This window comes from Pseudomonas sp. CGJS7, from assembly GCF_036961695.1.
This window is the reverse complement of record NZ_JBAMDI010000039.1, coordinates 1-86,838: the sequence shown is the minus strand read 5'-3', so window position 1 is coordinate 86,838 and position 86,838 is coordinate 1. Positions and strand designations below refer to the sequence as shown.

Sequence of the window (86,838 nt, the reverse complement as noted above, 5' to 3'; positions counted from 1 at the left end):
GCGAAGAGGGCGGCCCAGGCTTACAGGGGCTTCTCGAAAATCTTCGAATTGCGCTGGTAGTTGTACAGCGAAGCCCGCGCCGCCGGCAGCCGCTCCACGCCACTCGGCGCAAAGCCGCGCTCGCGGAACCAGTGCGCAGTGCGCGTAGTCAGCACGAACAAAGTACTCAAGCCCATCTGCCGTGCCCGGCTCTCGATGCGTTCCAGCAGCTCATCGCCACGCCCGCCATGGCGGTACTCCGGGTTCACCGCCAGGCAAGCGAGCTCCCCGGCTTCGGAATCGGCAATCGGGTACAGCGCCGCACAGGCGATGATCATGCCCTCGCGCTCGACCACACTGAACTGCTCGATCTCTCGCTCCAGCACTTCGCGCGAGCGGCGCACCAGGATGCCCTGCTCTTCCAGCGGGCTGATCAACTCCAGCAGGCCACCGACGTCCTCGATGGTCGCCTCGCGCACCACTTCGAACTGCTCCTGCGACACCAGCGTACCGCCACCGCCCCGGGTGAACAGCTCGGTGAGCAGCGCGCCATCCTCGGCATAGCTGACGATATGGCTGCGCGCCACACCGCCTTTGCAAGCCTCGGCCGCAGCATCCAGCAGTTCGCCCTGGTAGTCGCTGCCTAGACGCTGCAGATGCGGAGCAACCTGCTGCGGGCGCAGTTCGCGCACCAACCTACCGTCAGCGTCCAACAGGCCCGGCTCGGCGCCGAACAGCAGCAACTTGTCGGCGCCCAGTTCGATGGCCGCGCGGGTAGCCACGTCTTCGCAGGCCAGGTTGAAGATTTCCCCGGTAGGCGAGTAGCCCAAGGGCGACAACAGCACGATGGAACGCTCGTCGAGCAGGCGGCTGATGCCCTTGCGGTCGACCCGGCGCACTTCGCCAGTGTGGTGGTAGTCCACGCCTTCGAGCACGCCGATCGGCCGCGCGGTGACCAGGTTGCCGGAGGCCACGCGCAGGCGCGAGCCCTGCATCGGCGAAGCGGCGATGTCCATCGACAGCCGCGCTTCAATGGCCAGGCGCAGGGCGCCGACGGCATCGATCACGCAGTCCAGGGTGGCCGCATCAGTAATACGCATGCCCCGGTGGTAGTGCGGGGTCAGGCCGCGATCGGCCAGCCGGCTTTCGATCTGCGGGCGCGAGCCATGCACCAGCACCAGCCGCACGCCGAGGCTGTGCAGCAGCACCAGGTCGTGGACGATATTGCCGAAATTAGGGTGTTCCACCCCATCGCCAGGAAGCATGACCACGAAGGTGCAGTCGCGATGGGCATTGATATAGGGGGATGCATGACGCAGCCAGTTGACGTAATCGGGCATGACAGGGCCTGTGGATAAGTGGACGGAGAACGGCGATGCAGGGGGCGTTCAGGATCATCGTCGGAACAGGCTTGCGGTCACGCGCGGTCTCCTCTAGGCAGGAACGAATCAGTTCGATTGACGTTTAGTGCAGGCAATAGTGCCGGATCAAGTCACGCAATAGACGCACGGTAGGCTCGATTCGTGACATTTCAAGGTATTCGCCGGGCTGGTGGGCACAGGCAATGTCGCCAGGGCCCAGCACGATGGTCTGGCAGCCCAGTTGCTGAAGATAAGGTGCTTCGGTGCCGAACGCCACCGCTTCAGCGCGATGGCCGGTCAGGCGCTCCGCGACCTGTACCAGCTCGACATCGGCAGCCTGCTCGAATGGCGGCACCTCCGGGAACAGCGGCGCGTAGTCGATGCGCACCTCATGGCGCTCGGCCACGGGCACCAGCTTTTCGCGAATAGCCGCGCGCAGCTGGTCCACGTCCATGCCCGGCAGCGGCCGCAGGTCGAACTCCAGGGCGCACTGGCCGCAGATACGGTTGGGGTTGTCGCCGCCGTGGATGCAGCCGAAGTTCATGGTCGGGGTCGGCACGGTGAATTGCGGGTTGCTATAGGTTTGTTGCCACTGCTGGCGCAGGCCCATCAGCTCGCCCATGACCGCATGCATGGCCTCCATGGCGCTGCGGCCCAGGCTTGGGTCCGACGAATGGCCGCTGCGACCGAGGATGTCGATGCGGTCCATGAGGATGCCCTTGTGCATGCGGATCGGCCGCAGCCCGGTAGGCTCACCGATGATCGCTGCACGGCCCAGTGGCTGGCCGGCCTCGGCCAGGGCACGGGCGCCGGACATGGAGCTTTCTTCATCGCAGGTGGCAAGGATCAGCAGCGGCTCCTTGAAGTCGTGCTCCAGCAGCGGGATGACCGCTTCGATGACCAGGGCAAAGAAGCCCTTCATGTCGCAGCTGCCCAGGCCGACCCAACGGCCATCGGTCTCGGTCAGCTTCAGCGGGTCGCTGGCCCACAGCTGTTCGTCATAGGGCACGGTATCGCTGTGCCCGGCCAGCACCAGCCCTCCCGGGCCGGTGCCACGGCTGGCCAGCAGGTTGAACTTGCCGGGGCTGACCTGCTGGATATCGCACTTGAAACCCAGGTCGCCCAGCCAACCGGCCAGCAGGTCGATAACCTGGCGGTTGGACTGGTCCAGCGCAGGTTGGGTACAGCTGACCGAAGGCGCGGCGATCAAGGCGGCAAACTGGTCTTTCAGCGTCGGCAACGGCATGCGCGTACTCCTCGGAAACGTTGCCCATCATAGGACTATCCGCTGTCTGGAATAAACCGTTGAGGGCTGACTGCTGTAGACTCTCTGCCAACCACGCCCCCTCTTTCGAGTCTGTGATGCACAAAGAAACCGAACTGAAGCTCCGCGCCAGCCGCGAGACCCTTGCCGCCCTGCGCGAGCACCCTCTGCTGAAAAAGCGCAACAAGTCCGGCTGGCAGACCCGTGAACTGCTCAACCAGTACTTCGACACCCCCGAGCGTGAGCTGTCCGCCGCCCGTGTCGCCCTGCGCCTGCGCCGCGATGGCGACGCTGTCATTCAAACCCTCAAGTGCCGCGGCCAGAGCGTGGCCGGCCTGTCCGAGCGCAACGAGTACGAATGGAACCTGGACAAGGTCAAGCTCGACCTGAAGAAGCTGGACGCCACCTGCTGGCCCGAGCAACTGGCCAACCTGGACAAGAAAACCATCAAGCCGCTGTTCACCACCGACTTCAGCCGTGAATACGCCGAAATCGCCTGGGGCCGTGGCAAGAGCAAGGTGGTGATCGAGGCTGCACTGGACCAAGGCTTCGTGATCGCCGGCAAGCGCAAGGAAGAGATCTGCGAGCTGGAGCTGGAACTGCGCGAAGGTGAACCGCAAGCCCTGCTGGAACTGGCCGCAGAGCTGGCCGCCAGCCTGCCACTGATGCCGTGCGACATCAGCAAGGCTGAGCGCGGTTACCGCCTGCTGGAACCGGACAGCTACGAGCTGGACCTGCCGCACACTGCGCTGGAAGCCGAAATGGCCCTGGACGACGCCTATGCCGCCCTCGCCTGGCAACTGCTGGGCAGCAGCCAGCGCCTGGCCGAGCAGTACCGCCACAACGGCCACTGGCGCCTGCTCCAGGACTGGGTCGAGTGCCTGAGCGAGCTGCGCGCGCTCACCGCCAGCCTGGGCCAGGCAGCACCGCGCGCCACCACCCGCGACCTGCGCGCCAGCCTTGATGCCTTGCTTGAAGACTGGCGCCCGCTGGTGCAGGCCGGCAACGATGACGAAGACATCCGTCGCGCCGCGCCCGAGCAGTTCACCGAAGAACTGGAAGACGTACGCTGGGGCCAGTTCTCGCTGGAAACCTCACGCTGGCTGATGGCCCGGACCTGGACCGCAGAGCGCAAGGGCCGCGGCGAACGCCAGGGCAAGGCGCAGTTGGCCAGCTGGCTGGTGCACCTGCTGGGTGAGGAAGGCCGCGCGCTGAAGCTGCCGCTGTACACCCAGCGCCCGGAAGACCTGGCCGAGCAGCTGCCACGTATCGAGCAGCTTCTGGCCTGGCTGCACCACGCCCGCCAAATACTGGAAGCGCCGCAAATGGACCGCTTGTACGGCGACCTGAAAAAGCTGCACGAGCTGGCCGAGCAGCCCATCAGCGATGAAGTGCTGGAAGCGCGTATCGAACAGGCTCGGGCGGTGGACCAGAGCCGCGGCTGGAAGCACCTGCTCAAGGCGTGATACCGCGTCGCCTGCTTCGCGGGTAAACCCGCTCCTACAAAGGTTCGCGCCAGGCGTGAGGCCGGTGTAGGCGCGGGTTTACCCGCGAATGACCACACCGGTGTAGGAGCGGGTTTACCCGCGAATGACCACACCGGTGTAGGAGCGGGTTTACCCGCGAATGGCCTCACCGCGATAGCGGCAGGCTAGTGGTGGACTTGATCTCGGAAAGCGCCACAATCGAATTCACCTCCTGAATCCCCGGCACGTTCGACAGTTTTTCGAAGAAGAACCGCTCGTAGGCCTCGATGTCAGACGTGACGATGCGCAGCAGAAAGTCCACAGCCCCCATCAGTACATAACACTCCAGCACCTCAGGGAACCCGCGGATCGCCTCGGTGAACTCGGTGAAGTTGGAGCGCCCGTGGGCGTTCAGTTTCACTTCGGCGAAAATCTGCGTGTTCAGGCCGACCTTCTTGCGGTCCAGCAAGGTCACCTGCCCCCGAATCACCCCCTCTTCCTTCAAGCGCTGAATGCGCCGCCAGCACGGCGATTGCGACAGCCCGACGCGCTCGGCGATCTGTGCACTGGACAGCGAAGCGTCCTCCTGCAGCAGTTCGAGGATGCGACGGTCGTAGGCATCCAGCTCGCTGTGCATTGTTTATTCTCCATATCAGATTTTTTTGAATAAAAAAATTCACCAATAAGGCGAAATCACCCAATCATAGCGAAAAAATACCGCCACCAACGTGCAAGAATTTCTCCCTCATTTGCGGAGACCAGCATGAACGCACAGCCCCGTACCGACGCCTGGGCCGCCACCAACGCCCACAGCACCGTGCACTATCGCCTGCAGGCCGAGGCCGAGCCCGATAGCCTGTGCCGGGTGCTCAACCTGTTCGCCTTGCAGTTCCTGACCCCGCATAGCGTGCAGGTCAGCCAGCAGGATGACTGGCTGGATATCGAAATCGGCATTGGCGGGTTGAGCTGGCACCGGGCCGAGGTCATTGCACAGAAACTGCGTAACCTGGTGTGTGTGGGTGAGGTGAGCCTGACCAACTTGCAGCGAGTGGCGTTGGCAGTGGTCTGAACCACCCTCTCTGCTGGACCTGTACCTCAAGGCCCGTACGATCTCTGTCGGAGCGGGTTCACCCGCGAAGCGTCCGGTACAGGCGCAGCAAAATCCCGAAACCTTTCACCTCCGATAGCCTCCCGCCGCCCGGCTAGCCTTGATCAGCACTACCCGATCAGGCACGGACGCCAACCATGCACACCCCCGACAACCCCGCACTCGACCTCAAGCGCGTGCTCCAGGCCCTGCTCGCTGACCAGCACCTGCACGCCAGCGATACCCTGCAAGTACTCGAACACGCCGCTGCCCACCCCGCTAGCCACCCGCTGGAGCACATCGCCGCCTGCAGCCTGGAAAGCCGCCAGCACCCCGGCCAGCCCCTGGACTTGGAGCACCTTTGCCAGTGGCTGGCCGACAAGGTCGGCCAACCCTACCTGCGCATCGACCCCATGCAACTCGACCTGCCCCAGGTCACCAGCCTGATCTCCCCAGCCTTCGCCCAGCGCCACGGCATCCTCATCGTCGCGGCCGATGCCTCCAGCGTCACCGTCGCCAGCGCCCAGCCTTTCCAGAATGACTGGCAGGCCGACCTGGCCCGCAGCCTCGGCCGGTCGATCCGTCGCGTACTGGCCAGCCCGCAGCAGATCCGTCAGTCAGCGCAGTCGTTCCACCGCCTGGCCCAGTCGGTAAAAGGCGCGCAATACCAGCAGTCGGCGAGCCTGGGGGAACTTGAGCAATTGCTTGAGCTGGGCAAACGCCAGGCCGAGGCCAGCGCAGACGACGCGCATATCGTGCATATCGTCGACTGGCTGTTGCAGTACGCCATCGAGCAACGCGCCAGTGATATCCACCTGGAACCACGCCGCGAACAGGGCCAGCTGCGCTACCGCATCGATGGCCTGCTGCACACCGTCTATGCCTTCCCCGCCGGGGTCACCCTGGCCCTCGTCAGCCGCCTGAAACACCTGGGCCGCATGGACGTTGCAGAGAAGCGACGGCCGCAGGACGGCCGGCTGCAAAGCCGCCTACCCGGTGGTGGCGAAGTGGAGCTGCGGCTTTCGACCCTACCCACCCCATTTGGCGAGAAACTGGTGTTGCGCCTGTTCGACCCGCACCAGTTGCAAGAGGGCTTCGACCGCCTTGGCCTGCACGGCCAGCAACTGGCCCAATGGCAGCGCCTGCTTTGTCAGCGCCAAGGCATCATCCTGGTCACCGGCCCCACCGGCTCCGGCAAGACCAGCACGCTGTATACCAGCCTCAAACTGCTGGCCACACCACAGGTCAACCTGTGCACCATCGAAGACCCGATCGAGCGCCTGGAGCCAGCCTTCAACCAGTTGCAGGTGCAGCCCGCGCTGGACCTGGGGTTTGCCAACGCGGTCAGGGCCATGCTGCGCCAAGACCCCGACATCATCATGATCGGCGAAATCCGCGACCGCGAAACCGCCCTGGTGGCGGTGCAGGCAGCGCTTACCGGGCACCTGGTGCTATCGACCCTGCATACCAACGACGCCTGCGCAGCAATCACCCGCCTGCAAGAGCTGGGGGTGGCCGACTACCTGATCAAGGCAACGCTTATCGGGGTGATGGCCCAGCGCTTGGTGCGAACCGTCTGCACCGACTGCCAGGCAGGTTCATCAGCCACCTGCCGAGCCTGCCGCGGCACCGGTTTTCAGGGGCGCACGGGATTATTCGAACTGCTCGAGCCCAGCGACACCTTGCGCGCATTGATCGGCCCTGATGCCGACCTGACCCGTTTGCGGAGCCAGGCGCTGGCCGATGGCCTGGTTGATCTGCGCCGTTGCGGCGAGGCCAAGGTGGCCGCTGGGCAGACCCGTGCCGAGGAAGTGCTGCGCGTCTGCAACTGACGAAAAGTCCTTTGTATTCAAGGAACTTGCCTTGCCCGAAAAGATCCAAGCGCGCATCTTCAACCATCACCCTTCGAGGTGTTTCAACATGCGTCTCAAAACCGCCATTGCCGCCGCTACCTTGCTTTCGCTGCCTCTTGGCTCGGCCATGGCCGATACCTTCTGGCGTAACGTGATGACTTCCGGTGCTACCACGGCGTCGAGCTACCTGACCTCGCGGGATCACAAGCTGGTAGTGGCCGCGCAGGATGACGCCAGCAGCTTCGTCGCCAGCGAAGGCGCGATCCGCGGGCCGTTCCTGGAAGCGGCCATGCGCGAGGCACGGGCAGATAACCCAGGGATGCAGGCTTCCGACATGGAGTTGGCCAATGCCATCCTGGCCAAGAATGCGGTAGCCGAGTAACTGCGTCGCCTGCTTCGCGGGTGAACCCGCTCCTACAGGCACCCGCGAAGCATCCAACACCAACCTCAGCGATAAGCCTCCACCGGCACACACGCACAGAACAGGTTCCTGTCCCCATACACGTTGTCTACCCGGTTCACCGCCGGCCAGTATTTGTGCTGGCGCACGTGAGCACTGGGGGCCACCGCCTGCTCCAGGCTATACGGTCTGTCCCATACCCCCAAGACATCAGCCAAGGTATGCGGTGCATGTTTCAGCGGGTTGTTCTCCGCTGGCCAGTTGCCCTGCTGTACTTCGTCAATTTCCGCCCGTATCGCCAGCATCGCCTCGACGAACCGATCCAGCTCGGCCTTCGATTCACTCTCGGTCGGCTCCACCATCAACGTGCCCGGCACCGGGAACGACATGGTCGGTGCGTGGAAGCCATAGTCCATCAGGCGCTTGGCCACGTCCTCTTCGCTGATGCCTGTCAGCGCTTTCAACGGCCGCAGGTCGAGGATGCATTCATGCGCCACGCGCTGGTTGCGCCCACGGTAGAGCACCGGGAACGCCGCGCCCAACTGGCTGGCCAGGTAGTTGGCCGAAAGGATAGCCACCTCGCTGGCGTCGGCCAGCTGCGGGCCCATCACGGCGATATACATCCAGCTGATCGGCAAGATGCTAGCGCTGCCCCAGGGCGCGGCGCTGACCGCGCTGTTGTTCGGGTCCAACCCAGGCACCGGCACCACCGGGTGGCTGGCGACGAACGGCTTGAGGTGCGCGCGGATACCGATCGGCCCCATACCCGGGCCGCCGCCGCCGTGGGGAATGCAGAACGTCTTGTGCAGGTTCATGTGTGAAACATCGGCCCCAATGTCTGCGGGGCGCGCCAGGCCCACCTGGGCGTTGAGGTTGGCACCGTCCATGTAAACCTGGCCGCCGTACTGGTGCACCACATCGCAGATTTCGCGTATCTCCTCTTCGTACACGCCGTGGGTCGAGGGGTAGGTGATCATCAGGCACGACAGACGCTCCCCGGCCGCGTGCGCCTTGGCTTTGAGGTCAGCCAGGTCGACGTTGCCATCGTTGTCGCAATCGACGATCACCACTTCCATGCCGGCCATCTGTGCCGACGCTGGGTTGGTGCCGTGGGCCGACGACGGGATCAGGCACAACGTGCGCATCGGCTGGTGGCGGCTGCAGTGATAGCGGGTAATGGCCATCAGGCCGGCGTATTCACCCTGAGCACCGGAGTTGGGCTGCATGCAGATCGCATCGAAGCCGGTGATCGCGCACAGCCAGCTTTCCAGTTCGTCGATCATCGCCTTGTAGCCTGCCGCCTGGGCCGCCGGGGCGAACGGGTGCAGCTGGGCAAAACCGGGCCAGGTGATGGGGATCATCTCACTGGTGGCGTTGAGCTTCATGGTGCACGAGCCCAGTGGAATCATCGACTGGTTCAGCGCCAGGTCCTTGTTCTCTAGCTGCTTGAGGTAGCGCAGCATCTCTGTTTCGCTGTGATGCAGGTTGAACACCGGATGGGCGAGGAATGGCGTGCGTCGCACCAGGCTGGCGGGGATGCCTTCAGGCAGGGCCAGCTGGTCGAGGGCGGTGATTTCCAGGCCATGATCCACCCCCAGGAAGATGTCGAGCAGGCGCAGCACCGTCTGTTCGGTGCAGGTTTCGTCCAGGCTCACCCCCAGGTGCCCGCGACCGAGAATGCGCAAATTGATGTGCGCGGCCTCGGCGCTTTCAATGATGGCCGCCTGGGCACCACCAACATTCAGGGTAAGGGTGTCGAAGAAGTGCTGATTGAGGCGTTTGATGCCTTTGGCCTCAAGGCCGGCAGCCAGGATGAAGGTCAGCCGGTGCACACGCTGCGCGATGCGTTGCAGGCCTTCCGGGCCGTGGTACACCGCGTAGAAGCCGGCAATGTTGGCCAACAGCACCTGGGCCGTGCAGATGTTGGAGTTGGCCTTTTCGCGGCGAATATGCTGCTCGCGGGTTTGCAGGGCCATCCGTAATGCGGTGTTGCCACGGGCATCGCGCGACACGCCGATGATGCGCCCCGGCATGGCTCGCTTGTAGTCGTCGCGACAGGCGAAATAGGCCGCGTGAGGCCCGCCATAGCCCATCGGCACACCGAAGCGCTGGGTCGAGCCCAGCACCACATCGGCGCCCAGCTCTCCGGGCGGTGCCAGCACCACCAGGCTCAGCAGGTCAGCGGCTACGCAGGCCAAGGCCTGCTGGCCGTGCAACTGGTCGATCAGCGGGCGCAAATCGCGCACTTCGCCGTGGGTGTCGGGGTACTGCAGCAAAGCGCCGAACACCGAGTGTTTGGCAAGGTTATCCACAGAATCGACGATCAGCTCGAAGCCGAACCCCTCGGCGCGGGTCTTGAGTACCGAAAGGGTCTGCGGATGGCAGTGCTCGTCGGCAAAGAAGGCGTTGCTCTTGTTGCGTGCCACCCGCTTGGCCAGGGCCATGGCTTCGGCGGCAGCGGTGGCTTCATCGAGCAGCGAGGCATTGGCCAGAGGCAGGCCAGTGAGGTCGATGACCATTTGCTGGAAGTTCAGCAGCGCCTCCAGCCGGCCTTGGGCAATTTCGGGTTGGTAGGGCGTGTAGGCGGTGTACCAGCCAGGGTTTTCCAGCACGTTGCGCAGGATGACCGTGGGGGTGATGGTGCCGTGGTAGCCCATGCCGATGAGGCTGGTCCAGACCTGGTTCTGTTCGGCGTAACCGGCGAGCTTGGCCAGGGCGGCTTGCTCGTCCAGTGCCGCTGGGAGGTCGAGGGGGCGATTGAGGCGGATGTCTGGGGGAACGGTCTGCTCGATCAGCTCGTTGCGGCTGGCGATACCCAGCGCGTTGAGCATGGCCTGCTGCTCTGTGGCATCGGGGCCCAGGTGGCGGCGCAGAAATGGGTTGAGCTCTTGCAGTTGATGCAGGGATGGCGACTGGGACATGACGACGCTCTCTTCCTAGACCAGGCCTCATGGAGACTTACAAGTCTAGGAAGGGATTGCCGATTGTGCGGGGAAACTTGTTTGCAGGCCCGGCCTCTTCGCGGCTAAAGCCGCTCCTACAGGGGCTGCACCCGTCTCGAATGCAGCGCTGTACCTGTGTAGGAGCGGCTTTAGCCGCGAAGCAAGCGACGCGGTCTTACTCGCCAATCAGCGCCTGGTAGCCAGCCGCATCCAGCAACTTGTCCAGCTCGGCCGGGTTGCTTGGCTTCAATTTGAAGATCCACGAACCGTAAGGCTCTTCGTTAAGCAGTTCCGGGCTATCGGCCAGCTCTTCGTTGACCGCAATCACTTCGCCACCGACCGGGGCATAGATGTCCGAAGCGGCCTTGACCGACTCGACCACACCCGCAGCGTCGCCAGCGCCAAACACTTTGCCGACTTCAGCCAGCTCGACGAACACCACATCACCCAAGGCTTGCTGGGCGTGATCGCTGATACCCACGGTCACACTGCCGTCGGCTTCCAGGCGAGCCCACTCATGGCTTTCGGCAAAACGCAGTTCGGCGGGGATATTGCTCATGTCTTGAATTCCTCGATTGGCTCAGCGGTACGCCCGCCGGTTATAAATTGTTCAGATCAGAATCTTGCCGTGGCGCACGAAGGTCGGTTTGACCACCCGCACCGGGTACCACTTGCCGCGAATTTCCACCTCGGCCCGATCACCGGTAGCCATAGGCACGCGCGCCAACGCAATGGACTTGCTCAGCGTAGGCGAGAAACTACCACTGGTGATCTCTCCTTCGCCAATGCCGGCTACACGCACGACCTGATGGGCGCGCAGTACACCGCGCTCTTCCAGCACCAGACCCACCAGCTTTTCCTGCACGCCGTGCTCGATTTCCGCAAGCAGGCCGACACGGCCGATGAAGTTGCGCTCGGCCGGTTCCCAGGCGATGCTCCAGCCCAGGTTGGAGGTGAGCGGGGTGTGGTTTTCGTCGATGTCCTGGCCGTACAGGTTCATGCCGGCCTCCAGACGCAGGGTATCGCGGGCGCCCAGGCCGCTTGGGGCGATACCGGCGCCGACCAGGTCGTTGAAGAAGGCCACCGCCTGATCGCCCGGGAAGATGATCTCCAGGCCGTCCTCACCGGTATAGCCGGTGCGGGCAATGAACCAGTCGCCGTCGGCAACGCCCTCGAACGGGCGCAGTTCGCGGATGAGTGCAGCGCGCGCGGGGCTGAGCAGGGCCGCGACCTTTTCGCGGGCACGCGGCCCCTGGATGGCAAGGATGGCCAGATCAGGGCGGACCTGGAAGTCCACGGAAAACCCGGCACGTTGCAATTGCAGCCAATCGAGCACCTTGGCACGGGTGGCGGCATTGGTGACCAGGCGATAGCCGGTTTCAGTGCGGTAGACAATCAGATCATCGATCACCCCGCCCTGTTCGTTCAGCAGCGGGCTATACAGCGCCTTGCCGGTGTCGTCGAGGCGGGCCACGTCGTTGGCCAGCAGGCGCTGCAGCCAAACAGTGGCATCAGTGCCGTCGACATCGATCACGGTCATATGAGAAACATCGAAGACGCCGCAATCGCTGCGCACCTGATGGTGCTCCTCGACCTGCGAGCCATAGTGCAGGGGCATGTCCCAGCCACCGAAATCGACCGTCTTGGCGCCTAGCGCCAGGTGCAGGTCATACAAAAGCGTGCGCTGTCCCATGGGTTTCTCCTTCCGGGCGTGGCGAAGCGGCGGCGGTCGATGACGTTGGGTCGTCAGCTTTTCTTGTTACTCACACCCGCCGCGCGAATGCCGCGCATTGTAGCCGCAAGGTCGCAAACTGACATCCTCAGTGACTGTGACCGGGTCGACGTGCCGAACGGCGAATCAGGCCGATGACCGGCAGCAGCCCCACCAATACCAAGGTCAGTGCCGGCAGCGAGGCGCGCGCCCACTCGCCTTCGCTGGTCATCTCGAACACCCGCACGGCGAGGGTGTCCCAGCCGAACGGCCGCATCAGCAAGGTGGCGGGCATTTCCTTGAGCACATCGACGAACACCAGCAGCGCGGCGCTAAGTGCCCCCGGCACCAGCAGCGGCAGATACACCTTGAAAAACAATCTTGCGCCGCCAACACCCAGGCTGCGCGAGGCTTCAGGGAGTGACGGGCGGATGCGCTCCAGGCTGCTCTCCAGCGGCCCGTAGGCCACCGCGATGAAGCGCACCAGGTAGGCCAGCAGCAACGCCGAGAGGCTGCCTAGCAGCAGCGGCTTGCCGGCGCCGCCCATCCAGCTGGACAGCGGGATGACCAGGTGGTTGTCGAGGTAACTGAAGGCCAGCATGATCGATACCGCCAACACCGAACCGGGCAGGGCATACCCCAGATTGGCCAGGCCAACCCCGGCGCGGATTCCGCCCGTCGGTGCCTGGCGCCGGGCGAAGGCCAGCAGCAGCGCCACGCATACCGTGACCAGCGCCGCCATGCTGCCCAGGTACAGGGTGTGCAGCACCAGGCCGACGTAACGCTCATCCAGGTCATGCCGACCGCGTTGCCAGAACCACACCAGCAACTGCGCCAGCGGGATGACGAAAGCGCAGGCAAACACCAGCAGGCACCAGCCACTGGCCAACAGCGCCTTGAGGCCGCGCAGGTGATACAGCGCCTGCGCGCGCGGCCGTTCGTTGCCGCTCCGGCTGGCACCGCGGGCGCGGCGCTCGCCGTACAGCACCAACATCACCGCCAGCAGCAGCAGGCTGGCCAACTGGGCCGCACTGGACAAGCTGAAAAAGCCGTACCAGGTCTTGTAGATGGCCGTGGTGAAGGTGTCGAAGTTGAATACGGCCACTGCACCGAAGTCGGCCAGGGTTTCCATCAGCGCCAGGGCGATACCGGCACCGATCGCCGGCCGAGCCATGGGTAAGGCCACCCGCCAGAACGCCTGCAGGGGCGATAACCCGAGTACCCGCGCCGCCTCCATCAGGCCCTTGCCCTGAGCCAGGAAAGCCGTGCGCGCCAACAAGTAGACATAGGGATAGAAGACCAGCACCAGGACGGTGATTACCCCACCGGTGGAACGCACCCGAGGCAGGCGCATTGGCCCGAACACCTCGCGCAGGGCGCCTTGCACCGGGCCGGAAAAGTCCAGCAGGCCGACGAAGACGAACGCCAGCACGTAGGCCGGGATGGCGAACGGTAACATCAGCGCCCAGTCCAGCCAGCGTCGACCAGGGAAGTCGCAGAGGCTGGTAAGCCAGGCCAGGCTGACGCCCAGCACGGTGACACCAATGCCCACGCCCACCACCAGGGTCAGGGTATTGCCGAGCAGGCGCCCCATCTGGGTGTCGAGCAGGTGGGACCAGATCTGCAGGTCGATGGATTGCCAGGACAACAGCAGCACGCTCAGGGGCAGCAGCACCAAGGCGGCGATCAGGGAGACCGGGAGGTACCAGCGGCGTTGGGGGGTGTGGGGCAAATTGAATGTCTCTGTGGCTGATTTGCGACCGCTTTGCGGTCGTTCGCGGGTAAACCCGCTCCTACGGGGACCGCGCAAGGCAGTGCCGATCCTGAGGAGCGGGTTTACCCGCGAAAGGGCCCTAACGGGCCCAAAGAGGATAAAGCCTGGCGCTTAGTTGTAGCCAGCCCGATCCATCAGGCGAATGGCTTCAGCCTGGCGCTTGCCGGCAATTTCCACCGGAATGCTGTCAGCCTTGAAGCTACCCCACGCCGCCACTTCCTCCGATGGTTTCACCTTCGGGTTGGCCGGGAACTCCTGGTTGATATCAGCAAACAGCTTTTGCGCTTCTTCGCCGGTCATCCATTCCACCAGTTTCTTCGCGGCTTCCGGGTGTGGCGCATGCTTGGTCAGGCCGATGCCCGAGAGGTTCACGTGCACGCCACGGTCACCCTGGTTGGGCCAGAAGATCTTCACCGGCAGGTTCGGGTTCTGCTTGTGCAGACGGCCGTAGTAGTAGGTGTTGACCACGCCCACATCACATTGCCCGGCCTCGATGGCCTGGATCACCGCGTTGTCGTCGGAGAACACATCGGTGGACAGGTTGTTGACCCACCCTTTGACGATTTGCTCGGTCTTGGCCTCACCGTGGGTTTCGATCAGGGTGGCGGTCAGCGACTGGTTGTACACCTTCTTGGCCGTGCGCAGGCACAGACGGCCTTCCCACTGTTTGTCAGCCAGGGCTTCGTAGGTGCTCAACTCCTCGGGTTTGACCCGCTCGGTGGAGTAGATGATGGTGCGCGCGCGCAGGCTCAGGCCGGTCCAGTCATGGGACGAGGCGCGGAACTGCGCCGGGATGTTCTGGTCGATGACGTCGGACTCGATCGGCTGCAGAATGCCCATCTGCTCGGCCTGCCACAGGTTGCCTGCATCGACGGTCAGCAGGAGGTCGGCCACGCCGTTGTCGCCCTCGGCCTTGATGCGCTGCATCAGCGGGGCTTCCTTGTCGGTGATGAACTTGATCTTGACCCCGGTCTTGGCGGTATAGGCATCGAACACCGGCTTGATCAGCTCGTCGATGCGCGAGGAGTACACCACCACTTCGTCCGCTGCCTGGGCAGTGCCGCCGAACAGGGTCAGGGCCAAGGCGGCCAGTAGGGGCTTGCGTGGCAACATTTGAAGCACTCCTCGATCGTATGAGAGGTGCGAATGGTAGTGAATCCCATTTTCTGGCTCACCTACCTAGGCGTTACCGGATGTTGCAAAGGACTGCTACGCAGCCCCGCCACTCTCAAGCCTTGGCCAGATCCGGCAGGTCACCACTCAAACCCAACGCCTGGCGCACAAACAGCGCCTTGGCCTCCGGCATCTGCTCCACCAGCTTCAACCCGCTGTTGCGCAACCAGCGCAACGGCAGCGGATCGGCCTGGAACAACCTCTCGAACCCCTCCATCGCCGCCATCAACGCCAGGTTGTGTGGCATGCGCCGGCGCTCGTAACGGCTCAGCACCTTCACATCGGCCAGTCTCTCGCCGCGCTCGCAAGCATTGACCAGCACCTCAGCCAGCACCGCCGCGTCGAGGAAGCCGAGGTTCACACCCTGCCCGGCCAGCGGGTGAATGGTGTGTGCAGCATCACCGATCAAGGCCAGGCCTTCATCCACGTAGCGCTTGGCGTGACGCTGGCGCAGCGGCACGCACACCCGTGGGTCGGCCTGAAGCACCTCGCCCAGACGCCCTTCGAAGGCCCGCTCCAGGGCCTGCAGGAAGGCCACTTCATCCATCGCCATCAGCTGCTCGGCATGCTCCGGGGTGGTCGACCAGACGATCGAGCACCAGTCCTGCTGGCCATCGCGGGTCAACGGCAGGAATGCCAGTGGACCTTCGTCAGTGAAGCGCTGCCAGGCCGTGGCCTGGTGCCCGGCGCTGCAACGCACGCTGGTGACAATGGCATGGTGCAGGTAATCCCACTCGCGGGTTTCGCAGCCGGCCAGACGCCGCACCGCCGAATTGGCACCGTCGGCAGCGATCACCAACGGTGCCCGCAGTTGCCGGCCATCCGCCAGGGTCAGCAGCCACTCATCGCCGGAGCGACGCAATTGCTCCAGCCGCGCATTGGCCAGCAGGCCGATGTCGCTGTCGTGCAGGCGCTCCAGCAGGCCGTCCTGCACCACCCGGTTCTCGACGATATGGCCGAGCACCTGGGCATGCACACTGGCCGCCGAGAAGTGAATCTGCCCGGTGCCGCTGCCATCCCACACATGCATGTCGGAATACGGCGTGGCGCGCCGCTGGGCAATGCCATCCCAGGCGCCAAGGCGCTCGAGGATGCGCTGGCTGGCCGCCGATAGCGCGCTGACACGCGGCTCGAACGGGGCCTGGGCATCGAAGGGTACGACCGTCAGCGGGCCACCATCGAGCAACAAAATTTGCAGGCCACTGTGGCGCAACGCCAAGGCCAGGGCGCTGCCCACCATACCGGCACCGACAATCAACAGATCTGCGCGCATTTCCATGCCTTACGCCTGCCTCGCTTGCGGCTTGAGCCGCACGTATAGGGTTTTATCGACCCGCGCCACCAACTCGCCGGCGCCATCGCGGATATCGACCTGCAAACGCGGCAGGCATTTCTTGCCGGTGGCGGCCTGCTGGCGGATTTCGTCCAGCAGCGCATCATCGACGTGGAATTCGGCATAAACCGGGCCTTTGCCCGGCGAGATGAAATCGATGCTGGCGGCCTTGTCCCAGACGATGTAGTCACGCCCCAGTTGCTCGATCAACAGCAGCATGTAGAACGGATCGACCATGGCATACAGGCTGCCACCGAACTGGGTGCCGACGTAATTGCGGTTCCAGCGAGTCAGTTTCATCGCCACCTTGACGCTACGCAGGTCCGGGCTGATGTGCTGCACACGGATACCGGCACCCAGGTATGGTGGGTAGAGGTTCAGCATCCAGCGCAGCATGCGCGCCCGGCGCGCCAGTTTACGCGGGTTGCTCATGCCTGGCCCCGCGGATCAGGGCGGGTGCCCAGGCCCATCGCCTGGCGGGCGAACCAGCTTTTTGCCGGTGGCAACAGGTCGAGCCCGAGCAGGCCAAGGTTGCGCCCGGCCGTCAGCAACGGCTGATTGCTGCCGAACAGGCGGGTGACCTGGTCGGAGAAGCCGATGGTCATCGCCTGGTCCAGGCGCTGGCGCTGGTGATAGGCCTGCAACGTGGTCAGGTCGCCAGGCTGCTGTGGGCCCGCCAGCAGCGCTTCGGCCAGGGCCTGCACGTCACGCAACGACAGATTGAAACCCTGGCCCGCGATGGGGTGCAGGCTGTGTGCTGCGTTGCCCAGTACCACCAGGTGCGGCCGCACCTGCTCCTGGGCCTCGATCAAGGACAGCGGGTAGAGGTGCCGTGCGCCCACCTGCCGCAGCGCGCCCAGGCGGTACCCGAACACACCCTGCAGTTCGCGCAGGAAGCTGCGCTCGTCGATGTCGGCCAGGCGCCGCGCATCCATGCCCTGGCGGGTCCACACCAGTGCGCAGCGGTTTTCCGGCAACGGCAGCAAGGCCATGGGGCCCTCTTCGGTGAAGCGCTCGAAAGCCTGGCCGCCGTGGGCCTCACCCGGGGTAATGTTGGCGATCAACGCGCTCTGCTGGTAAGGCGTGTGGCGCACATGGATGCCCAACTGCTCGCGCAGGCCAGAGCGGCCACCATCGGCCAGTACCGCCAGGTCACATTCCAGCTGGGTGTCGTCGTTCAGCCGCAGGCGGTAACCGCGTTCGATGGCCTGCATCGAGGTCACTTCGGCCGGGCAGCGCCAGCTCACCACCTCGCTGTCCAGCCCTTGCCACAGGCACTGGCCGAGCCAGGCGTTTTCCACCACATAACCCAGCGCCGGTACGCCCTCTTCCAGGGCATCCAGGCGGGTCGCGCCAAAGCGACCACGGTCGGATACGTGAATCTGGCGAATAGGCTCGGCGCGGCGGCCGATGGCCTGCCACAGGCCCAGTTGCTGATAAATCTGCTGGGTACCGAATGACAACGCCGACGAGCGCGCATCGTAGCTGGGCTGGTAGCTGTCGCCGGGGGCGAACGGCTCGATCAGCAGGATCTTCCAGCCGCGCGCCTTGGCGCCGGCCTGCAGGGCCAACGCCAGGCTTGCGCCAACCAGGCCACCGCCGATGATCGCCAGGTTTACCCGGCTCATGCCACGGCCTTGCGGGCAGCCTGCATCAGCGCCTCGATCTCGGCGACCGTACGCGGCACGCCCGAAGTCAGGATTTCACAACCTTGCCTGGTCACTACCACGTCGTCCTCGATCCTTACCCCAATGCCGCGCCACTTTTTGGCCACGGCCTGATTGTCGGCGCCAATGTAGATACCCGGCTCCACGGTCAGCGCCATGCCGGGTTCCAGTACCCGCCACTCGCCGCCCACCTTGTACTCGCCCACGTCGTGCACATCCATGCCCAGCCAGTGCCCGGCGCGGTGCATGTAGAAGGCGCGATAGGCTTCGCTGTCGATCAGCGCCTGCACATCACCTTCGAGCAAGCCCAGCTCCACCAGGCCCGCGGTGATGACCCGCACGGTCGCTTCATGGGCGTGGTTCCAGTGCTTGCCGGGGGCTATTTCGGCAAACGCCGCCGCCTGAGCCTTGAGCACCAGCTCGTAGATGGCCTTCTGCTCGGGCGAAAACCGCCCACTGACCGGGAAGGTGCGGGTGATGTCGCTGGCATAGCAGTCGATTTCGCAGCCGGCGTCGATCAGCACCAGGTCGCCATCCTTAAGCGGCGCGTCGTTCTGTTGATAGTGCAGGATGCAGCCATTGCGCCCGGCCGCAACGATCGAGCCGTAGGCCGGCATCTTCGCCCCGCCCTTGCGGAATTCGTAGTCCAGCTCGGCTTCCAGGCTGTACTCGTGCAGCCCGGCGCGGCAGGCCTGCATGGCCCGCACATGGGCCCGCGCAGAAATGTCCGCGGCAGCACGCATCACCTTCACTTCCGCCGCCGATTTATACAGGCGCATATCGTGCAGCAGATGATCCAGCGCAACGAACTCGTTCGGTGGCTGGGCGCCCAGGCGTGCCTTGGAGCGGATCACATTGATCCAGTCCATCAGCCGGCGGTCGAACTCCGGGTTGCTGCCCATGGCGCTGTAGACCCGCTCGCGGCCTTCGATCAGGCCTGGCAGGATCTCGTCGATATCCGTGATGGGGAAGGCATCGTCGGCGCCGAAATCACGCACCGCCCCTTCCTGGCCGGCCCGCAGGCCGTCCCACAGCTCGCGCTCAGGATTGCGTTCACGGCAGAACAGCACGTACTCGCCATGCTCGCGCCCTGGAATCAAAGCAATCACCGCCTCGGGCTCCGGGAAGCCGCTGAGGTACTGGAAATCGCTGTCCTGGCGGTACACGTGCTCGACGTCGCGGTTGCGGATGGCAACCGCAGCGGCGGGCAGAATGGCGATGCTGTTGGGGACCATCTGCGCCATCAGCGCCTTGCGCCGACGGGCATACTCGGCCTTGGGAATGTGGCTCATGGGCAGACTACCCTTGGTTGATCAGTGCAGCGAGGGCTTGGGCGCGGGTGCGGCCGGCTTGGCCAGTTCGGAGAACAGCAGCAGGGGCGCCACGCGCAGGTATTCCATGACTTCCATGTAGTCGCTCTCACCGTCCTCGGACTCTTCGAGCGCTTCCTGGACCTGCGAAATGGCCACCAGGTCCTGCAGCACTTCCTTGGCCTCGTCGGACAAGTCCTTACCGCCAGCGTTCAGGCCGAAACCGGTCACGAAGCCTTGGCACCACTGGCCCAGCGCGGTGGCGCGGTCGCTCAGTGCAGCATCATCGGTAGGCAGCAGCAGGACGATCGCCATGTCGTCGCTGGTTAGCTCGCCCTTGACCATTTCCTGCAAGCCGACCAAGGCATTGCGGACACTGTCACCAGGCTCGATTTCCAGCAGTTGGGCGGCATCGGCCAGCCAGGCATCGGCATCGAAGCCGGCGCCGGCGCAGCTGCGGCCAATCAGCAGGCCGTGCAGTTCGGCCGGGGTGACAGGATGGCCATTGCTCGAGAGCAGCATGGCGAAAGCGTTGTAGGGCGATTGAGTATTGGGCATGGGCAGCTAGGCGCCAGACGGCGCAATGTCTAGAATGAAGACCTTGTATCCTAGCACCGGCAGGCGCGCCAAGACCATCGGCACTGGCCGTTGCCGCCCAGGGAGAGGCATCATCGCCAGGTGAGTCAACGACGGAGCGAATCGAGTGCAACCCACGCAAGAGAACGACCTGCAGGCACTGATGAGCCGATTCGAGTTGCTGATCGAACGCGTCGAGCAACTAAAACGGCAAAATGCACTCCTAGTAGCTCAGGAAAAATCCTGGCGCGAAGAGCGCGCCCACCTCATCGAAAAGAACGAGATCGCCAAGCGCAAAGTCGAGTCGATGATTTTACGCCTCAAGGCTCTGGAGCAAGACTCATGAGTTCAAGCAATAGCGTCACCGTGCAGATCCTCGACAAGGAATACTCGATCATCTGCCCGCCCGAAGAGCGCAACAACCTGGTCAGCGCTGCGCGCTACCTGGACGGCAAGATGCGCGAGATTCGCAGCAGCGGCAAGGTGATCGGTGCCGACCGCATCGCGGTCATGGCAGCGTTGAACATTACCCACGAAATGCTGCACCGCCAGGAAGACCGCAACGATGCGCCGGTCACCGGCACGAACCGCGAACAGGTGCGCGACCTGCTGGATCGGGTAGATAAGGCTTTGTCCGACGACACGGATACCAAAATCGGCTGAGATTGGTATACTGGCGCCACTCCCTGGGGGATGCGCCAGTCGGTTATGTCCCTGAGCCGATACGCACAACCACGGGGGTTGCACGCTGGGGCCGGTGTGCATGTCCGCCCGACGGAAAGCCTTAACGCCCCCTGCAATCTCCACCTTGAACTTTCGGGTTCAAGGGCTACACCGATAGCGGTCTTATCGGGGAGCCTGAATTTTCTTGCCCGCCCCCCCGGCGGGCAATTCGTTTTGGCCGACTTTATTCAAGCTTTGTACGACGATTCACCGCGCAGGCACTGTTCGTACTAAAGCCAGCACATCTGGGATCGCCCGTGCCATGACCGAAAACGTGCCGCTCACCCGCCCCCAGCTACGTCGCCTGCTTCGCAATGCCCGCCGCGCCCTTACCCCTGCCCAGCAACGCCAGGCCACCCTCGGCCTGTACCGCCAGCTGGCGCAACACCCCTTGTTCCGCCGCGCCCGCCACATTGCCCTGTACCTGCCCAACGACGGTGAAATCGACCCTCGCCTGCTGATGCGCGAAGCCCAGCGTCGCGGCAAGTGCATCTACCTGCCGGTGCTGCATGCCTGGCCGCGCACGCGCATGGTGTTCCAGCGTTTTGAGCAGGGTGAGAAGCTCAAGCCCAACCGCTTCCGTATTCCAGAGCCGATTATCGATCGCAAACGCCAGCGGCCGATCTGGGCGCTGGATCTGATTCTGCTACCGCTGGTCGGGTTTGACGAAGTGGGCGGCCGCCTGGGTATGGGCGGTGGCTTCTATGATCGCAGCCTGGCCTACCAGGCGCGTCGGCAAACCTGGAAAAAACCCTTGCTGCTGGGGCTGGCGCATGAATGCCAGAAGGTCGAGCGGCTGGCGCAGGCCAGTTGGGATGTTCCGCTGCAGGGCACGGTCTCGGACCGTGGCTGGTACCTGGCGCCACGTTGAGCGGCGCCAGCGGGGGGGTATCAACGTTGTGGCTGGCTGGCGTCGACCGGCATCTGATAGGCGTTGTCCAGCTTGCGCTCCCAGAAGCCTTGCGCATAACCGGTAGTGACCACACCCAGGCCAAAAATGAACACCAGGATCCACAGCAGATCCGGCTTTTTACGTTGATTCATCGAAGATTGCCCCCCAGGCAAACTGTTCAGTACTCGGCGATATTCTGGGTACCGCCGGCGCACGCGCTTTAAACGGGGCGCATTTTCCGACAACATGCGTCCGCACGCAAACCTTGACGCCAACCGGCTGTCGGTTTCGTGCAACAGGTTATTTCAAACCTTTTCAGGAGCAGCATTCATGGCTTACTGGCTGATGAAATCCGAGCCCGACGAGCTCTCCATCGAAGCCCTCGCACGCTTGGGTGAAGCGCGCTGGGACGGCGTGCGCAACTATCAGGCACGTAATTTTCTGCGGGCCATGAGCGTGGGTGACGAATTCTTCTTCTACCACTCCAGCTGCCCGCAACCCGGCATCGCCGGCATTGCCAGAATCACCCGCGCGGCCTACCCCGACCCGACCGCGCTGGACCCGGAAAGCCATTATCACGATGCCAAGGCCACGACCGACAAGAACCCGTGGAGCGCGGTGGATGTGGCCCACGTACAAACCTTCCCAAGGGTGCTGGAACTGGGGCGGCTGAAACAGCAGGCCGGTCTGGTCGAGTTGCCGCTGGTGCAAAAAGGCAGCCGCCTGTCGGTCATGCCGGTAACGCCCGAGCAATGGGCGGTGATTGTCGCGTTGCGCTGAATGGGCAGCTAAGGTCAAGGGCTTGACCGATATCAACACGCCACACATGGCCGCCAGGCATGATGTACCGTGCATGACCGCAAGGATGCAGAACGATGAACCGATATGCCCCTAGAATCTTCGCCACTGCACTGATCGCACTGCTCGCTGCAGCCGGCGGGCTGGGGTACTGGAAGTCGCTTCACGACCAGTTGCCCGAAGGCCTGAGCATGGGCAACGGCCGCCTTGAAGCCACCGAAGTGCAGATCGCCAGCAAGATTCCCGGTCGCCTGGCCGAAGTACTGGTCGATGAAGGCGACAACGTGACCCGTGGCCAGCTACTGGCACGCATCGACACACGCACCATGGAAGCCCAGCGCAGCCAGGCCGAAGCCGAAGTGCTGCGCGCCCGGGAAAACTACGCCGCCGCACAGGCCAGCGTGCAACTGCGCCAGAGTGAACTGCTGTTGGCCAGCCAGGAGCTCAAGCGCGTACGCGAAATCTTCCAGCGCAAGTTCGCCAGCCAGCAGTTGCTCGACCAACAGCAGGCGCGCTTTGACACGGCCAACGCAGCAGTAGTCGCTGCCCGCGCCCAACTGGCAGCGATCAAGGCCGCCATTGGCGCCGCCGAAGCCCAAGTGGCGCAGCTCACCAGTGAAATCGACGACAGCAGCTTGCGTGCGCCCATCAGCGGCATCATCCAGCTGCGCCTGGCCGAACCCGGTGAAGTGCTGGGTGCCGGCGGCCGTGTGCTGATGCTGATCGACCCCAGCGACCAGTACATGAACCTGTACCTGCCGGCGTCCACCAGCGGCCGGCTGACCGTAGGCGACCAGGCGCGCATCGTGCTCGACGCCCTGCCCGAGCGCGCGCTGCCGGCCAAGGTGGCCTTTGTCGCAGCCAAGGCCCAGTTCACCCCCAAACAGGTGGAAACCCGCGACGAACGGCAAAAGCTGGTGTTCCGGGTCAAACTGCGCCTGAGCGACCCGGGCGCCGTGCCGCAAGCCAAACCAGGCATGCCAGGCGCCGGCTATGTACGAACGGCTGAGGTGGACTGGCCGGCCAACCTGCAATGAACGCCCCGGCACTGCTGGCCGAAGGCATCAGCCACCGTTACGGCGACCTGATAGCTCTCCACCCACTAGGCTTCAGCCTCCCTGTGGGTACCCGCTGCGCGCTGATCGGCCCTGACGGGGCTGGCAAATCGACCCTGCTGGGGCTGATCGCCGGAGTGAAACGCCTACAGCAGGGAGAGCTGCAGGTGCTAGGCGGCTCGATCCGCCAACGCCGCCATCGCACGGCGCTCTACCCCAAAGTGGCGTTCATGCCGCAGGGGCTGGGCAACAACCTGTACCCGGAACTATCGATCAGCGAGAACATTCGTTTTTTCGCCACCCTGTTCGGGCTGGGGCGCCGCGAGAGTGAGCAGCGCATGGCCAATCTGTTGCAGGCCACCGACCTGCAGCGCTTTGCCCAGCGCCCGGCCGGCAAGCTGTCGGGTGGCATGAAGCAGAAGCTGGGCCTTTGCTGCGCGCTGATCCACGAGCCAGACCTGCTTATCCTGGACGAGCCGACCACGGGCGTCGACCCACTGTCGCGGCGGCGCTTCTGGGAGCTGGTTGAACAGGTTCGCGCACAACGCCCGCAACTGACCCTGCTGGTGGCTACTGCCTACATGGAAGAAGCCGAACAGTTCGAGCATTGTCTGATGCTCGATGGCGGCCGGCTGCTGGCCGCCGGCCCTAGCCACGAACTGGCTGCAGTCACCCCGAGCGGCAAGCTGGATGACGCCTTTACCCATTACCAGGGCGCGGGCAAGGCGCAGCATCAACCACTGGCAATCCCGCCGCGCCAAGCCACGGACGGCCCGGTCGCCATCGAGGCACACGACCTGACCCTGCGCTTTGGCGACTTCACAGCGGTGAACAAGGTCAGTTTCGCCATTGGCCGCGGGGAGATCTTCGGCTTCCTGGGTTCCAACGGTTGCGGCAAGACCACCACCATGAAAGTGCTTACCGGCCTGATGCCGGCCAGCGAGGGCAGCGCCAGCCTGCTGGGTCGCCCGGTGGACGCAAGCGACCTGGCCACACGCAAGCGGGTCGGCTTCATGTCGCAGAGTTTCTCTCTGTATGGCGAGCTCAGCACCCGGCAGAACCTGGCCCTGCATGCCCGCCTGTTCGACTTGCCCAAAGCCGAGAGCGCCCAGCGCATCGATGAGCTGATCGAGCGCTTCGACCTCGCCGCTATCGCCGACCAACCGTCTGGCGCCCTGCCCCTTGGTTTGCGCCAGCGCCTGTCGCTGGCAGTGGCGGTTCTGCATCGCCCGGAAGTCTTGATCCTCGACGAACCGACCTCCGGCGTCGACCCCGCCGCCCGCGACGACTTCTGGCGCCTGCTGGTAGAGCTGTCCCGCGAGCAGGGCGTGACCATTTTCCTCTCCACCCACTTCATGAACGAAGCCCAGCGCTGCGATCGTATTTCGCTGATGCACGCCGGGCGGGTGCTGGCCTGCGACACGCCCGATGCCCTGCAGCACAAGTACCAGGGCAACACGCTGGAGGACGCGTTCGTCCGCTGCCTGGAACAGGCCCAGGAACTGGCGCCAGCCGCCACCGACAGCAGCGTGCTGGAACAGGCGTCCACCCCCACCCTACCGCTACGCCAGGGCTTCAGCCTGCGCCGCCTGCTGGCAGTGGCCGGCCGTGAGGGCAAGGAGCTGCTGCGCGACAAGGTGCGCCTGGCCTTCGCCTTACTGGGTGCAGTGTTCATGATGGTGATCTTCGGCTACGGCATTTCACTGGATGTGGAGAACCTCGCCTTTGCCGTGCACGATCAGGACCAGAGCCCGCAAAGTCGCGCCTACCTCGAGGCCTTCCGTGGTTCACGCTACTTCGCCGAACAGGCACCGATCCGCGACAGCAGCGAGCTGCACCAGCGCCTGCAACGCTCGGAAATCAAACTGGCACTGGAGATTCCGCCCGGCTTTGGCCGCGACCTGTACGCAGGGCGCCAGCCGGTGGTGGCTGCCTGGCTCGACGGTGGCATGCCGTTCCGCGCAGAAACCAGCCGCAACTACGTGGAAGCCGTGCACCAGGCCAACCTGGAGCAACTGGCAAAGGCCAGCCCACAACCGCAGCCGCGCCAGGACCCGGTGCGCCTGGAAACGCGTTTCCGCTACAACCAGGATGTGGTCAGCGTGAACGCCATCGGCCCGGGCGTGATGGCACTGATACTGGCCTTCATTCCGGCCATGCTCACGGCACTGGGCATCGTGCGCGAGAAGGAGCTCGGCTCCATCACCAACTTCTACGCCACCCCCCTCACCCGCCTGGAATTCCTGCTTGGCAAGCAGATGCCCTACCTGGCTGTGAGCCTGGTCAACCTGGCGCTGCTGGTGGCGATGAACCGCTGGCTGTTCGCCGTACCGCTCAAGGGCAGCGTACTGGCTTTGGCATGTGGCGGCGTGGCCTACCTGTTGGCAACCACCAGCCTTGGCCTGCTGATTTCGGCATTCACCCGCACCCAGATCGCCGCCATTCTCGGCACCATGATCATTACCAGCCTGCCGACCATCCAGTTTTCCGGGCTGATCGTGCCACGCTCGTCGTTGGACGGCGCGGCAGCGGTGATGGGCCAGTTGTTCCCGGCGGGCTACTTCCTCGACATCGCAGTCGGCACCTTCACCAAGGCCTTGGGCCTGCGCGAGTTGTGGCCGCAGTGCCTGATCCTGCTGAGCTTCTTTGCCGCATTCACCGGCCTGAGCCTGGCAATGCTGAAAAAGCAGGAGGCCTGACATGTCGCGCCTGAACCACACCCTGCGCCTGGGCCTGAAAGAACTGACCAGCCTGCGCCATGACAGCGTCCTGCTGCTGTTCCTGCTATATGCCTTCAGCGTGGCGATCTACATGCCGGCAGCCGGCTCGGTGATCGGCGTACACAACGCCAGCGTGGCGGTGGTGGATGAAGACCATAGCCTGCTCTCGCGCAAGCTCAGCGAAGCCCTGCAACCGCCCGAGTTCCAGCCAGCCGTGCCGCTGCCTCCGCAGCGCCTGGACCAGGCCATGGACAGCGGCCAGTACACCTTCGTCATCAACGTGCCGGTGAACTTCCAGAGCGACCTGCTGGCCGGGCGCTCGCCGGAACTGCAGATCAATGTCGATGCTACGGCCATGAGCCAAGCGTTCATGGGCGCCGGCTACATCGGCCGGATCTTCGAGCGTGAGCTGTTCGACTACAGCCAGCGTGGTAACGAGCAAAGCCCGGTGCTGATCAACCCCAAGGCGCTGTTCAACCCCAACCTGGAGGGGGGCTGGTTTCTGGCCGTGATCCAGATCGTCAACAACATCACCATCCTGGCGATCATCCTCACTGGCACCGCGCTGCTGCGCGAGCGTGAGCATGGCACCCTCGACCACCTGCTGGTGCTGCCGCTGACCGCGCTGGAGATCATGCTGGCCAAGATCGGCAGCAACGCGCTGGTGGTGGTGATCTGCACCTGGATTTCGTTGGTGGTAGTCGTCAAAGGTGCACTGGGCGTGCCGCTGTCTGGCTCGATGGGGCTGTTCCTGGCCGTGACCGCGCTGTACCTGTTCGCCAGTACATCGCTGGGCATTTTCCTCGCCACCCTGGCGCGCTCGACGCCGCAGTTCGGCCTGCTGGCGATCCCGGTGATCATCCCGATGCTGTTGCTGTCCGGCGGCAGCACACCACTGGACAGCATGCCGCAGTGGCTGCAGTGGGTGATGCAAGGGTCACCCTCAACGCACTTTGTCAGCCTGAGTGCCGCAATCCTGTTCAGGGATGCCGGGTGGGCGGTGGTATGGCCGGATATCCTGGCGCTGACGCTGATCGGCCTGGTGTTCTTCAGCGTGGCCCTCGCGCGGTTCCGCCGTACCCTGGCGTCCTGAGCAAGGACGAGGGCCTGCGCAATCCCCACGGGGCCGGACTGGCAACTATCAGCGGTTATTGCACAATCAGGTTGTTGAACAGCAAGTCTTCAACGATCGGCTTGCCCTCTTCCGCCTCCAGCACCTGCTGCACCTGTTTCAGCGCCTCTTGGCGAAGATGCTCCTTGGCCTCGACGTTGCTCATGCTGTCCACCGTCTGCTGGGTGAACAGTGCCACCAGCTGGTTACGGATCAGCGGTTCGTGGTGCTTCACCGTCTTGGCCGCTTCGTCGCCCGTCACGCGCAGGGCCACGTCAGCCTTGTACACGCGCAGCCGCGGGCTGCCGTCGAGCGCATAGTTGCCAACGAAGGGCGGGCTCAGACTGATGTAGGCGACCTTGGGCACCCCTTCCTTGGCTTCCTCGGCCATGGCCGCAGCCGGCAGCAGCAGCGCCAGCACCATCAAGATCCACGCTTTCACGAATTCGCTCCTCAATACAGTTGGCGCCAGCTTACCCAGCACACCGCTCAAACCCAAGCCCGGGCTTATGCCGGCCCATCAGGGCGGGCCATGCTCGTTGACCTGCCAAGCGGCCCTCCTACACTTATCGGCCACTACCCGCAAAGGAATAGCCCCGATGAAAGCTGTGTTGTGCAAAACCCTGGGTCCGGCGCGCAACCTGGTGCTGGAAGAGGTGGCCAGCCCACTGCCGAAGAAGAACGAGATCCTGCTGGACGTGCAAGCTGCCGGGGTCAACTTCCCCGACACCTTGATCATCGAAGGCAAGTACCAGTTCCAGCCACCGCTGCCGTTCTCTCCAGGTGGCGAGGCAGCGGGCGTGGTGGCCGCCGTCGGCGAAAAGGCCGGCGCGTTCAAGGTAGGCGACCGGGTCATGGCGCTCACCGGCTGGGGTGCGTTCGCCGAGCAAGTGGCGGTGCCGTTCTATAACGTTCTGCCGATCCCGGCGAGCATGGACTTCACCACCGCAGCGGCCTTCGGCATGACCTACGGCACCTCGATGCACGCCCTGCGCCAGCGTGGCCAGTTGCAAGCCGGCGAGACCCTGCTGGTACTGGGCGCTTCCGGCGGGGTGGGCCTGGCGGCGGTGGAGATCGGCAAGGCCATGGGCGCGCGAGTGATCGCGGCGGCCAGCAGTGCCGAGAAACTGGCCGTGGCCAAGGCTGCCGGGGCGGATGAGCTGATCGACTACAGCCAGGCCAACCTGCGCGAAGAAATCAAACGCCTGACCGGCGGCCAGGGCGTGGACGTGATCTATGACCCGGTCGGTGGCGAGCTGTTCGAACAAGCGGTGCGCGGGTTGGCCTGGAATGGCAGGCTGCTGGTGGTGGGTTTTGCCAGTGGCAGCATTCCACAGCTGGCGGCCAACCTGGTGCTGCTCAAGGGCGCGGCGGTACTGGGCGTGTTCTGGGGGGCATTTGCCCAGCGCCAGCCGGAGGACAACGCGGCCAACTTCCACCAGCTATTTGCCTGGCATGCCGAGGGCAAGTTGAAGCCGCTGGTGTCGCATACCTATCCACTGGCAGAAGCCGGGGCTGCTATCGAGAAGCTGGGGCAACGGCAGGCTGTGGGTAAGTTGGTGGTGCTGGCCAGGTAAGGCAGTACCGGCCTCTGCGCGGTCGCCTGTAGGAGCGGGTTTACCCGCGAAAGGGCCGGGCCTGCCGGCCAATTCCACCCGCCGTTCACCGTTGTCGCCACCACCGTATTCGCGGGTAAACCCGCGCCTACAGGGATTACCCGCGAAGAGGCCGGAACAGGTTGCTCACACTTCGCGCAGATTGTGGCAACGCCTGAATCGCGCTTCCAGGTTGCGATCGGGCATCTGGTGACTGCGCAGTGCATTCAAGGTCTGCTCGACATAGTCACGCGTAGTGCCATAACGCCCCTTGGCACTGGCCAGGATCTGGCTGAGCAACGTATCCGGCAAGTTGCCGGCATAGCACGGCAGATGACGCTCCAGTACAAAGCCCAAGGCCTGCACCTTGCTACCGTCGCCCAGGCGGCAGTTGAGCCAGTGCGGCCGGTATGCCGGATAGGGCATCTCGCGTTGCCACAGGGCCATCAGTGAGTCGTCCAGGTTGCGTTCATCCAGCCGGTAGGCAAAGCCGCTGCAGGAACCACCGCGGTCCAGGCCAAACACCAGGCCGGGCGTTTCCGGGGTACCGCGATGTTCATGGGACCACAGGTACAAGCCACGGTGATAACCATGTACCCGCGCGCGCTGGCGCTCCACCGAATTGCACTCCGGGCGCCAGATCAACGAACCATAGGCAAACAGCCACACCGGCCCACCCTGATGCCTGGACATGGTTGTTTTCATGGAGCTGAACAACTGTTCGCGAGTATGTTGCTGACCGAAATCAAGTGCCGGAGGGTATGAAACTTCCCAAGACATACTTTCAAGTGCCGACATAAGCTGCCGCCATTATTCCTGTGAACTACGGATGTAGCGAGATTCGATTACGCTGCGGCCCCAGGCCGCTTTACCAAGGGCGCTTGCAGTAACCATAGGCCAGAATTGCAGGAATACTCAAGCCCTTGAGCACGCGTTTCATACACGGCTCCGACGACTGGGAAGTACTGTTTCAGCAGCGGTGAAAGTTATTGGCCAAGGCGGTAACAATTACCGCCTTATACCGACACTTTCAAACTTCGGTTATTAACCGCGCGGCGCGTAGGCGAACACATCGGCACGCATGCGGTGCGCATCCATACCGGCTTCGACCAAGGCGTCGAGCGTGGCATAGATCATGTTCGGTGAGCCGCTGGCATACACATGCACGCTATTGAGGTCGGCAATGTCGTCGCAGACCGCTTCATGCAGCATGCCGCAGCGGCCTTCCCAGCCACACAGGTCGCTGACCACTTGATGCAGGAACAGGTTAGGCAGACGCTGCCATTCGTCCCAGTGCTCGATCTGATAGAAATCCTCCGGCCGGCGCACCCCCCAGTACAGGTGTACCGGGTGCTTGAAGCCCTGAGCCCGGCAGTGCTCGACCAGGCTGTGCATCTGGCCCATGCCAGTGCCGGCGGCAATCAGCACCAGCGGCCCGTCGGGCAGTTCGGCCAGGTGGGTGTCGCCAAACGGCATTTCAATGCGCGCCAGGCCATCTCGCCTCAGCTGGTCGATCAGTTGCACCGCACTGGGCTCACGCGCCAGCACATGCAGCTCCAGTTCACGCCCGGCATGTGGCGCGGACGCCAGCGAAAAAGCTGCCTGCTTGCCGCCCTCACGTTCGATCATCAGGTATTGCCCCGCGTGATAACGCAGAGGTTTACCGGCAGGCGCACGCAGGCGCACCCGCCAGACGTCGCCGCCGACGTCGACGCACTCACTGACGCTGCACGCCAGCTTGCGCACTGGCAGCTCGCCCAAGGCAAGCACACCGTCCCAGAGCAACACGCAGTCCTCCAGCGGTTCGGCAATGCAGGTGAACAACTCGCCATGGTCGCGGACTTCACCATCCTGGCGAACCCGTCCTTCAACCAACAACGCGGCGCAAACATGGCAATTGCCATTGCGGCAGCTGTTTGGGCAGTCATAGCCCAGCCGCCGTGCTCCATCCAGGATCCTTTCCCCGGGTTCAAGCGCCAGCACCGCCCCGGACGGCTGCAACGTTACCTGCATCAATCTATTCCCAACTGATCCCACAGCTCATCGATACGGCGGGTGACGGCCTCATCCTTGACGATGACCCGGCCCCATTCGCGTGTAGTCTCGCCCGGCCACTTGTGAGTAGCGTCCAGGCCCATCTTCGAACCCAGCCCCGACACCGGTGACGCAAAGTCCAGGTAGTCGATCGGGGTGTTGTCAATCATTACCGTATCACGCTTGGGGTCCATGCGCGTGGTAATGGCCCAGATCACATCGTTCCAGTCACGAGCGTTGATATCGTCATCGGTGACAATAACGAACTTGGTGTACATGAACTGTCGCAGGAACGACCACACACCCAGCATTACGCGCTTGGCGTGGCCGGGGTACTGTTTCTTCATGGTCACCACCGCCATGCGGTACGAGCAGCCTTCCGGCGGCAGGTAGAAGTCGGTGATTTCCGGGAACTGCTTCTGCAGGATCGGCACGAACACTTCGTTCAGCGCCACGCCGAGAATGGCCGGCTCATCTGGCGGCCGGCCGGTGTAGGTGCTGTGGTAGATCGGTTTTTGCCGGTGGGTGATGCGCTCGACGGTGAACACCGGGAAACTGTCCACTTCGTTGTAGTAGCCCGTGTGATCGCCGTACGGGCCTTCCGGGGCCATTTCACCCGGGTGGATCACCCCTTCCAGAATGATCTCGGCGGTTGCCGGTACCTGCAGGTTGCTGCCACGGCACTTGACCAGCTCGGTGCGATTGCCTCGCAGCAGGCCGGCGAAGGCGTACTCAGAAAGAGTGTCCGGTACCGGGGTCACGGCGCCGAGAATGGTCGCCGGGTCAGCGCCCAGCGCCACGGCGACCGGAAACGGCTGGCCGGGGTTCTTCTCGCACCACTCTCGGTAGTCGAGGGCGCCGCCACGGTGGCTGAGCCAGCGCATGATCACCTTGTTGCGGCCGATCACCTGCTGGCGGTAGATGCCCAGGTTCTGGCGGTCCTTGTTCGGGCCACGGGTCACGGTGAGGCCCCAGGTAATCAGCGGCGCCACGTCGCCAGGCCAGCAGTGCTGAATCGGCAATGCGCCGAGGTCGACATCATCCCCCTCGACCACCACTTCCTGGCACACCGCGTCCTTGACCACTTTTGGCGCCATCGACACGACCTTCTTGAAGATCGGCAACTTCGACCAGGCGTCCTTCAGGCCCTTGGGCGGCTCGGGCTCCTTGAGGAAGGCCAGCAGCTTGCCGATTTCCCGCAGTTCGCTGACCGACTCGGCGCCCATGCCCATGGCCACCCGCTCCGGGGTACCGAACAGGTTGCCCAGCACTGGGATGTCGAAGCCGGTGGGCTTTTCGAACAGCAATGCCGGGCCCTTGGCGCGCAGGGTGCGGTCGCAGACCTCGGTCATTTCCAGGACGGGGGAGATCGGTACCTGGATGCGCTTGAGCTCGCCGCGCTGTTCCAGGCCACGGATGAAGTCGCGCAAGTCGCGATACTGCATGCAGGAGCCTCGTGTTGGCCGTATCGGTCGGGGTGCAGAGTGTAGCGCCGTTCGGGCCTTGTTTGGGGGGGAAAATGCATTGGGGCCGCCTTGCGCCCCTTCGCAGGCACGCCCGCCCCCACAAGGATTGTATTTAACCTGTGGGAGCGGGCGTGCCCGCGAAGGGCCGCAAGGCGGCCCCAATTACTGCCTGATCGGGAAGCTTACTTGCGCTTCATCGACAGGAAGAACTCATCGTTGGTCTTGGTCTGCTTGAGCTTGTCGACCAGGAACTCGATGGCAGCGATTTCGTCCATCGGGTGCAGCAGCTTGCGCAGAATCCACATACGCTGCAGCTCGTCGTCAGCGGTCAGCAACTCTTCGCGGCGAGTGCCGGAGCGGTTGATGTTGATGGCCGGGAACACACGCTTCTCAGCGATGCGGCGGTCCAGCGGCAGCTCCATGTTGCCGGTACCCTTGAACTCTTCGTAGATCACTTCGTCCATCTTCGAGCCGGTTTCAACCAGCGCAGTGGCGATAATGGTAAGCGAACCGCCTTCCTCGATGTTACGCGCAGCACCGAAGAAGCGCTTGGGCTTCTCGAGGGCGTGGGCGTCGACACCACCGGTCAGCACCTTGCCGGAGCTCGGGATCACGGTGTTGTAGGCACGCGCCAGTCGAGTGATCGAGTCCAGCAGGATAACCACATCTTTCTTGTGCTCGACCAGGCGCTTGGCCTTCTCGATCACCATCTCGGCAACCTGCACGTGGCGGGTTGGCGGCTCGTCGAAGGTGGAAGCAACCACTTCGCCACGCACGGTGCGCTGCATTTCGGTCACTTCTTCCGGGCGCTCGTCGATCAGCAGGACGATCAGGTGGCACTCAGGGTTGTTACGGGTGATGTTGGCCGCAATGTTCTGCAGCATGATCGTCTTACCGGCTTTCGGCGGGGCAACGATCAGGCCGCGCTGGCCTTTGCCGATCGGGGCGCACAGGTCGATGACGCGACCGGTCAAGTCCTCGGTGGAGCCGTTACCGGCCTCCATCTTCAGGCGCTTGTTCGGGAACAGCGGCGTCAGGTTTTCGAACAGGATCTTGTTCTTCGCGTTTTCCGGGCGGTCGAAGTTGATGGTATCGACCTTCAGCAGGGCGAAGTAACGCTCCCCTTCCTTCGGTGGGCGGATCTTGCCGACGATGGTGTCGCCGGTACGCAGGTTGAAACGGCGGATCTGGCTGGGCGAGACATAGATGTCGTCTGGGCCGGCCAGGTAGGACGCATCAGCCGAACGCAGGAAACCGAAACCATCCTGGAGAATCTCCAGCACGCCGTCACCCGAGATCTCTTCGCCGCTTTTCGCATGCTTCTTCAGCAGGGCGAAAATCACGTCCTGTTTGCGCGAACGGGCCATGTTTTCGATGCCCATCTGTTCGGCCATTTCCAAAAGATCGGTAATCGGCTTTTGCTTGAGTTCAGTCAGGTTCATAAGGGGAATGACGTAATCATGTAAGAAGGGAGAATTAAGCTTCTGGCTTAATGAGGCCGCGCCGCTGGATGGCGACAGGATCGCGTACTGATTCGAATTAGGGATGCTTCGGCGACGGCATGTAGAGGGCACTGGAAAAGCAGTGCGAGGCCGAATGTAACACTTGCTTTTTTCTGCGTCTAGTGCTCTGAAAAAGAAAAGCCCCGCATTTGCGGGGCCTTTTCACATCACAGGTGGGCGTCGAGGAATGCGGCCAGCTGCGATTTGGACAGTGCACCAACCTTGGTGGCTTCGACGTTGCCGTTCTTGAACAGCATCAGCGTCGGGATACCACGCACACCGTGCTTGGCCGGGGTTTCCTGGTTCTCGTCGATGTTCAGCTTGGCGACGGTCAGTTTGCCCTCGTAGGTGGAAGCGATGTCGTCCAGAACCGGAGCGATCATCTTGCATGGACCGCACCATTCAGCCCAGTAGTCGACCAGTACCGCGCCTTCGGCCTTCAGGACATCGGCTTCGAAGGAGGCGTCGGTGACATGTTTGATCAGATCGCTGCTCATGGATATCTCCAGGGTCGTAAGCAAAAAACGTGGCCCATGATAGCCGCACCTACGCCGGACAGGAAGCCACGGACGATTGAGTGTAACTATAGTTGCGCAAGACGCCGCGAATCGAAACTGTCATATGGCCGTCATAGAATCGAATGGCACATTGCCTTGCATCAAGGCCAGTACAACGGCTGAGTGTCACGCGTTGGCGATAGCCTGCTATCGTGGCACGATTGCCAGGTTAACGACCGAGAACAACCAGATCATGCCGCATACCATCGCGAAGAACCTGTCCCTGATCGCCGCCATCGACCTTGGCTCCAACAGTTTTCACATGGTCGTGGCCAAGGCCCACCATACCGAAATCCGCATCCTTGAGCGGCTCGGCGAGAAGGTTCAACTGGCCGCAGGCATCGACGAAGAGCGCATGCTCAGTGAAGAGGCAATGGAACGAGGCCTGGATTGCCTCAAGCGCTTTTCCCAGCTGATCAACGGCATGCCGGCAGGCTCCGTGCGTATCGTCGGCACCAACGCCTTGCGCGAAGCGCGCAACCGTAACGAATTCATCCAGCGCGCCGAAGCCATCCTCGGCCACCCGGTGGAGGTCATCTCTGGCCGTGAAGAGGCGCGCCTGATCTACCTGGGCGTGTCGCACACCCTGGCCGACACCCCCGGCAAGCGCCTGGTGGCCGACATCGGCGGCGGCAGTACCGAGTTCATCATCGGCCAGCGCTTCGAGCCGCTGCTGCGCGAAAGCCTGCAGATGGGTTGCGTGAGCTTTACCCAGCGCTACTTCCGCGACGGCAAGATCACCCCGGCCCGCTATGCCCAGGCCTACACTGCCGCGCGTCTGGAACTGATGAGCATCGAAAATGCCCTGCACCGCCTGACCTGGGATGAGGCCATTGGCTCATCCGGCACCATTCGCGCCATCGGCGCGGCCATCAAGGCCGGCGGCCTGGGCAATGGCGAGGTCAACGCCGAAGGGCTGGCCTGGGTCAAACGCAAGCTGTTCAAGCTGGGCGAGGTCGACAAGATCGACTTCGACGGCGTCAAGCCAGACCGCCGCACTATCTTCCCGGCGGGCTTGGCGATTCTCGAAGCCATCTTCGATGCCCTTGAACTGAACCGCATGGACCACTGCGACGGCGCCCTGCGCGAAGGTGTGCTGTTCGATCTGCTTGGCCGCCACCACCACGAAGACGTGCGCGAACGCACCCTGAACTCGCTGATGGAGCGCTATCACGTGGACCAGGGCCAGGCTGCGCGCGTCGAGCGCAAGGCGTTGCACGCATTCGACCAGGTGGCCGACGCTTGGGACCTGAAAGACGGAAACTGGCGCGATCTACTGGGCTGGGCCGCGAAAGTGCACGAAATCGGGCTGGACATTGCCCATTATCACTACCACAAGCACGGCGCCTACCTGATCGAGCACTCGGACCTGGCAGGCTTTTCCCGGGAAGATCAGCAGATGATGGCCCTGCTGGTGCGTGGCCACCGCCGCAACATCCCCAAGGACCGTTACGCCGAACTGGGTGATGAAGGGGTCAAGCTGCTGCGCCTGTGCGTGCTGCTGCGCTTTGCCATCCTGTTCCACCACATCCGCGGCACTCAGCAAATGCCAAAGGTAGAACTGAACGGCGGGGACAACAGCCTGGATGTAGCCTTCCCTGAAGGTTGGCTGCAGCAGAACCAGCTGACCCAGGCCGACTTCGCCAACGAGGCGGAGTGGCTGGCCCGGGTCGGCTTCGTCCTCAGCGTACGTTGAGGACCGGGTTGCTCAGGCGCTCCAGCAGGGTCGCCTGAACGCTGCGCGGGTTCTGGTTGCCGGTCGGGGTGCTGCGCACATAGCGCCCGTCTGGCTGCAAGGTCCAGGCGTGGGTATTGTCGGTCAGGTAGCCTTCCAGCTCCTTCTTCACCCGCAGCAACAGTTTCTTGCCTTCCACCGGGAAGCAGGTCTCGACACGTTTGTCGAGGTTGCGCTCCATCCAGTCGGCGCTGGACAGGTAGATCTGCTCTTCGCCGCCATTGAGGAAGTAGAACACCCGCGTGTGCTCGAGGAAGCGGCCAATGATCGAGCGCACCTGGATGTTGTGCGAAACCCCCGGAATGCCCGGGCGCAGGCAGCACATGCCACGCACCACCAAGTCGATTTTCACGCCCGACTGGCTGGCCTTGTACAGCGCCTTGATGACTTTGGCGTCGGTCAGCGAGTTGAACTTGGCGATGATGTGCGCCGGTTTGCCTTCGAGGGCAAACTGGGTTTCCCGCGCGATCATGTCGAGCATGCCCTTTTTCAGGGTGAACGGCGCATGCAGCAGCTTCTTCATGCGCAGGGTCTTGCCCATGCCGATCAGCTGGCTGAACAGCTTGCCGACGTCTTCGGTGAGCGCATCGTCAGAAGTCAGCAGGCTGTAGTCGGTGTACAGGCGGGCGTTGCCGGCGTGGTAGTTACCGGTGCCCAGGTGCGCGTAACGCACGATCTCGCCCTGCTCGCGGCGCAGAATCAGCATCATCTTGGCGTGGGTCTTGAAGCCAACCACACCGTAGATCACTACCGCACCAGCCGCTTGCAGGCGGCTGGCCATCTGCAGGTTGGACTCTTCGTCAAAACGCGCACGCAACTCGATCACCGCAGTGACCTCCTTGCCGTTACGCGCTGCGTCCACCAGGGCGTCGACGATTTCCGAGTTAGCCCCCGAGCGGTACAGGGTCTGGCGCACGGCGAGCACGTGCGGGTCCTTGGCGGCCTGGCGCAGCAGGTCGACCACTGGCGTGAAGGACTCGAACGGGTGCATCAGCAGGATGTCCTGCTTGCTGATCACACTGAAAATGTTGTCAGCGTTCGCCAGCAGCTTGGGGATCGCCGGGGTGAACGGTGTGTATTGCAGCTCCGGGTGGCTGTCCAGGCCGGTGATGCTGAACAGGCGGGTGAGGTTGACCGGGCCATTGACCTGGTACAGCTCACTTTCGCTGAGGCTGAACTGCTTCAACAGGTAGTCCGACAGGTGTTTCGGGCAGGTGTCGGCCACTTCCAGGCGCACGGCGTCACCGTAGCGGCGCGAGAACAGCTCGCCGCGCAGCGCGCGGGCCAGGTCGTCGACCTCTTCAGAGTCAAGCGCCAGGTCGGCGTTGCGCGTCAGACGGAACTGATAGCAGCCTTTCACCTTCATGCCCTGGAACAGGTCGTCGGCGTGCGCGTGGATCATCGACGACAGGAACACATAGTTTGCGCCCGGGCCGCCCACCTCTTCCGGCACGCGAATAACCCGCGGCAGCAGGCGTGGCGCCGGAATGATCGCCAGGCCCGAGTCGCGACCGAAGGCGTCCACCCCCTCGAGCTCGACGATGAAGTTGAGGCTCTTGTTCACCAGCAGCGGGAACGGGTGAGTCGGGTCGAGGCCAATCGGGGTAATGATCGGGGCAATTTCGTCGCGGAAGTAGCGGCGTACCCAGGTCTTGAGCTTGGGTGTCCAGTAGCGGCGGCGGATGAAGCGGATCTGGTGCTTTTCCAGCTCTGGCAGCAGCACGTCGTTGAGGATCGCGTACTGGCGCTCTACCTCGATGTGCACCAGTTCGCTGATACGCGCCAGCGCCTGGTGCGGCTGCAGGCCATCGGCGCCGGCCTGTTCACGGGCGAAGTTGATCTGCTTCTTCAGGCCTGCGACACGAATCTCAAAGAACTCGTCGAGGTTGCTGGAGAAGATCAACAGGAACTTGAGGCGTTCCAGCAGCGGGTAGTTCTCGTCCAGTGCCTGCTCCAGCACCCGGATATTGAACTGCAGTTGCGAGAGTTCGCGATGAATGTACAGGCTGCTGTCGTCCAGGCCAGGGACGGCGATGGCCGGGGACGGCGCGGGCACCGGAGCCACAGGTTCGACCACCTGTTCCGCTACAGGCTCGGCCACCGGAGGCAGGTCTGGCGGGGTCTGCAGCATCTCTTCTGGAAGCTCCTGAGCATCCTTGATCGCGACAGGGCTTAGCACTTCATTATTCATCTGGCGTTCCTGAGGACGTTAACGCCCTATCATCTATTGAGCGGCAAGATAAGCGCTCATTATGACGCCCGTGTTACACACATGGGCAAGCCGTGGCAAGTGGCCTCTGGCATTGTCTGCGCTGGAAATGTTCACGTCGAGACACATTTGGACACTTTCACGAACGCGCGCGAAGGGGTAGGCTGCGCGTTCATTTCGCCAGCACCTCAGAAAATGCTTCAACAATTCCTGCAGGATTTCGGCTACTTCGCCCTTTTTCTAGGCACCTTCTTTGAAGGCGAGACCATTCTGGTGCTTGCGGGATTCCTTGCGTTCCGCGGTTACATGGATATCAATCTGGTATGCCTGGTGGCCTTCTTCGGCAGCTACGCGGGCGACCAGTTGTGGTACTTCATGGGCCGACGCCACGGGCGCAGGATCCTGGCGCGCAAGCCGCGCTGGCAGGCAATGGGTGACCGGGCGCTGGACCACATCCGCCGCCACCCCGATATCTGGGTGCTGAGCTTCCGCTTTGTCTATGGTTTACGCACGGTCATGCCTGTGGCCATCGGCCTGTCGGGTTACCCGCCACGCCGTTACCTGCTGTTGAACGGGATTGGCGCGGGCATCTGGGCAGTGGCCTTGGGCGCCGCCGCCTACCACTTCGGCGCCATCCTCGAAGGCTTGCTGGGCAACGTCAAACGTTACGAGCTATGGGTGCTTGGCGGCCTGGTGGCGCTGGGCGGCCTGCTGTGGCTGCGCCGGCGCTTCCGTACTCTGCGCGCGGAGCGCAGGGCGGCGAGCCAGGCCCAGCCCCCAGAGGCTGAGCAGGCTGTAGGCCACGAGCAGAAGCCAGGCCAGCGGCGCGACCACCGCTAAGCCCAAGGCGCCGGCCAGGTACAATGCCGGCGCATTCAGACACAACCGCGCCAACTCCAGGCGTGCAGACCAGGGCCGGTTCTCCAGCAACGCGCCCAGCACGAACAAACCGAACGCCATCAGTGACCAGCCGAGCACCAGCGCGGCGGCCGGCACGCGGTCGGCCACGTCCATCAGGTAGCTGCCCAAGGCCACATAAACCACGAACTGCGCCGCCACATAGGCTTGCTGCCCGCGCCCCAGGGCAATCTCGAACTTGCGAAACAGCGCCAGGTCCTGCTTGGCCTGTGGGTAGCGTGCGGCCACATCGGCCGGGCGCCAGCCGGTAGGCATGAACCAGATACGCAGCTTGTCCCACAGGCTGGTGGTGCGCCGGGCGTCATGCCAGAGCTGGGCATAGAACTGCAGGTTGGCCCATAGCGGGTTCCAGCTGGCCAGCGGCGTGGTCACCCCGAACACCACCGGCTCGGCCGGGTCCTCCTCCTTGAAAGTGCCGAACAGACGGTCCCAGAGAATGAACACACCACCGTAATTGCGATCCAAGTAAGCAGGGTTTTGCGCATGGTGGACGCGATGATTGGACGGCGTGATCAACACCCACTCCAGCCAGCCAAGCTTGGGAATATGCCGGGTATGTACCCAGAACTGATACAGCAGGTTGAGCGAGGCCACGGTAATGAACACCAGTGGCGGCACGCCCAGCAGCGCCAGCGGCAGGTAGAACAGCCACGAGAAGATGAACCCACTACTGGTCTGGCGCAGCGCCGTGGTGAGGTTGTACTCCTCGCTCTGGTGATGCACCGAGTGCGCAGCCCACAGCACGTTGCGCTCATGCCCCAGGCGGTGCAGCCAGTAGTAACAGAAGTCGTACAGGACAAAGGCCAGCAACCAGACCCACCCTGCCTGCACCGGCAATTGCAGCAGCGCCAGGTGCTCGAAGGCAAGGGCATAGGTGACCAACCCTACGCCTTTGGTCAGCAGGCCGGTACTGGTCGACAGTGCGCCGGTACTCAGGCTGTTGATCGAGTCGGCCAGGGTGAAATTGTGCTGGCCGCGCACGCGGTCGGCGACCAGCTCAACGGCTATCAGCACAAAAAAGAACGGCACGGCCAGCAGTATCAGGTCCATGGGCGCGACCTCAGGTGTTATCCACCAAGATTAGGCCGCCCCCGCAGGAATCCCTATGGCGACATCTGCCAAACTAGAGGACATTTAGCGCCTCGACACTGGAGTAATGAGCATGACAAAAAAAGTAGCGGTGATTCTTTCCGGCTGTGGCGTGTATGACGGCGCCGAAATCCACGAAAGCGTGATCACGCTGCTGCGCCTCGACCAGCGCGGTGCGCAGGTGCAGTGCTTCGCGCCGAACATCGCACAGATGCATGTAATCAACCATCTGACCGGCGAAGAAATGCCCGAATCGCGCAATGTGCTGGTGGAGTCGGCGCGCATCGCCCGCGGCGAGGTCAGGGATATCCGTGAGGCCAAGGCCGAAGACTTCGATGCGCTGATCGTGCCGGGCGGTTTCGGGGCAGCAAAAAACCTCTCCAACTTTGCCGTGGAAGGCGCCAACTGCAGCGTGAACCCAGACGTGCTGGCCTTGGCCGAAGCCTTTGCCGACGCCTGCAAACCCGTAGGCCTGATCTGCATCTCGCCGGCGCTGGCGGCGAAGATCTACGGGCCGGGCGTGGTCTGCACCATCGGGCGCGATGCCGGCACTGCGGCGGCTGTCGAAAAGATGGGCGGCACCCATGAAGAATGCGATGTACACGACATTGTCGAAGACACCCAGCGTAAGCTCGTGACTACCCCGGCGTACATGGAGGCCAAGTCGATCAGCGAGGCGGCGGGCGGGATCTACAAGCTGGTGGACCGAGTGCTGGAGCTGACGCACGAGTAAGTTACTGCGTTGGCTTCTTCGCGGGCATGCCCGCTCCCACAGGTCCAGCGCAGGCTTCAAGGCCACGCGGTACCTGTGGGGCAACTGCGCGATAGCCTGTGGGGCAACTGCGCGATCGCTTGTAGGAGCGGGTTTACCCGCGAACACCGGCAGAGCCGGTGCCATCCACCGCGCCAGCCTGGGCTGTCGCCTACAGGAATCTGTCAGCCTTTCGAGAGCCGGGCAATGATCCGGTCCAGTGCATTGGCAAACGCCTGTTTCTCACGTTCGCCATAGGCCGCCTGCCCGCCCCCCACCTGGCCCTGCTCACGCAGCTCGGTGAACAGGTTGCGCGCCGCCAGGCGGTCGCCCATGTTGCGCTCGTCGAACTCGCGCCCACGCGGGTCCAGCGCGGCCACGCCCTTTTTCACCAGGCGGTCGGCCAGCGGCACGTCACTGCAGATCACCAGCTCGCCCGGCACGGCGTGCTCCACAATGTAATCGTCGGCCGCATCCATGCCGCTGGGCACCACGATCAGGCGCACGATCGCGAACGCCGGCTTGGCCACCGCCTGCCCCGCCACCATCACCACCTCGAACTTGCGCTTGAGGGCGAACTTGACGATCAGATCCTTGGCCGCCTTGGGGCAGGCGTCGGCATCGATCCATACACGCATTGGACACTCTCTACATGAACTCAATGCGCCCATCATGCCTGAAGCGCAGCGAAAGCTGGAGCAGGCCCGCGCTGGAAAAATGGCGCCAAAATTTCAATTACCGCTTATCCGACCCCGCCACTCAGGCTAAACTCGCCACAGCTTCAATGGCCTGCCCGAGCGCGCAATGAACCACCCTCACGAAATCCGCCCTGACCTGGACGAAGGCATCGACCGCAAGGTCCTGGCGACATTGCGTGCGCGCTTCCTGCATCTGAACCAGGGCCGACTGCAGCGGGCAAAGGAAGGCCTGTCAACGCGCCAGCAACAGGTACTGTCATTGCTGCCGCTGCTGTTTCACGTGAACCACCCGCTATTGCCGGGTTACGTTTCCGGCAGCACCCCCGCGGGCGTATCGGCTTACGAGCCAAGCGCCGAGCTGGTGGCAGATGCCCAACGCCTGGCCCGCTCGTTCACCTACAAGGCCCAGCATGGCAACCCGCCACGCCCGATCCACGGCCTGTTCCTGATGGGCAGCCTGGGCTCGCTGGCGCAGGCCGAGCACAGCGACATGGACCTGTGGGTGTGCCATGCACCCGGCTTGCCCGAACAGCTGCTGGGTGAGCTGCGCCGCAAGTGCCAGCTGCTGGAGGCCTGGGCGGCAAGCCTGGGCGCCGAAGCACACTTTTTCCTGATCGACACACAGGGCTTCGCCCAGGGTCAGCGCGATGGCCAGCTCGGCTCCGACGACTGCGGCACCACCCAGCACTACCTGCTGCTGGACGAGTTCTACCGCACCACCCTGTGGCTGGCCGGGCGTACGCCGCTGTGGTGGCTGGTACCGGTGTACGAGGAACACAACTACTACAGCTACACCCAGACGTTGCTGTCCAAGCGCTTCATCCGCAGCCAGGAAGCCCTTGACCTCGGCAACCTGGCGCACATTCCGCCCGGTGAGTTCGTCGGCGCAGGCCTGTGGCAATTGTTCAAAGGCATCGACTCGCCCTACAAATCGCTGCTCAAACTGCTGCTGACCGAAGCCTACGCCAGCGAACACCCTGCGGTGCGCTGCCTGAGCCTGGACTACAAGCAGGCAGTGTTTGCCAACCAGCTCGACCTCGACGAGCTGGACCCCTACGTGATGGTCTACCGGCGCATCGAACGTTACCTGCTGCAACGCGGCGAAACCGCGCGCCTGGAGCTGGTAAGACGCAGCCTGTACCTGAAGGTGAACAAGAAGCTCAGCGACCAGGGCCGCAGCCATGGCTGGCAACGTCGGCTGCTGCAGCGCCTGGCCGACGAATGGGGCTGGGACCAGCGCCAGTTGGCCCTGCTGGACAGCCGCAGCCGATGGAAAGTGCAGCAGGTCGCCGTCGAGCGGCGTGAGCTGGTGGCCGAGCTTAACCTCAGTTATCGCTTCCTCAGCCAGTTCGCCCGCACCCAGAACGCCAGCAGCCGCGCCGACCAGCGCGACCTCAATGTGCTGGGCCGGCGCCTGTACGCCGCCTTCGAGCGCCGCGCCGGCAAGGTCGAAGTGATTAACCCCGGCATCGCCCCTGACCTCGCCGAAGACACCCTGACGCTGGTCCAGGCACCCAACCGCAAGGAGCCGGGCAGCTACCACTGGGAGCTGTACAGCGGCAACCTGAGCACCCATGAAGTACAGCACTTCAGCCCGATGAAGCGCTGCCGCGAGCTACTCGAACTGCTGACCTGGGCCCATCGCAACGGGGTGATCGACAGCAGCACCCGCATGGCGCTGCATCCAGGGGCCAGCGACCTCGGGGAGTTCGAGCTGTTCAACCTGCTGGGCTGTCTGCGGCAAAGTATCCCCCTGCCCTTGCCGACCGTCAGCGAAGTGCGCCTTTTGCAGCCCAGCGTTGCCGATGAGGTGTTGTTGCTGGTCAACGTCGGCGTCGACCCGCTGCGCCACCACCGCGACCTGAACGTGCTGATGACCACAGAGCGCACCGACGCGTTGAGCTACGCTGGCGTGCGCGAAAACCTGGTGCTGACCCTGGACCAGGTCACCGTCAACAGCTGGAACGAGGTGCTGGTCCAGCGCTATGACGGCGAACACGCGCTGGTGCGCTGCCTGCGCGACTTCCTCAACAGCCCGGCGCAGCGCGGCCACCGGCCACGGGTGCGGGTACGCTGCTTCTGCCAAAGCCGCGCCCAGCCTATCGGCCAGCGCGTAGAGGAAATTTTCGACACTGTGCAGCTGCTGCGGGACCAAGGGCTCCACCACCGCTACCTGCTACAAGTGGCCCAACACACCCATGTGCTGGAGCTTTTGCCCGAGCATGTCAGCCTGACGACCCTGGCCGAGCATGAGGCGCTGCTGGCCTACCTGGGCGAAGAACGCAGTGCCTACAGCCCGCTGTACCTGGATGCCAATGCCCTGCAGGATCACGACCTGCGCCTGGTGCTGGAGCAAGGCCGGCCAGCCTGCATTCAGGTGTTCTACCGCCTGCAGGGCGGCTGGGCCGACGTGTATGTGCTGGATGAATACAACGCATTGTGGCAACAACGCCTGCCGCTGCATGACGAAGCGCATCTGCTGTTGCCACTGCAACGCTTTCTGCGCTCGGTGGTGATGCGCCGCGATGCACGCCTGCCCCTCGATAGCCTGCGGCCCGCCTCGCTGGATATCCACTTCGCGCAGCTGTTGCCCACCGGCCCAGGCAAGGCACGCAGCATCGAGCCGCGCCTGGCCCCGGCCGAGGGCAGCGACCAGCCTTACTATGAGGTACAGGCGATTATCCAGGCCGGTGTGGCGGGTGTGGCGCATGTGACGTTGTACTGCGACCAGCAGGAGTTTTCCGAACTGGAACATGGTGAGCAGCTGTACGCGGTGGTGGCCCGGCAGATCATCGGTCAGCGCCGTGGCGCAGAGCGGTACCGGTGCTATATCACCGACCTGGATTTGTCCGAGCTGCTGGATGACCGGCTGGGGGCAACGCAGATCTACCTGAGCTACAAGCGGGTGCTGGAGCAGGCTTTGAATGAGGGGCTGGAACAGGTTTTGGCGCAGGGCGCCTGAACTCGCAGCACAAGACTGCTGTGGAACAGCCTTGTGCTGCAATCGGGCCGCGCAGCGGCCCCCTGGCCCTTACAGGTCGTAATCGCCCGCTGCTTCCGGCTGGTACTCCACTTCCAGCAGCTTCAGCTTGAGGGTCTTGCCCCCCGGCGCCGGCCAGTCGATCTGCTCGCCCACCGACAGCCCCAGCAAGGCGCAGCCAATCGGCGCCAGGATCGAGACCTTGCCTTCCGGCCCGGCATCCTTGGGGTACGCCAGTGTCAGGTGGTAGTCCTTGCCGCTGGCTTCCTCACGGCAGTGCACCCGCGAGTTCATGGTCACCACGCCCGCCGGCACTTCCTCGTGACCGACCACCTGCTCGGCGCGGTCAAGCTCGTCCTGCAGGGCGAGCACACCCGGCGTACTCTCGTCGAGGCTGTCGATCAGACGCTCCAGACGCTGTACGTCCAATCGGGTGAGGATGAGGGAAGGCTTGGTGCTCATGATCCAGTCAGACTCCTTTGAACAGGCAGTTTTCAATGTGCAAATAAAGCAAAACCCCGCCCAAGGGCGGGGTTTGAGAAGGCTTTGGCGTCACCGACGCAGAACCCGACACTACCACAGCCGGGCAAATACTCAAGCCCCTGCGCTCAGTGTGCCTTAGCCTGCTCGCGCAAGACCTGGGCCTCGCGGCAGATCTGCCGGCGCCGTTCGTCATCGGCCGAGCGCCATTCGCGAATGTGCTCGACATGCCGATGGCAACCGGTACACACCCGCTGTTCGTCCAGCCGGCATACGCTGATGCACGGTGACGGCACTGCAGGGCTGACGTTGCTGTAAAGCGGCTTGGGCGGCCGGGCCTGGGCGTTACTCATGTCAGATTTCGTCGAAGTCCAGCTTCTCGCCGGCCCGCTCCCAGACGATACGCTCGAGCATTTCACCCAGCAACTCTTCGCTCTTTTCGCACACCCACTTGCCACTGTCTTCGTCGTAATCGAAGTGGAAACCACCGGAGCGGTCGGCAAGCCACAGCTGGCGCAGTGGCTCCTGACGGCTGAAGATCAGCTGGGCACCGCCCTCGAACTTGACGGTCAGGACACCGGCTGAGTTCTCCATGTCCAGGTCCAGACCGCTCTCGTCGAACAGATCTTCCAGGGCCTGTTGGGTCGCGTCGACCAGATCATGGAAACGCGCTTCACTCAAACTCATTGCAGGAACCTCGAAATTGGCTGCGTTACAGGCAAGCCGGGCAAGATACGGGCGCTTGCCGCCGAATGCAAAGGTTTAGCCGTTGCGTTCACCGGCCTCTTCGCGGGCGAGCCCGCTCCTACGGGGGGCTGCGCAGGGGCTAAGCATAGCCCGCCCGGCGGACCGGTCCTTGCATAGGCAAGCCGCCGGTCGCTCGGTATACTCGGGCGCAATACTGCATTTTTCTAAGGATTTCACCCATGAAGCGCCTGATTTCCTCCTTCGCGGCGCTGGTCGCTGTTGCCTGCCTCGTTTCGGCCTGTGGCCAGAAAGGCCCGCTGTATCTGCCTGAAGATGGCGATAACGGCAAAGCGCACACGTCGCACCAGCACCAGCCAAAAGCCAAGCCGGCCCCGGCACAAGAACAGCAGCCCGAGCTGCAGTCCGAGTCCGAGCCCGAGCAGTCGCCAGCGCAGTAAGGAAACCAGATGAACGCTTTCAACTACCGCGACGGTGAGCTGTTCGCGGAAGGCGTGGCCCTGTCGGCCATTGCTGAACGTTACGGCACCCCCACCTACGTGTACTCGCGCGCCCACATCGAGGCCCAGTACCGTAGCTACGCAGACGCCCTGCAAGGCACCGAGCACCTGGTGTGCTTCGCGGTCAAGGCCAACTCCAACCTTGGCGTGCTGAACGTGCTGGCGCGCCTGGGCGCAGGCTTCGACATCGTCTCCGGTGGTGAACTGGAACGTGTGCTGGCCGCTGGCGGGCGTGCCGACCGCGTGGTGTTCTCCGGCGTCGGCAAAACCCGTGAAGACATGCGCCGCGCCCTGGAAGTTGGCGTGCACTGCTTCAACGTCGAATCCACCGACGAGCTGGAGCGCCTGCAAGTAGTCGCCGCCGAAATGGGCAAGGTTGCCCCGGTGTCGCTGCGGGTCAACCCGGACGTCGATGCCGGTACCCACCCGTACATCTCCACTGGCCTCAAAGAAAACAAGTTCGGCATCGCCATTGCCGATGCCGAGGCCATCTACGTACGCGCCGCACAGCTACCGAACCTGGAAGTGGTCGGTGTCGACTGCCACATCGGCTCGCAGCTGACCACCGTCGAGCCATTCCTCGACGCCCTCGACCGCCTGCTGGTGCTGGTCGACCGCCTGGCCGAGTGCGGCATACACCTGCGCCACCTGGACCTGGGTGGCGGTGTCGGCGTGCGCTACCGCGACGAACAGCCACCACGGGTGGCCGACTACATCAAGGCCATCCGCGAGCGCGTGGGCGAGCGCGACCTGGCCCTGGTGTTCGAACCAGGCCGCTACATCGTCGCCAACGCTGGCGTGCTGCTGACCCGCGTGGAATACCTCAAGCACACCGAACACAAGGACTTCGCCATCATCGATGCAGCGATGAACGACCTGATCCGCCCGGCCCTGTACCAGGCCTGGATGGGTGTCAGCGCGGTCAAGCCACGTGCAGGCGAAGGCCGTGCCTATGACCTGGTCGGCCCTATCTGCGAGACTGGCGACTTCCTCGGCAAGGACCGCGTACTCAACCTGGCCGAAGGTGACCTGCTGGCCGTAGAGTCCGCGGGCGCCTATGGTTTTGTCATGAGCTCCAACTACAACACCCGCGGCCGTTGCGCTGAAATCCTGGTCGACGGCGACCAGGCGTTCGAAGTACGCCGCCGCGAGACCGTCGCCGAACTGTATGCTGGCGAAAGCCTGCTGCCGGAGTAAGCCCATGCTGCTGCGTTTTACCAAGATGCATGGGCTGGGCAACGACTTCATGGTCCTGGACCTGGTCAGCCAGCACGCGCACATCCAGCCCAAGCACGCCAAGCAATGGGGTGACCGCCATACCGGTGTCGGCTTCGACCAGTTGCTGATCGTCGAGGCGCCGAACAACCCGGAAGTGGACTTCCGCTACCGCATCTTCAACGCCGACGGCTCCGAGGTCGAGCAATGCGGCAACGGTGCGCGCTGCTTTGCCCGCTTCGTGCTGGACAAGCGCCTGACCGCGAAAAAGCGCATCCGCGTGGAAACCAAGAGCGGCATCATCGTGCTGGACGTGCAGAACGACGGCCAGGTGAGTGTCGACATGGGCCCACCCCGCTTCATCCCTGCCGAAATCCCCTTCGTTGCTGACGCGCAGGCGCTGAGCTACCCACTGGAGGTCGACGGCCAGCTGCATTCCATAGCCGCCGTGTCCATGGGTAACCCGCACGCCGTGCTGCGTGTCGACGACGTGCATACTGCCCCCGTGCACGAGCTGGGCCCGAAGATCGAAAACCACCCACGCTTCCCACAGCGGGTGAATGCCGGCTTCATTCAAGTCATCGACCGCCACCGCGCCAACCTGCGCGTGTGGGAACGCGGCGCCGGCGAAACCCAGGCTTGCGGCACCGGCGCCTGCGCCGCGGCCGTGGCGGCGATCAGCCAGGGCTGGATGGACTCCCCGGTGTCCCTCGACCTGCCCGGTGGCCGCCTGCACATCGAATGGGCCGGCCCCGGCAAGCCCGTGATGATGACTGGCCCGGCCGTACGCGTCTATGAAGGACAGGTTCGTCTCTAAACGAGTAACCGCCATGACCGATCAGCCCAAGGTTGTACCCAAGCAGTCCGCCGAGCTCGATGCCGAAGCGGTGGTCGCCTACCTGCGCGCCCACCCCACCTTCTTCGCCGAGCACGACGAGCTGCTGATCGAACAGCACATCCCGCATCAGCGAGGAGACAGCGTGTCGCTGGTGGAACGCCAGCTCAAGCTGCTGCGTGACCGCAACATCGAAATGCGCCATCGCCTGTCGCAACTGATGGACGTGGCCCGCGACAACGACCGGCTGTTCGACAAGACCCGCCGGCTGATCCTTGACCTGCTCGATGCCGGTAGCCTGGAAGAAGTGGTAATGGCGGTCGAAGACAGCCTGCGCCAGGAATTCCAGGTGCCCTTCGTCAGCCTGATCCTGTTCGGCGACAACGTCGCGCCGGTCGGGCGCTGGGTCAGCAATGCCGAGGCGCAGCAAGCCATCGGTGCCCTGCTGGGCGGTGGCAAGACCGTCAGTGGCAACCTGCGCGAGCACGAGCTGGCGTTCCTGTTCGGTGAAGAACAGCGCCGGGAAGTAGGCTCCAGCGCCGTGGCAGCTCTTGAGTACCAAGGGCTGCATGGGGTTCTGGCCATCGGCAGCCGCGACCCGCAACACTACAAGAGCAGCGTCGGTACCCTTTTCCTCGGCTATATCGCCGAGGTGCTTGGCCGCGTTGTGCCACGCGTTACCCAGACCCTGCGCCCGGTACGCTGATGAAACGCCAGCTGGAGGCTTATTGCGCACACCTGCGCAACGAGCGCCAGGTGTCGGAGCACACCTCGCAGGGCTACCGTCGCGACCTGGAAAAAGTCATCGCCTACTGCGCAGAACACGGCATTGCCGATTGGCAGGCGCTGCAAATCCAGCAGCTGCGCCAGCTGATCGCCCGCTTGCACCACCATGGCCAATCTCCGCGCAGCCTGGCACGCCTGCTGTCGGCAGTGCGCGGCCTGTACCGCTACCTCAACCGCGAAGGCCTGTGCCAGCACGACCCGGCCAACGGCCTGAGCGCGCCCAAAGGTGAGCGGCGGCTGCCCAAGGTACTGGATACCGACCGCGCACTGCAGCTGCTCGATGGTGGCGTCGACGACGACTTCATCGCCCGGCGGGACCAGGCGATCCTCGAACTGTTCTATTCCTCGGGCCTACGCCTATCGGAACTGACCAACCTCGATCTTGATCACCTCGACCTCGCCGCCGGCCTGGTGCAGGTACTGGGCAAGGGTGGAAAAGCCCGCGTACTGCCGGTGGGTCGCAAGGCTCGCGAGGCGTTGCAGGCCTGGTACCGTTTGCGCGGCATCGGCAACCCACGCGACCGTGCAGTGTTCATTACCCGCCAGGGCAATCGCATCAGCCCCCGGGCAGTGAGGCTGCGGGTAAAGGTTGCCGGTGAGCGTGAGCTGGGCCAACACCTGCACCCGCACATGCTTCGCCATTCCTTCGCCAGCCATGTGCTGGAATCATCCCAGGACCTGCGCGCGGTGCAGGAGATGCTCGGCCACGCCGACATCAGCACGACGCAAATCTACACCCACCTGGACTTCCAGCACCTGGCCGCGGTGTACGACAGCGCCCACCCTCGGGCCAAACGCAGCAAAGGCACAGACTCATGAGCATCAAGCTGATCACCTTCGACCTCGACGATACCCTGTGGGACACCGCGCCGGTGATTGCCACCGCGGAAGTCGTGCTGCGCGACTGGCTCGAAGCCAACGCACCAACCCTCGGCAGCGTGCCGGTGGAACACCTGTTCGCCATCCGCGAGCGCCTGGTGCAAGCAGAGCCCGGCCTCAAGCACCGCATCAGCGCCCTGCGCAGGCGCGTGCTGTTCCATGCCCTGGAAGAGGTCGGCTACAGCGAGCAGCACGCACAGGCGCTGGCCAACGAAGGCTTCGAAGTGTTCCTGCATGCGCGCCACCAGGTGGAGATCTTCCCAGAGGTACAACCGGTGCTTGAGATCTTGCGCCATCAATACATCCTGGGCGTGGTCACCAACGGCAATGCCGACGTCAGCCGGCTGGGGCTGGCCGATTACTTCCGCTTTGCCCTGTGCGCCGAGGACCTGGGCATTGGCAAGCCAGACCCGGCGCCGTTCCTCGAAGCGTTGCGCCGCGGCGAGGTGGACGCGGGTGCGGCGGTGCACATCGGCGATCACCCTGGCGATGACATTGCCGGTGCTCAGCGCGCCGGTTTGCGCGCGGTGTGGTTCAACCCGCAGGGCAAGGCCTGGACTGGCGATCAGGCGCCGGATGCCGAAATCCAGCGCCTGTCGCAGCTGCCCGACGTGCTCGCGCGCTGGCGCTGACGGAGGCCGCTTTGCGGCCCATTCGCGGGCACGCCCGCTCCCACAGGGACCGCGCAGGCCCTGGACCCTGTGGTGAACCTGTGGGAGCGGGCATGCCCGCGAAGAGGCCGGCACAGGCAACACAAAACCCACAGGCATAAAAAAGCCCGCAGCGACGGCGGGCTTTTTTGCGATCAGCCACTCAGATAGGGCGGCTGCCGTACTTGTTGTCTGGCTTCTTGGGCGGGTCAGCGACCACGTTGGCCTCGACTTCCTGCACCTTGCCACCGCGAGAAAGGAATTCTTCCATCGCCTTGGCCAGTGCATCACGCTCTTTCTGCTTGGCTTCCATGCTCGGCATCTCGTCTACCGAGACTGCTGCCTTGGATTTGCCCTTGGCAACGGGTGCCGGGCTGCTGTCGTCATCGCCAGCGTCTTCCACGCCGTCGTCAGCCGCCCCTTCAAGGACCTCATCACCCTCGTCTTCGTCGCCTACTTCGAGGTCATCATTTTCCAGATCGTCGTCGCTCATGTTCTACCTCATGACTTGCGAAAAGCAGGTTGGTTATAGACCAGTGCAGCCGTAGACCGGCAGCCACCAGTGAAAATTCAACTGGCCGTGGGTTAGGCCACTGCCCTTGGGTCGGCACTCCTGATGGGAGGCGGCACCCAGCAGGCCCTGCTCCTGGCAGGACCTGACAAATCCATTAGCCCCTGCTGGCCACACGCTATTGGCAAGCCTAGCAAAGGCTGGCGAAGTGTGTGGACTACTCGTCAAACACCCTTCGGCGCGCATTCTAGCGCGCCCGTGGAAAAAGCAAAGCACCATAAACGCCCTGCGGCTTGTAAGTTTTTTACCTACGTCACGAACGTGTCGAATAAACCGTTTGCCGTGCGGGAAATGCTGAAAAACTGGCAAAAAAATGCCCGGCAAGCCGGGCAAGTTTTTACCGCGTCGCAGTTACAGGTTGTAGCCGCGCTCGTTGTGCTGAGCCAGGTCGAGGCCGACCGACTCTTCTTCTTCGTTGACCCGCAGGCCCATCACCACATCCAGCACCTTGAGAATCACGTAGGTGACGATGGCGGTGTAGACCACGGTGAAAATCACACCTTTGGCCTGGATCCAGACTTGCATGCCGATGTCGGTGACGGTACCGAAGCCGCCCAGCGCCGGAGCCGCGAATACACCCGTGAGGATGGCGCCGATGATGCCGCCAACACCGTGCACGCCGAAGGCATCCAGCGAATCGTCATAGCCGAGTTTGCGCTTGAGCGTGGTGGCGCAGAAGTAGCAGAGCACACCCGAAACCAGGCCGATGATCAGCGCGCCAATCGGCCCGACGGTGCCCGCAGCCGGGGTGATGGCGACCAGGCCAGCAACCACGCCCGAAGCGATGCCCAGAGCACTTGGCTTACCGTGACCGACCCACTCGGCGAACATCCAGCCCAGGGCGGCGGCGGCGGTAGCGATCTGAGTGACCAGCATGGCCATGCCGGCAGTACCATTGGCGGCAGCAGCAGAGCCTGCGTTGAAACCGAACCAGCCGATCCACAGCATCGCTGCGCCCATCAGGGTATAGCCGAGGTTGTGCGGGGCCATCGGCGTGGTCGGGTAGCCCTTGCGCTTGCCCAGTACCAGGCAGCAGACCAGGCCTGCGATACCGGCGTTGATGTGCACCACGGTGCCACCAGCGAAGTCCAGTACGCCCCAGTCCCACATCAGGGCACCGTCACCGCTCCACACCATGTGGGCGATCGGCGCATACACCAGGGTGAACCAGATACCCATGAATACGAGCATCGCCGAGAACTTCATGCGCTCGGCAAAGGCACCGACGATCAACGCCGGGGTGATGATGGCGAACGTCATCTGGAAGGTGATGAACACCGCTTCAGGGAACAGCGCGGTGGCCGAGGTCAGGCTGTTGGGCGTGACGCCGCTGAGGAAGGCCTTGGAGAAGCCGCCAACGAAGGAGTTGAAGTTAAGCACGCCCTTTTCCATACCGGCGGTATCGAAGGCCATGCTGTAGCCGTAGACGACCCAGAGAATGCTCATCAGGCCGGTGATTGCAAAGCACTGCATCATCACCGACAGCACGTTCTTGGATCGCACCATGCCGCCATAGAACAGGGCCAGGCCCGGAATGGTCATGAACAGCACCAGCGCCGTTGCGGTCAGCATCCAGGCGGTGTCGCCGGAATTAAGCGCTGGGGCAGCTTCCTCTGCCAGGGCAAGCCCGGGCATTACGAGGGACAATAGGGCTCCTAGCCCTGCGATCTTACGCAGAGTCATGTTGTTTTCTCCTGGGGCGTTGGGTTTGGTGAGGCTTTTTTGCTGCTTAGATCGCGTCGGTATCGGTTTCGCCGGTACGGATGCGGATCGCCTGCTCCAGATTCACCACGAAAATCTTGCCGTCACCGATCTTGCCGGTGTTGGCTGCCTTGGTGATGGCTTCGATTACCCGATCAAGGTCTTTGTCATCGATGGCGACATCGATCTTCACCTTGGGCAGGAAATCGACCACATATTCAGCACCGCGATACAGCTCGGTGTGGCCCTTCTGCCGACCGAAACCTTTGACTTCGGTGACGGTGATGCCCTGCACGCCGATTTCCGACAGCGACTCGCGCACGTCGTCCAGCTTGAACGGCTTGATGATGGCTGTGACTAGCTTCATGAAACTCTCTCCCGATTTGGTGGACTTGCCCCAGGAAAACAAACCCGTCTCAAGTCTAAGCGCAGCGGTTGGCTTTGTAACGCGTCGTCGGCATCCGGCTCCGCGTGCGCACTGCCTGGTCACAAGGAACTGCTTCAGTGCATGGCTCGTACAGGTCTTTGCAGAAACCTTGCCAGTTCCGACAAAGCGCCGAAAAACAGCGCGTTATGTGATTTGCTCGGGATTGGCCAGTCGCCAGCATGGGAAACATGCACAATTTCGGTGCGCAGCAGCGGGGCAAGTTGCGCGAAAAATGTGCAACGGATTAGAAACCGCAGATCATTCTTTTTCGTGAGCAACTGTCTTGCTCAATTTCTAAAAGTTGGCGCGATCGCTGTGGGAGCGGGCTTGCCCGCGAACACGGGCGAAGCCCTTGCCATCCACCGCGGTGTTTTCTTCGCGGGTAAACCCGCTCCTACGAAGGCCAATGTGCACTCAGGCGCCAGGTTTGTGCGTGCTACACTGGCGGCCATTTCTCAGTTTCAGTGGACAGCCCCATGCTCCCGCCCAAAGCCCTTCTCGATGCCCTGAGCGAACAGGCCTCGCGCCTGTTCAGCAGCGATGCCGCCCAGCCCCGTGCGGAACTCGAAAGCCAGTTCAAAGTGTTGATGCAAGGCGCCTTCAGCAAGCTGGACCTGGTCAGCCGCGATGAGTTCGACAGCCAGATGGTTGTACTGGCGCGTACCCGCGCACGCCTTGAGGCCTTGGAAAAACAGGTAGCCGAGCTGGAAGCCCGGCTGAACCCAACTTCACAGGATGAATGAATGCAGCCCTCCAGCGCATACCCGGTACTGTTGTTTTCCTACGGCACCTTGCAGGATAAAGCCGTGCAGTTGGCCAACTTTGGCCGTGAGCTGAACGGCCAGGCCGACCGTATGCCGGGCTACCGCCTGGACTGGGTCGAGATCACCGACCCGGGCGTACTGGCGACCAGCGGCAAGTCTCATCACCCCATCGTTTCCCCCAGCAGCCAGGCCAACGACAGCGTGGCCGGCATGGTCTTCCAGATCAGCGAAGACGAACTGGCAGCGGCGGACCGCTATGAAGTTGCCGACTACAAGCGCGTCGCAGTCACCCTTGCATCGGGCCTGACAGCCTGGGTTTATGTGCGCGCCTGAGCCCGTCCGATGCAGGTTGAACCCGCAACGACTCGGCGTGGGTAAAGGCCTGTTTCGGTGGTAGCTCACTTGCATGCAGTGTGCCGCGGAACAATGCCGCCCCGCACTGAGTAAACAACGTCTTCACCCGGCTGTGCGAATTGAGGATCTGGGCCTGGATATCACCAATGGCCGAATCCCTTGGTTGCAAGCTGGCCGCTCGGTTGACCCATTGGATGGCGGCAAAGCGGCTTTGCTTGCGGGTGCCACGCCCCTGCATCCAGGCCAGCCCCAGTTCGGCGCTGGCACGCCCTGCAAGCCACGGGTCCGGGTGCTCGACCAGGCTCAGCAGGTAAGCAACCGCCTCACTTCGCTCCTGCGCCTCACCAAACCGGCGTAACAAAATCCCCAGGTGCAACCGCGCACACGCATTGGTCTGCCCGTTGCCCAGCGCGTCGACAAGCAGGCGCCTGACCGCCAGCATGGCACTGCGCTCGTTCAGATCCTCATCGCCGTCCATGCGCAGGCAGGCCAGGTTGTACTTGGCCTGCCTGCTGCCCGCCTCCACCGCACGCTGCAGCCAGTACCCGGCTGCTTCGTCGTCCAGGTAATGCGCCGGGGTGTTGGCCAGGCCGCCATGGTGCAGCTCATACAAGGCCAGGGCAGCACCCGGCAGGTTCAGTTCGGCGCAGCGTTCATACAGGTAGCAGGCCACTTCATGCCGGTTGGCTGCCCACAGCAATCGCGCCACTTCAAGCACTTCGAACCCCGGTGCCTGGCCCGCGAACTGGCGACTCACCGCCCGTTGCAACCATAGCCTTGCCTGCTCGGCCGAGCGTGGCAGCGCCCACAGCCCGAAACGGTGCCCGACAGCGCGTAATGCACAGGCAGCAGCATGTGAACGGCCGTCACACAGGCGCTCAATGGCGCTGTGTAACAGTTGCCTCTCATCTGCCATGCCATTGCGCAGTATCAGCTCGGCCAAACAGCGAAACGGCACGCCCATGGCGCGGATGGCGCCGAGATCGGCATTGCACGCCAAGCTCGCGGCAAAGTCGCGCATAGCGCCAGCATGGTCGCCCGATGCCCCGCTGCGCAGCGCCCCCCGCCATGCCAGAACGACAGCACGTTCCCTGGGCCTCAACGGGCGTTGTGACCAGTCTTCGAACACGTGCTGCCAGTCGGCGACGGCTTGCAACGGATCAGCCTGTGGCAGCATCAGCCGGCCTTCGACGGCCATCCAGTGCAGCGCATTACGCAAAGGCTCGTCCCAGGTTGCGCACAACGGGCCATTGATCAACAGCTCGAACGCATCGAGGCTGCCGCCCCAGCGTGGCAGCAGGTACACAGCAAGGGCCTGGATCGCTTCGAAGCAGCCGGGGCGGGCGATCAGCGCATGGCGCAGCCAGTAATAGCGAGGGTCCTCGTTTTCATGGTCGACCCGCTTGCCCAGGTAGCGCGGCAGCGCCTGTGGCAGCTCGGCCAAGGGCAAAAGCCCATGCCTCACCAGCAACGGCGCTGCAGCTTCCTGTACCTCTACATCGGCATGGGCACTGGGCCTGAAGCGTGCAGGCTCCCCCTGGAACAGTTGGAGCAACCAACCAGGCTCATGGAACTGCGCACTGATGCGCAGCATGCCAATGGCCGCTGCCACGGGGTGCGCAGAGCGGTCCATTGCACGCAACAGGTGCGCGGTGGCGGATTCACAAATTTGCGCGACCGCCAGCAAGCGTGCAGCGTTGCGTGGGCCATCAACCTGCACCTGGCAGGCTCGGTGGAAGCAGTGCATACCCATTACCACTTGTGGGTGGTAAGCCCTGGGGCACGCGTCAATCCAGGCTCTGAGCACTTGGCTCAGGGCCCTGTCGCCCTGGTTTTCCTGGTCGAGCAGCATGTGCCCGTCAATGGCCGCCAGGTAGGCCGGGAACTCGCCGGGCGGGGCCTGACGCCACTGAGCCTCAAGCCTGTCGAAAAAGCGGTTGAGTTCAACGAATGCACTGGCCTGCACCAGTTCGCGCATTACCTGGTGCGTGCGGGTGAGCATTTGCACGGTGCAATACCTCAAGTCCATTTGAAAGAAGACGCAGTGCCATCCCATGGCAACTGCGGTTGCCCAACAACACTAAGTCATACCTGACGCCTGCGCAAAGCCTATTGGATCCATTTTTGCCGAACCGCATGAAAACGCAGGGAAAACCCCTGCCCTGAAAAACCACGACGCACACTTGTTGCGCCTGCCGTGGCAGCACTGGCTATTCTTTGCCCAGCCGCAGGAAGCGGCATTTTCCAGCAACAACGGAGTGTTCATGTCCCTAGCCCTCGTCCACAGCCGCGCCCAGGTAGGCGTGCAGGCACCGGCGGTCAGCGTCGAAACCCACCTGGCCAACGGCCTGCCTCATCTCACCCTGGTCGGCCTGCCGGAAACCACGGTCAAGGAAAGCAAGGACCGGGTGCGCAGCGCCATCGTCAACTCCGGGCTGAAGTACCCACAGCGGCGCATTACCCAGAACCTCGCCCCCGCCGACCTGCCCAAGGATGGCGGCCGATATGACCTGGCCATCGCCCTGGGCATCCTCGCCGCCGACGGCCAGGTGCCGATTGCCACCCTGACCGATATGGAATGCCTGGGCGAACTGGCGCTGTCGGGGAAATTGCGCCCAGTGCAGGGCGTGCTGCCTGCGGCACTCGCGGCACGCGAAGCAGGCCGGGCGCTGGTAGTACCACGGGAAAATGCCGAGGAAGCCAGCCTGGCCGGCGGGTTGGTGGTGTATGCGGTGGGCCACCTGCTGGAGTTGGTCGCCCACCTGAACGGCCAGGTGCCGCTGCCGCCCTACGCTGCCAACGGCCTGATCCTGCAGCAACGCCCCTACCCGGATTTGAGCGAAGTGCAGGGCCAACTGGCAGCCAAGCGTGCCTTGCTGCTGGCTGCGGCCGGTGCGCACAACCTGCTGTTCACCGGGCCGCCCGGCACCGGCAAGACCTTGCTCGCCAGCCGCCTTCCCGGGCTGCTGCCACCGCTGGACGAGCACGAAGCGCTGGAAGTGGCGGCAATCCAGTCGGTCAGCGGGAAAGCGCCGCTGAACAGCTGGCCACAGCGACCCTTTCGCCACCCCCATCACTCTGCGTCCGGCCCGGCGCTGGTCGGTGGCGGTAGCCGACCGCAACCAGGTGAGATCACGCTAGCCCATCACGGCGTGTTGTTTCTCGACGAACTTCCGGAGTTTGAGCGGCGCGTACTGGAAGTGCTTCGCGAGCCACTGGAGTCAGGTGAAATCGTGATTGCCCGTGCCCGCGACAAAGTGCGCTTCCCCGCGCGCTTCCAGCTGGTGGCAGCGATGAACCCCTGCCCTTGCGGCTACCTGGGCGACCCCACTGGCCGCTGCCGCTGCAGCACCGAGCAGATCGCGCGCTATCGCAACAAGCTGTCCGGGCCACTGCTGGACCGCATCGACCTGCACCTGACCGTGGCTCGCGAGAGCACTACGTTGAACAACCAGCCTTGTGGTGAAACCAGTGCCGATGTCGCCGTCAGGGTGGCTGAAGCGCGGGAGCTGCAGCACAGGCGACAAGGCTGTGCGAATGCATTTCTCGACCTTGAAGGTTTAAGGCACCACTGTGGGTTGGTAGCGGCGGATCAGGTCTGGCTGGAAGGGGCCTGCGAGCGGCTGACCTTGTCGCTACGGGCGGCGCACCGGTTGTTGAAGGTGGCGCGGACACTGGCGGACCTGGAGGGATGCGAGACGATTGGCCGGGCGCACCTGGCCGAGGCCCTGCAGTACCGACCGGGGAGCAGTTAGATTGCCAGGGTTGTGATGCCCCCTGCAGGAGCGGGTTCACCCGCGAAGAGGCCGGCACAGCCATACCTCACTGACCGCCAGCCAAAGCCTCTTCAACCACCTTCAGCAGCACCTCTTCAGAAAACGGCTTGCCCAGGCAGGCCAGTGCCCCAAGGCCCATCGCTGCCCGTACCGAGCCATCGTCCCAATGTGCCGACATGCAGATCACCGGCAAGCGCCACCCCCGCTGTGCCAGCTCACGCTGTACCTCCAGCCCGCTCATCCCCGGCATTTTCAGGTCCAGCAACACACAGCCCGCCTCGCCCGCCAGTGGCGAAGCCAGGAATGCGTGCCCGGCGGAAAACGACAAGGTCTCGAACCCCGCCGAGCGCAGCAGGTTGGCCAGGCTTTTGCGCACCGAGGCATCGTCGTCGACGATGCACACCTCTCTGCTCATGCGCCGCCCAGGCTCGCAGACCGCGCTCCGAGGAGGTTGTGCATGGCCGCAAGCTCCAGCAGCGAGCGGGACTGCATCTTGTTCATGATGTTCTTCTTGTGCACCTTGGTCGTCACCTCGCTGGTGCCGATCTGCCTGGCGATCTGCTTGTGCGACAAGCCGCCTACCACCAGCGAGAAGACCTGGCGCTCACGCTGAGTCAGGCGCTGGTACTTTTCCTCGACCTGCCGCGCCTGCAGCCACTTGCGGCCTTCGGCCACGGCCCGGGCGCGCACTGTCTGCAACAGGGTCAGCAACTGGTCTTCATCGAACGGCTTGGTCAGAAACTCCACCGCCCCGGCGCGCATGGCCTGGACGGTCATCGGGATGGTGCCGAAACCAGTCATGAACACGATCGGCCAGGGCAGCGCCAGCCGGCACAGCGCATCCTGTACCTCCAGGCCACTTGTGCCAGGCAAGTGCATGTCCAGCAGCAGGCAGGCACAGGGGGTTTCCAGGCGAGCCTCGAACAGCGCCTCGGCACTGGCAAACAAGTGGTGCGGGATGTCCTGCGAGCGCAACAGCCGGCCCAACGCGGTGCGCACCGACGAGTCGTCATCCACCACCAACACCGGCACATTCACGCGCTCATCGAGCGGCTCGACAGTCTCGGCCAGGCTGCGCAGCAACGACCTGCCCAATGCCTCACCAGGCTCCTCGAGGCTGATCTGCGCGGCCAGGCGATAGCCCCGGCGCGGCACGGTCTGGATCAGGCCACGGTCGCCAAAGGCCTTGCGCAGCAAGGACACCTGAACCTGCAAGTTATTGTCCTCGACCACCGTGCCGGACCACACCTGGCTGAACAACTCGTCCTTGCCGACCACGCGGCCCTTGGCCCTGATCAGCGTGGCCAGCACGTCGAAAGCACGCCCACCCAACAGGATCGGCTTGCCATCGACAAAGACTTCGCGCCGCTCCAGCGACACCTGGGCATTGCCTATTCGGATCATGGCTTCCTCGCGCGGGCACGGGCGTTTTCGCTGCCCTGGGCAGCCTAGGCCAGCGTTGGCGTTCAGACAATTATCCCGAGGGATAGGTTGGCCCAAGGACTATACAAAAGCCCGCCTGCCCCAAGGGGACGATAACGGACAACAGCGTGCCCGTTCCTGCCAAGCAGGCTGTAACCCGCATCCATGCTGGGCCCGCTGCGTATACTCGCGCCTCAGGATGTCGCTAGCGGGGGTGCTTTATGCTCGATGAACGCCTTGCCCACAGGCCCATCGATTACGACCAGTCAATCGACGAGGGCTGGCTGAAGCGGTGCGAGATCAGCGCGCTGGGCCAGGAAGGTGAACTCAGCTATTTCCGCCTGCGCGACCCAGCCACAAATCAGGCCTGGATCGCCGTGCGCGCGCCGCTCGAGGCTCCTTCCGCCTGTCAGCGCCTGGAACGTGACTACCGCCTGCAACTGGACCCGCAGTGGGCGGTGATCCCCTCGGCGTTCGTGCGCTCGGCCGAAGGCCCGTTGCTGGTGTACCCGGCCGGGCGCTCAGTCGCCGACCTGATCGCTGAAGGCCCTGCTGCACTGGAGCCGTTTCTCGACATCGCGGTGAACGCTGCCCATGCGTTGGCGCAAGCGCACGAACGCAATGTGCTGCACGGTACATTGCAGCCTGAACATGTATACCTGCGCGCCCACCAGCGGGTGCGCCTGGGCTTCTTTCGTGCCGACCCAGCAGAGCGGATCAGCGAACAGGGCACCCCGCTCGGCAACTGGGCCTACCTGGCGCCGGAGCAGGTTTGCCCGCACGGTAGCAGCAGCGACCGACGCAGTGACATCTATGCCCTGGGGGCAATCCTCTACCAGTTACTGGTAGGCGAACTGCCGCTGGCCGGGCGCGACACCCTGCACTGGCGACAGCTGCATGCTGGTGTGCAGCCGCGGGCGGCCAGCGAAGCGGACAGCAAGGTGCCGCACCCCCTCAGCCTGGTCCTGGCAAAGGCCTTGGCCAAAGAGCCGGACGCCCGCTACCAGAGCGCGCGCGCCCTTGCAGTGGACTTGGCTCACTGCCAGCGGCAGTGGGCCGCCCACAAAACCATGGCGCCCTTCACCCCAGGCTGCGCCGACCCGGTAGCGCCCGGCCACGCGCGCCTGTTTGGCCGCGGCGCCGAGCAAAAGGCTATCACCCTGCTGCTCAAGGCCTTGCATCGCGATAGCAAACCACAAGCCCTGGTCATCAACGGCGCTGCTGGCATGGGCAAGTCGAGCCTGGTCGAAGCCGCTCTCAAGGCCAACGCCGAAGGTTACTGGGCCGTCGGCAAATGCAACAGCCACACCCAAGCAGTGCCCTACACGCCCTGGATCGAAATACTCGGTGCCCTGACTACCCAGTTGCTGGCCAAGAACAGTCAGGACCTCGTCACCCTGCGCCGCGAGATCCAGCGCCGCATCAAAAGTCATGGTCGTCTGCTCGGCAAGCTGGCCCCGGACCTGCAACTGATTCTCGGCCCCCTGCCCCAATTACCCGCCAAGCCCACGCGCCTTGCGTTGCAGAAGGAACTGCACGCGATCTCTGAATTCCTGCAGGTTTTCAGCCGGCCTGGCCAACCGCTGGTGCTGTTCTTCGACGACCTGCAATGGGCCGACGACGCCACCCGGCAACTATTGGCCCAACTGCTGGCTGAAGCGCCGGCCAACCTGCTGCTGATTTTCGCTCGGTGCAACGATACGCCCACCACCAGCGCACCGCTGGCCATACCCGCAGCGGTGCGCAGCACCACGCTGAACCTGCGGCCGCTGGCCGTTGGGGCGGTGGCCGAGCTGATTGGCGAGCGCTTCCATGTTGCCCCCGAGGCCGCATTTCAACTGGCCAAACGGGTGCATGGCAAGACGGCGGGCAATCCGTTTTTCATCAACCAGATCCTCAGGGCCATGGTCGAAGACCAGCTGTTCATCTTCGACACCCAGGCCATGCGCTGGTCTTGGTGCCTGCAGGCCGTGGCCCGGCACTGCTACTCCGACAATGTCGCCGACCTGATGGTCCACCGTCTGGAGCGCCTGCCGGCACCGCAACGCGACCTGTTGCGGGTCGTCAGCGCGGCGGGCAGCCACTGCGATGAACACCTGCTTCGGCAAGTGCTCGCCCAACCGCCAGGCGAACCCTTGAAAGCCTTGATTGGGGCTGGCTTCCTGCAACCGGGCCAGAACGGCTTGGGCTTCACTCATGATCGGGTGATGGAGGCCGCCTATGCACTCACGCCCGTGCACCAGCGCGCCTCGCTGCATGCACGTATCGCCCTGGCCATGCGCCAGGCTTGGCCAGGGCGAACGCACGAGGTGTTGTTCGAGCTCGCCAGCCAGCTACAACGCGCCACCCCATGCGGGTTTGCAGCGGATGACTGCGAAGCGTTCCTGCAGCTTTTACGCGAAGCCGCATCATGCGCACGCGACGCCGGCACCTTCGAGCAGGCCGCTGGTTACCTGCACACCGCCGAGCAGTTGCTGCAGCACAGCGCCACGCTGGAAAGCCGCGCCACGCATGGCTTTGCCATCGCCTGCATGGCGACGGAGTGCGACATGCAACTGTCACGCACGATCGCGGCCGAGGCCCGCCTCACTGAATGCCGCCAGCGTGCCCGCTCGGTGTTGGACCAGGCGCGGGCGTGCCGGCTGCAGGCACTGCTGTACACCTTGCGCGGTGACTATCAAGCGGCTATCGACAGCGCCCTGGCCGGCCTGGACTTGCTGGGCATCAGCCCGGTGCGGGGCCTCGACTGGCAACAGGTCGAGGCCAGTCATGCCCATGTGCAGGCGTTGATCGAACAGAAGGACCGGCATTGCCTGGAGTCACTGCCGCGCACCGATTCGGAGGATGTGACGGTTGCCATCAGCCTGCTGGCCACTCTGTCATCATCATTCTTCGTGAAGGACGACATCTGCTTCCTGCACCTGGCCAAGCTCATGGAGATGTCGCTACTGCACGGCGTTGCCCCTGGCAGCACCTACGGCATGGCCTGGTACGGCGTGATGATTGCCGAGCGTTTTGGCGCTTACCATGATGGCCATGCCTGTTGCCTGGCCGCGCTCAAGCTGATCGAACGGCACGGTTTCGACGCTGATCTGACCAGCGCGTTGCTGGCCCTGGACCAGGTCAGCGCCTGGACCTCGCCCATGGAATTCGCCCGACGTACCGCGCTGGACGCGGTTGACTCGGCGCGCCTGAGCGGTGACCTGGCGATGAGCTGCTATGCCTGCAACCACCTGGTTTCAGATTCGCTGTTCATGGGCCGCTACCTGCCGGACGTGGTCGAGGAAGTGGCGCAAGGCCTGGCCACTGTGCGTCGTCACGGCTACGGCGATATCGAGCAGATCCTGCTGGCCCAGCAAGCGTTCGTCGCCAACCTGAGCGGCACGCCCTGCCCCGCCCCGGCCACCGCCTCGAGGTCGCCCACCACGCGGTTCTTCCAACACCTGTTCGCCGCCATGTGCGCCTTCTACATGGGCAATATCCCGAAGGCCATGCGCGACCTGGCATTGGCCGGCGACAACACCTGGGCCGCACCGGCGCACATCAACCTGGCCGACTATCACCTGTTCCGCGGCCTGGCCCTGGGCAGCCCCGAGGCGCACGGCAGCCTTGCCGACAAGCTGCGCGAGCTGCAGGCCCTGCGCGAGCGCTTCAGTCGCTGGGCCGGCTTCAACCCGGCCACCTTCCGCAGCAAGCAGTTGCTGATCGAGGGCGTCATCGCCAAGCTCGAAGGCGACGGCCTGGCCGCGATCCGCTGCTTCGACCAGGCGCAAATCGCCGCCACCGCTGCCGGCTTCATCCACGAGCAGGCGCTGGCCCATGAACAGCTGGCCGAGGTGTGCATCCCCAGCGGTCTGATCTCGGGCGCCAACCTGCACCTGCGCATTGCCCGCGACTGCTTCCACATCTGGGGCGCGACCGGCAAGGTGCACCAGCTGGAGACGTTGCATCCGTTTCTGCGCACCCAGCCGATTCAGGAGACCTATCGCGCCACCCACCAGGCCAGGCTGGACCTCGAAGCCGGCATCGAAGCCGCGCGGGCGCTGTCCGAGGAAGTGCTGCTCGAAGGCCTGATCGAAACCCTGATGGGCCACCTGACCCAGCACTCCGGTGCCGACCATGGCGCGCTGCTGATTGTAAGCGGCGCCGAATTCCAGATGGCCGCCCTGGCCTACATCGACGATGCCGGGCTGCACGTGAGCATGGACAACTGCCAGAAGTTCATGACCCAGGCACCGCTGTCAGTCATCAACACCACCATGCGCACCCGCAAACCGCTGGTGCTCAACGATGCCCTCAGTGAGTGCCCGGAGGCCTTCCGCCAACAGCTGCAGGCGCGCAACGCCCGCTCGGTGCTGTGCCTGCCGCTGGTGATCCAGGGCGTGCTGATCGGCCTGGTGTACCTGGAAAACCGCCTCGTGCCGAACCTGTTCGGCAGTCAGCGCCTGGCCATGCTGGAAATCCTCGCCTCGCAGGCAGCGGTGTCGCTACAAACGGCCAAGTTCTACACGCGCCTGGCCGAGGAAAACCAGATCCGCACCCAGATGGAGGCTGAGTTGCGCCGCTCGCGTGCGGAACTGGCGCGCAGTGCGCACTTGCAGGCGATGAATGAGCTGTCAGCGTCCATCGCCCACGAGATCAGCCAGCCGCTCCTGGGCATCGCCTCCAATGCCGCGGCCAGCCTGCGCTGGCTGAAACGCGCCAAACCCGACCTGGAAGAAGCGATTGCCGGCCTGGAAGACATCCGCAACGACAGCGAACGGGCCGGCAACATCGTGCGGGCGCTGCGGTCCCTGGCCAAGCAGTCACCGATGCAACTCAGGGCGGTGAAGCTGGACGAATTGATCCGCGAGGTGGTGCGCCTGACCTCGGCCGACGCCGCCAAGGGCAAGGTGAATGTGCAGACACGGTTGAAGGCCGGGGTGTGCGTGACAGCCGACCCTGTGCAGTTGCAGCAGCTGGTGTTCAACCTGATTACCAATGCCCTGGAAGCGTTGGCGGGGTATCGCTGTGACGGGGTGCTGAAGATTACGTCGGCGGTAGTCGAGGACGAGGTGGAGATCTGCGTGGACGACAACGGGCCGGGGATCGCGGCGGACGAGCGTGAGCGCGTATTCGATGCGTTTCATACCACCAAGACCGGTGGCATGGGGATGGGCTTGGCGATCTGCAGTTCGGTCGCCCAGGCCCACGGCGGGCAGCTGCAGGCGCTGGTGTCGCAGTTGGGTGGATGCCGGATTCGTGTCAGTCTGCCTTTGAATCACGCATAGCCTGTGCCGGCCTCTTCGCGGGTAAACCCGCTCCTACGGTCGGCGCGGCTGTAGGAGCGGGTTTACCCGCGAAGAGGCCAGTACAGGTTTACATCAACGCGAGGCCAGCGCTGCGTAGCTGTTCATCAGGTTGCGGTAGTTGGGGATACGCTGCGACAGCAGGTTACCCAGCCCTTCGATGTCGTTGCGCCAGTCGCGGTGCAGTTCGCAGGCCACCGAGAACCAGTTCATCATCTGCGCACCCGCCTGGGTCATGCGTACCCAAGCCGCTTGCTGCACGGTTTCGTTGAAGGTGCCCGAGGCATCGGTCACCACGAACACTTCAAAACCTTCCGCCAGCGCCGACAGGGTCGGGAAGGCCACGCACACATCGGTCACCACACCGGCGATGATCAGTTGCTTGCGGCCCGTGGCCTTGATTGCCTTGACGAAGTCTTCGTTGTCCCAGGCGTTGATCTGGCCGGGACGGGCAATGTACGGCGCATCCGGGAACATCTCTTTCAGCTCGGGCACCAGCGGGCCATTCGGGCCTTGCTCGAAGCTGGTGGTGAGGATGGTCGGCAGGCCAAAGAACTTGGCCAGGTCGCCCAAGGCCAGCACGTTGTTCTTGAATTCGTTGGGCGAAAAATCCTGCACCAGCGAGATCAGACCGGTCTGGTGGTCGACCAGCAGCACCACGGCGTCGTCTTTGTTCAGGCGCTTGTAATCGGGTTGGCTCATGGGGTGACTCCTTGGGTTGGGATAACGGGCCGGCACTGTCCGCAGGGGTTATACCGGTGGATAGCATTGGCTTAAGAAAGTGTCTGCGCCTGCCGCCAGGCCTTGGGTGGCTGGCCGACCAGGCGGCTGAAAGCACGGGTGAAATGGGCCTGGTCACAAAAGCCGCATTCCAGGCTCACGTGGGTGATAGGCGCCTCGGTGGCAAGCAAGCGCTTGGCCTTTTCCATGCGCGCCAGCAGGCGCCAGGCCTGCGGCGAAAGGCCGGTGTTGACTTTGAACGCGCGGGAAAAATGGCTGCGGGTAAGGTTGCATACCGCGGCGATCTCGATGATCGACAACGGGCTATGCAACATCAGCTCCTTGGCCCGGCGCAGCCGCGCGGGCGTGAGTGCGCCGGGGGTTTGCAGCGGCGCTTCGGGCGTCCCAGGGTACATGGCGACTCTCCTGTTCAATAAGGAAAGTCTCGCCCCCGGCACATGACGAAGTCCTGAGCCAAACCTGAATTGTTGTTAATTGTGCGCTGCTGGCCCTGGGCGTTTTGCCGATACCTTAAGATGCGTTTCGTATTCAGCTTCTGGCCGCTAACCGCGGCCGGCATTCAAGGCGAAAGAGGTATGCAGGAAAAACCCGCCCACCGCACCGTGGCCATGGTGCTGTTCAATGATGTGCTACTGCTGGATGTCACCGGCCCCATGGATGCATTCGCCATCGCCAACCGGTTCTTGCCTGCAGCACGGCAATATCGGCTGCTGACCTTGGCCGAGGGGCAAGCAGTGGTACGCGGCTCATGCGGCCTGAAGGTAGTGGCCGACCGGCGCCTGGAAGACTTGCCGGAGGCCGTCGACCTGTTGCTGGTGCCGGGCGGCCCTGGGGCCTATGACATCGCCCTGCCAGGGATCGAGCGCTGGCTGCCCAAGGCCGTGCGCCAGGCGAAGCGCTTCGGTGCCATCTGCACCGGGGTGTTCCTGCTGGGGCGGGCCGGGTTACTCAATGGCTATCGCTGCACCACCCACTGGAATTACGTGGAGCGCCTGGCACAGGCGTTTCCCGAAGCCAAGGTGGAGACCGAGCAGATTTACGTGATGGACCGCTGCCTGATCACCTCGGGCGGTATCACTGCAGGGATCGACCTGGCACTGGCGGTGGTCGCCGAGGACCATGGCAAGGCGCTGGCCCTGGAAGTAGCCAAGGTACTGCTGGTAGCCCGCCACCGTCAGGGTGGGCAGACACCCTACGGGCCGTTGCTGGCTGCGGTACCACGCGATGACTCGCCGATTGCCCGGGTGCAGGCCTATATCGTCGACCACATCGAGCAGGCGTTCACCGTGCAGAAAATGGCCGAACTGGTGGCCATGAGCGGGCGTAACTTTGCCCGGACGTTTCTGCGCGAGGTGGGCATTACGCCGCTGCAGTACCTGCAGAATGCGCGCATCGATCGTGCGCGCAAGCTGCTCGAATGCGGTGACCTGCCGATGAAGGTGGTTGCGGCGCAGTGCGGGTTTGGCAGTGACCGACACATGCGCAAGGTATTCTTTGAGCGAATTGGCATGACGCCGGCGCAGTATCGGGCACAGTTTGGTGGCGGTGAACAGTCGGATTAGCGCTGCCTTCTTCGCGGGCGCGCCCGCTCCCACAGAGATAGCACAGGCCTTGAGCCCAGGTAAGCGCCGGCACTGATTGTCACTCTGAAAAGGACAATGTTTCTTCCCGTCAGATGATTGTCTGACGCCACCCTACCCCTCAGAATTGTCCGTCAAACTGTTCGAACGCTGCCCCGGCAGCTCATGGAGTACGAGCCAATGCCACACGAAGGCAGCCTTCTGCAAACCGCGGTGATCTTCCTGCTTGCCGCCGTCCTCGCCGTCCCCCTGGCCAAGCGCCTGCAACTGGGTGCCGTGCTCGGCTACCTGCTCGCCGGTGTGGTCATCGGCCCGCAAGCACTTGGCCTGATCCGCGACACAGAAAGCGTGGCGCACATTTCCGAACTGGGCGTGGTCTTGCTGCTGTTCATCATCGGCCTGGAACTGTCGCCCAAACGCTTGTGGCTGATGCGTAAGTCGGTGTTTGGTGTCGGCACTGCCCAAGTGGTGCTGACCGGCGCAGTCATCGGCGCCATCGCCCTGTTCGGCTTCAGCCAGACGCTACCAGCAGCCATCGTGCTCGGTCTGGGCCTGGCGCTTTCGTCCACCGCCCTTGGCCTGCAGAGCCTGGCCGAGAGCAAGCAGCTCAATGCACCGCACGGCCGTCTGGCGTTCGCCATCCTGTTGTTCCAGGACATCGCCGCGATCCCGCTGATCGCCTTGGTACCGCTGCTGGCCGCCAGTGGCCCGGACACCAGCCAAGGCGACAGCCTGCAACACGGCCTGAAGGTATTCGCCAGCATCGCCGTGGTGATCATCGGCGGTCGCTACCTGTTGCGCCCAGTGTTCCGCACCGTGGCTCGCACCGGCCTGCCGGAAGTGTCTACTGCCACCGCACTGCTGGTGGTGATCGGCACCGCCTGGCTGATGGAAGAAGCGGGTATCTCCATGGCCCTTGGCGCTTTCCTCGCCGGCCTGCTGCTGGCCGACTCGGAATACCGTCACGAGCTGGAATCGCAGATCGAACCCTTCAAGGGCCTGCTGCTGGGGCTGTTCTTCATCAGCGTGGGCATGGGCGCCAACCTGCACCTGTTACTGGAAATGCCGCTGGTGGTGCTGGGCCTGACCCTGTTGCTGGTGGCCGTTAAGCTGCTGTTGCTGATAGGCGTCGGCCGCCTGGTCGGTGGCCTGAACAGCGCCAGCGCCCTGCGCCTGGGCATGGTATTGGCGGCCGGTGGCGAGTTCGCCTTCGTGGTGTTCAAGCTGGGCAAGGACCAAGGCCTGTTCGATACCCAGACCTACGACCTGCTGCTGATGACCATTACCCTGTCGATGGCCATCACCCCGCTGCTGATGCTGGGTTGCGCCCGCGTCCTCAAGCGCCCGCAGCCGGCGCGTGAAGTGCCCGAGCAGTACAAGCAGATCCAGACTGATACGCCGCGGGTGGTGATCGTCGGCATGGGCCGCATGGGCCAGATCGTCGCGCGCATCCTGCGGGCGCAGAAGATCCCGTTCATTGCCCTGGAAACCTCGGTGGACACCATCGAGATGACCCGCATGTTCGAACAGGTACCGGTGTTCTACGGCGACCCGCTGCGCCCGGAGGTGTTGCACGCCGCCAAGGTGGGTGAAGCGGAGTATTTCATCATCACCATTGATGACCCTGAAGCCGCCATTCATACCGCCGCACGGGTGAAGCGCCTGTACCCACACCTGAAGGTGCTGGCCCGGGCGCGCAACCGCCAGCATGTGCACAAACTGGCGGATGTGGGCGCCGAGCCGATTCGCGAGACGTTCTACTCCAGCCTGGAAATGACCCGCCGGGCACTGGTGGGGTTGGGCCTGAGCGATGAACAGGCGGCGGACCGCATTGCACGGTTTACCCAGCATGACGAAGAGGTGCTGGAGGCCCAGGGGCAAGTGCGTGATGACCGGGCCAAGGTGATGCAGACGGCCAAGGAGGCGCGGGTGGAGCTGGAGCGGTTGTTTGATTCGGATGCGGACTGAGGCCTTTTGGCGCATGCCTCGAGGGTTGTAGTGCCTGTGAGATCGAGCGCCGCCCGCGCGGCGCTCGATCTCACGGGCGCCCAAAAACTATCGCCAGGCACCTGGAAGCCATCATGCAATTTCCTGACGATCACCTCGCCGCCATTACGCGAACTCACAAAAACCATCACAAATCGTCTAATTCTCAGCTGGGTCCTACTTCCCCGCGAACCATTTCCTACGTTCACGCCAATCCCAAGGAATTATCCTACACACCGTGTCGACGCCCGTCTGATTGTCCGGGGAAGGCCAGCTCTCTAGGCTGACCAGGTCGCTGTCGGTTCAGCGATCGGGTGTGGAAACCCGGCAGGTAATCGGAATGGCAGTTGTCATGGCAGCTGCGCGCGGGAGGCCGAATGGCCTGCCGGGGTTCCGATAGCCCGGCTTTCCACCCCGCGTGCAGCCGCCACCCTTCGCGTGGAAACGGATGGTGCCGGCCAACCTCTATCGGAGTTTGGCTATGAAAAAGATTGTCCCCGATCCACCCCTCCCCAACACCACACAACGCTCTTTCAGCCGCTGCGATGCCGGCCATCCCCCATTGTTCACCGTAAACCCAGGCGTTTCCGCCCACGATGCCCTGGTGCATGTCGCCCAATACCTGCGCGGTGCCTACGACTGTGGCTACAAAGCCTTGGAGCATCTGGATGACACAGGCAAGAGCCTGTTCTGGAGCAACCTGAACGCACTCGAAATGGCAGAAGGGTTGGTTGAGGCATTGCTGGATGGGATTGAGTCACAGCCCATGAACTGAGTCGCCTGCACCGGCCCTTTCGCGGGCATGCCCGCTCCCACAGGTACTGCACTGGCGTTGAATCTTGCGCGATCCCTGTGGGAGCGGGCTTGCCCGCGAAGAGGCCGGTACAGCAAACAAAAAAGGCCGGCTCCCTATAGAGAGAGCCGGCCTTTGTGCGCGTTGCTGATGGTTGATTACTTACCCGCAGTCAGCGCGTTATAGCTGGTCATCAGGTTGCGATAATCCGGAATGTGGTTGGAGCAGAGTGCAGCCAGCCCTTCGACATCGTTGCGCCAGTCGCGGTGCAGCTCGCAGGCCACGCCGAACCAGGTCATCAGTTGGGCGCCCGCCTGACTCATGCGGTCATGCGCGGCATCACGGGTCATTTCGTTGAAGGTGCCGGAAGCATCGGTCACCACGAACACGTCAAACTCTTCTTCCAGGGCAGACAGGGCCGGGAAAGCTACGCACACTTCAGTCACAACGCCGGCGATGATCAGTTGCTTCTTGCCAGTGGCTTTCACGGCCTTGACGAAGTCTTCGTTGTCCCAGGCGTTGATCTGGCCAGGGCGGGCAATGTACGGCGCATCCGGGAACAGGGCTTTCAGTTCCGGCACCAGCGGGCCGTTGGGGCCTTGCTCGAAGCTGGTGGTGAGGATGGTCGGCAGGTTGAAGAACTTGGCCAGGTCAGCCAGCGCCAGCACGTTGTTCTTGAACTTGTCCGGCTCGATATCGCGCACCAGGGACAGCAGGCCAGCCTGGTGGTCGACCAGCAGTACGGCAGCGTCGTCTTTGTTCAGGCGGTTGTAGGTGAATTTGCTCATGGTCTGTGCTCCTAAGGGTTATGAATTTTTCAGCAATCCGGGGTGTTTCGCGTTGATGGGCACAGATTAAAATCATCACCTTTGCGGCGGTAGTTAGCAGAATCTGGCTTTAGCGTTCTGATTTATGAACGATGGATTTGTAGGGGCTGTGCCGGCCTCTTCGCGGCTAAAGCCGCTCCTACAAGCGAAGAGGCCGGCACAGGCAACCAAATACCCGGAGACCGACCATTGGAAGACCTCAACTCCCTCTACTACTTCACCCAGGTCGTCGAACATGGCGGCTTCGCCCCGGCCGGGCGGGCGCTGGACATGCCCAAGTCGAAGCTCAGCCGGCGAATCGCCGACCTTGAAGACCGCCTGGGTGTGCGGCTGTTGAACCGCACCAGCCGCCACTGCTCGCTGACCGAAATCGGCCAGGCCTATTACAACCGCTGCCTGGCCATGCGCGTGGAGGCCGAGGGCGCGGCGGAAATCATCGAGCGCAACCGCAGCGAACCGCGCGGCCTGGTGCGCATCAGTTGCCCGACCACCCTGCTCAACTCCTGGGTCGGGCCGATGCTGACCCGCTACATGCTCAAGTACCCGCAGGTGGAGCTGTTCATCGAAAGTACCAACCGCCGTGTCGACCTGTTGCACGAGGGCTTCGATATTGCTCTGCGGGTGCGCTTTCCGCCGCTGGAGAACACTGACATGGTGATGAAGGTGCTGAGCAACAGCACCCAGTGCCTGGTCGGCCAGCCTCAATACCTGGCGCAACTGCCCAAAGGCTTTGATCCGCAGCTACTGGGCACGCTACCCAGCGTGCATTGGGGCAGTGCCCAGCGCGAGTACCAATGGGAACTGTTCCAGGGTGAGGACAACAGCCGCAGCATCGTCATCCCGCATACACCACGCATGGTGACTGATGACCTGTTTGCCTTGCGCCACTTCGTGGTAGCCGGAGTGGGGATTGCACACTTGCCGCGGGTGGCGGTGCGTGAGGACCTGGCGGCAGGACGCCTGGTTGAGCTGATTCCGGACTGGCACCCGCGTTGCGGCATCGTGCATGCGATCTTCCCATCGCGACGTGGGTTGCTGCCTTCGGTGCGAGCGCTGATCGATCATCTGGCTGAGGAGTTCGCCATCAGCGACATGGCTTGAGTGCCTGGCTGGCTGAGCCGGCCTCTTCGCGGGCATGCCCGCTCCCACAGGTATTACACAAGGCTCGGGGCCAGTGGTGGCCCTGTAGGAGCGGCTTTAGCCGCGAAAGGGCCGGTACAGGTAATGCAAATCCCCACCCAGCACACCCTTACAAGACCTTGGGTCTACTCTTCTTCCACACTCCCGGATCATCCCCCGGAGCCCCTCATGATCCGCGCCACACACGGACCAGGCCGCGCCCTGCTCGCCACCCTCGCCCTCTGGCCGGCGCTGAGCCACGCCGAAGCGCCCGGCTGGTCGCTGCTCAGCCGCAACTATTTCCTGCACAGTGACTTCCGCTCGCCCTCCGGCAGCGGCCAGAACTACCGCCAGGAATGGGCCCAAGGCTTCATCGGCGAGGTGCGTTCCGGTTTCACCGAAGGCACTGTCGGCGTCGGCATCGATGCCCATGGCTTTCTTGGCCTCAAGCTCGACGGCGGCCGCGGCCACAGCGGCACCGGCCTGCTGCCACGCGACAGCGACAGCCGCGCCGAGCCCGAGTACTCCAGTGCCGGTGCCGCGCTCAAAATGCAGTTAGGCAACACCCAACTGCGCTATGGCGAGATGATGGTGGAAACCCCGGTATTCGACACCGGTGACAAACGCCTGCACCCGGAATACGCCACCGGCTGGTGGGTGGAAAACACCGACCAGCCCGACTGGCGCGTGCAGGCCGGGCGTTTCACTGCCTTCAACAACCAGGACAACAGCTCCACCCGCGACGACTTCAGTGGCTACGGCGCGACCACCCAAAACCGGGCCATCAGCCTGGCCGGTGCCACCTTCGCACCCAACGGGCCGTTCGGCGCCGCACTGTATGCCGGGCAACTGGAAAACACCTGGCGCCAGGCCTACCTCAACCTGAACCTGGCCCAAGGCAACTGGCGCCTGGACGGCAACCTGTACAAAACCCGCGACACCGGCAACGCCAGCGCCGGGGCGATCGACACCCTCGCCTATAGCCTGCTGGCCAAGTACAGCTTCGGCGCCCAGGCGCTGAGCGTGGCCTACCAGAAGGTCGAGGGCGACACCCCGTTCGACTTCGTCGGCGGCGACTCCATCTATCTGGCCAACGCGATCAAGTACGCCGACTTCAACGGCCCTGGCGAGCACTCGTGGCAACTGCGCTATGACCTGAATTTCGCCACCCTCGGCGCACCTGGCCTGAGCCTGATGGGCCGCTATGTCAGCGGCCGCGGCATCGACGGCAGCCATGCGCCTGCGGGCGGCGCCTATGTGAACCAGTACGGCGACGGCGGCAAGCACTGGGAACGCGACATCGACCTGAAATACGTGGTGCAGTCGGGGGCTGCCAGGGACCTGAGCCTGTCGCTCTCCCACGTCAGCCACCGCGCCAACCAGGCCCAGGCGGGCGATGATATCGACCGCATCTACCTGATCATCGAATACCCACTCAAAGGCAGCTTCTGACATGAGCACATCACCTTCAGGTGCCTGGAGCCCGTTGCGTAACACCACCTTCCGCATGCTGTGGATCGCCACCATCGCCTCCAACATCGGCACCTGGATGCACGAGGTGGGCGCCGGCTGGCTGATGACCACGCTGTCGGCCAGCCCGCTGCACGTGGCGTTGATCCAGGTAGCCGGCTCGTTGCCGATGTTCTTCCTGGCCCTGCCGGCGGGCGCAGCGGCGGACATCGTCGACAAACGCCGCTACCTGTTGCTGGTGCAGCTGTGGATGTCTTGCGTAGCGGTCGTGCTGGCGGCCCTGACCCTGCTCGGGATGATGAACGTCACCTTGCTGCTGGTGCTGACCCTGGCACTGGGCATTGGTACAGCGCTGATGATGCCGGCGTGGAGCGCACTGACACCGGAACTGGTGGGCAAGGAGGACCTGGCCAACGCGGTGGCGCTCTCCAGTGTCGGCATCAACGTATCACGGGCCATCGGCCCGGCACTGGCGGGGGTGGTGGTGAGCATGGTCGGCCCGTGGCTGACCTTTGCCCTGAATGCCATCTCGTTCGCGGGTGTGATCCTGGTGTTGTTCCTGTGGAAGCGCGAGGTGAAGGAACCACTGCTGCCCGCCGAACGCTTCGTTGGCGCCATGCGCACCGGGTTGCGCTTTGCCCGCAGTGCCAAGCCTTTGCAGGCCGTGATGCTACGCGCGTTGGCGTTCTTTTTCTGCGCCAGCGCCGGCACTTCGCTGCTGCCACTGATCGTGCGTGGCGAGATGCACGGCACTGCAGCGGACTTCGGCCTGCTGCTGGCGGCCATCGGTATTGGCGCAGTGGCGGGCGCCACCTTGCTGCCGCGCCTGCGTGAGCGCATCAGCCGTGACCGCCTGGTGTTACTGGCCAGCCTGCTGTATGCCCTGTTCCTGCTGGCCCTGGCGTTGGTGCGCAATTTCTATGCGCTGCTGCCAGCGATGCTGCTCAGCGGCGCGGCGTGGATCGCGGTGCTGTCCAACCTGCAGGTGGCTGCACAGACTTCGGTGCCAGCCTGGGTAAGGGCGCGGGCTTTGTCGGTATACATTCTGATTTTCTTCGGCGCCATGGCCTGTGGTGGCCTGCTGTGGGGCACGCTGGCCAGCCATGCAACGCTCACCTTCAGCCTGCTGGTGGCCGCAGGCGGCCTGGCGCTGGGTACCTTGCTGACCTGCAAGGTGGCGCTGCCGGAAACCGAAGCAGAGGAGCTGACGCCGTCGCTGCATTGGCCGGTGCCGGTGTTGAGCGATGACATGGACAAGGACGCCGGACCGGTGATGGTCACCATCGACTACCACATCGCCCCCACCAAGGCCGAGGCCTTCCAGCAGGCGGCGCGGGAGCTGGAAGCGATGCGCAAGCGCAATGGCGCATTGTCGTGGGGGTTGATGCGGGACAGTGCTGATCCGGCATTGTGGCTGGAGTTCTTCTTCGAGGAATCGTGGCTGGAGCATCTGCGGCATCACCACCGGGTGACCCGTGGTGAACTGAAGATCGAGGCGCGGGTCAGGATGCTGCAGACCGATGGGGTTGAGGTGCGGATTCGGCATCTATTGGCTGGTGGGGAGCATAAGGCACACCATTGATGCCGGCCCTTACGGCCCATTCGCGGGTGAACCCGCTCCTACACATGATCTGCGGTAGACACACACCAGACGTTGGAAACAGGCCGTTGTAGGAGCGGGTTTACCCGCGAAAGGGCCGGCACTGAAAACACAAAAAAGGGGCCAGTTATTGGCCCCCCGTTCTTCACATCAGCTCACCTTAGAAAGCGAAGCACGAACAGCCCAGCGCCCCCCAGAAGCCCTGGAAGTCATTTACCGGCACGCTCGAATGCCGCGCCTTTTCGTGGCTGTGCGCATGCACACCACAAGGCCCGCTGCACTGGTGCACGGTGGCTGCCAACGATGGCGTACCGACGCGCCAGTGCCCCGGCACCTTGGTCACCGGCGACCACTCGGGCAGCACCGGCACCTGCGGCGGGCCAAGCTTGTCGAACTCGCCAGCACCGTACACCACCTTGCCATCAACGATGGTCAACACTGATTCGATACCCTTGATCGCTTCCTCATCGACACTGAAGAAGTCCAGCGACAATGCTGCCAGGTCAGCCAGCTGGCCCACCTTGATCTGGCCTTTCTTGCCTTGCTCACTGGAGAACCAGGCGCTGCCCTGGGTGAACAGTTGCAGCGCGGTGTCACGGCTCAGGCCTTCCGGGTACAGCTCCATGCCACCGACCGTCTTGCCGCTGACCAGCCAGTACAGTGAGGTCCATGGGTTGTAGCTGGACACCCGAGTGGCATCGGTACCCGCGCCCACCGGCACGCCCATTTCGAGCATGCGTTTGATCGGCGGGGTCTGCTCGGCGGCCTTGGCGCCGTAGCGGTCGACGAAGTACTCACCCTGGAAGGCCATGCGGTCCTGGATGGCAATACCACCGCCCAGCGCACGCACACGCTCGATGTTCTGCGGGGTGATTGTTTCGGCGTGGTCGAAGAACCAGGGCAGGCCGTTGAATGGAATGTCACGGTTGACCTTCTCGAACACGTCGAGCATGCGCGTGATCGATTCGTTGTAGGTAGCGTGCAGGCGGAATGGCCAGCGCTGCTCGACCAGGTGGCGCACCACCGGCTCCAGTTCCTCTTCCATGGTCTGCGGCAGGTCCGGGCGCGGCTCGAGGAAGTCCTCGAAGTCGGCGGCAGAGAACACCAGCATTTCGCCAGCGCCGTTGTGGCGCAAGAAGTCGGTACCGCTGTGCAGCTTGACGCTGGAGGTCCACTTCTTGAAGTCGTCCAGTTCTTCCTTGGGCTTCTGGGTGAACAGGTTGTAGGCGATGCGTACGGTCAGCTGATCGTTGTCGGCCAGCTCCTGGATCACCGAGTAGTCATCGGGGAAGTTCTGGTAGCCGCCACCGGCGTCGATGGCGCTGGTCAGGCCCAGCCGGTTGAGCTCACGCATGAACTGGCGAGTGGAGTTGACCTGATACTCCAGCGGCAGCTTAGGCCCCTTGGCCAGCGTGGCGTAAAGGATCATCGCGTTGGGGCGGGCGATCAGCATGCCGGTCGGGTTGCCGAACTTGTCACGCTGGATTTCGCCACCTGGCGGGTTCGGGGTGCTCTTGTCGTAGCCGACGGCCTTGAGCGCAGCGCGGTTGAGCAGCGCGCGGTCATACAGGTGCAACAGGAACACCGGGGTGTCGGGCGCAGCCTGGTTGATTTCTTCCAGGGTGGGCATGCGCTTTTCGGCGAACTGGAACTCGTTCCAGCCACCGACCACGCGCACCCACTGCGGGGTAGGCGTGCGTGCAGCCTGGTCCTTGAGCATGCGCAGGGCATCGGCGACTGACGGCACCCCTTCCCAACGCAGCTCGAGGTTGTAGTTAAGACCGCCACGGATCAGGTGCAGGTGCGAGTCATTGAGGCCCGGGATCACCGTGCGCTGCTTGAGGTCGATGATTTGCGTGGCGGCGCCCTTGTGGGCCATGGCCTCGGCGTCGCTACCCACGGCGATGAAGCGGCCGTCCTTGATGGCGACGGCGGTCGCGGTGGGCTTTTCGCGGTCAACGGTGTGCAGTTTGCCGTTGAACAGAATCAGGTCGGCGGTCATGGAACCTCCTTGCGTGGATGCGTGAGCGGAACCGGCTTGGCCGGTAAAAGGCAATGCGGACCAGAGCGCGCCAGCGGCACCGAGCACAGTGCTGGTGGCGAGGAACTGGCGACGGGTCTTGTCGTTGCGATCCTGGGACATGGGCTTCTCCGACTAGGGGCCGGCAGGGGGACTGCGAAGCATGCCGGTTGATGCAAGGCCTGGGCTTGAATGGATGTGCGGTGGGTTGAAGAAGGTTAGCCCTGGTCAAGCTTTTTGCTGCCTGGGCCGGCCTCTTCGCGGGTAAACCCGCTCCTACAACGTCTGTAGGGGCGGGTTTACCCGCGAATGTTTCCCACAATTACCGCTGAAGGAACGCCAGCAAGTCCTCATTCAGCTGCTGCGCATGGGTCACCGCAAACCCGTGCGGCGCCCCGGCATACACCTTCAGCTCGGCACCGCGAATCAGCTCCGCCGCCTGCTTGCCAGTGGTCTCGAACGGCACGATCTGGTCGTCATCGCCATGGATCACCAACGTCGGCACATCGACCTTGGCCATGTCGGGACGGAAATCGGTCTCCGAGAAGGCCGTCACACAATCCAGGGTGCCTTTGATGGACGCCATCAGCGCAATGTTCAGGGTCTGCGTCTGCACACCCTGGGACACCTGCTGCCCATGGTTCAGGCCGTAGAACGGCGTGGCGAAATCGGCGATGAACTGCGCGCGGTCAGCACGCAGGCCGGCCCGGATGCCCTCGAACACCGACAGGTCGACACCGTCAGGATTATCGTCACGCTTGCCGAACACTGGCGTCACCGCGCCCAGCAACACCAGCCCGGCCACCCGCTCGCTGCCGTGGCGGGCGATGTAGCGGCTGACATCACCGCCCCCCATCGAGAAGCCCACCAGGGTGACATCGCGCAGGTCGAGGTGCTCGATCAGCTGGGCAATGTCATCGGCGAAGGTGTCGTAGTCGTAACCGTTCCACGGCTGGCTCGAGCGGCCGAAACCCCGGCGGTCGAAGGCGATGGCGCGGTAACCGCGGCTGGCCAGGAACTCCATCTGCGAATCCCACATGTCGGCATCCAGCGGCCAGCCGTGGCTGAACAGCACGGGCTTGCCGCTGCCCCAGTCCTTGAAATAGATCGAAGTGCCATCGCGGGTAACGAACGTGCTCATAGCGGTATCTCCTTGAAAGTGTCGAGATGAAGGCGTCGGCTCAGCCGCGCAGCCAGTTGGCGCAGCGGCGGGTTACCCAAGGCATGATGTAGAACACCACGGGCAGGATGACGAACAGGTTGACGATCAGGTTGCCGGTAATCACGCCGCCCAGCTGCGGGAAGCGCGCAAACAGCGGCGCCAGCAGTTGCGGGATGACCATGGTCATCGGGCAGATCACCAGGTAGGTCAGCAGTGCCTGCTTCCAGCGCGGCGGTTGCGCTGCCGGGGTGCCCGGCGAGCCATCAAGCACCTTGTGTTGCAGGCATACGGTCACCACTTCGCGGTTGTCATGGAGTGCGGTGTTCATCGGCGTTCCTTGGGATGAGCTTGCCCGCATCCACTGTGCAACGGCGGACGGGCGCTGGATTGGATAGGTGTGCTGCCCTGGGCGGGCACCGATTGGCGGTGCCCGCGGCGATTGGGCTTACTTGTTGGCGTTGAAGGCGTTGTAGCTGGTCATCAGGTTGCGGTAATCCGGGATGTGGTTGGAGCACAGTGCGGCCAGGCCTTCGATGTCGTTGCGCCAGTCGCGGTGCAGCTCGCAGGCCACGCCGAACCAGGTCATCAATTGCGCACCCGCCTGGCTCATGCGGTCGTGGGCGGCGTCGCGGGTCATGGCGTTGAAGGTACCGGAGGCATCAGTGACCACGAACACGTCGAACTCTTCTTCCAAGGCCGACAGGGCCGGGAAAGCTACGCACACTTCAGTCACAACGCCGGCGATGATCAGTTGCTTCTTGCCAGTGGCCTTCACGGCCTTGACGAAGTCTTCGTTGTCCCAGGCGTTGATCTGGCCAGGGCGGGCAATGTACGGGGCGTCCGGGAACAGGGCTTTCAGCTCTGGCACCAGTGGGCCGTTGGGGCCTTGCTCGAAGCTGGTGGTAAGAATGGTCGGCAGGTTGAAGAACTTGGCCAGGTCGGCCAGGGCCAGCACGTTGTTCTTGAACGCGTCCGGCTCGATGTCGCGCACCAGGGACAGCAGGCCCGCCTGGTGGTCGACCAGCAGTACAGCGGCGTCGTCTTTGTTCAGGCGGTTGTATTTGAAGTGGGTCATGGGGGTAGCTCCTAAGGGTTTTGATGTTCAGTAAGTTGGGTGTTTCGCGTTGATGGGAGAAGATTAAAACCACCACCTTTGGAGCGGTAGATAGCGGTTTTTGCCTTTAGCGTTCTGTTTGAGGAACGATAGATTGGCGTTGGTTTTGCTGGCGTCTTCGCGGGCTCGCCCGCTCCCACAGGGATCGCACAAGATTCAAAACCAGCGCTTTACCTGTGGGAACGGGCAAGTCGCGAAGGGGCCAGCACAGGCTTGCATTGCCTGCCCGGCAAACCTGCTCTATTACTACCCACAGCCCTCCCCTCACCCCCGAGATCACCATGCTGGCGTTCATCCAGTCGTCCCCGTTGTTGCTCGGTTGCGCCCTGATCCTGCTCGACCTCGTGCTTTGGCAACTGATCCCCATTCAGCGTCATGCCTGGCGCATCAGCGCGCGTCTGGTGATCTTCCTGCTGTTCAGCGCGGTGCTGATGGCCGCCGGCATGAGCCCGCTGCAACCACCGCCGTGGCCCGACGATCTTTCGCGCAACCTGATGGCCACGGTATTGGCCATCGGCTGGTGGCTGTTCGGTGCGCGCACGGTGACCGTGGTGTTCGGCCTGTTGCTGGTGGCCCGTGGCAGCCATGGCGGGCGCTTGCTGCAGGATGTGCTGGGGGCGTTGATCTTCCTCGCCGCCGTGGTCGCGGCCGCAGGCTATGTGCTGCAACTGCCGGTGAAGGGCCTGCTGGCCACCTCCGGGGTAATGGCCATCGTCATCGGCCTGGCGCTGCAGAGCACACTGGCTGACGTCTTCAGCGGCATCGTGCTGAACACCACGCGGCCCTATCAGATTGGCGACTCAATCTCCATCGACGGTACCGAAGGCAAGGTCCTGGATATCGACTGGCGCGCCACGCGCCTGCTGACCGGTACCGGCAGCCTGGCGGTGATCCCCAACTCGGTAGCGGCCAAGGCGCGGCTGCTCAACCACAGTCGCCCGGCCGATGTGCACGGGGTATCGATCAGCGTGGTGGTCCCGGCCAAGGTGCGGCCAAAGCGTGTGTTCGATGCGCTGGAAAAAGCCTTGCAGGGCGTCAGTGCCATCCTTGCGACCCCGAAGCCGAAGGTGACGGTAAAGGCCTCGACTCTGGAGTCGGTGGAGTACGAGGCCAGCGGCTTCGTGGCCGATGCGGGCGCCAAGGGCGATGCACGTAACCAGCTGTTCGACCTGGCGCACCGGCACCTGGAAGCCAGCGGGGTGATGTGGAACGTCGACCTGGCCGTGCCGCCGCGCAGCCGCCAGCGCGAGGTGCTGGATGAGGTGCGAGTGTTCCGCTCGCTGAGTGACGAAGAGCGCGATGCGTTGAGCCAGCGCATGACTGCAGTCGAGTACCTGGCGGACCAGGTGATCCTGGGGGTGGGCGAGCATTCCGATCATCTGCTGGTGATTGGCAGCGGTGTGGTGTCGGCATCCGTGCGCGATGGAGACAAGCGGCTGGAGGCCGGACGCATGGGGCCGGGAGAGGTACTTGGGATCGAGGGGATCATCGACGACGAAGACTCGCTGGCCGAATTCCGCACGCTGACCAGTTGCGTGCTGTACCGGATCGACAAGGAACAGGTGAAGAGTTGTTTGCAGCAACGTGGCGAAGTGCAGACGGCGTTGAGCAAATTGCAGCGGTTCCGGCGGCAGAGCCGGGAGTCGTTGTTGTTGCAGAAGCCGGCCCTGATCAAGAAAGGTGGCTTCCTGAGTTGGTTGCACAAGTGAGACTGTGCCGGCCTCTTCGCGGGTAAACCCGCTCCTACAAGTTGTTCACCGCCTGAGAGGGCTGTGGTGAACCTGTAGGAGCGGGTTTACCCGCGAAGAGGCCAGTACTTACAACACAACCCTCAGGCACTGCCCCGCGTGGTACAGCGAAAAACCGGACTCATAGAACGCCGTGCGCAGCGAAGGCGCGCTCACACCGCTCATCGGCGAAAACGGAATCGGCAGGCTGTCCGCCTCGCCCTTGAGCAGGAACTCGGCAAACGCACGCCCGATCACGGTGCCGGTTGTGTTACCGCGCCCGTTGTACCCAGTCACCGCCACCAACCCAGGCGCCGGCTCGAACAGGCGCATCAGGTGATCAGGGGTGAAGTCGATGCAGCCCGTCCAGTGCATTTCCCACTCGACCTTGCCCAGCTCCGGGTAGTAATGGCCCTGGATGCGGTCGGCCCAGCTGCGCACGAACCACGCCGGCTTGTTGTCGACCCGGCCCAGGCTGCCGAGCAGCAGGCGGCCCTGATCGTCGCGGCGGATGCTGCTGAGCACGGTGCGGGTGTCCCACGAACCTTGGCCATGTGGCAGCACCTTGTCGGCTGCGGTGCCCTGCAGCGGTTTGGAGGCTACCTGATAGTAATAACCGCGGAAGAACTGCTTCTGCAGGTTGCTCCAGTCGCCTTCGGTGTAGGCGCCGGTGGAAATCACCACCTTTTCGGCGCGCACAGCGCCACGCGCAGTCTTCACCCGCCAGCCATCACCTTCACGCTCCAGGCCTTCGACCGAAGACTGCTGGAAAATTTTGCCGCCCAGGCGCGCCACGGCAGCCGCCAGGCCCTGGGTGTAGCCCATGGGGTTGATAGTGCCGGCACGGCGATCAAGCAGCGCAGCGGAAATCTTGTCGGTACCGCAGTATTCCTGGCACTGGGCACCGGTCAGCAGCTCGACGTCGGCACCTCGGCGGCGCCATTGTTCGTGACGCGCTTCGAGGTCGGCGATACCGGTGGCGTTGTGCGCCATGTGCAGCGTGCCTTTGTGCTGGGCATGGCAGTCGATGCCGAGGCGCTCGATCATGGCGAACACTTCAGCCGGGGCTTCGCCAAGCACCTTGTTCAGGCGGCTGCCCTGCTTCTGGCCAAGGGTGGCCTCGACGTCGTCGGGTCGGATCCACGTGCCGGCGTTGACCAGGCCGACGTTGCGCCCGGAGCCACCGTGGCCGATCTTCCAGGCCTCCAGCACGATCACCGACTTGCCCTGTTCGAGCAGGTGGATGGCCGCCGACAGGCCGGTAATGCCGCCGCCGATCACACAGACATCGGCCTTGTGCTCACCGGCCAGGGCCTGGGCGGCGACGGTCGGTTTGCTGACGTGTTCCCACAAGCATTGTTGACGCAGTTCGGACATGGCCGGCTCCAGCAATTTGTTCTTGTTGGGGCCGCAGGGCGGCCCTTTCGCGGGTAAACCCGCTCCTACAGGGGTCGGTGTCGCTTTGACGAACCCTGTAGGAGCGGGTCTACCCGCGAACCGGGGGCCAGGCCCCCGGCCATGCAGCATCAATCCATCAGTCGAACACAATGCCCTGCGCCAGTGGCAGCTCGCGCGAGTAGTTCACGGTGTTGGTCTGGCGACGCATGTAGCCTTTCCAGGCATCCGAGCCCGACTCACGGCCACCGCCGGTTTCCTTCTCGCCACCAAACGCACCACCAATCTCGGCGCCGCTGGTACCGATGTTGACGTTGGCGATGCCGCAGTCGCTGCCCGAGGCGCTCTGGAAGCGCTCGGCTTCACGGATGTCGGTGGTGAAAATGCACGACGACAGGCCTTGTGGCACTTCGTTGTTCAGGCGCAGGGCCTCCTCGAAGTCGTCGTAGGCCAGCACGTACAGGATCGGTGCGAAGGTTTCGTGGCGCACCACGTCACTTTGCGCCGGCATTTCAGCAATGGCTGGCGAAACGTAGTAGGCGTTCGGGTACTGGTCGGCCAGCTGACGCTCGCCACCAAATACCTGGCCACCTTCGTCGCGGGCCTTGGCCAGTGCACCCTGCATGGCGTCGAACGACTGCTTGTCGATCAGCGGGCCGACCAGGTTGTCTTTACGTGGGTCGCCGATGCGCACTTTGCCGTAGGCGGCTTTGACGCGGGCAACCACTTCGTCCTTGATCGAACGGTGCACGATCAGGCGGCGCAGGGTGGTGCAACGCTGGCCGGCAGTGCCGACAGCCGAGAACAGGATGCCGCGCACGGCCAGGTCCAGGTCGGCGCTCGGGGCCAGGATCATGGCGTTGTTGCCGCCCAGTTCCAGGATGCTGCGGCCGAAGCGGGCAGCAACGCGTGGGCCGACTTCGCGACCCATGCGGGTGCTGCCGGTGGCGCTGACCAGCGGTACGCGCGGGTCGTCGACCATGGCTTCGCCAGCTTCACGGCCGCCGATCACCAGTTGTGCCAAGCCAGCCGGAGCATCGCCGAAGGCTTTCAGGGCTTTTTCGAACAGCGCCTGGCAGGCCAGGGCGGTCAGCGGAGTCTTCTCGGACGGTTTCCATACCACCGAGTTGCCGGCCACCAGGGCCAGGGCGGTGTTCCAGGCCCACACGGCAACCGGGAAGTTGAAGGCGCTGATCACGCCGACCACACCCAGCGGGTGCCAGGTTTCACGCATGTGGTGGCCCGGGCGCTCGGAAGCGATGGTCAGGCCGTACAGCTGGCGCGACAGGCCAACGGCGAAGTCGCAGATGTCGATCATTTCCTGCACTTCACCCAGGCCTTCCTGAGTGATCTTGCCGGCTTCGATCGAGACCAGCTCGCCGAGGTCGGCCTTGTGCTCACGCAGCACTTCGCCGAACAGGCGCACCAGTTCGCCACGGCGCGGAGCTGGCACACTGCGCCAGGCTTCGAAGGCGCTCTGGGCCTGATCGATGCGGGCGATGGTCTCGGCCTTGCCGAGCAGTTTCACCGAGGCGATCTGGCTGCCGTCGATCGGCGTGTGAACAGGGTAGTCGCCCTGGGTGTAAGCCTCGGCGGCAACGCCAAGGCGCTCGAGCAATCCAGCAACCATTTGTGCATCTCCTACATCGGTGATGGGGTGGAAAAATGATGTGGATCAGTATTAATCCGATCACATAGGTACAACAAACGACCTTTATTCCGCATATCATTCCGTCAGGTAATGATTTGAGCCGCAGAGACCGCTATGTCAAAACGCCTGGTACCCTCCATGACCGCCCTGCAGTGCTTTGAAGCTGCAGCCCGCCATCTGAGTTTTACCCGTGCCGCTGAAGAACTGCACCTGACCCAGAGCGCGGTCAGCAAGCAGGTGGCGCAGCTGGAAGACATGCTGCGCCACCACCTGTTCCTGCGCATCCGCCGGCGCTTGCAGCTGACCCCGGCCGGCAGCCTGTACCTGGCCGAGGTCAACAAAATCCTCACTCAGGTGGACATGTCCAGCCGCTACGTACTCACCTACGGCGAGCAGACTGAGATATTGAAGGTAGCCACTCAACCGAGTTTTGGCGTGCGCTGGTTGATCCCGCATCTGAAAGGTTTTGGCAAACGGCACGGCAATATCCACCTGGACATTCGCAACGAGATGGAGCCGTTCGCCCTGCTGCAAGGCTCGGCTGACGTGGTGTTCTTCTATGGCCAGGGCACTTGGCCGGGGGCCACTTGCGTGGAGTTGTTCCGCGAAGAGGTGGTGCCGGTGTGTGCGCCAGAGCTGCTGGCCGGGCGCAAGCTGGCCGGTGCCGAGGAGCTGGCCGAGCTGGTGCTGCTGCAAAGCACCTCGCGGCCGGAGGCCTGGCATGAGTGGTTCCTGGAGCAGGACCTGCAGAGCGTCAGCGCCTACCACGGGCCGCGCTTCGATACGTTCTACATGGCGTTGAGCGCAGCACAGGCCGGGTGCGGGGTAGCGCTGGTGCCGCGCTACCTGGCGGCGAAGGAACTGGCCGACGGTAGCCTGGTGGTGCCGTGGAACCATGCGATGCGCAGTGCCGGGGCGCATTACCTAGCGTATGCCGAGCATGCGGCGGAGGTGCCAAAGGTGCGGGCGCTGGTGGAATGGATTGGCGAGCAGTTGCAGGTTTGACGGCCTCTTCGCGGCTAAAGCCGCTCCTACGGGGACCGCGTAGAAGCGGTTTTAGCCGCGAAAGGGCCGTCGAGGTCGATCAAAAAAGGAATGACACACTCACTTTTTTTCGCTTGTGAGCAAAGTGCATTCCCAGCTTTCATGTAAGCGTCCGAACCCAACCAGGAAGCTAGCGATGCCCGCCAACGATTTCGTCAGCCCAGACAGCATCCGCGCGCAGTTCTCTGCCGCCATGTCGCTCATGTACAAACAGGAAGTGCCGCTGTACGGCACGCTGCTGGAGCTGGTGAGCGAAATCAACCAGCAGGTCATGGCCCAGCAACCCGAAGTAGCAGAGGCCCTGCGCTGGACCGGCGAAATCGAGCGCCTGGACCAGGAACGTCACGGCGCCATCCGCGTCGGCACCACCGAAGAACTGGCCACCATCGCCCGCCTGTTCGCCGTCATGGGCATGCAGCCGGTCGGCTACTATGACCTCAGCTCCGCTGGCGTACCGGTGCATTCCACTGCCTTCCGCGCGGTGCACGAGCAATCGCTGCATGTCAGCCCGTTCCGTGTGTTCACCTCGCTGCTGCGCCTGGAATTGATCGACAACCCACAGTTGCGCGAGCTGGCACAGGGCATCCTGGCCAAGCGCCAGATCTTCACCTCCCGCGCCCTCGAACTGATCGCCCAGTGTGAGCGCGAAGGTGGCCTTGACGCCGCGGATGCAGAGACGTTCGTGCAGGAAGCGCTGCACACCTTCCGCTGGCACCAGGACGCTACCGTCACGGCCGAGCAATACCAGCAGCTGCACGACCAACACCGCCTGATCGCCGATGTGGTGGCCTTCAAGGGCCCGCACATCAACCACCTGACCCCGCGTACCCTGGATATCGATGCAATCCAGCTCGGCATGCCTGCCAAGGGCATCCCACCGAAGGCCGTGGTTGAAGGCCCGCCCACCCGCCGCCACCCGATCCTGCTGCGCCAGACCAGCTTCAAGGCCCTGCAGGAAACGGTCGCCTTCCGCGACCAGCAAGGCCGCGAAGGCAGCCACACCGCGCGCTTTGGCGAAATCGAGCAACGCGGCGCGGCGCTGACCCCGAAAGGTCGCCAGCTTTACGACAAGTTGCTCGACGCTACCCGCGCTGCGCTGGGTGGCGCTCCAGCCGAAGCCAATGCCGAGCGTTACATGGCGCTGCTACAGGCAAACTTTGCCGAGTTCCCGGATGACCTGGCGCAGATGCGTGAACAGGGCTTGGCGTACTTCCGCTACTTCGCCACCGAAAAAGGCCTGGCCGCACGCGACCAGGAAGGCCGCCCGACCACCCTGCAAGGCTTGATCGACGCGGGCCACGTGCACTTCGAAGCGCTGGTGTACGAGGACTTCCTGCCGGTGAGTGCGGCGGGGATCTTCCAGTCCAACCTGGGCGACGATGCGCAGGCCGAATACGGCAGCAACGCCAACCGCGAAGCGTTCGAAGCGGCGTTGGGGTTGCAGGTACAGGATGAGCTGGCGCTGTATGCGCAAAGCGAGCGCCGGTCGCTGCAGGCCTGTGCACAGGCGTTGAACCTGGGTTCGAT

75 protein-coding genes, 1 other RNA gene and 1 pseudogene are annotated in these 86,838 nt (G+C 63.5%); 36 read left to right on the top strand and 41 right to left on the bottom strand.

Going from position 1 to position 86,838, the window contains the following annotated elements:
• Positions 1–20: 20 nt before the first annotated feature.
• Entirely contained in the window at positions 21–1,319 is a 1,299-nt protein-coding gene (gene argA / locus V7787_RS22980; RefSeq protein WP_003253723.1) for an amino-acid N-acetyltransferase, read from the bottom strand.
• A 124-nt stretch (positions 1,320–1,443) separates the two neighbouring features.
• A complete protein-coding gene (gene argE / locus V7787_RS22975; RefSeq protein WP_020193884.1) occupies positions 1,444–2,586 on the bottom strand; it encodes an acetylornithine deacetylase in 1,143 nt (380 codons plus the stop codon).
• Between the two features lie 116 nt (positions 2,587–2,702).
• Here argE and V7787_RS22970 point away from each other — a divergent pair, with 116 nt between their 5' ends.
• Complete coding sequence (locus V7787_RS22970; protein ID WP_104886921.1) at positions 2,703–4,070, top strand: CYTH domain-containing protein; 1,368 nt, start codon at positions 2,703–2,705, stop codon at positions 4,068–4,070.
• Positions 4,071–4,236: 166 nt separating this feature from the next.
• Here the strand turns inward: V7787_RS22970 and V7787_RS22965 are convergent, their stop codons facing one another.
• Positions 4,237–4,707 carry an Lrp/AsnC family transcriptional regulator gene (locus V7787_RS22965; RefSeq protein WP_003253717.1) on the bottom strand — a complete coding sequence of 157 codons (471 nt, stop codon included), beginning with the start codon at positions 4,705–4,707 and terminating at the stop codon, positions 4,237–4,239.
• 126 nt (positions 4,708–4,833) lie between these two features.
• On the opposite strand from V7787_RS22965, the gene V7787_RS22960 reads away from it, so the two are divergent.
• The 3 genes from V7787_RS22960 to V7787_RS22950 all read left to right on the top strand — a co-directional run bounded on the left by V7787_RS22960 (position 4,834) and on the right by V7787_RS22950 (position 7,392).
• Entirely contained in the window at positions 4,834–5,139 is a 306-nt protein-coding gene (locus V7787_RS22960; protein ID WP_003253715.1) for a hypothetical protein, read from the top strand.
• 176 nt (positions 5,140–5,315) lie between these two features.
• Positions 5,316–6,989 carry a GspE/PulE family protein gene (locus tag V7787_RS22955; protein ID WP_336089697.1) on the top strand — a complete coding sequence of 558 codons (1,674 nt, stop codon included), beginning with the start codon at positions 5,316–5,318 and terminating at the stop codon, positions 6,987–6,989.
• 88 nt (positions 6,990–7,077) lie between these two features.
• On the top strand, positions 7,078–7,392 hold the full coding sequence (locus tag V7787_RS22950; RefSeq protein ID WP_064491286.1) for a DUF2388 domain-containing protein: 315 nt from the start codon (positions 7,078–7,080) through the stop codon (positions 7,390–7,392).
• Between the two features lie 65 nt (positions 7,393–7,457).
• Here the strand turns inward: V7787_RS22950 and gcvP are convergent, their stop codons facing one another.
• The 10 genes from gcvP to V7787_RS22900 all read right to left on the bottom strand — a co-directional run bounded on the left by gcvP (position 7,458) and on the right by V7787_RS22900 (position 19,878).
• Complete coding sequence (gcvP, locus tag V7787_RS22945; RefSeq protein WP_336089695.1) at positions 7,458–10,331, bottom strand: aminomethyl-transferring glycine dehydrogenase; 2,874 nt, start codon at positions 10,329–10,331, stop codon at positions 7,458–7,460.
• Positions 10,332–10,527: 196 nt separating this feature from the next.
• Positions 10,528–10,911: a glycine cleavage system protein GcvH gene (gene gcvH / locus V7787_RS22940; protein ID WP_020191591.1), complete on the bottom strand. Its 384-nt coding sequence runs from the start codon at positions 10,909–10,911 to the stop codon at positions 10,528–10,530.
• A 51-nt stretch (positions 10,912–10,962) separates the two neighbouring features.
• Positions 10,963–12,045: a glycine cleavage system aminomethyltransferase GcvT gene (gene gcvT / locus V7787_RS22935; protein ID WP_020191592.1), complete on the bottom strand. Its 1,083-nt coding sequence runs from the start codon at positions 12,043–12,045 to the stop codon at positions 10,963–10,965.
• A 127-nt stretch (positions 12,046–12,172) separates the two neighbouring features.
• Complete coding sequence (locus V7787_RS22930) at positions 12,173–13,795, bottom strand: ABC transporter permease (RefSeq protein ID WP_064491262.1); 1,623 nt, start codon at positions 13,793–13,795, stop codon at positions 12,173–12,175.
• Between the two features lie 153 nt (positions 13,796–13,948).
• Entirely contained in the window at positions 13,949–14,950 is a 1,002-nt protein-coding gene (locus tag V7787_RS22925; protein WP_064491263.1) for an extracellular solute-binding protein, read from the bottom strand.
• Between the two features lie 115 nt (positions 14,951–15,065).
• Positions 15,066–16,283, bottom strand: coding sequence for a 2-octaprenyl-3-methyl-6-methoxy-1,4-benzoquinol hydroxylase (locus V7787_RS22920; protein WP_177410038.1), 1,218 nt, complete (start codon positions 16,281–16,283; stop codon positions 15,066–15,068).
• Positions 16,284–16,292: 9 nt separating this feature from the next.
• Positions 16,293–16,775: a DUF4442 domain-containing protein gene (locus tag V7787_RS22915; protein WP_010955722.1), complete on the bottom strand. Its 483-nt coding sequence runs from the start codon at positions 16,773–16,775 to the stop codon at positions 16,293–16,295.
• Positions 16,772–17,971 (bottom strand): 2-octaprenyl-6-methoxyphenyl hydroxylase, encoded by a 1,200-nt coding sequence (gene ubiH, locus V7787_RS22910; protein WP_014592796.1) that lies wholly within the window; start codon positions 17,969–17,971, stop codon positions 16,772–16,774. Before ubiH ends, V7787_RS22915 begins: the two co-directional genes overlap by 4 nt.
• Complete coding sequence (pepP, locus tag V7787_RS22905; RefSeq protein ID WP_003253692.1) at positions 17,968–19,302, bottom strand: Xaa-Pro aminopeptidase; 1,335 nt, start codon at positions 19,300–19,302, stop codon at positions 17,968–17,970. The genes ubiH and pepP overlap by 4 nt, the downstream gene beginning before the upstream one ends.
• A 21-nt stretch (positions 19,303–19,323) precedes the next feature.
• Complete coding sequence (locus V7787_RS22900) at positions 19,324–19,878, bottom strand: YecA/YgfB family protein (RefSeq protein ID WP_010955725.1); 555 nt, start codon at positions 19,876–19,878, stop codon at positions 19,324–19,326.
• Positions 19,879–20,059: 181 nt separating this feature from the next.
• Here V7787_RS22900 and V7787_RS22895 point away from each other — a divergent pair, with 181 nt between their 5' ends.
• From V7787_RS22895 to V7787_RS22880, 4 genes are all read left to right on the top strand, one after another.
• Positions 20,060–20,242 carry a TIGR02449 family protein gene (locus V7787_RS22895; protein WP_029886233.1) on the top strand — a complete coding sequence of 61 codons (183 nt, stop codon included), beginning with the start codon at positions 20,060–20,062 and terminating at the stop codon, positions 20,240–20,242.
• Positions 20,239–20,559, top strand: coding sequence for a cell division protein ZapA (locus V7787_RS22890; protein ID WP_010955726.1), 321 nt, complete (start codon positions 20,239–20,241; stop codon positions 20,557–20,559). The genes V7787_RS22895 and V7787_RS22890 overlap by 4 nt, the downstream gene beginning before the upstream one ends.
• A 17-nt stretch (positions 20,560–20,576) precedes the next feature.
• Positions 20,577–20,756, top strand: a non-coding RNA gene (gene ssrS / locus V7787_RS22885) — 6S RNA.
• Positions 20,757–20,881: 125 nt separating this feature from the next.
• Positions 20,882–21,490 (top strand): 5-formyltetrahydrofolate cyclo-ligase, encoded by a 609-nt coding sequence (locus tag V7787_RS22880; protein ID WP_010955727.1) that lies wholly within the window; start codon positions 20,882–20,884, stop codon positions 21,488–21,490.
• Between the two features lie 20 nt (positions 21,491–21,510).
• Here the strand turns inward: V7787_RS22880 and V7787_RS22875 are convergent, their stop codons facing one another.
• On the bottom strand, positions 21,511–21,663 hold the full coding sequence (locus tag V7787_RS22875; protein WP_003253683.1) for a hypothetical protein: 153 nt from the start codon (positions 21,661–21,663) through the stop codon (positions 21,511–21,513).
• Between the two features lie 178 nt (positions 21,664–21,841).
• Between V7787_RS22875 and V7787_RS22870 the strand changes: the two genes are divergently transcribed.
• From V7787_RS22870 to V7787_RS22855, 4 genes are all read left to right on the top strand, one after another.
• The gene (locus V7787_RS22870; RefSeq protein ID WP_010955729.1) at positions 21,842–22,291 is read left to right on the top strand and encodes an EVE domain-containing protein; all 450 of its coding nucleotides are present in this window, start codon (positions 21,842–21,844) and stop codon (positions 22,289–22,291) included.
• A gap of 95 nt (positions 22,292–22,386) precedes the next feature.
• The gene (locus tag V7787_RS22865) at positions 22,387–23,346 is read left to right on the top strand and encodes an HlyD family secretion protein (protein ID WP_064491265.1); all 960 of its coding nucleotides are present in this window, start codon (positions 22,387–22,389) and stop codon (positions 23,344–23,346) included.
• Entirely contained in the window at positions 23,343–26,063 is a 2,721-nt protein-coding gene (rbbA, locus tag V7787_RS22860) for a ribosome-associated ATPase/putative transporter RbbA (RefSeq protein ID WP_336089693.1), read from the top strand. The genes V7787_RS22865 and rbbA overlap by 4 nt, the downstream gene beginning before the upstream one ends.
• 1 nt (position 26,064) lies before the next feature.
• Positions 26,065–27,177: an ABC transporter permease gene (locus V7787_RS22855; protein ID WP_336089692.1), complete on the top strand. Its 1,113-nt coding sequence runs from the start codon at positions 26,065–26,067 to the stop codon at positions 27,175–27,177.
• Positions 27,178–27,232: 55 nt separating this feature from the next.
• Here the strand turns inward: V7787_RS22855 and V7787_RS22850 are convergent, their stop codons facing one another.
• A complete protein-coding gene (locus V7787_RS22850) occupies positions 27,233–27,637 on the bottom strand; it encodes a flagellar basal body-associated protein FliL (RefSeq protein WP_003253671.1) in 405 nt (134 codons plus the stop codon).
• 157 nt (positions 27,638–27,794) lie between these two features.
• Here V7787_RS22850 and V7787_RS22845 point away from each other — a divergent pair, with 157 nt between their 5' ends.
• A complete protein-coding gene (locus V7787_RS22845) occupies positions 27,795–28,772 on the top strand; it encodes an NADPH:quinone oxidoreductase family protein (RefSeq protein WP_198748051.1) in 978 nt (325 codons plus the stop codon).
• Positions 28,773–28,937: 165 nt separating this feature from the next.
• On the opposite strand, the gene V7787_RS22840 is transcribed toward V7787_RS22845, so the two are convergent.
• The 5 genes from V7787_RS22840 to trxA all read right to left on the bottom strand — a co-directional run bounded on the left by V7787_RS22840 (position 28,938) and on the right by trxA (position 34,289).
• Positions 28,938–29,588, bottom strand: coding sequence for a gamma-glutamylcyclotransferase (locus V7787_RS22840; protein WP_012054059.1), 651 nt, complete (start codon positions 29,586–29,588; stop codon positions 28,938–28,940).
• A 246-nt stretch (positions 29,589–29,834) separates the two neighbouring features.
• Complete coding sequence (locus tag V7787_RS22835) at positions 29,835–30,803, bottom strand: CDP-6-deoxy-delta-3,4-glucoseen reductase (RefSeq protein WP_003253665.1); 969 nt, start codon at positions 30,801–30,803, stop codon at positions 29,835–29,837.
• A complete protein-coding gene (ubiD, locus tag V7787_RS22830; RefSeq protein ID WP_020192776.1) occupies positions 30,803–32,269 on the bottom strand; it encodes a 4-hydroxy-3-polyprenylbenzoate decarboxylase in 1,467 nt (488 codons plus the stop codon). The genes V7787_RS22835 and ubiD overlap by 1 nt, the downstream gene beginning before the upstream one ends.
• Positions 32,270–32,472: 203 nt before the next feature.
• Positions 32,473–33,732, bottom strand: a complete 1,260-nt coding sequence (gene rho, locus V7787_RS22825) for a transcription termination factor Rho (protein WP_003253661.1) — start codon at positions 33,730–33,732, stop codon at positions 32,473–32,475.
• A 227-nt stretch (positions 33,733–33,959) separates the two neighbouring features.
• Positions 33,960–34,289, bottom strand: a complete 330-nt coding sequence (trxA, locus tag V7787_RS22820) for a thioredoxin TrxA (protein ID WP_003253660.1) — start codon at positions 34,287–34,289, stop codon at positions 33,960–33,962.
• Positions 34,290–34,542: 253 nt separating this feature from the next.
• Here trxA and ppx point away from each other — a divergent pair, with 253 nt between their 5' ends.
• The gene (gene ppx, locus V7787_RS22815) at positions 34,543–36,045 is read left to right on the top strand and encodes an exopolyphosphatase (RefSeq protein ID WP_198748052.1); all 1,503 of its coding nucleotides are present in this window, start codon (positions 34,543–34,545) and stop codon (positions 36,043–36,045) included.
• Here the strand turns inward: ppx and ppk1 are convergent.
• A complete protein-coding gene (gene ppk1 / locus V7787_RS22810; RefSeq protein WP_014754802.1) occupies positions 36,032–38,275 on the bottom strand; it encodes a polyphosphate kinase 1 in 2,244 nt (747 codons plus the stop codon). The two genes, ppx and ppk1, sit on opposite strands and share 14 nt — an antisense overlap.
• Before the next feature lie 213 nt (positions 38,276–38,488).
• Here ppk1 and V7787_RS22805 point away from each other — a divergent pair, with 213 nt between their 5' ends.
• Positions 38,489–39,133: a DedA family protein gene (locus V7787_RS22805; RefSeq protein ID WP_177410006.1), complete on the top strand. Its 645-nt coding sequence runs from the start codon at positions 38,489–38,491 to the stop codon at positions 39,131–39,133.
• A 501-nt stretch (positions 39,134–39,634) separates the two neighbouring features.
• On the opposite strand, the pseudogene V7787_RS22800 reads toward V7787_RS22805, so the two are convergent.
• Positions 39,635–40,261 (bottom strand): annotated as a pseudogene (locus V7787_RS22800) (sterol desaturase family protein); the annotation flags it as partial.
• 112 nt (positions 40,262–40,373) lie between these two features.
• Between V7787_RS22800 and elbB the strand changes: the two are divergent.
• Positions 40,374–41,033, top strand: a complete 660-nt coding sequence (elbB, locus tag V7787_RS22795; RefSeq protein WP_104886915.1) for an isoprenoid biosynthesis glyoxalase ElbB — start codon at positions 40,374–40,376, stop codon at positions 41,031–41,033.
• A 203-nt stretch (positions 41,034–41,236) separates the two neighbouring features.
• On the opposite strand, the gene V7787_RS22790 is transcribed toward elbB, so the two are convergent.
• A complete protein-coding gene (locus V7787_RS22790) occupies positions 41,237–41,689 on the bottom strand; it encodes a YaiI/YqxD family protein (protein ID WP_014592810.1) in 453 nt (150 codons plus the stop codon).
• 166 nt (positions 41,690–41,855) lie between these two features.
• Between V7787_RS22790 and V7787_RS22785 the strand changes: the two genes are divergently transcribed.
• Positions 41,856–44,711 carry a class I adenylate cyclase gene (locus tag V7787_RS22785; protein ID WP_104886914.1) on the top strand — a complete coding sequence of 952 codons (2,856 nt, stop codon included), beginning with the start codon at positions 41,856–41,858 and terminating at the stop codon, positions 44,709–44,711.
• Positions 44,712–44,780: 69 nt separating this feature from the next.
• Here V7787_RS22785 and rnk read toward each other — a convergent pair whose 3' ends face one another.
• From rnk to cyaY, 3 genes are all read right to left on the bottom strand, one after another.
• Complete coding sequence (rnk, locus tag V7787_RS22780) at positions 44,781–45,191, bottom strand: nucleoside diphosphate kinase regulator (RefSeq protein WP_336089689.1); 411 nt, start codon at positions 45,189–45,191, stop codon at positions 44,781–44,783.
• A gap of 146 nt (positions 45,192–45,337) precedes the next feature.
• Positions 45,338–45,562 (bottom strand): DUF1289 domain-containing protein, encoded by a 225-nt coding sequence (locus tag V7787_RS22775; protein WP_064491272.1) that lies wholly within the window; start codon positions 45,560–45,562, stop codon positions 45,338–45,340.
• Between the two features lies 1 nt (position 45,563).
• Positions 45,564–45,896 carry an iron donor protein CyaY gene (gene cyaY / locus V7787_RS22770; RefSeq protein WP_004575827.1) on the bottom strand — a complete coding sequence of 111 codons (333 nt, stop codon included), beginning with the start codon at positions 45,894–45,896 and terminating at the stop codon, positions 45,564–45,566.
• A gap of 239 nt (positions 45,897–46,135) precedes the next feature.
• Between cyaY and lptM the strand changes: the two genes are divergently transcribed.
• From lptM to V7787_RS22740, 6 genes are read left to right on the top strand one after another with little or no spacing between them, the layout of a single operon-like run.
• Positions 46,136–46,354, top strand: a complete 219-nt coding sequence (gene lptM, locus V7787_RS22765; RefSeq protein WP_010955745.1) for an LPS translocon maturation chaperone LptM — start codon at positions 46,136–46,138, stop codon at positions 46,352–46,354.
• A gap of 9 nt (positions 46,355–46,363) precedes the next feature.
• On the top strand, positions 46,364–47,611 hold the full coding sequence (gene lysA / locus V7787_RS22760) for a diaminopimelate decarboxylase (protein WP_010955746.1): 1,248 nt from the start codon (positions 46,364–46,366) through the stop codon (positions 47,609–47,611).
• 4 nt (positions 47,612–47,615) lie between these two features.
• Complete coding sequence (gene dapF / locus V7787_RS22755) at positions 47,616–48,446, top strand: diaminopimelate epimerase (protein WP_014592814.1); 831 nt, start codon at positions 47,616–47,618, stop codon at positions 48,444–48,446.
• A 13-nt stretch (positions 48,447–48,459) separates the two neighbouring features.
• The gene (locus tag V7787_RS22750; RefSeq protein WP_014592815.1) at positions 48,460–49,170 is read left to right on the top strand and encodes a DUF484 family protein; all 711 of its coding nucleotides are present in this window, start codon (positions 48,460–48,462) and stop codon (positions 49,168–49,170) included.
• Positions 49,170–50,069: a tyrosine recombinase XerC gene (gene xerC, locus V7787_RS22745; protein WP_064491273.1), complete on the top strand. Its 900-nt coding sequence runs from the start codon at positions 49,170–49,172 to the stop codon at positions 50,067–50,069. The genes V7787_RS22750 and xerC overlap by 1 nt, the downstream gene beginning before the upstream one ends.
• On the top strand, positions 50,066–50,761 hold the full coding sequence (locus V7787_RS22740) for an HAD family hydrolase (RefSeq protein ID WP_010955750.1): 696 nt from the start codon (positions 50,066–50,068) through the stop codon (positions 50,759–50,761). The genes xerC and V7787_RS22740 overlap by 4 nt, the downstream gene beginning before the upstream one ends.
• A 181-nt stretch (positions 50,762–50,942) precedes the next feature.
• Here V7787_RS22740 and sutA read toward each other — a convergent pair whose 3' ends face one another.
• From sutA to glnK, 3 genes are all read right to left on the bottom strand, one after another.
• Positions 50,943–51,272 (bottom strand): transcriptional regulator SutA, encoded by a 330-nt coding sequence (gene sutA / locus V7787_RS22735; protein ID WP_003253643.1) that lies wholly within the window; start codon positions 51,270–51,272, stop codon positions 50,943–50,945.
• A gap of 429 nt (positions 51,273–51,701) precedes the next feature.
• Complete coding sequence (locus V7787_RS22730; RefSeq protein WP_003253642.1) at positions 51,702–53,033, bottom strand: ammonium transporter; 1,332 nt, start codon at positions 53,031–53,033, stop codon at positions 51,702–51,704.
• Between the two features lie 46 nt (positions 53,034–53,079).
• Positions 53,080–53,418 carry a P-II family nitrogen regulator gene (glnK, locus tag V7787_RS22725; RefSeq protein WP_002555808.1) on the bottom strand — a complete coding sequence of 113 codons (339 nt, stop codon included), beginning with the start codon at positions 53,416–53,418 and terminating at the stop codon, positions 53,080–53,082.
• A gap of 536 nt (positions 53,419–53,954) precedes the next feature.
• On the opposite strand from glnK, the gene V7787_RS22720 reads away from it, so the two are divergent.
• Positions 53,955–54,221 (top strand): accessory factor UbiK family protein, encoded by a 267-nt coding sequence (locus tag V7787_RS22720; protein WP_014592818.1) that lies wholly within the window; start codon positions 53,955–53,957, stop codon positions 54,219–54,221.
• Positions 54,222–54,575 (top strand): gamma-glutamylcyclotransferase family protein, encoded by a 354-nt coding sequence (locus V7787_RS22715; RefSeq protein ID WP_020190994.1) that lies wholly within the window; start codon positions 54,222–54,224, stop codon positions 54,573–54,575.
• Here the strand turns inward: V7787_RS22715 and V7787_RS22710 are convergent.
• Complete coding sequence (locus V7787_RS22710; protein ID WP_081273160.1) at positions 54,529–56,598, bottom strand: DUF4034 domain-containing protein; 2,070 nt, start codon at positions 56,596–56,598, stop codon at positions 54,529–54,531. The two genes, V7787_RS22715 and V7787_RS22710, sit on opposite strands and share 47 nt — an antisense overlap.
• Positions 56,599–56,860: 262 nt before the next feature.
• Here V7787_RS22710 and V7787_RS22705 point away from each other — a divergent pair, with 262 nt between their 5' ends.
• Positions 56,861–58,351 carry a YifB family Mg chelatase-like AAA ATPase gene (locus V7787_RS22705; protein ID WP_064491287.1) on the top strand — a complete coding sequence of 497 codons (1,491 nt, stop codon included), beginning with the start codon at positions 56,861–56,863 and terminating at the stop codon, positions 58,349–58,351.
• A 67-nt stretch (positions 58,352–58,418) separates the two neighbouring features.
• Here the strand turns inward: V7787_RS22705 and V7787_RS22700 are convergent, their stop codons facing one another.
• Together V7787_RS22700 and V7787_RS22695 are read right to left on the bottom strand one after the other, a co-directional pair.
• Positions 58,419–58,787 carry a response regulator transcription factor gene (locus tag V7787_RS22700; RefSeq protein WP_177410005.1) on the bottom strand — a complete coding sequence of 123 codons (369 nt, stop codon included), beginning with the start codon at positions 58,785–58,787 and terminating at the stop codon, positions 58,419–58,421.
• A complete protein-coding gene (locus V7787_RS22695) occupies positions 58,784–59,776 on the bottom strand; it encodes a response regulator (protein WP_104886913.1) in 993 nt (330 codons plus the stop codon). The genes V7787_RS22700 and V7787_RS22695 overlap by 4 nt, the downstream gene beginning before the upstream one ends.
• Before the next feature lie 239 nt (positions 59,777–60,015).
• Here V7787_RS22695 and V7787_RS22690 point away from each other — a divergent pair, with 239 nt between their 5' ends.
• Positions 60,016–65,064: a trifunctional serine/threonine-protein kinase/ATP-binding protein/sensor histidine kinase gene (locus V7787_RS22690; protein WP_336089682.1), complete on the top strand. Its 5,049-nt coding sequence runs from the start codon at positions 60,016–60,018 to the stop codon at positions 65,062–65,064.
• Between the two features lie 93 nt (positions 65,065–65,157).
• Here V7787_RS22690 and ycaC (V7787_RS22685) read toward each other — a convergent pair whose 3' ends face one another.
• A complete protein-coding gene (gene ycaC, locus V7787_RS22685) occupies positions 65,158–65,784 on the bottom strand; it encodes an isochorismate family cysteine hydrolase YcaC (RefSeq protein ID WP_003253573.1) in 627 nt (208 codons plus the stop codon).
• Between the two features lie 71 nt (positions 65,785–65,855).
• Positions 65,856–66,218, bottom strand: coding sequence for a helix-turn-helix domain-containing protein (locus V7787_RS22680; protein ID WP_020192890.1), 363 nt, complete (start codon positions 66,216–66,218; stop codon positions 65,856–65,858).
• 180 nt (positions 66,219–66,398) lie between these two features.
• On the opposite strand from V7787_RS22680, the gene V7787_RS22675 reads away from it, so the two are divergent.
• The 3 genes from V7787_RS22675 to V7787_RS22665 all read left to right on the top strand — a co-directional run bounded on the left by V7787_RS22675 (position 66,399) and on the right by V7787_RS22665 (position 70,164).
• On the top strand, positions 66,399–67,385 hold the full coding sequence (locus V7787_RS22675; protein WP_014592824.1) for a GlxA family transcriptional regulator: 987 nt from the start codon (positions 66,399–66,401) through the stop codon (positions 67,383–67,385).
• A 198-nt stretch (positions 67,386–67,583) separates the two neighbouring features.
• A complete protein-coding gene (locus V7787_RS22670; RefSeq protein ID WP_020192889.1) occupies positions 67,584–69,371 on the top strand; it encodes a monovalent cation:proton antiporter-2 (CPA2) family protein in 1,788 nt (595 codons plus the stop codon).
• A 499-nt stretch (positions 69,372–69,870) separates the two neighbouring features.
• Positions 69,871–70,164, top strand: a complete 294-nt coding sequence (locus tag V7787_RS22665) for a hypothetical protein (RefSeq protein WP_019437354.1) — start codon at positions 69,871–69,873, stop codon at positions 70,162–70,164.
• A 176-nt stretch (positions 70,165–70,340) separates the two neighbouring features.
• Here V7787_RS22665 and ycaC (V7787_RS22660) read toward each other — a convergent pair whose 3' ends face one another.
• A complete protein-coding gene (gene ycaC / locus V7787_RS22660) occupies positions 70,341–70,970 on the bottom strand; it encodes an isochorismate family cysteine hydrolase YcaC (protein ID WP_012274792.1) in 630 nt (209 codons plus the stop codon).
• 228 nt (positions 70,971–71,198) lie between these two features.
• Here ycaC (V7787_RS22660) and V7787_RS22655 point away from each other — a divergent pair, with 228 nt between their 5' ends.
• The 3 genes from V7787_RS22655 to V7787_RS22645 all read left to right on the top strand — a co-directional run bounded on the left by V7787_RS22655 (position 71,199) and on the right by V7787_RS22645 (position 75,180).
• A complete protein-coding gene (locus V7787_RS22655) occupies positions 71,199–72,110 on the top strand; it encodes a LysR substrate-binding domain-containing protein (protein WP_010955764.1) in 912 nt (303 codons plus the stop codon).
• Between the two features lie 207 nt (positions 72,111–72,317).
• The gene (locus V7787_RS22650; protein ID WP_198748165.1) at positions 72,318–73,580 is read left to right on the top strand and encodes an OprD family porin; all 1,263 of its coding nucleotides are present in this window, start codon (positions 72,318–72,320) and stop codon (positions 73,578–73,580) included.
• Position 73,581: 1 nt separating this feature from the next.
• Positions 73,582–75,180, top strand: a complete 1,599-nt coding sequence (locus V7787_RS22645; protein WP_064491282.1) for an MFS transporter — start codon at positions 73,582–73,584, stop codon at positions 75,178–75,180.
• A gap of 178 nt (positions 75,181–75,358) precedes the next feature.
• Here the strand turns inward: V7787_RS22645 and V7787_RS22640 are convergent, their stop codons facing one another.
• The 4 genes from V7787_RS22640 to ycaC (V7787_RS22625) form a co-directional block, all read right to left on the bottom strand.
• On the bottom strand, positions 75,359–77,200 hold the full coding sequence (locus V7787_RS22640) for an amidohydrolase (RefSeq protein ID WP_064491283.1): 1,842 nt from the start codon (positions 77,198–77,200) through the stop codon (positions 75,359–75,361).
• Positions 77,201–77,540: 340 nt separating this feature from the next.
• Positions 77,541–78,359, bottom strand: a complete 819-nt coding sequence (locus V7787_RS22635; protein WP_010955768.1) for an alpha/beta fold hydrolase — start codon at positions 78,357–78,359, stop codon at positions 77,541–77,543.
• Positions 78,360–78,399: 40 nt separating this feature from the next.
• The gene (locus V7787_RS22630; RefSeq protein WP_020193757.1) at positions 78,400–78,708 is read right to left on the bottom strand and encodes a hypothetical protein; all 309 of its coding nucleotides are present in this window, start codon (positions 78,706–78,708) and stop codon (positions 78,400–78,402) included.
• A gap of 117 nt (positions 78,709–78,825) precedes the next feature.
• The gene (gene ycaC / locus V7787_RS22625; RefSeq protein ID WP_003253552.1) at positions 78,826–79,455 is read right to left on the bottom strand and encodes an isochorismate family cysteine hydrolase YcaC; all 630 of its coding nucleotides are present in this window, start codon (positions 79,453–79,455) and stop codon (positions 78,826–78,828) included.
• A 320-nt stretch (positions 79,456–79,775) separates the two neighbouring features.
• Between ycaC (V7787_RS22625) and V7787_RS22620 the strand changes: the two genes are divergently transcribed.
• Entirely contained in the window at positions 79,776–81,203 is a 1,428-nt protein-coding gene (locus V7787_RS22620) for a mechanosensitive ion channel family protein (protein ID WP_064491284.1), read from the top strand.
• A gap of 108 nt (positions 81,204–81,311) precedes the next feature.
• On the opposite strand, the gene amaA is transcribed toward V7787_RS22620, so the two are convergent.
• Together amaA and amaB are read right to left on the bottom strand one after the other, a co-directional pair.
• On the bottom strand, positions 81,312–82,598 hold the full coding sequence (gene amaA, locus V7787_RS22615; RefSeq protein ID WP_064491285.1) for an L-pipecolate oxidase: 1,287 nt from the start codon (positions 82,596–82,598) through the stop codon (positions 81,312–81,314).
• Between the two features lie 157 nt (positions 82,599–82,755).
• A complete protein-coding gene (gene amaB / locus V7787_RS22610) occupies positions 82,756–84,246 on the bottom strand; it encodes an L-piperidine-6-carboxylate dehydrogenase (RefSeq protein WP_003253547.1) in 1,491 nt (496 codons plus the stop codon).
• Between the two features lie 135 nt (positions 84,247–84,381).
• Here amaB and V7787_RS22605 point away from each other — a divergent pair, with 135 nt between their 5' ends.
• Positions 84,382–85,272, top strand: a complete 891-nt coding sequence (locus tag V7787_RS22605) for a LysR family transcriptional regulator (protein WP_010955772.1) — start codon at positions 84,382–84,384, stop codon at positions 85,270–85,272.
• 175 nt (positions 85,273–85,447) lie between these two features.
• Positions 85,448–86,838 (top strand): 2-oxoadipate dioxygenase/decarboxylase HglS (hglS, locus tag V7787_RS22600; protein ID WP_336089678.1); only part of this gene is annotated, 1,391 nt, incomplete at its 3' end.

Bases quoted from the DNA above. Each gene is read 5' to 3' on its own strand.
- argA (WP_003253723.1), bottom strand. From the start codon at position 1,319: ATGCCCGATTACGTCAACTGGCTGCGTCATGCATCCCCCTATATCAAT.
- argE (WP_020193884.1), bottom strand. From the start codon at position 2,586: ATGCCGTTGCCGACGCTGAAAGACCAGTTTGCCGCCTTGATCGCCGCG.
- V7787_RS22970 (WP_104886921.1), top strand. From the start codon at position 2,703: ATGCACAAAGAAACCGAACTGAAGCTCCGCGCCAGCCGCGAGACCCTT.
- V7787_RS22965 (WP_003253717.1), bottom strand. From the start codon at position 4,707: ATGCACAGCGAGCTGGATGCCTACGACCGTCGCATCCTCGAACTGCTG.
- V7787_RS22960 (WP_003253715.1), top strand. From the start codon at position 4,834: ATGAACGCACAGCCCCGTACCGACGCCTGGGCCGCCACCAACGCCCAC.
- V7787_RS22955 (WP_336089697.1), top strand. From the start codon at position 5,316: ATGCACACCCCCGACAACCCCGCACTCGACCTCAAGCGCGTGCTCCAG.
- V7787_RS22950 (WP_064491286.1), top strand. From the start codon at position 7,078: ATGCGTCTCAAAACCGCCATTGCCGCCGCTACCTTGCTTTCGCTGCCT.
- gcvP (WP_336089695.1), bottom strand. From the start codon at position 10,331: ATGTCCCAGTCGCCATCCCTGCATCAACTGCAAGAGCTCAACCCATTT.
- gcvH (WP_020191591.1), bottom strand. From the start codon at position 10,911: ATGAGCAATATCCCCGCCGAACTGCGTTTTGCCGAAAGCCATGAGTGG.
- gcvT (WP_020191592.1), bottom strand. From the start codon at position 12,045: ATGGGACAGCGCACGCTTTTGTATGACCTGCACCTGGCGCTAGGCGCC.
- V7787_RS22925 (WP_064491263.1), bottom strand. From the start codon at position 14,950: ATGTTGCCACGCAAGCCCCTACTGGCCGCCTTGGCCCTGACCCTGTTC.
- V7787_RS22920 (WP_177410038.1), bottom strand. From the start codon at position 16,283: ATGCGCGCAGATCTGTTGATTGTCGGTGCCGGTATGGTGGGCAGCGCC.
- V7787_RS22915 (WP_010955722.1), bottom strand. From the start codon at position 16,775: ATGAGCAACCCGCGTAAACTGGCGCGCCGGGCGCGCATGCTGCGCTGG.
- ubiH (WP_014592796.1), bottom strand. From the start codon at position 17,971: ATGAGCCGGGTAAACCTGGCGATCATCGGCGGTGGCCTGGTTGGCGCA.
- pepP (WP_003253692.1), bottom strand. From the start codon at position 19,302: ATGAGCCACATTCCCAAGGCCGAGTATGCCCGTCGGCGCAAGGCGCTG.
- V7787_RS22900 (WP_010955725.1), bottom strand. From the start codon at position 19,878: ATGCCCAATACTCAATCGCCCTACAACGCTTTCGCCATGCTGCTCTCG.
- V7787_RS22895 (WP_029886233.1), top strand. From the start codon at position 20,060: ATGAGCCGATTCGAGTTGCTGATCGAACGCGTCGAGCAACTAAAACGG.
- V7787_RS22890 (WP_010955726.1), top strand. From the start codon at position 20,239: ATGAGTTCAAGCAATAGCGTCACCGTGCAGATCCTCGACAAGGAATAC.
- V7787_RS22880 (WP_010955727.1), top strand. From the start codon at position 20,882: ATGACCGAAAACGTGCCGCTCACCCGCCCCCAGCTACGTCGCCTGCTT.
- V7787_RS22875 (WP_003253683.1), bottom strand. From the start codon at position 21,663: ATGAATCAACGTAAAAAGCCGGATCTGCTGTGGATCCTGGTGTTCATT.
- V7787_RS22870 (WP_010955729.1), top strand. From the start codon at position 21,842: ATGGCTTACTGGCTGATGAAATCCGAGCCCGACGAGCTCTCCATCGAA.
- V7787_RS22865 (WP_064491265.1), top strand. From the start codon at position 22,387: ATGAACCGATATGCCCCTAGAATCTTCGCCACTGCACTGATCGCACTG.
- rbbA (WP_336089693.1), top strand. From the start codon at position 23,343: ATGAACGCCCCGGCACTGCTGGCCGAAGGCATCAGCCACCGTTACGGC.
- V7787_RS22855 (WP_336089692.1), top strand. From the start codon at position 26,065: ATGTCGCGCCTGAACCACACCCTGCGCCTGGGCCTGAAAGAACTGACC.
- V7787_RS22845 (WP_198748051.1), top strand. From the start codon at position 27,795: ATGAAAGCTGTGTTGTGCAAAACCCTGGGTCCGGCGCGCAACCTGGTG.
- V7787_RS22840 (WP_012054059.1), bottom strand. From the start codon at position 29,588: ATGTCGGCACTTGAAAGTATGTCTTGGGAAGTTTCATACCCTCCGGCA.
- V7787_RS22835 (WP_003253665.1), bottom strand. From the start codon at position 30,803: ATGCAGGTAACGTTGCAGCCGTCCGGGGCGGTGCTGGCGCTTGAACCC.
- ubiD (WP_020192776.1), bottom strand. From the start codon at position 32,269: ATGCAGTATCGCGACTTGCGCGACTTCATCCGTGGCCTGGAACAGCGC.
- rho (WP_003253661.1), bottom strand. From the start codon at position 33,732: ATGAACCTGACTGAACTCAAGCAAAAGCCGATTACCGATCTTTTGGAA.
- trxA (WP_003253660.1), bottom strand. From the start codon at position 34,289: ATGAGCAGCGATCTGATCAAACATGTCACCGACGCCTCCTTCGAAGCC.
- ppx (WP_198748052.1), top strand. From the start codon at position 34,543: ATGCCGCATACCATCGCGAAGAACCTGTCCCTGATCGCCGCCATCGAC.
- ppk1 (WP_014754802.1), bottom strand. From the start codon at position 38,275: ATGAATAATGAAGTGCTAAGCCCTGTCGCGATCAAGGATGCTCAGGAG.
- V7787_RS22805 (WP_177410006.1), top strand. From the start codon at position 38,489: ATGCTTCAACAATTCCTGCAGGATTTCGGCTACTTCGCCCTTTTTCTA.
- elbB (WP_104886915.1), top strand. From the start codon at position 40,374: ATGACAAAAAAAGTAGCGGTGATTCTTTCCGGCTGTGGCGTGTATGAC.
- V7787_RS22790 (WP_014592810.1), bottom strand. From the start codon at position 41,689: ATGCGTGTATGGATCGATGCCGACGCCTGCCCCAAGGCGGCCAAGGAT.
- V7787_RS22785 (WP_104886914.1), top strand. From the start codon at position 41,856: ATGAACCACCCTCACGAAATCCGCCCTGACCTGGACGAAGGCATCGAC.
- rnk (WP_336089689.1), bottom strand. From the start codon at position 45,191: ATGAGCACCAAGCCTTCCCTCATCCTCACCCGATTGGACGTACAGCGT.
- V7787_RS22775 (WP_064491272.1), bottom strand. From the start codon at position 45,562: ATGAGTAACGCCCAGGCCCGGCCGCCCAAGCCGCTTTACAGCAACGTC.
- cyaY (WP_004575827.1), bottom strand. From the start codon at position 45,896: ATGAGTTTGAGTGAAGCGCGTTTCCATGATCTGGTCGACGCGACCCAA.
- lptM (WP_010955745.1), top strand. From the start codon at position 46,136: ATGAAGCGCCTGATTTCCTCCTTCGCGGCGCTGGTCGCTGTTGCCTGC.
- lysA (WP_010955746.1), top strand. From the start codon at position 46,364: ATGAACGCTTTCAACTACCGCGACGGTGAGCTGTTCGCGGAAGGCGTG.
- dapF (WP_014592814.1), top strand. From the start codon at position 47,616: ATGCTGCTGCGTTTTACCAAGATGCATGGGCTGGGCAACGACTTCATG.
- V7787_RS22750 (WP_014592815.1), top strand. From the start codon at position 48,460: ATGACCGATCAGCCCAAGGTTGTACCCAAGCAGTCCGCCGAGCTCGAT.
- xerC (WP_064491273.1), top strand. From the start codon at position 49,170: ATGAAACGCCAGCTGGAGGCTTATTGCGCACACCTGCGCAACGAGCGC.
- V7787_RS22740 (WP_010955750.1), top strand. From the start codon at position 50,066: ATGAGCATCAAGCTGATCACCTTCGACCTCGACGATACCCTGTGGGAC.
- sutA (WP_003253643.1), bottom strand. From the start codon at position 51,272: ATGAGCGACGACGATCTGGAAAATGATGACCTCGAAGTAGGCGACGAA.
- V7787_RS22730 (WP_003253642.1), bottom strand. From the start codon at position 53,033: ATGACTCTGCGTAAGATCGCAGGGCTAGGAGCCCTATTGTCCCTCGTA.
- glnK (WP_002555808.1), bottom strand. From the start codon at position 53,418: ATGAAGCTAGTCACAGCCATCATCAAGCCGTTCAAGCTGGACGACGTG.
- V7787_RS22720 (WP_014592818.1), top strand. From the start codon at position 53,955: ATGCTCCCGCCCAAAGCCCTTCTCGATGCCCTGAGCGAACAGGCCTCG.
- V7787_RS22715 (WP_020190994.1), top strand. From the start codon at position 54,222: ATGCAGCCCTCCAGCGCATACCCGGTACTGTTGTTTTCCTACGGCACC.
- V7787_RS22710 (WP_081273160.1), bottom strand. From the start codon at position 56,598: ATGCTCACCCGCACGCACCAGGTAATGCGCGAACTGGTGCAGGCCAGT.
- V7787_RS22705 (WP_064491287.1), top strand. From the start codon at position 56,861: ATGTCCCTAGCCCTCGTCCACAGCCGCGCCCAGGTAGGCGTGCAGGCA.
- V7787_RS22700 (WP_177410005.1), bottom strand. From the start codon at position 58,787: ATGAGCAGAGAGGTGTGCATCGTCGACGACGATGCCTCGGTGCGCAAA.
- V7787_RS22695 (WP_104886913.1), bottom strand. From the start codon at position 59,776: ATGATCCGAATAGGCAATGCCCAGGTGTCGCTGGAGCGGCGCGAAGTC.
- V7787_RS22690 (WP_336089682.1), top strand. From the start codon at position 60,016: ATGCTCGATGAACGCCTTGCCCACAGGCCCATCGATTACGACCAGTCA.
- ycaC (WP_003253573.1), bottom strand. From the start codon at position 65,784: ATGAGCCAACCCGATTACAAGCGCCTGAACAAAGACGACGCCGTGGTG.
- V7787_RS22680 (WP_020192890.1), bottom strand. From the start codon at position 66,218: ATGTACCCTGGGACGCCCGAAGCGCCGCTGCAAACCCCCGGCGCACTC.
- V7787_RS22675 (WP_014592824.1), top strand. From the start codon at position 66,399: ATGCAGGAAAAACCCGCCCACCGCACCGTGGCCATGGTGCTGTTCAAT.
- V7787_RS22670 (WP_020192889.1), top strand. From the start codon at position 67,584: ATGCCACACGAAGGCAGCCTTCTGCAAACCGCGGTGATCTTCCTGCTT.
- V7787_RS22665 (WP_019437354.1), top strand. From the start codon at position 69,871: ATGAAAAAGATTGTCCCCGATCCACCCCTCCCCAACACCACACAACGC.
- ycaC (WP_012274792.1), bottom strand. From the start codon at position 70,970: ATGAGCAAATTCACCTACAACCGCCTGAACAAAGACGACGCTGCCGTA.
- V7787_RS22650 (WP_198748165.1), top strand. From the start codon at position 72,318: ATGATCCGCGCCACACACGGACCAGGCCGCGCCCTGCTCGCCACCCTC.
- V7787_RS22645 (WP_064491282.1), top strand. From the start codon at position 73,582: ATGAGCACATCACCTTCAGGTGCCTGGAGCCCGTTGCGTAACACCACC.
- V7787_RS22640 (WP_064491283.1), bottom strand. From the start codon at position 77,200: ATGACCGCCGACCTGATTCTGTTCAACGGCAAACTGCACACCGTTGAC.
- V7787_RS22635 (WP_010955768.1), bottom strand. From the start codon at position 78,359: ATGAGCACGTTCGTTACCCGCGATGGCACTTCGATCTATTTCAAGGAC.
- V7787_RS22630 (WP_020193757.1), bottom strand. From the start codon at position 78,708: ATGAACACCGCACTCCATGACAACCGCGAAGTGGTGACCGTATGCCTG.
- ycaC (WP_003253552.1), bottom strand. From the start codon at position 79,455: ATGACCCACTTCAAATACAACCGCCTGAACAAAGACGACGCCGCTGTA.
- V7787_RS22620 (WP_064491284.1), top strand. From the start codon at position 79,776: ATGCTGGCGTTCATCCAGTCGTCCCCGTTGTTGCTCGGTTGCGCCCTG.
- amaA (WP_064491285.1), bottom strand. From the start codon at position 82,598: ATGTCCGAACTGCGTCAACAATGCTTGTGGGAACACGTCAGCAAACCG.
- amaB (WP_003253547.1), bottom strand. From the start codon at position 84,246: ATGGTTGCTGGATTGCTCGAGCGCCTTGGCGTTGCCGCCGAGGCTTAC.
- V7787_RS22605 (WP_010955772.1), top strand. From the start codon at position 84,382: ATGTCAAAACGCCTGGTACCCTCCATGACCGCCCTGCAGTGCTTTGAA.